Consider the following 115,343-nt stretch of genomic DNA (forward strand, 5'->3'; position numbering starts at 1 on the left):
TGCCGGCATCTTGTTCGGTGCAAATCTGACCATTGCGTTCTCCTTACTCGGGATTCGCAACGACCAGTAGAAACGGCCCCTTGCTGCCGCTCATACCCATGGCCTTCATCAGGCCGATCTCTCTGGTTCGTTCCTGCACGCTCATCAGCAGGGTATTGATGATACCGAATGCCGCTGCGATCAAGGCGATCACGGCGAAGGCGTTGAGCACACCGACGATGCCGTTGATCACCGTCTGCACGGCGCCGAGCTGGTCCGCGATCGTGCTGGCGGTGTAGCCGTCAGCGGCGAGATCAGCCTTGAGGACGGTCACTTCGGCGTCAGACATAGCGGCATCAAAGTGGGCGACAGCCACGCCGTAGCTCGTGACGGCGGTTTCGATGCCGCCGGACTGCGCGTCGGCCAACTCGGCGATCAACGCATCGTTGGCACCGGCACCCGCAGCAAGCAGACTGTCGAGCGAGACGCCGACGATCGTCGCGTCGACCGTGTGCTTCTGGCCAAGAATATCGGTGATCCCGATCGAAACGGATGCTCCGACGGCCTCATCGGCCGAGGCAAAGCCGAGCGGAGTGACGAAGGTGTCCGGCAGTACAACTTGCGCGTCGTTGGCGCTGCCATCGAGCTGGGCGCCCGCCGTAAGGTCAGCTGTGGTGACTGCCGAGGTGGCGTTGATGCTGAACTCGTATGGTGTCCCAGATTGGTATTCGATGTAGTCGGGTTGCACCGAACGGATCGTCGCCGGCTTCGGTCGCTTCGCTGGCCTGGGTGATGATAAAGACATCGGGGGAGCCGAGGGCGCCGACCGCGTTGGTCAGGGTGAGGGTGAACGCGCCAACGAAGATCGCCAGAACGGTCAGCGTCGTGCGGAGCTTGCTGCGAAAGGTGTTGGAGATCGCGGTGGCGATGAGATCTTTGGTTCTCATGCTGCGCCTCCGGCGGAGTTCAGGGGCTGGGCGTCAGGGCCGGTCGTTGGGGCGGTGTGCGACACGACGAGTCCGTCGCGAATATAGATTTGGCGGTCACAGCGAGCGGCGAGGTCCTCGTCGTGGGTGACGATGACGAGCGTTATGCCCTGGCTGCGATTGAGCTCAAAGAGGATGTCTTCAACGACTGCTCCTGTGGCGGTGTCGAGGTTTCCGGTCGGTTCGTCGGCGAAAATCACCCGCGGCACATTGACCAGAGCGCGGCCGATGACCACGCGCTGCTTTTGCCCGCCGGAGAGAGTGGTCGCCTTGTTGTCGGCCTTGTCGGTCAGCTCGAGCTGTTTGAGAACATCCATGCCGCGGCGCCGTCGTTCTTTGCCGCCCATGCCGGCGATCTTGAGCGGCAGGATGACGTTGTCGAGCACGCTGACGTTCGGGGTGAGAAAGAACTGCTGAAAGACGAAGCCGAACTCCTTATTGCGGAGTTCATTGACCGCGCGCTTCGAGAGTGACTTGGCATCTGTGCCGGTGACCCGCAGTGTTCCCTGGTCGGGCTCGTCGAGCAGTGCCAGCAGGTGCATCAGGGTCGATTTGCCCGAGCCGCTCTTGCCGACAATGGCCACGGACTCGCCGGCGATGATCTGAACAGACACCCCCTTCAAGGCATCGAAACGGCTCGCCCCAGACCCATAGGATTTCTCCAGGCCTCGCGCGTCAATGACCCATTCGGACTTCATCGTGCTTTCCTCAGTTCTGTGCGACCCACGCGGGCCTAATCTGCAGTAACTGCACTCTACGACGCAGCAATTGCAGACTAGCTGAGGGTGGGTCGTTGCGAGCGGATGCCCAGGCCCGGTCGTGCCTAAAGATCGATGCTGTCGCCCGGCTCCAGGGCAAAGAACTCCCCGCCACCGAGCTCCGTGACATTCTGGAATCGCACGTTGGACAAGTCTTTTCCAGCGCGGGAAAGCAACATTTCGTGGGTGGAAAAGCTGCGCCTGGGTTTGATGGCGAAAATGTAATCCATCGCCTCACTGATTTTCATCCACGGTGCTGCGGCCGGAACCGCAAGCGTGCCGACCGCGACACCCTCGGGAATCGTGAAGGCATCGCCGGCGTAGTACAGCTCATCGTTAACCAGCACCCCGACGTTGTCGATGACCGGGAGCGACTCGTGAATGACCGCGTGTGTTGCGCCGAAGAAGCGCAAGTAAAACGGCTCGACGATGGCGGTGTCGTCGGCCTGCACCGTGGTCACGTCGAGGTCGGCGTCGAAGGCGGCGATGGCCCGCGCTGCGCCGGCCGGAGCAAAGATACGCAGGTCAGAGTTTATTTCGACGATCCGGTGCAGCTGTTCTGGGGTCCAGTGATCGGCGTGTTCGTGGGTGATGACCACGGCGACGGCGCCCGCCGTATCAGTAAGCGCCGTGGTGAAAGAGCCGGGATCAATGTACAGCTTGCTGCCCGAGAGTTCGACGATCAGGGCGGCATGCTCCAGCTTGGTCAGTTTCATGCCCCGAGCTAAGCGCGATTCGAGCCGTGGCGCAACAGCATCCGCTTTCTTGAATGCTGTTTACCGTCGTCGCGACGCGCCGCGAGCGCTCAGTTTGGAACTGCGCTGTTCCGTGTGGCATACTCGGTGAGTTGCAAAAACGGCCCCATCGTTTAGCGGCCTAGGACATCGCCCTCTCACGGCGGTAACGCGGGTTCGAATCCCGCTGGGGTCACAGTTGCCCGGCTCCCTTCTGCTGAAGGGGCTGGGTTTTTCAGTTTAAGCCGTGAGCGGCGCGGTCTGAGTTCGCACAAAGGCGCCAGAGTGACGTGACTTCGTTCGCGCGCACCGCATGCAGGGCGTCACTCGTGTCGCGTGCCCGCGAGTGCACGGCGAGCGCGTCGAGCGCTGCGATGACCCGCAAACCAGCCGAATCGATCACGGACATGAGATCGTCGCGGGAGCGCAGCCCGACCAGCTCGGCAAAGTCCGAGAGTACGAGCCAAACCTCACCATTCGGCTCCAGGTGGTCGATCACCCCGGCCAGGAAACCCTTGAGCATGCGTGACCCGGGGTCATAGACGGCCGCATCGAGGAGGGAATGGGCGGTTGCCGGAATCCAGGGTGGGTTGCAGACGATCAGATCGGCTCGCCCTTCGGGAAACAGGTCGGTCAGCTGCACCTCGACCCGATCGTTGAGCCCGAGTTGTGACATCGTTTCTCGAGCGGATGCGACAGCTCGCGGCTCAAAATCGGTCGCGACCACCCGCTGCACACCCCGCGTCGCGAGCACTGCGGCGAGCACGCCGGTGCCTGTGCCGATGTCGAAGGCCACCTGCGGTGCGGCCAGCGGGGCCGTAGCAACCAGGTCGACGTACTCGCTGCGCACCGGAAAGAAGGTGCCGTAGTGCGGGTAGATCGAGGCATTCAGCGCGGTGACGGGAATGCCCTTGGTGCGCCACTGGTGGGCACCGATCGTGCCGAGCACCTCGTGCAAGGAGACAACGGATGCCTCCGCGATGCTTCCATAAGCATCGACCGTGGCGGCGCGCACGTCGGGAGCTCGCCGCAAGCCGATGACGTTTCCGATCTCCAGCGGAACCAGCAGCAGACCAAGAATGCGGGCCCGATGCGACCGGTTCTGCCGATAGCGGTAGAACAGTTCGGCGGTCGTGCGCTCGGTCTTGTCAGGCCGGGGCTTGGTGCGGTGTTCCAGAGCGGTCAGAATCTGGCGGGCGTTCCGAAAGTCGCCGGTCCAGAGCAGTGCGACGCCTTGCGAGGCCAGCCGGTAGGCGACATCTGCGGTGATGCTGTCATCAACCGGCACGACGCGTTTCGGGGCCGGGGCTTTATTGGCCGACCGCCAGAGCGCGGAGGCCGGCACGCCGTTCTCGGACCAATCGAGGTACTCCTGCGGGGTGCCTGGGGCCGTCATCGAACCCAGTCCATAGTCATAAGATTAAACTATAGGTGGCACTGCGGCGACGGTGGTCGAGTGCTGAGCGCGACCAACGCACTGTTAGAATTTTGCAAGCGAAGGGGAGTATCCCTCTGGGCCCGATCGGGCCTTATGTCGCGATCGTCAATACGGGCCGCACTGGCGGGGCCCCGGTCGCGGTGGTATCGATGGGCTCCCAGCGGATGCTTTCGGTGCGGGAGAGACTTTCGGGTTCTGTAACACCGACTCCCGTCATATCTTGAAAGGCCCCCGTGGAACTCGCTCTCCCTCTCTGGTTCGAAGCTGGATCCCTCGTCGTTCTGACCCTGATTTTGGTCGCCGACCTGCTCATCGTCTACAAGCGCCCGCACGTTCCGAGCATGCGAGAGGCCGGCCTGTGGGTCGCTTTTTACGTGGGACTCGCGCTGATCTTCGCGCTCCTGATGCTGGTTCTCGGCGACGCCGAACACGCTGGCCAGTTTCTGGCTGGCTGGCTGACGGAGTACAGCCTGTCCATCGACAACCTGTTCGTGTTCGTCATCATCATGGCCCGATTCTCGGTGCCGAGGAAATACCAGCAGGAAGTGCTGATGGTGGGCATTATTATCGCCCTCGTGCTGCGTGGAATCTTCATTCTGCTCGGCGCCCAGCTGATCGAAAGTTATGCCTGGATCTTCTACATCTTCGGCGCGTTCTTGTTCTACACCGCGTTGAAGCAGGCGTTCTCGTCTGAAGATGAAACCGAAGAGAAAGAAAACGGTGTCATTCGTTTGCTCCGTCGCCGCATTCGCATGTCCTCGGAATTCGATGGTTCCAAGGTGCGCACGCTGATCGACGGCAAGAAGGTCTTCACCCCGATGCTGATCGTGTTTATTGCGATCGGTACAACCGACCTCATCTTCGCGCTCGACTCTATTCCGGCGATCTTTGGCATCACCCAAAGCCCCTTCATCGTCTTCACGGCCAACCTCTTTGCCCTGATGGGCCTGCGGCAGCTGTACTTTTTGCTCGGCGGACTGCTCGAACGCCTCGAGTACCTGAAGTACGGTATCGCCGTCATCCTCGGCTTCATTGGCGTGAAGCTCGTGCTGCACGCAATGCACACCAACGAGGTGTTCTTCATCAACGGCGGCGACCCCATATTGTGGGCACCCGAGATCGACACCTGGACTTCGCTCGGCGTCATCATCGGTAGCATGGCCGTGGCAACGGTTGCGAGCCTGATCAAGGCCCGTCACGATGCTCGCAAGCGTGGGCACACGCTCGCCGAAGAGATTTCGGTCAACGCTGGGGAATGATTGAACGAGGCCAGGTGGCGGCGAACGGGGGATTCATGACTCTGAATCAGCAGAGCACCATCGAATTTTCCAGCAGCACCGCTCGTCTCGTGTTCAGTGTGCGCAGCGATGTGGGCAACGTGCGCAAGGTCAATGAGGACAGCATTCTCGCGCAGTCTCCGGTCTTTCTGGTGGCCGACGGCATGGGCGGACACGCCCGGGGTGACGTCGCCAGTCAGACCGTGCTGCGCGTGTTCGACGAGCACATCGCCCGCGACCTGCCGTCCACTCCCGAGCGCATTCTGGATGCCATCCACTCGTCGAACGATGCCGTACGTGATCTAAGCGCTGACGGCGACTCCGGCACCGCGGTGTCGGGAACGACCTTGGCCGGGATTGCGCTGGTCGATGCCGGTGACGAGGTTGGTTATCACTGGATGGCGTTCAACGTCGGTGATTCCCGGGTCTACATCTGGTCCGATGGCGTTTTGGCCCAATTGTCGATCGACCACTCCGCCGTGCAGGAGATGGTCGATGCTGGCCTGATTTCTCGAGCGGATGCCGAGAAGCACCCGGAACGCAATGTCATCACCCGGGCGATCGGCGCCGACGAATTCGTCGACGCAGACGTCTGGCTGCTGCCCGCTGCGGGGGAGCAGTCGTTCCTGATCTGCTCCGACGGGCTGACCAAGGAACTCGACGACGTGACGATTGCGCGGTTGCTGGCTGTGGACATCCACTTGGCTGCTGACGGGCGCAGCACGGCCGACATTCTCGTCGATGCTGCGATCGAACACGGTGGACGTGACAATGTGAGCGTCGTCTACGTGAAGTCGACGGTCGGCTGAGCGTTCGCGAGCCGGGCCGCTGGGGGAGGTGTTACCCTGAATCCGTGGTGCTGAACCGACTTCTTATCTGCCGCGACGAGTCCCTGTACTGAGGCCTTTCTCGTCGCGCAAGTTCGGCGTGGCTGCCATCGATTCGTGAGGAAGACGCTCAAAATGACCAATGTAATACCCACTTCGACGAGAATCTCCGACACCGGCCTGCGCACGCTCGCCGAGAAGGTCTGGGACAAGCACCTCGTCACCAAGGGTGAAGACGGTACCCCTGACCTGATCTACATTGACCTGCATCTGCTGCACGAGGTGACCAGCCCGCAGGCCTTCGACGGACTGCGCCTGGCCAACCGGCCGCTGCGTCGGCCCGATCTGACCATCGCGACCGAAGACCACAACACGCCGACCCTCGCCATCGACAAGCCCATCGTCGACCCGACCAGCCGCACCCAAATCGAAACCCTGCGCCGCAACTGCGCCGAATACGGGGTGCGGCTGCACTCACTCGGTGACATCGAGCAGGGCATCGTGCACGTCGTCGGCCCGCAGCTCGGCCTAACCCAGCCGGGCATCACCGTGGTCTGCGGCGATTCGCACACCTCCACCCACGGGGCCTTCGGGGCGATGGCGCTCGGCATCGGCACGAGCGAGGTCGAGCACGTCATGGCGACCCAGACGCTGCCGCTGAACCCGTTCAAGACCATGGCGATCACGGTCAACGGTGCGCTGCGCGAAGGCGTGACGGCGAAGGACATCATTCTCGCCGTGATCGCCAGGATCGGCACCGGCGGCGGAGCCGGCTATGTGCTCGAATACCGCGGCGAGGCCATTCACGCCCTCTCCATGGAGGGGCGCATGACCATTTGCAACATGTCGATCGAGGCCGGTGCCCGCGCCGGAATGGTCGCGCCAGATCAGGTTACCTACGACTACCTCAAGGGTCGCGCCCACGCACCGCGCGGCGCCGACTGGGACGCGGCCGTCGCCTACTGGCAGACCCTGGCCACCGATGAGGGGGCCAGCTTCGATGCCGAGGTCATCATCGACGCAAACGAGCTCGAACCGTTCGTGACCTGGGGTACCAACCCCGGCCAGGGCGTGTCGCTGAGCGAGTCCGTGCCGAACCCCGCCGAAATCATCGACGCGAACGAGCGTTCGGCGGCCGAGCGGGCCCTGGAATACATGGACTTGACGGCTGGAACGCCGATGAAGCAGATTCGGGTCGACACCGTCTTCCTCGGCTCGTGCACTAACAGTCGAATCGAGGACCTGCGGGCCGCCGCCGAGATCATCAAGGGCAAGACCAAGGCCGAGGGACTGCGCATGATGGTCGTTCCCGGCTCGGCCCGGGTGCGCATCGAGGCCGAAGCCGAGGGGCTTGACCAGATCTTCCTCGATTTCGGTGCCGAGTGGCGTTTCGCCGGCTGCTCGATGTGCCTCGGAATGAACCCCGACCAACTCGAACCGGGTGAACGCTGCGCGTCGACCAGCAACCGCAACTTTGAAGGACGACAGGGCAAGGGCGGGCGCACCCACCTGGTGTCGCCGCTCGTTGCGGCCGCCACGGCCATTCGTGGCACGCTCTCAAGCCCGTGGGACCTCGTTCAGGATGGAGACCAGTAACATGCAGAAATTCACCACCTTCACCGGCATCGCGGTGCCGCTGCGCCGATCCAACGTGGACACCGACCAGATCATCCCGGCCGTGCACCTCAAGCGCGTCACACGCACCGGTTTCGAAGACGCCCTGTTCGCAGCCTGGCGCCTCGATCCCGAATTCGTGATCAATAAGAAGGAATACCAGGGCGGTCGGGTACTCATTGCCGGCGCCGATTTCGGCATCGGTTCCTCGCGGGAGCACGCGGTCTGGGCGCTGCGCGATTATGGCTTTGACGTGGTGCTCAGCCCGCGCTTCGGTGACATCTTTCGAGGCAACTCGGGCAAGCAGGGCTTGCTCGCCGGCCAGATCAGCGAAGCGGATGCTGAAACCCTGTGGAACCTGGTCGAGTGCGAGCCGGGCGTTGAGTTGACCGTGGATCTGGTGAGTAAAACCGTGCGTGTCGGCGATCTGACGGTGAATTTTGAAATCGATGATTACACTAGATGGCGGCTGCTCGAAGGTCTGGATGACATCGGGCTGACCCTGCGTGACGAAGCGCGAATCAGTGAATTTGAAACCAAACGCGAATCCTGGTTGCCCCGCACCCTTCCCGCCCTTTCCCCCGAATCTTCCAGCATCAATTTGATGTAATTTGCATTTGCACTAATTTGTACCAAGACAGGTAACTTGTGAGCACTCTGCGCGAAACAGATCTTAGCGAAACCGACGAGGCGAAGAAGTTGAACGACGCTCGAAACCACGACGATGCGAGTGGGCGGGGGAGCGCTGCGAACCACGGAGCATCCGTCGGCCTGACCGCCGATAAAATCACCATTCGTGGGGGAATTCCCCTGGTCGGCCGCATCGAGGTGAAGGGGGCGAAGAACCTCGTCACCAAGGCCATGGTCGCCTCCCTGCTCGGTGAGACCCCGAGCGTGCTCAAGGACGTTCCGAACATCAGCGATGTTCGGATTGTTCGCGGGCTGCTGGAGGTGCACGGCGTCAAGGTCACCGAGGGCGACGAACCCGGAACACTGATCCTCGACCCGGTTGACGTGGAGAGCGCGCACTTCGCCGCGATTGATGCCCACGCCGGTTCCTCGCGCATTCCGATCTTGTTCTGTGGACCGCTGCTGCATCGCCTCGGTGAAGCATTCATCCCCGATCTCGGCGGCTGCCGCATCGGCGACCGACCGATCGACTTTCACCTCGAGGTGCTGCGCAAGTTCGGTGCCGTCGTCGAAAAGCAGCCCAACGGCATCCGCATGTCGGCGCCGAACGGACTCAAGGGCGCCAAGCTCGAACTGCCCTACCCGAGCGTCGGAGCCACCGAACAGGTGCTGCTCACGGCGGTGCGAGCTGACGGCCTCACCGAGCTCAAGGGCGCGGCGATCGAGCCCGAGATCATGGATCTCATCAACATTCTGCAGAAGATGGGCGCCATCATCACGGTCGACACCGACCGGGTCATTCGCATCGAGGGCGTCGAACGCCTGCTCGGCTACAACCACCGCGCGCTGTTCGACCGCAACGAGGCCGCCAGTTGGGCCGCCGCGGCCCTCGCAACCGACGGCGACATTTTCGTCGGTGGTGCTCGCCAGCCCGAAATGATCACCTTCCTCAACGTGTTCCGCAAGGTCGGCGGAGCTTTCGATATCTGTGACGACGGCATCCGCTTTTATCACCCCGGCGGCGATTTGAAGCCCGTAATTATCGAAACGGGCGTTCATCCCGGTTTCATGACGGACTGGCAGCAACCGCTCGTCATTGCGCTGACCAAGGCACACGGAACGTCGATCGTGCACGAAACTGTGTACGAGCAGCGGTTTGGCTTCGTCGATGCGCTCGTCGAGATGGGCGCGACCATTCAAATTCACAAGGAATGCCTCGGTGGGCACACGTGCCGGTTTGGTCAGCGCAATTTCAATCACTCGGCCGTCATCACCGGCCCGACGAAGCTGCACGGCGCCGACATCGTCGTGCCCGACCTACGCGGCGGTTTTAGTCACCTGATCGCGGCGCTTTCGGCTGAAGGCACCTCCACGGTCAGCAACGTGGGTATCATCAGCCGCGGATACGAGAACTTTATCGGCAAGCTGCGACTTTTGGGGGCGGACTTCGATCTCGAAGGATAATAGGCGCGTGCCTGAAAACAACGACGTGCCAAAAGCTCCCGAGTCGGCCACCAAGATTCGCTCAGAGAAGAGTCGCCCTTCGGCGTTCTGGATTCTCGCTGGGCTGATTCTGCCGGTGATGAACCTCGCCGCACGCTACGAGATCATCGATGCTCACAAGTTTCCGCGCAGCGGCGCCTTCGTGTTCTCGCCGAACCACTACAGCGAGATCGACCCCGTGGTTATGGGGGTCGTGGCCTGGAAATTGGGGCGGCTGCCTCGGTTTCTGACGAAAGCATCCGTTTTCAAGATCCCGGTCATCGGCTGGGTGCTGACCAAATCGGGGCAGATTCCGGTGCAGCGCGGCGGATCGGTGCGCGGCAGCGAACCGGTCAAGGCCGCCCAGCGTCTGGTCGATAAGGGCCAGATCGTCGTGGTGTACCCGGAAGGGTCGCTCACCCGCGACCCCGACCTGTGGCCGATGCGCGGCAAGACCGGTGCCGTGCGCATCGCACTGGAGCAGGGAATTCCGATCGTCCCGGCCGCACACTGGGGTACCCAACACCTGATGGAACGATATTCCAAGAAGGTCCACCTGTTTCCGCGCAAGACCATCACAGTGAAGATCGGCGACCCGATCGACCTCGGGCAGTTTCGGGGGCGCAGCCTCGACACGGCGACGCTCAACGAGGCAACCGCCATCGTGATGCTCGCCATCACGGCGCTGCTGGAAGACCTGCGCGGCGAGAAAGCCCCGGTCAAACGGTGGAATCCGTCGGAGCACAACCAGAAAGAGACCGGTCGTTTTGAAGCCTAGAACCCCCCAGCTGCTGAAGAGTCAACCAGGCACCCGGGTGGCTGTGCTCGGCGCGGGCAGTTGGGGAACAACCTTCGCCAAAATTCTGACGGATGGCGGTGCCGACGTCGTTCTGTGGGCGCGCCGCCACGAGTTGGCCCGGGAAATCTCCGAAGCCCGCCGCAACAGCGACTACCTGCCCGGCGTGAACCTGCCCGTCGGCCTGCGCGCCACGAGTCGTCTCGACCTGGCGCTGGCCGGAGCCGAAATGGTGTTCGTCTCGGTACCCAGCCAATCGCTGCGCGAAAACCTCAAGCAGGTGGAACCGTATCTGGCCGAGAACGCGATCATCATCTCGCTCATGAAGGGCGTCGAACGCTCGACCGGCATGCGCATGAGCAGCGTGATCGAAGAGGTACTGCGCATCGAGCCCGATCGCATCGCCGCGATCAGCGGTCCCAACCTCGCGCTGGAAATCGCCAAGGAACAGCCCACCGGCGCCGTCGTCTCTTCCGCGAGCCTGGAAACGGCGCAGGCCGTGGCCAAACTGGCGACCAACCGCTACTTTCGTTCTTACGTCAACACCGACGTCATCGGCACCGAGTTCGGCGGCGTGCTGAAGAACCTTATTGCCGTCGCCATCGGCATCGTCGACGGCGTCGGCTACGGCGAGAACACCAAGGCGTCGATCATCACGCGTGGTCTGGTCGAAATGACCGACTTCGCGGTCGCCTACGGTGCCCAGGCCGAGACGCTGGCCGGGCTGGCCGGCCTCGGTGACCTCATTGCCACCTGCCAGTCGCCGCTGTCGCGCAACAATACCGCCGGCCGGCTTCTCGGCCAGGGTTACAGCATCAACGACGTCGTCAAGCAGATGCAGCAGACCACCGAAGGTCTCGCCTCGGTCAAGCCGATTCTCGAGCTCGCACGCGCTAAGGGCGTCGAGATGCCCATCGTCGAACAGGTACGCCAAGTGCTCGACGGCACGCTCAATCCCCGCGACATTGCGCCGCACCTCACAACTGACTCCGGCGAACCGCAGGGCGAAAGGACACTTGACGATGGACAAGCTCACGGTGGTGCTTCTCTTTGGAGGGCGTTCCAGCGAACATTCGATCAGCTGCGCCACGGCGAGCGGGGTGCTGGCAGCCCTCGACCCTGAAGCGTACACCGTCATCCCGGTCGGAATCACCCGGGACGGCGCCTTTGTGCTCGAAGAAAACGACCCGGCCAAGTTCGTCCTCAACGCCTCGACATTGCCGGTCGTTGCGGATAACGGCACCCGGGTGCGCTGGCCGCAAAGTTCGACTAGCCGGGAATTAACCGTTGTCGACGCGTCCGGTGAGCGAACGCTTGGTCCGGTCGACCTTATATTCCCGATTTTGCATGGACCGTTCGGCGAGGACGGCACCATCCAGGGCATGCTCGATCTGCTCGGCTTGCCCTACGTCGGGTCTGGGGTTCTCGCCTCTGCTTTGGGGATGGACAAACACTTTGCCAAGACCGTCTTTCAACAGGCCGCACTGCCCGTTGCGCCGTGGCGCACCATCACGGCGGATGACTGGGCGCAGGCTCCCGGTATGGCTTACGCGGCCCTGGAACAGCTTGGTCTGCCTGCCTTCGTCAAGCCGGTACGGGCCGGATCGAGCGTCGGCGTCAGCCGGGTGTCGACGCCGAAGCAGCTGGCCGAGGCGATGGTGGTCGGGCTCGCTGAAGACAATAAGGTGCTGATTGAATCCGGGCTGATCGGCCGGGAGCTCGAGATTGCGGTGTTGCAGGGACGTCCGGGGGAGCCGACCCGAGCCTCCGTGGCCGGTGAGGTTGTCGTGACCGGTCGGGACTTCTACGATTTCGCCGCGAAGTATCTTGACGCGCCCGGTGTCGACCTGATCTGCCCGGCGCCGCTGGCACCCGATGAACTGGCCGAGGTACAGCGGCTGGCCATTCGCGCCTTCGAGGCGATCGGCGGTGCCGGACTGGCCCGCGTGGACTTCTTTCTCACCGCGACCGGCTGGGTGATCAACGAGATCAACACCATGCCCGGTTTCACCAGCATCTCGATGTTTCCGAGCTGCTGGCTGGCCAGCGGCTACACCTACCCCGACCTGATCGATGAACTCATCGCTGTGGCCATAGCCCACGCCCGCCACGGCTGCTGACTCGCCTAGCGCGAAGGGACGGCACCATCCAGCCGTCGTATTCAGCCGCCGTGCACTTAAGTTGGCCATCCACCAGGGCGGGCCGGTTTGCGCAACTCGCCCTGAGCCCCCTACGGGACGCTCGTAGCCCCGTCGGTGGGCAGAGCCACGTCTTCGGCACCGACACACGCACCGGTCGCCGGAACGTACCCGACCGCGCTTGACACATCGATGAGTGCCGTCGACCCGCTCACCCGTTCAGAGTCGATCACGATTTCAATGGCCGGATCACGACCATACGTCGTGTACCGGTAGGTCGGGGCGTCGGAGTCGTCTTCGATCCAGTCGATGCCGTTGATGTTCAGGCACGGCAGCGTCGTCGGTTCCGGCACCGTAACGCCACAATGCAGCAGCACCGCGGCCGGGTCACCCCAGGCGCCGGTCGCCTGCGCGTTCGTTTCGCGTGCTGCCTCATCGGCGACACTGGATGGCAAGTGCACGATGACATCGGCACAGGCCACGTTGGTGGCGTCCGGTGCGGGGGTTAGCGGCACGGCAGTGGCGCAACCGGCCAACAGCAGCGAGCTCGCGAGCACGCTGAAGACGGCGACGGAACGAAGAGAAGCTGAGCGCAGGAGCAGGAATGGGTGAGACATCGTATTCAGGCTACCGTTTCTTACATGACGACTTCTGCGGATGCCCCGCGTCCAGCCCCTGCGATGCCATCCAAACTGGCCTCGGCATCGCCAGTTTCAGCATCGCAATCGCCCACAATCGCCGTGCCGGAGTCGGCTGAATCTGCAATAGTAAACCCGTCGCGTGGGCCCGAACCGACGGCATCCGCTTCGGAAACGCTCGCCGACCTCAGCGAAGGCGCCGTGCTCGCACGAATCTTTCCCCGGCTGCCGACCGCGGCAGCCCAACTGCTCGGCCCCGGCGACGACGCGGCTGTCATCTCGGCACCCGATGGACGATTCGTCGTCACCACCGACATGATGATTCAAGGTCCCGACTTTCGCCTGGCCTGGTCGACACCGCACGACCTCGGTTGGAAAGCCGCAGCGACCAATCTCTCCGATGTTGCCGCCATGGGTGCCCGCCCGACCGCCCTGGTCGTGGCAATCGCGGCTCCGCCATCGACAGCGGTGTCGGTGCTCGAGGGCATCGCTGACGGGTTGCGCGACTGCTGCGAAGCGCTCGCCCCCGGCTGCGGGGTGGTCGGCGGCGACCTGTCGGCATCCGATGCGCTGACCCTCGCTGTGACGGCGTTCGGCGACCTCGAAGGCCGCGGGCCCGTCGTGCGCTCGGGCGCGCGCCCCGGCGACACCGTGGCGCTCTCCGGGCGCCTGGGTGACGCCGGCATTGGTCTCGAGCTGCTGTTTCGCCTTGGCGTCGACGACGATGGAGTACCCAACTACGATCGCGCCAATGCGCTCAAGCTCACGCACCCGGCCGAAGTCGCCGCCCAGCTGACTCCTATGCCGCCCATTGCGAGCGGTCCGATCGCTGCCGTCGCCGGCGCCACCGCCATGCTCGACGTCTCCGACGGCCTCGCCATCGACGCCGGACGCATCGCCCGGGCCAGCGGTGTCGCTATCGACTTCGATTCCGCCTGCCTCGGCGATCGCACCGAGGTCGCGCTCGGCGGCGGCGAAGACCACGGCTTGCTGGCCACCTTCGCGCCCGATACCGCTCTGCCGCTAGGCTTTCGCCGCCTCGGTCACGTCGCCGCGGCATCCGTTTCACTCCCGGCCGGCTCGATCACCGTTGACGGGGCGCCGCACGACCAGGGTGGCTGGGACCCGTATCGCGGCTGGGACGGTTCCGCCGGCTAGCCCCGCTCAGCGGGGAAGGCGTACCAGACGGTCGTGTCGCCGTAGTCCTTGCGGCGTTCAAGCTCGAGTCCCTCGCCCCACTCCGGCTCCGGCGAGCGTGAGCTGCGCTCGAGCACCACGAGCGCGTCGTCGGCCAACAGCGGGGCGAGCGCGCCTAAATTGTGGCCCAGCTCAACCTCACTGAGGTCATACGGCGGGTCAATGAACACGATGTCGAAGCCCTCTTTTGTAGCGGCTAAGAATGACTGGACCGCCTGCGAGGAGACCGCAATCTTCAGTTCGGTGCCCTTCGGCGCAGACCGCTGTACGGCCTCGCCGTTCTTGCGGCACATGGCCGCGGCGCCATAGCTGTTCTCGACCAGTGTCACTACTCGCGCTCCGCGACTGGCCGCCTCGAGGCCCAAGGCGCCCGACCCAGCATACAAATCCAGCACACGCATGCCGTACACGGCGTTCCGCGAGTCGAGGGCCGAGAAAATAGCTTCCCGTACGCGATCACTGGTGGGCCGCGTGCCAGACTTGGGAACGGCCAGGGTCAAAGAGCCGGCAAACCCGGAAATAATTCGCGTCATAACCCTCCCGAGCCTAGCCGCAGCCGGCTCGCAGCAGGACTGCACGACGCGATGTCAGAGGGTCGGTTTACGATGGAACTATGACCGGTTCGAGCGCTGCCCCTGCTGGCCCCGAATTCGATGGTGCCGCTCTGCCTGCGCCCGAGCTCAAACCGCTCACCCTCGACTCCGCTCTCAAGATCGCGCTCGGCCCGGTCAAGGCAACCGCGCTGCGCAAGGCGTTCGCCATGGAGACCGTCGGTGACCTGCTCAGCCACTACCCGCGCGAGTACGCAGACCGCGAGGTACTCCGGCCCCTGAATCAGGTTACGCCCGGAGCCAACGTCACCGTCATTGCCGACATTATTTCGGTGCATGAAAAACGCATGTCATCACGGCCCGGCACGATCGTCGAGGTCGTGATCTCTGATGGCGGTGGCCAGTTCACCCTCACGTTTTTCGGCAAGAGCAGCCAACAGTGGCGCCTCGAGCAATTGCGCCCCGGGTTGCGCGGCAGCTTCTCTGGCAAGGTTCGGATGTACCAAGGTCAGAGTCAACTGGCGAACCCGGCTTATAAAACCTTTGAAAGTGAAGAAGAAGAGGCCCGCGACGACCCGTCCGTTCGACTCCGACACAAGCCGCTCATTCCGATCTACGCGGCAACGGCAGCGGAGACCAGCTGGAGTCTGCAGACCATGATCGACCTCGTGCTGCGGCGCATGGACACGCTGCCCGACCCCGTTCCCGACGATCTGCGGGCCGAACACGGCCTGCTGACGCACACCGAGGCCATCCGCTGGATTCATAGCCCCGACAGTCCGGCAGAGTGGATGGCCGCCCAGAACACCCTGCGGTTCACCGAGGCCTGGGTGCTGCAGTGCGCCCTGATGCAGCGGCACAGCTTGGCCAGGGAGCGTCGCACCCGCCCGCGGGTGCCAACGCCCGGCGGGTACCTCGAACGGTTTGACGCCGCGCTGCCCTTCGTACTCACGGTCGACCAAGAGATTTGCGCGGTCGAGATCGCAGGCGACATGTCCCAGTCCGGCCCGATGAACCGCCTGCTGCAGGGCGAGGTCGGTTCGGGCAAGACCGTGGTCGCGCTTCGGGCAATGCTCGCTGTGGCCGACAGTGGCGGCCAGACGGCCCTGTTGGCACCGACCGAGGTGCTGGCCGGGCAACACCTACGGTCGATCACGACTCTGCTCGGCCCCGATCTTGCGGCCGAACTCATGCCGACCCTGCTCACCGGAAAACTTCCGGTCGCGCAGAAGCGCAAGGCCCTGTTGCGCGCAGTGTCTGGCCAGTCCCGTATCGTGATCGGCACCCACGCGCTGCTCAGCGACACCGTGACGTTTTTCGACCTTGGGCTGATCGTGATCGACGAACAGCACCGATTCGGCGTCGAGCAGCGGGAAACACTGCGGCTGAAAGGCGCCGAGCCACCGCACGTTCTCGTCATGACGGCCACGCCGATTCCCCGCACCATTGCCATGACGGTGTTCGGCGACCTCGACGTGAGCACCATCCGCATTTTGCCGGCCGGGCGCCAGGGCATCACGAGCATCGTCGTGCCGCTGGCCGATCACCCAGATTGGTTCCAGCGCATCTGGACCAAGCTGGCCGAGGAGCTCGCTCGTGGGCGGCAGGGCTTCGTGGTCTGCCCGGCAATTTCACCCGCCGAGGTTGAAGAAGACGCCGATCTGGCACCCGTGTCTGAGGACGACAAGAAGACGCCGCTTGCCAACGTTGAGACCGTACACGAGAGGATGCGTGGATTTGCACCCCTGGCCGGGTATCGCATCGAAGCTCTGCACGGGCGCATGACGAGCGAGGAGAAGGATCGCATCATGCAATCCTTCGCCGCCGGTGAGATCGACGTTCTCGTCGCGACGACCGTCATCGAGGTGGGCGTTGACGTGCCCAACGCTTCGGCCATGGTCGTGCTCGACGCTGAACGCTTCGGCGTCTCCCAACTGCACCAGCTGCGCGGTCGGGTCGGACGTGGCGGCGTACCCGGGCTGTGCCTGTTGGTCACCAACTCCCGCACCGGGTCGCCCTCCCGTCAGCGCATCGGTGATGTTGCCGCGACCCTCGACGGGTTTCGGCTCGCCGAACTCGACCTGGCGCTTCGTCGGGAAGGCAACGTGCTCGGCGATATGCAATCGGGAGAGGGAACGTCACTGCGTTTTCTGCGGGTGGCCGAGGACGGCGACCTGATTGCCGAGGCGCGACAAGCCGCCTTCCACCTCGTTTCGGGCGATCCGGGCATCCGCATCAACCCGGCCCTGCGTGACGCGATTGCCCGTCGACTGAACGAATCTGAGCGCACCTGGCTCGTGAAAGGCTGAATATGCCCACCAGAAGCGTACGACCAGGCAGCGCACCGTCAGTCTCGGGCAGTAGGGTGTGAGCATGCGCAGGATCGCCGTTGTCCCTGGATCATTTGACCCCGTCACACTGGGCCACTTGGACGTGATTAATCGCGCGGCCGGCCTGTTCGATGAGCTCCACGTGCTTGTGGTGCACAACCCCGACAAATCGGCCCTATTGCCGATTAGTCAGCGCGTGTCGCTGTTGGAACAGGCCATTAAAGAAGCCGGAATGCCCACCAACATCGTGGTCGCCAGCTGGAGCGTGGGATTGCTCGTGGACTACTGCATGGATGTCGGTGCCAGCGTGCTGGTGAAAGGCATCCGCTCTCAGGTAGATGTGGCCTATGAGACGCCCATGGCGATTGTCAATCGCAACCTGGCCGCCGTGGAGACGGTCTTCCTCTTGCCGGATCCGGCCAACGCCCACGTCTCCAGCTCGCTGGTGCGTCAGGTGGCCGGTCTCGGCGGCGACGTCTCGCCGTATGTGCCCCGGGCAGTGGCGCAGTACCTGGAGCGGTCGCGGGTATGAACCGCCAGCCGGCTCGCTCTTCTGTGGAACTAGCGTCGGTTGCGCCGGCCGACACTGCGCCGTTCCAGACCGCGCCGTTCAACACCGAGTCGACCGATGACCTCAGCGAGCTTCAGGCCGCTGGGCGCGCGATCATGCGCAACGTCGAGACGGTCATCGACGGCAAACACGAGGCCGTGAAGATTGCCCTGACCGTGCTCCTGGCCGAGGGACACCTGTTGATCGAGGACGTCCCCGGTGTGGGCAAGACCATGCTCGCCAAGGCGCTGGCACGTTCCGTGGACTGCACGGTCGGGCGAATCCAATTCACACCCGACCTGCTGCCCTCCGACGTGACCGGCGTCTCGGTGTTTAACCAGGCCGAGCGTCGCTTTGAATTCAAGCCAGGGCCGGTGTTCGCCAACATCGTCATCGGGGATGAAATCAACCGGGCGAGCCCAAAGACCCAGTCGGCGCTGCTCGAGTCGATGGAGGAACGCCAGGTCACCGTCGACGGCGTCACGTACCCGCTCGCACTGCCGTTCACGGTGATCGCCACCCAGAACCCGATCGAGATGGAGGGCACCTATACCCTCCCGGAAGCACAGCGGGACCGGTTCATGGCCCGCATCTCCATGGGGTATCCCGACTCGGAATCCGAGCTCGCCATGCTCGACTCTCGGGATACCAACAGCCCGCTTGCGCTGATCTCCGCCGTCGTTTCGGGGCAGATTCTGCGCGAGATGATGCTCTCCGCCCGAGCAATATTCGCCTCCGGCGCCGTGAAAGAATATGCCGTCAATCTGGTGCGGGCCACCCGCGATGACCGGGACCTGCGCCTCGGGGCCAGCCCGCGGGCGACCCTGCAGCTCATTCGGGCGGCCAAGGCACAGGCAGCCCTGAACGGACGAGACTACGTGCTACCCGACGACATCGACTCCCTGGCCGTGGCGGTGCTCGGTCACCGGCTGGTTCCAACCAGCCGCGCCCTGGGCCACCACCACCAGGACAGCGGCCCCGTCATCGACGACATCGTGCGCCGAATCCTGGCCGACACTCCCGTTCCGGTCGGAGCGGCGGCATCCGCTGCACCGGCATCCGCTGCACCGGCAAACGCTGCACCAGAACCGGCCGCGCCGGCATCGGGGCGTTCAGGGCCGACGCTGCCGGCGGTGCGCGTGATTCCGGCCAGACCGGTCGGTTCCACCGGACAGCCGTAGCTCATGGCCGCGCGCGGGGCGGGTGGTTCGGAGCGGTCGGCTTGGCTGCAGCGGCGCACCGCAGGATTGACCTCTCGGCTCACCAGGCGCGGCAGTGTCTGTCTGATGGTCGGAGCCCTGCTCTTCGCCAACGCGGTCGTCGTGAACAACCGGGATCTGCTGTTCGTGGCCAGCATGCTCATCGTGGCCCCCCTCATCGCGGTCGGATATGTGTCCTTGCGACCGGCGCGGGTGGAAGCGACCCGCACCTTCCGGCCGCCGATCTTGTCAGCCGGCGGCGAGAGCGTCGTGTCCCTGCACCTGCGCAATCTCTCGGCGTGGCCGTTGAGCGGCGCCAGCTGGGCCGATACCGCATCGTCCGGTATCGATACGCCGCCCGGCGCCATCCTGCCGCTGGTGGGTCGGCGAGGCGCGCCCGGTGACAGCGTACGACTGGAATACGCTGTCTTGCCGCGTCAGCGCGGTGTCTACGCGGTGGGACCTCTCCGAGTGTTCCGCCACGACCCGTTCGGCTTCGCGCGCGGCCTGCGCCTGGTCGGTGAGCCGCATGACCTGATCGTGACACCTCGGGTCATGCTCCTTCCCGATGGGGGACTCGCCCCGACCAGCAATGACGGCTCGATCCGGGAACTGCTGCGCCAGGCCATCCAAATCTCCGACGAACTCATCGCTCGCGAGTACCGGCCCGGAGACGCTCTGCGCCGAGTGAACTGGCCGGCCACAGCGAGGCACGGCGAAATCATGGTGCGGCAGGAGGAACAGCGCAGCAATCCGGAGGCTCGCATTGTGCTCGATACCACCCTGGCCGGTGCAGCCGGCATGGGTCCCGGTCGGGTGCCGCCGCATCTCGTGGCCGCATTCGAACTCCAGGTCGAGCTGGCGGCATCAGTTGGGGTGCACCTGATAGACGCCGGCTACCGGCTCGAAGTCATCGAACTCGGCGCGAGCCAGCTGGTGCCGGGCGACGAACAGACGCTTGGTGGGCTGCACGGCGACGTGCCGGCCAGTTATCGTGCCCCTGGCGGCGATCGGGCCCTGTTAGAGGGCCTCGCGAGCGTCGTTCCGGTACCGTGGCCGAGTCGCAGCGTACGCCTGGCAGCGTCACGCCGAGTGCCGTTGCGTGCGGCCCTACGCGGCGCAGAGCTGTCGCTGCCGACCTTTGCACTGTTGGTCAGTCTCTCTGGAGCGGATGTCGATGACCTCGTTGCGCTGGCCCGTCACTGCGATCCCGCCATTGCGTTCGTGCAACGTACCGTTGTCGCTTCGGCCCGCGAACGGCTGCGGGAAGCCGGGTGGCGCTGCCTGGAAGTCGCGACCGCCGGTGACCTCGAAACCGTGTGGAACGACGTAAATCGAGAGCGAGGCCCCGTTCATGACTAGCCTGGCGACGAAGCCGGCGGCTTTGCGCGGAGTCACCCCGGACCAGCCCAGACGGCGCGCCCCGCGGGGCGGCCGGGATGCCGCTCGCTGGCCACTGGCCCTGACCCAGCTACTACTGGTGCTCGTGTGCTGCGCGGCACTGGGCCCCCTGCTGCGGGGCAGCGCCTGGTGGTGGGTCTGTGCAATGGTCGCCAGCGCCGTGCTCCTGGGTTCCGCCGTATTCCGCCGTCTCGGCCTGCCGCCGGCCATCGTTCCGTTTGCAAACACTGCGGTGTTGCTGGGCGCACTGACGCTGCTGTTTGGTGGCAAATCTGGCCTGTTCTGGCTCATTCCGACACTGGAAACCGTGGACACGTTCAGCGGGTTGATTGCCGCCGGCGGGGAGTCGATCGCCCAGCAGAGCACGCCGGCGGAGGTGACCGTCGGCATTCTCTTTCTGCTCGCCGGCGGAACCGGACTGATCGCTATTCTCATGGACCTGCTCACCGTGACCCTGCGCTGGCCCGCCGTCGGCGCGGTCGTGGCGCTCGTGCCACTGCTGATTCCGGGCTTCATTATCGAGGACGGTGCCGAACTCGGTGCACTCGTAGCGGCCGCCGTCGCCTTTCTGCTGCTGCTGCGGGTGGACGTGTACGTTGGCCGCGTGCAGGAAGCCCGGCATTCACCGGCCGGACCGCACGCGCCCCGCGCCGACCGGCCGGATCGGCCACGCGGGCCCGGACCGATGAGTGGCTCCATAGTGGTGGGATCCCTGACCATCGTGGGTGCTCTGATTCTGAGCGCGGTCGCCCCGGCCTTCACGGTCGGGGGACTGGTCGCCTCCCGGTCCGGTGGTTTACTGTTCGGCAGTGGGGTCAGCCCGATGATCAACCTGGGGCAGGATCTGCGTCGGCCCAAGGCAGGTCCGGCTTTCCACTACACCTCGACCGGCACCGAGCAGCCCTATTTCACTCTGCTGACCCTCGACGAGGTGATCGGATTGAATTGGACAGCGCGCATTGACAAAGCCGACATGCAAAACACCGTCGACCGCATTCAGCGACCATTCGGGCTCGACGCCAACGTGGAGACCGTGGAAGCGTCGACCTCGGTCGTCATCGACGGCGTCAACAGCCACTGGCTGCCAGCACCGGCCCGCGCCACGAGCATCGAAGGGCTGAGCGGTCGATGGTACTGGGACAGCCACACCCGGGCGATTGCCAGCCGTTCCTCGAACACCCTCGGGCAGGAGTACACGGTGTCGGCGTTGGAACTCAAGCCAACGGCCGTGCAGCTGCGCAGTTCGAGCACGAACTTTCCGGCGAGCGTGCAGGGCAACCTACAACTGCCGGTAGGACCGCCGCCCATCATCGAGGAGACGGCCCGGCGGGTCACGGCCGGAACCACGTCGAACTATGACGCGGCGGTGGCCATGCAAAAATACCTGCGCAGCAGCGTCTTCGCCTACGACACCGATGCCCCCGTCGAGGACGGCTACGACGGGGGCGGCGTCGACGTGATCGGGCAGTTTCTGGAAGCCAAGCGCGGCTATTGCGTGCACTTCGCCGCCACCATGGCCGCGATGGCCCGCAGCCTTGGCATTCCCTCGCGAGTCTCCCTCGGCTATCTGCCCGGCGTCAAGTCGCAGGAGGAAGCTGAGGAAGGCCTCGAGCGCTACGACGTTGATTCGCATGACCTGCACGCCTGGCCGGAACTGTACTTCGTCGGCATCGGCTGGGTGAAATTCGAGCCGACGCCCGGCCGCGGTATCGTGCCCAACTACGACCAGGCCGAGGATGCCGGCACCCCGTCGACCGCGCCCGGTGCGCCCGGCTCCACGAACGTTCCAGGCTTGAGCCCCGATCGGCTCGCCGACGATTCCGCCTTGGAACGCGGCGCGTCGGCACAAACCGCCGACGCCGGTAACCGGCTCGACATCGTCGGATTCAGCGCACTGGGTCTGCTCCTGCTTCTGGTTCCGGCTGCGGCGAGACGGATGCTGCGGCGTTGGCGGGTGCGCCGCATCCGTTCCGGAGATGCCGGCGCCGGCCTGGCGTGGATCGAATTGCAGCACACCAGTCTCGATCTTGGGGTGCCGGTGCCCGTCACCGAGACTCCGCGCGCGTTCGCCGTGCGCCTGGAGCGGATCTTCCCCCTCGACCCAGCGTTGGCAGCAGCGCTCGAACGGGTGCTGCGGGCGGTGGAACGGTCCCGGTTCGACCGGTCGCCGGGCCGATCGAAGACCCTCGCCGACGATCTGGTCCTGGTGGTGTGCGGGCTGCACGGCGGGAGTGTCGGCATCCGTTTGCGAGCCACGTTTGCACCGCGATCGCTGTTCACCGTGCTCGGAGCGGTGCTGCGCGGGGAACGTCGAGCCGCCCCGATCGCCCCCTGAACGGAGTACCCACGCAGAAAGCGTACAATTTACGACCGTGACTAAGTTCAAGAAGACGCCGTACACGGTCGACGTGCGTGACCTCATTAACCGCCCGGGCACCATGCACGAACGCCACCTCGACATCGACGTGCCCGACGATCTCGGTGCCGGCCTCGTGGCGGTGAAAGCCGGGTCGACCCTGTCGACCGAGCTACGCCTCGAGGCGATGCACGAGGGAATTCTGGTGAGCGTCGAGGTTTATGCGCGGGCACTCGGAGAGTGCGGCCGATGCTTGAAAGACATCGACCTACCGGTCCGAGTTCATTTTGCCGAGCTTTTCGGTTATCCTCAGGAGGAAGCCTTCGAGTTTGAGATTTTGGACGACCACGTCGATTTGGAATCTTTGATCCGGGACGCGGTAGTGTTATCACTTCCGTTCCAGCCGGTATGTCGGCGTGATTGCCCTGGTCTTGACAGTGAGACCGGGCAGCCGCTTGCCGAACTGCCCGAACTCGTTTCCGACGAGAGCTACGATCCCCGGTGGTCAGCGCTTGCGGGGTTTACGGCTTCCACAGACAAAGACATGGATGCGGACATCCATGTTTCAGACAGAGAAGAGAAGTAGTCATGGCAGTACCGAAGCGCAAGATGTCGCGTTCCAACACCCACTCGCGTCGCGCGCAGTGGAAGGCCACGCCTCCCACCCTCGTCAAGACCATGGAGGGTGGCAAGGTTGGCTACAGCCTGCCGCACCGCGCCAAGGTTGTCACCGACTCCACCGGCACCCCGTTGTTCATGGAATACAAGGGCCGTAAAGTCGCCGACGTTTAAGTCGTCTTCTCTCGTTAGACCGGAACTCGGTCGATGAAAAGCGTTAATACCGAGCGGTCGCCCCTGTTGGCGACCCTCGGCGTGCAGATTGAACCGGTGATTCTGGAGCTTGCTCTGACCCACCGGTCTTTTGCGTACGAAAACGGCGGCATTCCCACCAACGAGCGCCTGGAATTTCTCGGCGACTCAATTCTGGGGCAAGCCGTCACAGTCATGCTCTACCGCACCTATCCGAACCTCGACGAGGGTCACCTCGCCAAGCGTCGGGCCAGTTTGGTATCGACGGCAGCTCTCGCGCAGATTGCCCGTGGCCTCGGCCTGGGTGACTATATTCTGCTCGGTCGGGGCGAGATCCTCACCGGCGGCCGCGACAAGGCATCCATTCTGGCCGACACCGTCGAGGCGCTCATCGGCGCCACGTTTTTGGATGCCGGTGGCGAAGTTGCCACCGCATTCGTGCTGCGTCTGATCGAGCCACTGTTGGCTGAACCTGGCCACTTCGGGGTGTCGATGGATCCGAAAACGAGCCTGCAGGAACTCGCCGCGAGCCTGGGCGTCGGCGTTCCGGTTTATACACTCGAAGGCACCGGCCCCGATCACTCCAAGGTGTTCGTCGCGACGGTCGTCATCGGGTCGGCCGTAACCGCCGAAGGCGTCGGCCCGAGCAAGAAGTTCGCCGAGATGGCCGCGGCCCGCGAGGCCATCGACCGGCTCAACGCGCTGTAACTTTTATGCCCGAACTCCCCGAGGTTGAAGTCGTGCGCGCCGGTTTGCAGCCGGCCGTGACCAACGCTCTGGTAACCGGGGTAGAAATCTTCGACGAGCGTTCCCTGCGCCGCCACGTTCCGGCGGCTGGGTCGTTCGCCGAACAGCTCACGGGGCGGCGAGTTCTCGCCGCAGTGCGTCGCGGCAAATTCCTCTGGCTGCCCCTCGACAGCGATCGCGCCCTGGTCATTCACCTCGGGATGAGCGGCCAGGTGTTGCTGCGCACACCGGGCGCCGCCTTGGATCGCATGTTGCGCATCCGTTTAACGCTGGAACATCCGACCCACGGCGAGCTTTGGGTCAATTTCGTCGACCAACGCATCTTCGGCAGCATGGCCGTCGACGCAATGGGGCCGACCCGTGACGGACTGCCGGGGGGATATTCGGGTCAGCTACATGCGGATGCGGCCTGGCAGGACCGCATTCCCTCGCAGGTAGCGCATATTGCTCGCGACCCGATCGACCCGTCGTTTGCTTCGAGCTCTTTCTTCGCCGCCCTCGCGCGCAAGAACACCGGCATCAAGCGGGCGCTGCTCGACCAGAATCTGATCAGCGGCATCGGTAATATTTACGCGGACGAGGCGCTCTTTGCCGCGCGGATGCACTACGAGCAGCCAGCAGCGTCGCTGTCGCCGGCGAAGGCCAGGACGTTGCTCGCGGCAGTACGCACCATTTTGCACCGCGCCCTCGCCGAGGGCGGCACCAGCTTCGACGCCCAGTACGTCAACGTGAACGGGCAGTCCGGCTACTTTGCGCATAGCCTCGAGGCCTACGGTCGGCAGGGCAGGCCGTGCTCTCGCTGCGGCACCCTGATCGTGCGCGAGCAGTTCATGAACCGCGGCTCGCACTTCTGCCCCCGCTGCCAGCGCCTGCGCCTGCCAATCACGCAGCGCCGCGCGGCTCGCGCTAGCTGAAGCTGCTGCCCCGCCAGCCCGCTCGGTACGCTCGGTACGCGAGCAGCTTTCGGTAACGCGTGCAGCGTCCCGGAGTCCACGGTCGGCCTACTCGGCCCCCGCCTTGGGCACACCACCCCTCTGCCTCGACGCGGTTCCGCAGCGCGGAGACCGCCACAAAGTCGAACCAGCTGGGCGCGGGCGGTGTAGCGGGACTGACGAGTTCGTTGATCGAGAAGGCGCTCGTGCTGCGCCACAGTAGTCCGTGCGCCCGGCCCCGTACAGAACCGCGGACAATTTGGCCTGCCGCCCCGAAATGAGCGCTGAGGCCGCCGAAATAGCGGTAATCTCCCCAGTTCTGCACGCCACCCTTCTCAAAAAGCGGATGTCCCGGCCGCTGTCGGTGGCGCAGGGTACCGTTGGATCAGCCCCGAAACCAGGATTCGCGGCCGGCCGACCGACCGAAAGGGTGCCCGTTGTATCTGAAGAGCCTCACCCTCAAGGGGTTCAAATCGTTCGCGCAGCCGACGACGTTCGCCTTCGAGCCCGGCGTCACCTGTGTGGTCGGCCCGAACGGGTCAGGCAAGTCCAACGTGGTCGACGCGCTCGCCTGGGTGATGGGCGAGCAAGGCGTAAAAACCCTGCGCGGCGGCAAGATGGAAGACGTCATCTTCGCCGGCACCTCGACGCGCGGGCCGCTCGGTCGGGCTGAGGTTATCCTCACCATTGACAACTCCGACGGCGCCCTGCCAATCGAGTACTCCGAGGTCACCATCTCGCGCACCCTCTTTCGCAACGGTGCGAGCGACTACGCCATCAACGGGCGTACCTGCAGGCTGCTCGACGTGCAGGAACTCCTCAGCGATTCCGGCCTCGGCCGCGAGATGCACGTCATCGTGGGGCAGGGACAGCTCGACGCCGTGCTGCGTGCGAGCCCGGAAGAACGCCGCGGTTTCATCGAAGAGGCCGCCGGCATTCTCAAACACCGACGTCGCAAAGAGAAGACGCTGCGCAAGCTCGACGCCATGCAAACCAATCTCACCCGGCTGAGCGACCTCGCCGGAGAGATTCGCCGCCAGCTCAAACCGCTCGGCCGTCAAGCCGAAATCGCCCGTGAAGCGCAGACCATCGCCGCCGTCGTGCGAGACGCCCGCGCCCGCCTGCTCGCTGACGACGTCGTGCTGCTGCGCACCGCGCTCGACGCCCACAATCACACCGAAAGCGAACGGCACACCGAACGGGTTGTGCTGCAGGAACAGTTGTCGCAGAAGCAGGGTCGGGTGCAGCGGCTCGAACTAGCTCAGGTCGGCGACGCCGTCGATCTGGCCCGCCGTACCAGTCACGGCCTGGAATCAGTGCAGGAACGCCTGCGCGGCCTGTTCACCCTCGCCAACCAGCGACTGGCCCTGCTCGGTTCTCAGACTGAGCCGTCCGGTCCCGCCTCCAGCGTCACGCCCGTCATGCTGACGGATGCTGCTGCCGAGGTCGAACAACTGCGCGCCAGCATCGGAACGGCCGAGACTGCCTGGGGCACCGCCCGCAAGCAGAGCGCGGCAGTACGATCGCAGCTGGATGCCGTCGACAAGGACATCGCCGCTCAGGCCGCGCTCGTCACCCGACATGATCTCGAAATTTCCCAGCTGACCGGCCAGTCCGAGACGGCCCGGTCGCGGCTGGCCGCTGTGCGTGGCGAACAACTGCGGCAGCAGAACGCCCTCGACGCGGCAACCGATCGCAGCGAGAAGGCACAAAGCCAGCTCGCCGAGCTTGAAACGGCCGTGACCGCGGCCGCCGAAGAACCAGACTCCAACGACCTATCCGAGGCACTCGAACTGGCGCAGGCCGCAGTGCACCGCGTCGAGGCAGAGCTAGAGCGACTGCGCGATGAGCTGCACCAGCACGAGCGAGAACGCGACGCCCAGGCGGCACGACAGGGTGCATTTTCCCTCGCACTCGACCAGAAAGACGGCTCCTCCGCGCTCCTCAGCGCGACGCTCGCCGGTATCCGGGGCCTGGTGGCCGACCAAGTGCGCGTGCGCCCCGGGTTTGAGGCGGCGATCGCCGCCGCGCTCGGGTCTCTCGCCGACGCGGTGCTGGCCGACAACCGTGAGGTAGCCCTGGACGCCATCGGTCATGCCCACACCCGCGATCTTGGCCGGGTCGACCTCCTCATCGCAGACGGTGACGACACCCTGGCTCCTGGCGTTGACTCCAGCGTTGACTCCAGCGTTGACCTGAGCGCGGGCATCCGTTGGGCGACGTCGGTCGTCGACGGGCCGACCGGAGTGCACGCGCTGCTCGCCCAGACCGTGATCGCCGACGGTCTCGCACTGGCCCGCGCCGCCCAACTGCCCGCCACCATGACGATCATCACGCTCGCCGGTGAGGTGCTGAGCCCGTGGGTCGTGCGCGGCGGCTCCGGCGCCCGGCAGAGCAAACTCGAACTCGTCGCCGAACGCGACACCGCCGCCGAGAAGCTGACCACGGTCACAGCACTGATCGAGCGGGTACGCTTCGACCTCGCTGAAGAGCGCACGCTGCTGCAGGCGCACAGAGAACATTCAGTCAGCGCGCGGGCGGCCGTGCGTGCCCTCGAAACCCAGCTCGCCACTCAGACGGAACGCCGCGGACGCCTCACCGTGCAGGCCGATGCCGCGACCGCCGACCTCGCCCGGGTCAGCGCCGCCCGGCAGCTCGCGACCATCGCCGTCGTCGAGGTCGAAGCCGTCGTCGCTCAGTCGTCCGCCACGCTGCTGAGCGCCCAGTCTCGGCCGCGACCCATCCTCGATGCGACCGTGCGCGACGCGCTCTACCGTGAGCTGGAGATCGCCCGGGATCTTGAGGTGGAGGCCCGCCTCCAGGTCGAAACGGTCCGCGAACGGGTGTGTGCCGGCGAGGCACACGTCGTCGCCCTGCGCGGGCAGCTCGCGGCCGAGCATGCGGCAGCTGAGGCCGCAGCCCAGCGCGCCGTCATTCGCCGGCGCCAAGTGGACGCTGCTTCCCGCGTCGCCGAGGCGCTCCCGGCCGTGCTCGCCGCGGCCGACCGTTCAGTCGCCGAGGCCCGGCTGCGCTTAGCCAGCACCGAGGCCGAACGCACCAGCCAGAACACCGAACTGCAGCAGCTCCGCCGCGACGAGAACACCCTGCGTGAGCGGCTGGCCGCGATCACCGAAAACGTGCACGGTCTCGAACTCGAGATCTACGAGAAGAAGCTGCACCTCTCGACCCTGCTCGAACGGGCCGGCAGCGAACTGGGCCTGACCGAAGACGTGCTCGTGGCCGAGTATGGGCCCGACCAGCTGATCCCGCCCGACGGCATGATCGTCCTTGATGAATTCGCGTCCGACAGCACCGCGCAAGCCAGTGGGGCCAGTGAATGCGCTACCGGTGAGTGCAACAGCGACGACCGCAGCACGAGCGACCGCGACAGCGCGGCCGGCGGGATCCGCTTTAATCGGGCTGAACAGCAGAAACGGTTTGCGGCCGCCGAACGCAAGCTCGGGCAGTTGGGCCGGGTCAACCCGCTCGCGCTCGAAGAATTCACCGCGCTCGAACAGCGGCACCGATTTCTCACCGAACAGCTCACCGACCTCACCGAAACTCGCAGCGACCTGCTCACCATCATCGCCGACATCGACGAGAAGATGCAGGCCATCTTCTCCGACGCCTTCGACGACACTCAGGCGGCCTTCGCCGAGGTGTTCCCGGTGCTGTTTCCCGGCGGCAGCGGCAGTATTTGGCTCACCGACCCTGACGACCCGCTGACGACCGGCATCGAGGTGTCGGTCAAACCAGCCGGCAAGAAGATCGAACGGTTGTCACTACTCTCGGGCGGTGAACGTTCCCTCGCCGCGGTCGCGCTGCTGATCGCCATCTTCAAGGCCCGCCCCAGCCCGTTTTACATCATGGACGAGGTGGAAGCGGCCCTCGACGACGCCAACCTCGGCCGGCTGCTGACCATCTTCGAAGACTTGCGCGAAACCAGCCAGCTCATCGTCATCACCCACCAGAAACGCACCATGGAAATAGCGGATGCCCTCTACGGCGTCAGCATGCGGCAAGACGGGGTCAGCGCCGTCCTCGGCCAGCGCGTGGGGACTCGTACTGACCAACGAGAGGGCGCTACCGCGAGCTAACCCGCGACCGCGCCCGTTATTGGTGGGCGCTACGGCGGTTACCGAAGCGCCAACCGATCGCGGACGAAGTCGCGGATGCAGGCGCCCGCCGATGCCGCTGACGACAGGATCATACGCAGATTGCGAATGAGGCCAGGCAACCGCCTCGGTCAGGCGACCAATTCACGCAGCCGCTGGACGTCGGGTGTGACGCGATCAAGGGCTGTTGCGATGGACTTCTCACGGTTGGCGGCGAGTCCATCAAGCATCCAGCCGCGTAACAGGGTCGACATCGGAGTGCCTTGACCAGAGGTGCTTTTGGGATCCGAGTCGAACCGTTGCACGTTAACATCAGCCAAAACTTCGTTGGCTTCGAGCACCGAGACCTGGTGGCGTGTCCACCCGCGTTCACCGCCGTACTTGCGATCAACGTCGAACCCCATGGCCGTCTGCTAACCTAAGCCTGAAATCATGCACATCATTCGATATGACGCTCTTCGGCCCGTACCCTGGCGCAATGGCGGCGGCACTACCCGCGAGGTGGCATCTTTTCCTGCCGGCGCGGTGGACTTCTACTGGCGCATCAGCATCGCCAATGTGACCGCGGCTGGCGACTTCTCGACTTTTCCAGGAGTCGACCGCATCCTCACGGTGATCGAGGGCGAGCTCATGGTCGTGACCGTCGATGGCACAGAGCACGCCATGGAACAATACCGGCCATTCCGGTTCTCCGGTGACAGCGTGACCAGCTGCGCCTTGCCCGTCGGCGACACCAAAGACTTGAACGTGATGGCGCGACAGGGAGTGGTCAAGGGCTTTCTGTCGATTGTCGAGCTGTCGAAAAAACGCACCCAGCCGGTGTTCAACGACCAGTTCGCCCTCCTTCTGAAGGGAAATGCCGTCGTGACCGCCGGCGGCGAGGAAGCCAAACTGGGTCCCCTCGATACCGTGCGCGGCGACGATCCAGTCCCTGAGGTGCTCGGACGGGGCTTTCTCGCCGTCATCACCTTGGAAGCGGTTCCGACCTAAGCGAATGCTGTGGCGGCGTTCGCCACCGCTTCGTTGCCGAGCAGGCCCGCGGCATACAGAAGCACGAGCGCGATGAGAAGTGCGGCTGCAATGAGCAGGGCCACCCACAGTGCAGGCCTCAATTCCGAGCCGTATCCATGGGCTAGACCTTAGCAGTCGCGTCGCTACCCCTGCGGCGGCAGTGCGGAGATGACGGGGTGGTCTCTGGCGAGCACGCCGACCTTGGCTGCGCCGCCCGGGGAGCCGAGGTCGTCGAAGAATTCGACATTGGCCTTGTAATAGTCGGCCCATTGTTCGGGCAGGTCGTCTTCGTAGTAGATGGCTTCGACCGGGCAGACCGGTTCGCAGGCGCCGCAGTCGACGCNCAGCGTTCGCCCTCATAAATGCAGTCCACCGGACATTCGTCGATGCAGGCACGATCTTTTACATCGACGCACGGAAGAGCGATCACATACGTCACAGGGCCACCAACGCTTCCGTGCGAGAGATCGCGACCTGTTCAGCCCGAGAGACCACCTTGACGCGCTCCCGCCCGGGAGTGACCAAATCCTGGGTGCCGAGCAGCTGCTCGTGCGCGTCCAGGGTGCGCCAGCCGGTCCAGGTCGTGAATTCCACGCCGCGGCCCGTGAGCAATTCCAGAATCCTCTCTGAGGATTGATGAGTAGTTTCGGCGGCCACCAGCCCCGGCAGATCCGCCAGGAGCCGGGTCGCTGTCTCCAGAGCATCGCCCTTGGTGTGGCCGATCAGGCCGACCGGACCGCGCTTGATCCAGCCGGTGGCATACAGGCCGGCCAGAGGCTCGCCGGCCGCATCGAGCACCCGCCCGCCGTCGTTCGGAATGATGCCGCGCACGGCATCGAACGGTATCTCCAGCAGCGCACTTCCCCGGTAGCCGACCGCGCGATACACGGCCTGCACCGGGTAGTCGACGATCTGCCCAGTGCCGCGCACTCCGTCGTCTCCAGTGTGTTCGGTGCGTTCAAAACGGATGCCTTCCACCCGTCCATCGCCATACACTTCGACCGGTGCGTGCAGAAAATGCAGGTGCAGGCGACGCGAGGCGCCCTGTGGAGCCTGGGTGAGCCATCCGTTTAGCGTGCGGGTCATGATCTTGACCTGGTTGTTGCTCGCGACGAGCTGTTCGCTGTGCGAATCGGGGGTGAAATCCTCGGCGTAGACCACGAGGTCGACGTCGGGAATGTCATTGAGCTCGCGCAGCTCGATCGGGGTGAACTTTACCTGTGATGGCCCGCGCCGGCCGAACACGTGTACGTCGGTGACCGGCGATCCGGCCAGCCCGGCGTGCACCGACGCAGGAATGTCGGTGGTCAGCAGGTCGTCCGCGTGCTTGGCGAGGATGCGGGCCACGTCAAGGGCCACGTTTCCGTTGCCGATCACGGCCACGTCGGTCGCGTCGAGCGGCCACTCCAACGGCACGTCGGGGTGGCCGTCGTACCAGGAGACGAAGTCGGCGGCGCCGAATGAACCGGGCAGGTCTATTCCGGGAATGACGAGCGGTGCGTCCAAAATGGCGCCGGTGGCGAAGATGATCGCGTGATAGTGCTCCCGCAGGTCGGCCAGGGTCAGGTCGGTGCCGTAGCTGACGTTCCCGATGAAGCGAATGGTGCCTGCGTCCAGCATTTCCTGCAGCGACTTGACGATGCCCTTGATGCGCGGGTGGTCGGGGGCGACGCCGTAGCGAATGAGTCCGTACGGCGCGGGCAGCGCGTCGAAGAGGTCGATGGCCACCTCGTGGCCGGCCTCCCGCACGAGCCGGCTGAGAATATTGCCGGCGTAAATACCGGCCGGACCGGCGCCGATGATGGCAACGCGCAGGGCAGAAGAAGCAGGGATCATAGTGTGCCTTTCAACGGCGCAAGCTTTCAGAATGAAACAGAAGAAGAGTGGATGCTCGCGGGTCAGCGCAGGCCGGCGGCCATCAGTCCACGACGGCGCAGCAGTCGACGCTCGATCGGGGCGAAGATCACCAGTTCCACCAGGATTCCGACGAAGAGAATCACCAGGATCGTGGCCAGCACCCCGGACAGGTCGGCGAGTTCGCGGCTCTGGTGCAGCATCGAACCGAGACCGAAGCCGATCGTGCCGCCCATGGTGATGATCTCTGCGGCCATGAGCGATCGCCAGGCGAAGGCCCACCCCTGCTTGAGGCCGGAGAAATAGCCGGGCAGCGCGGCGGGTAACACTACAAGGGTCGCCATCTGCAGGCGCGAAGCGCCGAGTACCGTGCCGACGCGGCGCAGCTGCGGCGGAATCTGGTCAACGCCCGAGACGAGCCCGTTGGCGATCGAGGGGACAGCGCCCATCAGGATGACGAAATACACCGTGGCGTCGGTGAGGCCGAACCACATGATCGCGGCGGGAACCCAGGCGACTGACGGGAGCACCTGCAAGCCGGAGAGCAGCGGGCCGAGGGCTCGCCGCACCGGGCGGCACTCCGCGAGCAGCAGCCCGATCGGGGTACCGATGGCAATGGCGATGAGAAAGCCGAGACCGCCGCGCTCGAGGCTCGTCGCTACCGCAAGTTGCAGGCGGTCGCTCGACCAGGCACTCACGAGGGAATCGAATACGTCTAACGGGCCTGGAGTGAGGTCGGGTCGGGGTTTGACGATGAGAATGTAGACCTGCCAGGCCGCGACCAGCGCGATGAGTAGCAGAATCGGAGGGAGGACACCGTCGAGGGTGCGGCGAAAGGCGCCGCGGGGTGTTTCGGGAACGGCCTGCAGCGAATCCAAACCGGCTTCGAGGCGGCGCAGTTCGTCGTGGCTCGCGTCGTTGGTCGTTGAGCCACGATTGGTGTCAATTCGAGCGTCAAGCGGCATTGCGTCGGATCTCCTCTCGCAGCTGGTCGGTGATCTCGTCGCCCAGGCGGGCGACCTCGAGGGATTCGATCCGGCGCGAGCCGGTGTCGCTGATGGTCCACTCGTTGACGATGCGGCCGGGACGGGATGACATCAGCAGAATGCGCTGCCCCAGCCGGGCGGCCTCGCGCACATTGTGGGTGACGAACACGATCGTGCGGCCGGTCTGGCGCCAAACCCGCTCGAGTTCCTCGTGCAGCAGGTCGCGGGTGATGGCGTCGAGCGCGGCGAAAGGTTCGTCCATCAGCAGCACCTTGCGGTCCTGCGCGAGCGAACGGGCCAGGGCGACGCGCTGCCGCATGCCCCCGGAGAGTTCGTGCGGGCGTTTGTCGGCGGCATCGGCGAGGTTGACCAGGTCGAGAAGTTCGAGGGCATCGCCACGACGGTCCTTGCGCAGCACCCCGCGCAGTTTCAGGGCCAGCTCCACGTTACGACCCGCGGTCAGCCACGGAAACAGCGCAGCGTCCTGGAACATGACGGCGGCCTTGCCACTCGCCACGGTGACGGCACCCTCGGTGGGTTTCTCCAGGCCGGCAATAATGTTCAGTAGCGTGGATTTGCCGCATCCACTCGCCCCGAGCAGGCAGACGAACTGACCGGCTTCGATCGACAGGTTGATGTCGTCGAGCACGAGCGGACCGGTGCCGTAGCGCTTGCCGAGGCCGTCGATCGTGATCGCGACCGGTCCGAGCGAAGTCAAAGTCGGGGTCGGGGCGACAGACACGCGGGTCGGGGAGATCACGGTGACACTTCCGACCCGGCACCGGAGCCGTCGCCGGCGCGGGTGGGCTCGCCCGGCGTGGTGACGATACCGGCGGCCAGGGTTGCGCCATCCTGCGGGTGAATCACGAGGAACGCCCCGGAGCGACGGTTCTGCGCGTAGGGTTCCACCGGCAGATCGCGCGACAAGCGGATGCTGGCCTGCCCGATATCGTTCACGGCCAGGCTGGTGGCGGGTTCAACGCCGAGGGTCGTGAGGTCGAGGCGGCCGGTGACCTCGCTGATCAGTGCCTGCACGATGGTCGTGCCGAACTTCAGGAGCACGCGAGCCCCCGGGGCGAGCGGGCGGGGGTCGAGCCAGAACAGATCGGCTTGAAGGGTGCGGGTGACCGGCGGCAGGGTGCCGGCGGCAGCGATGACGGCGCCGCGTGCAATGTCGAGGTTGTCGGTCAGGCGCAGGGCGATGGACTGCGGCGCGAAGGCCTCGTTGAGGGCAATCCCAGCGAAGTCGATTCCGGTGACGGTGCTGGTGCCGCCGCCGGGCTCGACGCTCACGGTGTCGCCGACCTTGATGCTGCCGCTTGCGACCTGTCCGGCGTAGGCCCGGTAGTCGCGGTAGGAGTCGGCGCGCTCGGGGGTGACGACGACCGCGCCCTGCGGGCGCAGCACGAGCTGAACCGGCAGGCGGAACGCCTCGGTGGCGCGCCCGCTTTCGTCGAGGTCGTCGATCACCGTAAGGGTTTCGAGCAGTTCGAGCAGGCTCGGACCGGCATACCAGGGGGTGCGCTCGGAGCGATCGACGACGTTGTCGCCGACCAGAGCTGACACGGGAATGACGTGAACCTCCGCACGCGAGTCAGAACCGAGGCCGAGTTCGGCGGTGACCAAGCGAACGCTCGTCTCCACTTCACGGTAGGAGGCCTCGTTGTAATCGAGGAGGTCGATCTTGTTGACCGCGACGATCACGTGCGGCACGCGCAACAGGGCCACGACGCTGAGGTGCCGACGCGTCTGCTCGAGCACACCCTTGCGGGCGTCGATGAGCATGATGACGGCATCCGCTGTGGTGGCGCCGGTGACCATGTTGCGGGTGTACTGCACGTGGCCGGGGCAGTCTGCGAGAATGAACGAGCGGGCGGGTGTCGCGAAGTAGCGGTAGGCCACATCAATGGTGATGCCCTGTTCGCGTTCGGCGCGCAGTCCGTCGGTCAGCAGGGCGAAGTCGATCCCGCCGCTCTCACCGCCGAAGCCGCGCTCGGTGGAGGTGCGGGTGACCGCTTCGAGCTGGTCGGCGAGGATGGCCTTCGAGTCGTGCAGCAGCCGGCCAACGAGGGTGGACTTGCCGTCGTCGACCGAACCGGCCGTCGCGAAGCGGAACAGGGTTCCCTCGGGGGCAGCGACGGCTGCTTCGGTGCCGAGATCCTGGGGCTCAATGATGAGGGTCATGTGATTACTCCGTTCCGAGTCCGGCGGCCGAAACAGGCGCGCCTCCCGCTGCGGCGAGAACGCCGTTGAGCTGGGTCAGGTCAAATAGGCCAGTGAGGTCGCCGTCTTTGGCGATGCCGGCGGCGACCGCTTTCTGCAGCGAGACCTCAAAAGTGCCGGCCAGGGGGTCATTGGTGAAGTGCAGGCCGCCCAAAGCGCGGTCGATGACCGCGTCGGCGAGGGGCTTGCCGGTGTCGGCGGTCAGCTTGTCGTTGATCACGGCGGCCGCCTCGTTCTGGTGCCCGTTCAGCCAGGCAACGGATGCCGTGTGTCCCTGCAGCAGCGCCCGCACCGTTTCCGGGTGGTCACGGTTGAAATCGGCGCCGACGAGCAGCACGGTCGTGGGAAATTCGCCATTCGGCCACAGGTCTGATTCTTCGACGAGCACGTGCGCATCCGCTTCGAGCACCAGACGAGATACCCACGGTTCGGGCAGCCACGCGCCGTCGATCTGCCCGCTTTGCAGCAGGGTGAGCGCGCGGGCGTTGTCGGTCGGGGTGACCGTCACGTCGCCGCCACCGGTCGTTCTGGTCTCGTAACCCTCATCCTCGAGCCAGGACCGCAGGGCGACATCCTGGGTGTTACCCAGCTGCGGCGAGGCGAGAGTCGTGCCGCCGAGATCGGCGGGGGAGTCGATGCCGTCGCGCACGACCAGGGCGGCACCGCCGATGGTGGCACCGGCCACAATCACCGCGCTCTGCCCGGCGCTCTGCACAAAGGTGTTCATGGCCGGGCTCGGACCGACATAAGCGGCATCGATCGCACCGGCGCTGAGCGCTTCGATCGCGGCCGGACCGGCCCCAAAAGCCTGGGCAGTCAGGGTCGTCTCGCCGAGGGCGTCGGCGAAGAAACCCTGCTCGATGCCGACCAGAGCCGGGGCATGGGTGAGGTTGTCGAAGTAGCCGAGGCGCAGTTCCAGGGCTGGCCCGGTGGCGGAGGCCGCGCTGGAGCATCCGCTCAGCAGCAGTGTCGCGGCCAAGGCGACGCCGACCGCAGCGAGGGGCGCGCGCATCAGAAGTAGCCTTCTTTCTTGCGATCTTCCATAGCGGCCTCAGAGATGCGGTCGTCGGCGCGGGTGGCGCCGCGCTCGGTGATAGTGGAAACGCCGACTTCGCGCACAACGTCGGCAACGGATGCCGCGGTCGAGTCGACCGCGCCGGTGCAGCTCATATCGCCCACCGTGCGGTAGCGCACTGTGCGTGTTTCGACGGTTTCGTCGGCGCGGGGCAGGCTGACCGAGCTGACCGTGCGCCACATGTTGTCGCGGCGGTACACCTCACGCTGGTGGGCGTAGTACAGCGTGGGCAGCTCGATGTTTTCGCGTTCGATGTAACGCCAGACGTTGAGTTCGGTCCAGTTGCTGATCGGGAAGGCGCGCACGTGCTGGCCGACGGTGTGGCGGCCGTTGTAGAGGTTCCACAGTTCGGGGCGCTGGTTGCGCGGGTCCCACTGGCCGAATTCATCGCGCAGCGAGAGAATGCGCTCCTTGGCGCGGGCCTTGTCCTCGTCGCGGCGGGCGCCGCCGAAGACAGCATCGTGCCGGCCTGCCGCGATCGCGTCGAGCAGCGGCAGGGTCTGCAGTGGGTTGCGGGTACCGTCAGCGCGTTCAGCGAGACGGCCGTCGGCCACGTAATCTTCGACCTTGGCGACGGTGAGGCGCACACCGTGCGCGGCGACGGTTCTGTCGCGAAACTCGAGTACCTCCGGAAAGTTGTGGCCGGTGTCGACGTGCAGCAGCGAGAACGGAATCTTGCCCGGCCAGAACGCCTTCGCGGCGAGGTGCAGCACGACGACGGAGTCCTTGCCGCCACTGAACATCAGCACGGGGCGTTCGAACTCGGCGACGACCTCACGAATGATGTGGATTGCTTCGCTCTCGAGCACGTCGAGTTCGGAGAGGCGGTGTGCAGGCGTGGCAGTCATAGGTGGAGCCCGCATTCTGTCTTCTCGAGGGTGGCCCAGCGGCCGGAACGGGGATCAGCGCCCGCCGCAACGGGCTGGGTGCAGGGGGCACAGCCGATGGAGGGGTAGCCCTGGGAAAGCAACACGTTCACCGGAACATGGTGTTCGACGGCATAGTCCATCAGTTCGTTGTAGCTCCAGGCGGCGACCGGGTTCACCTTGACCAGGCCGTTGCGTTCGTCCCAGGTCACCAGCGGCGTGTTGGCGCGGGTGGGTGCTTCGTCGCGGCGCACGCCGGTGAACCACAGTTCATAACCGCCAAGGGAACGCTGCAACGGCTCGACCTTGCGCATCGCGCAGCAGGCGGTGGCATCGCGATTGAACAGCTCGGCGCCGTGCAGGGTGTCTTGTTCCGGCACAGTGCTGAGTGGCAGCACGTCCACGACCGTCACCGGCAGGGCGGCGGCTACCGCGTCGCGGGTCTCATAGGTTTCAGCGAAGTGGTAGCCGGTATCGAGAAAGAGCACGTCGACGCCGGGTAGCTGCTGCGAAACGATCTCGGGCAGCACCGCGTCGGCCATGGAGCAGGCGACAGCGACACTGGCGGCACCGAAGTTGCGGGCGACCCACGCGACGACCTCCGCGGCGGTGGCCTCACGGCCGTTGGCCGCTGCCGCCAGTTCGGCTGAGCCTTGCTCGGCGAGGGCGCGCAGCTCGGCAGCAGGCCGGCGCGGCGGCAGATCAGGTGCAGCGGATGCCCCGGCACCGCTTTCAAGAGTGCGCGCGTTCAGATTGATGGCGCTCATTTGAGGTCCTCCTCGTCGGCGCGGTGCGCCCACTGGGCAAAGGTTTCATCGTTAGTGCGGGCCGCCAGAAAGCGTCGCACGAGGCTCTCGACATAGTTGGCGAGGTTGTCGGCGGTGACCTTGAGGCCGCGCACAGTGCGGCCGAGGCCCGCTTCGTCGCGATCGGGCGAGGTGAGGCCGCCGCCGAGGTGTACCTGGAAGCCGGGGGTGGAGCCACCGTTGCCGTCGGGCAGCAGCTGGCCCTTGAGCCCGATGTCCGCGGTCTGGATACGGGCGCAGGAGTTGGGGCATCCGTTCACGTGCAGGGTGATCGGGTGCGGGGCATCAATGTCGGCGAGGCGTTTTTCGAGCTCGAGGATGGCATCCGTTGCCGTCTGCTTCGTTTCGACGATGGCGAGCTTGCAGAATTCAATGCCGGTGCACGCCACGGTGGAACGGCGGAACAAGCTCGGCCGGGCCGCTAGCCCGAGCTCGTCGAGGGCCGCGATGAGTGGTTCCACGTGCTCCTCGGCCACGTCGAGCACCACGATCTTCTGGTGCGGGGTCGTTCGCAGTCGCCTCGAGCCGTGGGCTTCGAGCAGGTCGGCGAGGCGGATGAGAGTCTGGCCGGAGATACGGCCGACGAACGGGGCCACGCCGATGTAGAAGCGACCGTCCTTCTGTCTGTGCACGCCGATGTGGTCGCCCTGCGTCTTCGGGCGTGGTGCAGCGGGGCCGTCGGGCAGGGTGTAGCCGAGGTATTCGTCTTCGAGAATGCGACGGAACTTCTCGGTGCCCCATTCGGCGAGCAGAAATTTAAGGCGTGCCTTGCCGCGCAGGCGGCGGTAGCCGTAGTCCCGAAAGATGGAGGCGACGCCGCGCCAGACCTCGGACACCCGGTCTGCTGCGACGAAGGCTCCGAGGCGTTCGGCTAGGCGGGGGGTGGTGCTCAGGGCGCCACCGACCCACAGGTCGTAACCGATGCCCAACTCGGGATGCTCGACGGCGACGAGGCCGATGTCATTGATCTCGTGCACGACGTCCTGGCTGGGGTGGCCGGTGATGGCGGTCTTGAATTTGCGCGGCAGGTTGGCGAATTCGTCGGTGCCGAGATACTTGCGTGCGATCTCCTGGATAGCCTCGGTCGGGTCGATCAATTCGTCGGCGGCAATGCCGGCTACGGGGGAGCCGAGGAACACGCGCGGCACGTCGCCGCAGGCCTGGGTGGTTTCAAGGCCGACCGCTTCGAGGCGGCGCCAGATTTCGGGCATGTCCTCGATCTGGATCCAGTGCAGCTGTACGTTCTGCCGATCGGTGATGTCGGCGGTGTCACGACCGAAGTCACGGGAGACCTCACCGATCACGCGGGCTTGTTCGGTAGTGAGCTGGCCGCCGTCGATGCGCACGCGCAGCATGAAGTAGCGGTCTTCAAGCTCTTCCGGCTCGAGGGTTGCGGTCTTGCCGCCGTCGATGCCGGGCTTGCGCTGGGTATACAGGCCCCACCAGCGAAAACGTCCGTGCAGGTCGGTGCCGTCAATGGAGTCGAAGCCCTGCTTGGAATAGATCTGCTCGATGCGGCCACGCACTGCGAGGCCGTTGTCGACCTGCTTCCACACCTCGTTGCCGTTGAGCGGTTCGGTTCCGTCAATCTTCCACTGACCGTTGGGACGGGTAGAAGGACGCGGTGGGCGGACCGCTGGCAGCTTGATCGTTGCCGGCGCGGTCTCGGCCCCGGTTGTAACGGTCTGCACCGTCTCGGTTTCGTTCGGCACATCGGCTCCCTCGGTTTGCGGCGCCGCCCCGAAATCAGCAGGGACAACGACGTTTACGCTACTGCGCTGCGCGCGCAATATTGCGGGGAGGGGTCACGCACGGTCACACACTGTCACGCGGCGTCACACAGGTTGCGGGTGCTCGGCGCAAGCACCGGCCGGCGCAGGCCTGCGCAAGGTGCCGCCGGCATCCGCTTGCCTGGCACAGCACACGCTCGCTTCTCATCGCGCGCAAGGCCGTGCCACCCCCTTAGGCTAGGGACATGGCTGAACGCACTCCCTGGTCCCTCTCCGGCGCACTGCGCGGAATGTTCACGAAGAAGACCATCGACGCGCAGACCTGGGACGACCTCGAGGACGCCCTGCTGCAGGCCGATTTCGGCCCGAACGTCACCGAGTCGGTCATCGCAGACCTGCGCGCCAAGGTCGCCAAATACAACACGACCGACCCGGCCGATTTACAGCGGATGCTGCGCGAAGGTATCGAAGAGCGCCTCGCCGTTCTCGACTCCACCCTGACTCTCTCCGAACGGCCGGCAGTTGTGCTCGTTGTCGGCGTCAATGGCGTCGGCAAGACCACGACGATCGGTAAGTTCGCGAAGTTTTTGCACACCTACGGCCGGAGCGTCGTGATCGGTGCGGCCGACACTTTTCGGGCCGGGGCCGTCGAACAGTTGGCAACCTGGGCCGAACGAGCCGGGGCGCAGATCGTGAAGCCGCAGATGACCGGCCAGGATCCGGCATCCGTCGCCTTTCAGACCGTCGAGAAGGCGAAGAACGAGGGCATCGAGATTGTGCTCATCGACACCGCCGGGCGGCTGCAGACCAAGGGCGGGCTGATGGACGAACTCACCAAGATTCGCCGGGTCGTCGAAAAGCAGGGACCGATCGCCGAGGTGCTGCTCGTACTCGATGCGACGACCGGCCAGAACGGGCTTGCCCAGGCTGAAGCCTTCATCGAGCATGCCGGTGTGACCGGCCTCGTGCTGACCAAACTCGACGGCTCAGCACGCGGCGGTTTCGTGCTCGCCGTGCAGGAAAAAACCGGCATTCCGATCAAGCTGGTCGGCCAGGGCGAGGGTATCAATGACCTCACCGGTTTCACCCCGCACGTGTTCGCGCAAAAACTCGTCGGCTGATGACAAATTTTAGAGGAGCACTATGAGCATCGAACACGATTTCTTCGGAATTCTCGGCGACGAAGACGAAGGAGAGGTCTACTGGTCGGAATCCGTCGAACTCGGCGACCAGAGCGTCGAGATCGACCTGAGCTCGCCCGACGAAGATTCGGTGACCGCCGAGGCCCTTGATATCGCTGCGGCCATGATCGGGTCGATGGAAGACCTGGATTCTCAGGTGCGTGAGTCCCTCGTCGCCGACCTGTCGGCCGAGGTCTCGGTGACCATCCAATACATCGCGGAGCAGCTCGAGGAGATGGACCAGGAGGCGATCGAGAATGCCATCATCTGGGATTCCGGCGACCAGCAGATCGACTTTCTGCGTTCGTTGCGCTTGCAGCGCATCGGTTTTCACCCGCATCACAACGGCAGCGAAGCGCACTTCGCGGTGCTCGAATACGCCATCAGCCCCGACGACACCGACGGCCTGCTCGTCGTCACGATCGACGTGCACGGCGACACCGTTCTGGTAGCCCTGGACAGGTAATTCGACCGGGCATGGGCCCGGTTTCCTCGGTTGGGCCCGGAGTGCGCAGGCTACCCGAGGTGCGCCGCTGCGCTCGAGCCAAGCAGGTCTTCCTTACGCAGGCGCACCAGGAAGAAGGCGATGGGCGCCGCCGCGAACATAATGATCGCCGCCCACAGGAAGGCGGACTGGTATCCGCTCACGAGAGCACCGAACTGCACGGCCTGCGAGGGCACCTTGCCGATCAGGTATGAGCTCACCGCAGCGGTGTAGAGCGCGGTGAACAGGGCAGTTCCAAGCGATCCGCCGATCTGCTGCATCGCCGTCACCGCCGCGCTCGCCGCCCCGGCATCGTGTTCTGCGATTCCCGAGAGCGCCACGTTTTGCAGGGGCACGAAGATCATCGAGAGCCCAATGCCGAGCAGAATCAGTCCGGGCAATACCTCGAGTACATAATTACCGCCCACCGTGATCTGAGTCATCCAGAGCAGCCCGACCGCGCCGACAATCGGTCCGACGATCATCGGAAGGCGCACGCCGGTGCTGGCCAGAAACTTCGACAGCATGCCAGCCCCGATCATGATCGTCACGGTCATTGGCAGCGAAGCCAGACCGGACTGAATCGGGGTGTATCCGAGCACAATCTGAAAGTACAGGGTGAGAAACAGCAGCCCGCCGAGCAATGCGGCCCCCGAAAGCAACGCCGTGAGAAAGGCTCCACCGCGCACCTTGTTGGCCATAATGCGCAGCGGCAGCAGCGGATGATTGGACCGGTTTTCCACAACTACGAACAGTGCCAGCAGCACCAGTCCGAACGGGAGGCAGACCAGCACGGGCCAGCTTCCCCAGCCATTCTCGGCTTGCGCAAAGCCGAAGACCAGGGATCCCAGACCGAGCGCCACGAGAATAGCCCCTGGCACGTCATATCGGGTGTTGCCGTGTGCTTTGCTCTCACGAACGACCGGGATCGCGGCCGCAATCGCGACGATGGCGATCGGCACGTTCACGTAGAGGCACCAGCGCCAGCTCGCATACTCGGTGAGCACGCCGCCGAGAATGAGTCCGACGGCCGCGCCGCCTCCGGCGATCGCGCCATAGACGGCGAAGGCCTTGATCCGGTCTTTGCCGCCGGGAAAGTTCACCGTGAGCAAGGCGAGGGATGCCGGGGCGAGGAGTGCTGCGAACAGTCCCTGCAAGCCGCGGGCGGCGAGCAACTCCCAGGTGCTCTGGGCGGCGCCGCCGAGGGCTGAGGCGATGGCGAACCCGGCCATCCCCACGATGAAGGAACGCTTGCGGCCCCAGAAATCGGCGATGCGTCCGCCGAGCAGCAGCAGTGCTCCGAACACGAGCGAGTAGAGGGTGACGACCCAGGTGCGGTCGCCATCGCTCATGCCGAGCGCGAGCTGTGCCTGGGGGAGTGCGATGTTCACGATGGTGCCGTCGAGCACGACGGTGAGCTGCGCAAGCGCGACGATGGCGAGCAGCCACCAGCGGCGCGGGTTGGGCGTGCCCGTCAGCGAAGCGGATGCCGCTGTCGCCGACGTGGGCGACGCGGTACTGGGTTCGGTCGTGTGTGCTGATTCGGGCGGAACGGTACCGGGCGTGACTGTGCTGCGGGGTGGGGTCGACAGGCCTGCAATCTTATCGGCAAAACCGAACGAACTAGTTCGTTTTATATGAATTTTTGGCTATAGTCGGGGTATGGCACGCGACGGAGCAGACCCCCAGACCCGCATTCTCGAGGCGGCACGCACGGAATTTGCCGCTTTCGGCCTGGCCGGGGCGCGCATCGACCGGATCGCCCGGAGTGCTTCGGCGAGCAAAGAGCGGCTCTACGCCTACTACTCCGACAAGCAGCAGCTCTTTCTCGACGTGCTGGAACTTAACCTGCGCGAGTTCGCGAGCGACGCCGTGCTCACCGACAACGACGTGCCCGCCTTTGCCGGAGCCCTGTTCGATCACGGTATTCGGCACCACGACCACCTGCGCATGATCGACTGGGCCCGCCTCGAAACCGATGGCTCCTGGCTGCCGGCCCTCGAAGTCATGCTCGGCTATCGGGACGAACAGGTGCGGCGCATCCGCTTGGCGCAGACTGCCGGTCGGGTCGATGCTTGCTGGCAACCGGCTCAGCTCATGACACTCATTTTTGGCATTGCCTCGGCCTGGGTACACGAGCCCGGGGCAGTGCTCACGCACGGCGGCGTTCCGGACGTGGCGGCAATCGCTGCTCGTCGAGCGAACGTCGTTTGTGCGGTCGAGCGGCTGATCGCACCGAGCGTGGCGGCGCAGAACTAACGCTTGCCCGAATTCGACACAACCGCGCCTCAGCATCCGTTTCGAAGTAGCAGCGGCCACCGGTTAAACTAAACGCATCATGGCAACTTTTGGAAACCTCTCAGATCGTCTTGCCGAGACGTTCAAAAAACTCCGCACCAAAGGCAAGCTCAGCGCAGCGGATGTCGATGGCACCGTTCGTGAGATTCGTCGTGCCTTGCTCGACGCCGACGTCGCTCTTGAGGTCGTCAAGGATTTCACCGGCAAGGTGCGTCAGCGCGCCCTCGGCGACGAGGTCAGTAAGGCGCTGAACCCGGCGCAGCAGGTCGTGCAGATCGTCAATGACGAGCTCATCACGATTCTCGGCGGCGAGCAGCGCAGGCTGGAATTCGCCAAGAAGCCGCCGACCATCATCATGCTCGCGGGCCTGCAGGGTGCCGGTAAGACCACCCTCGCCGGCAAGCTCGCCAAGTGGCTCGCCAAAGACGGCCACACCCCGCTGCTTGTTGCCGCCGACCTACAGCGCCCCAACGCCGTCACCCAGCTCGAGGTGGTTGCCAAACAGGCCGGTGTCGCCGTCTATGCGCCCGAACCCGGCAACGGAGTTGGCGACCCGGTCAAGGTCGCCCGCGACGGCGTGAAGTATGCCCTGCAGAAGGTGCACGACGTCGTCATCGTCGACACCGCCGGACGCCTCGGCGTCGATGCGGAGCTCATGAAGCAGGCCGCCAACATTCGTAAGGCGATCGACCCCGACGAGGTGCTCTTCGTTATCGACGCCATGATCGGCCAGGACGCCGTCGCCACGGCCAAGGCCTTTCAGGACGGCGTCGACTTCACCGGCGTCGTGCTGACCAAGCTCGACGGCGATGCCCGCGGTGGCGCCGCCCTCTCGGTCGCTTCGCTGACGGGACGCCCGATCATGTTCGCCTCCACTGGTGAGGGGCTCGACGACTTCGAGCCCTTCCACCCCGACCGCATGGCCGGCCGCATCCTTGACCTCGGTGACATCCTCACCCTGATCGAGCAGGCGCAGGGTGCGTTCGACGAAGACGAGGCCCGCAAGGTCGCCGAGAAGTTCGCGACCGACTCCTTCACGCTCGACGACTTCCTCGGCCAGATGCAGCAGCTGCGCAACATGGGTTCGATCAAGAAGATGATGAGTATGCTGCCCGGCGCCGGCGCCATGAAGGCACAGCTGGAGAACTTCGACGAGCGCGAGATCGTGCGCACCGAGGCCATCATCCAGTCGATGACCAAACTTGAGCGCACCACCCCGAAACTGCTCAACGGATCGCGCCGCATGCGCATCGCCAAGGGTTCGGGCATGACCGTCACCGAGGTGAACCAGCTCGTGCAGCGCTTCGAACAGGCCGCCAAGATGATGAAGACCGTCGCCAAGGGCGGCGTGCCAAACATCCCAGGCATGGGTCCGATTCCCGGTGCCGGCTACGGCGGCAAGCCCAAGCAGGTGGCCAAGAAGAAGGGCTCCAAGTCGGGTAATCCAGCCAAGCGTGCCGCCGAGAACGCCGCGATTGCCTCGGGCGTCAAGCCCGCCGGTGAGTCTGTGAAAGCGGATGCCGCCGGCTCCGGTTTCGGCCTCGGCTCCGGCGCCCAGCCTGGCAAAGGCAAGGCCGGCGGCCCCACCGAAGAAGAAATGGCCGCGCTGCAGAAAATGCTCGGGCGGTAGCATCCGCTCGGTGAACAGTGTGCGGTAGGCCGGGGAAGCCCCGGGCCCGGTCGCACAAAGAGGGAGCAGAGCGGCGCGACGTCGAAACCGGCCGGCTGGGAACCCCCGCTGAATTTTGGCGTTGGGGTCCCAACCGGGTGTAGTCCTAGGCTGGTCGCATGACTTCGACGACGGACCACAACGTGCGCATCGGCGTTCAGATCGCTCCGCAGCACGCCGAGTACTCCAAAATTCGTGGTACCCTCACCGAGGTCGAGGCCCGAGGCTTCGACATCGCCTTCAACTGGGACCACTTCTTTCCGCTGAGCGGTGAGCTCGACGGCCTGCACTTCGAGTCGTGGACCATCCTCGCCGCCTGGGCCGAGCAGACGACGACGATCGAATTCGGTGCCCTGGTCAACTGCAACAGCTACCGCAACGCCGACCTGCAGGCCGACATGGCGCGCACGATCGACCACATCAGCGGTGGACGCTTCATCTTCGGCACCGGCGCCGGCTGGTTCGAGCGGGACTACCAGGAGTACGGCTACGAGTTCGGCACTCCCGGTACCCGCCTGAATGCGCTCGATGCCAGCCTCAACCGCATTGAAGCTCGCTGGGCCAGGCTCAACCCGCCGCCCACCCGCGACATTCCCGTGCTCATCGGTGGCAGCGGCGAAAAGAAGACCCTGCGCATCGTCGCCCAGCACGCCAACATCTGGCACTCGTTTTCCAACCCCGAGGTGCTCGAGCACAAGCTCGGCGTGCTCAGCGCCTGGTGTGACGAGGTCGGCCGCGATATGACCGAGATCGAGATCTCCACCGAACTGCGCGGACGCACGGTGGATGACGCGGACGCGCTCTACGACCTAGGCACCCGCCTCTTCACCGTCGGAATCTCCGGCCCCGACTACGACCTCGGCAAGGCCGCCGACTGGCTCACCTGGCGTGACAGCAAGAACGCCTGACCTGCATTTGAGCAGATACCCTGCCTGCGGCTCGTCTGGCCGGTTCCATGAGATCGCGCTATTTCTCGTCCCCGACCGCCGTCGCCGCTTCGGACAAGCAGATCGTGATGGTCTGCACCCGGGCAGCGAGCAACGTGCTGATCGATTCTTCCAGCCGGAGGTCGGTCGCGGTGACTGCGCGGTTTCGGCACGCGTCCGAGCAGGACTTCACCAACTCCAGTCGCGCGCTCACTTCGCGCGCGACTGGAGTTGTCGACCGCACGATGAGCAGGTCTTCTCCGCACTCGGACCGCCGGGGCCAGGAACGGCTCGTTAACGCTGTGCCATGCTAATTTCCGAGCCCCTCGGCCAGCTCGTGGCTGAGCGCCGCAACCACCGTCGGCAGGCTGCCACCCTGAGCGGCGGCGACCGCGAGCTGGCGCTGATAGCTGCCGCCCTCGTCGATGATGCGGTGCAGTCCGAGTAGCTCGGGCAGGCAGCCGAGCCGCTCGGCGACGGGGGAAAGGGTCTCAATCAGGCGACGCACATCATCCGTTACCAGACACTCGGTGCCGAGAGCATCGAGGATGATCTCAGCGTCGAGCCCGTAGCGGGCGGCCCGCCATTTGTTTTCGCGCACGAACCACGACTGCATGCGCGGAACGACTTCGCCCGCGTCGAGGCGGGTGGACATCCACTCGACCAGGCACTGGATGAACGCGGCGATCGCGGCGAGCTCTACGGTGGTCGAGACGCCGTCGCAGACTCGAATCTCGATCGTGCCCCAGCGCGGCGAGGGGCGAATATCCCAGCGCACCTCGGTGACGTCCTCGATGATTCCCGTCACCGCCATGTCGTCGACGTAGCGCTCCCACGCCTCCCAGTCAGTTAGGTCCCAGGGTAGTCCGGCGGTCGGCAGCTGCTGGAACATGAGTGAGCGGTTGCTCGCATACCCGGTGTCGACGCCGGCCCAGAACGGGCTCGACGCGCTCAGCGCCTGCAGGTGCGGCACGTAGGTGAGTAGACCGTTCATGATCGGAATGACCTTGGCCTTGTCCTCGATGCCGACGTGCACGTGGATTCCCCAGATCATCATGTTGCGGCCCCACCACTGGGTGCGGTCGATGAGCTTGTGATATCGGGCTTTGTCGGTGATGGTCTGGTCGAACCATTGCGCAAACGGATGCGATCCGCTGCAGATCACGTCCACCTCGCGTCCCGAAAGTACCCGGCGCACCTCACCGAGCTGGCCGGCGACATCTGCCACCGCATTTCTGACGGTGTTGTGCACGCCCGAAACGAGCTCGACCGTGTTGAGCAGCAGCTCCCCGGTGATCGTCGGGTGGGCCGAGCCGTCGGTGCTGCGCAGGGCGTCGAGCACCTCGTCGGCGATATTGACCAGATCCCCGGTCTCGCGGTCGACGAGGGCGACCTCCCACTCGATGCCCACGGTGGAGCGGGCGGATCGGGCGAATTCCAGTGGCACGGGGGCTCCTTGGGTGGGCCGGTAAAAGTCGTCAAGGTTCGATTATCACAATGTAAGCAATCTCTGACAGAATGATTAGTCGCGATCCGTTGTGCCCGACCCTCTATCTCGGTGCAACGTGATCCTATAGAGCTTATGCCGAGTGTGCCCCCACGCTCACGGCCCAAGGTTCGCCAAACAACGAATTAACACTGGAGAATTGTGGCTGTCAAAATCCGTCTGAAGCGCATGGGCAAGATCCGTGCACCGTATTACCGCATTGTCGTTGCCGACGCGCGCACCAAGCGCGACGGTCGTGTCATCGAAGAAATCGGCATCTACCACCCCACGGAGGAGCCCTCGGTTATCGAGGTCAAGTCCGAGCGTGCGCAGTACTGGCTGAGCGTCGGCGCTCAGCCGACCGAGCAGGTTGCTGCACTCCTCAAGCTCACGGGCGACTGGGGCATCTTCAAGGGCGACAAGAACGCGAAGAGCACCGTCAAGGTGAAGGAACCGAAGGTCGCTTTCGTCGCTGACGAGAAGAAGAAGCCGGTTCTCAAGCCCAAGGCTGAGAAGCCGGTCACCAAGGCCCCCGAGGTTGCTGCCGAAGCAACCGAAGAGGCGTAACTGTTGCTTGCTCCCGCGCTCGAACACCTCGTCAAGGGGATCGTTGATCACCCAGACGACGTGCACGTTGCAGAAAAGAACTCTGCCAGAGGCGAGGTGCTCGAGGTTCGGGTGAACCCCGAGGATCTCGGCCGGGTCATTGGTCGTGCCGGTCGCACCGCCAAGGCTCTGCGCACCCTCGTTGCGGCTCTGGCCGACGGTCGACGCGTACGCGTCGACGTCGTCGACACCGATTTCTAGTGCAGTGAACGACGCGACGGTGTCCGACAGCGAGAAGGACCGCACCCAGCAATTGCGGGTGGGGCGCCTGACCAAGGCTCATGGCCTCAAGGGAGCAATCAAGCTTGAACTGTTCACGGATGACCCGGGACGACGTTTCGTCCCGGGCGCCGTGTTCACCCTGCAGGTTCCGACCGGTTCGGCCTGGCACGGCAAGACGATTGAACTCGTCGAGCTGCGCTGGTACAACCAGCACGCGGTCGGTTTTTTCAAGGATGTTGTCGACCGCAGCGCGGCAGAAACGCTCGCCAAGGCGATCCTTTGGATCGACGCGGACATCGCCGAGCAGTCGGAAGAAGAAGACGCCTGGTACGACCACCAGCTGGTCGGGCTCGCCGTCATGCGTGACGGTGTGCGCATCGGTACCATCGGTCGCCTCGAGCACATGCCCGCGCAAGATCTGCTGATCGTGAAGACGCCCACCGGCGACGTCATGATCCCGTTCGTCAAGGCCATCGTGCCGAGCGTCGACGTCAAGAACGGTGTGGTCACGATCACGCCGCCGCCCGGGCTGCTCGAAGAACTGCCCGAAGACGCGGCCGATCTGGACCCTGAAACGGATGCCGCGGCATCCGCTACAGAAACCGGTGCCGTTGAAACCGGCGCTGTTGAAACCGGTGCTGTTGAAACCGGCGCTGTCGAACCCGACCGCACCTAAGACTGATATCCGTGCCACTGCCGGTACGCACTCGTTTGCTCGATTCGTCGGCCGAATGGGAGCGCACCGGCACTTGTCTGCCGGGCGGCTACACGTTGAGCCGGTAACCGCGCTTGACCACGGTCGCGACCAGCCCGGGCACGCCGAGGGTCTGCCGCAGGCGGCTGAGCGACACCTCCATCGCGTGATCGTCGAAGTAGCCGGCCAACGCGAGGTCTTCGCGGGAGACGACCGCTCCGCGCGCCCGCACCAGAGCGCGCAGAATCGCGAGTGCCGCTGGGGGAAGCTGCACGCGTTCTTCGCCGATCTGCACGATCGAACCACGCAACTGCACGAGCCCGTTCTGGGTCTCGATGCGCTCGATCATGTTTTGTTCGAGGTGTTCGCAAACCAACCGGATCAGTGCGCCCATGCGAAACCGGGTCGGTTGAATCGGCGCAATACCCGCGGCGATCAGCGGCGCACTGGTCACCGGTCCGACGGCGGCCGCGCAAACCCGAGTCTGTAACGCTGCAATGAGCTCGGGGTAGACATCCATTCCCTCCGCCGCGGTGAACAGGGCATGCACGGCCGGTGCGCTCGTGAACGTGACGCAGTCCAGCTGGCGGGAGCAGATGGCTTCCACGAGCTTGTAGACGCGCTCATCGGTGTCATCCATGGCGATCCAGCGGTACGGAGCCACGACCAGCACGCGCTCGTGCACCGCGCGCAGGCGATCGAGTTGCACCTCGTCGGTGGCTCCGTGCACCTGGATGCCAATGGTGAGCCCCGGGGGATACTCGGCTAAAACCTTGTCAACGAGCGAGGCGGTGGTCTCCGAATCACTCATGCCGGAGTCGTCCAGCCCGGTGGCGCGAATGCCGCCGCGTGCCTTGGGTCCACGCACCAGAATCGTAGTGTCGGCCAGTGCGTCGGTCAGGCCGGAGCCGATGCCAACGGCCTCGGCCACTTCGAACCAGCGTCGCACGCCGTAACCGGTTGTCGCGAGCAGAATATCGGGTTGAGCGGCGATCAGAGTTCTGGTGTCAGTGAGCAGCGGACCGTCCTGCTCGGAGTGGGCAATCCGCAGCGTCGGTGCGTGCACGACCCGCGCGCCGCGTCGTTCGAAGGCGTCGATCAGATCGCTCGAGCGGCGATCACTTGTCACGCCGATGCGAAATCCCTCGAGCTGGTTCGGCTGCAGAAGCGGGGCAGTGACATCAATAAGCTCGGTCGCTTTCGGCAGGCGTACGTTGTGCGCGTGCAGGTTCGGTGCTGGCAGATGTGCGGTGGATGCCGCGGACTCGCCTCCCGAAACCGGCCCGACCACGTCGTTTGTCGCCACCATCAGTCGGCCACCGAAAATTCGGCGGCGCGGGCAATGAGGTCGTTCGCGGCGGCGTCACCGCTGAAGGCGAGGCGCACGACCTCGCCGACGACAAGCACGGCGGGGCTGCGCACGCTGGCTGCGGCCGCATCGGCCAGCACCGTGGCGAGCGTGCTCACGGTCGTGCGCTGGGTAGCACTGAAGCCGCGCTCAATAATCGCAACCGGCATGCCGGCGGGCATGCCGTGGCGCAGCAGGCCCTGGCTCAGGGTCGGCAGCGTGCCGACACCCATCAAAACGACGATGGTGCTGCCGAGCAGAGTGAGACCCTCGAGCTCGTTATCGGTGAGCGGCGCGTGGCCGCTGATCACGGTGAATGCGTGGCTGATACCGCGGTGGGTGAGCGGAATTCCCGCCGCGGCCGGCACCGCGATCGCACTGGTGACGCCGGAAATCACGGTCACCGGAATGCCGTTGCGATGGCAGGCCAGAACTTCTTCGCTGCCGCGCCCGAAGATGTAGGGGTCGCCTCCTTTGAGCCGCACTACGCGCTTGCCTGCCAGGGCATGTTCGACAATGAGTTCTTCGATACCGCTCTGCGAGACCGGATGGCTGCCGGCGCGCTTGCCGACGTCGATGAGGACCGCAAGGGGCGCGAGCAGGGCGAGTTCGTCGGTCGGGGCGAGGCGGTCGAACAACACGACATCCGCCTGAACAAGGGCAGCTACCGCTGCCACGGTCAGCAGCCCGGCGGCGCCGGGGCCGCCGCCCACGAGTGTGACTGATCCGCTGCTGACTGACCCAGCCGTTCGAAAATTCTGGGCTGTCATTTGCTTACTCATTTCGTACAGGAATGCGGCTTCCACTTAGGAGAACAGTACCCGACGAGGCTCGCTCGGCCGGGGTCGCCGGCCGGATTTGGTCACGCTCCGTAACGAGCGCGATGCTCGGGTCGGGTTCGGTCGGCGCGTTCACGAAGGAACGGAACCGGCGCAACCGCTCTGGATCGGCGAGTGTCGCAGCCCACTCGTCTTCATAGTTGTCGACGTGAGCGCGCAGGGCTTGTTCGAGTTCCTCTGCCAGGCCCAGCAAGTCATTGATGACGACGTCGCGCACATGCGCCAGGCCGCCCTCGAGGTCTTCCATCCAGCGGGCGGTGCGCTGCATGCGATCGGCCGTACGAATGTAGTACATCAGGTAGCGATCGATGTATTTGATCAGGGTTTCTTCGTCGAGGTCGGTCGCGAACAGCTGCCCGTGCACTGGCTGAAAACCACCGTTGCCGCCGATATACATGTTCCAGCCGTTGTCGCTTGCGATGATGCCGACATCCTTCGCCTTGGCCTCTGCACACTCCCGAGCGCAGCCCGAGACCCCGAACTTGAACTTGTGCGGCGCGCGCAGCCCGCGATAACGCAGTTCGAGACGGATCGCGAGGCCGACGGCATCCTGCACCCCGAACCGGCACCAGGTCGAGCCGACGCACGATTTCACGTTGCGCAGCGCCTTGCCGTATGCCTGCCCGGATTCGAATCCGGCGTCGACCAGGATGCGCCAGATGTCGGGCAGCTGCTCCAGCCGGGCGCCGAACAGGTCGATCCGCTGGCCGCCGGTGATCTTGGTATAGAGGTCGAAATCGAGCGCAACCTGCGCGATCACGGCGAGTTTGGTCGGGGTGATTTCGCCGCCGGGAATGCGAGGGACGACCGAATAGGTGCCGTTCTTTTGCATGTTGGCCATGGCGCGGTCGTTGGTGTCCTGCAGGCTACCGCGGCCGGAATCCAAAATGTAGGCGGTGTTCTGGCTGGCCAGAATCGAGCCGACGGCGGGCTTGCAGACATCGCAGCCGCGGCCGATGCCGAAGCGTGAAAAGATTTCATCGCTCGACGTGAGCCCGAGCACCCGCACCGATTCGAACAGTTCCTGGCGGCTGAGTTCGAAGTGTTCGCACAGCGAGTGCGACACCGTTTGACCGGATGCCGTCAGCTCGGCCTCGAGGATCTTTTTGACCAGTGGCACACACGACCCGCACTGGGTGCCGGCGCGCGTGCACCTCTTGAGCGCACCGAGTTCGGTGCAGGCGTCATGAGCATTTTCAGTTCCCGGGTCGTCGCCGCGCACAGCCTGCCGTACCGCGCCGGCCGAGACCATGTTGCAAGAGCAGACCAGCGCATCGTCGGGCAGTTCGGCGCAGGCCGGAGCCTCGGCTCCGGCTGCTGAGAGATACGCGGCGGGTTCACTGCTGAGCTCGCGGCCGACCATCGGGCGCAGGGCCGAGTAGGGCGTAGCATCACCGACGAAGATACCGCCGAGCAGGGTCTTGGCGTCGTCGGTCATCACAAGTTTTTGGTACAGGCCTCGGGCCGGGTCGGCATAGACGATTTCGAGCGAACCCGCTGTGGTGGCGAGGGCGTCGCCGAAACTTGCGACGTCGACGCCGGAGAGCTTGAGCTTGGTGGCATCGTCGACGGTTGTGAACTCGGCGCTGCCGCCGAGCAGCCGGTCGGCCACGGCCTCGGCCATGGCGTTGGCCGGGGCGACGAGGCCGACGCAGCGGTCATTCCAGCTTGCAACCTCGCCGATCGCCCAGATGTTTGCATCGCTCGTGCGGCAGTCGTTGCCGATCGTGACGCCGCCGCGGTCCCCGACGGAGAGTCCGGCGTTGCGGGCCAGCTCGTCGCGCGGGGAGATGCCGATCGCGTAAACGACCATATCGGCGGCGATTTCGCGACCAGTGCCGAGTTGCAGGCCGGTCACGGCGGTGTTGTCGTCGTTCGTGAGTATGGTGCGGGCCCGGGTGCCGAGGTGCAGTTCGATTCCTTGGGACACGATGATCCGGCCGAGCGCCTGTCCGCCGCCCTCGTCGAGTTGGGCCGACATCAGCCAGCCGCCCGAGTGCACGATGGCGGACTCGGCGCCGAGCTTGTGCAGTCCGCCGGCCGCTTCGAGGCCGAGCAGTCCGCCGCCGGCCACGACGACCTTGGGGGTGCGGCCGAGTGAGGCTGTGAGGGCGGCGAGTTCGTCGACGAGGGCGTCGACGTCATCGAGGGTGCGGTACACCCGAATGTGTTCGTGACCGGGCATCTCCGGTACGGGCGCGCTCGACCCGGTGGCGAGCACGAGGTCGTCATACTCGAGCACGGCTCCGGCCGAGGTCGTGACGGTCTGGTTGACCCGGTCGATGCGGGTGGCGCGTTCGTTGATGCGCAGCGCGATCCGTTCGCTGTCCCACGGGGTGCTGGGCTCCAAGGTGAGGTCGATCATTCCGGCGAGCCGCTGGCTCAGTGCTACCCGGTCATAGGGGCGGTGGTTTTCCTCGGCCAGCACGACGATCGACAGGGTGTGCTCGGTGTCGCGGGAGTGCAGAGCGTCGGTGAGCCGGTGCGCGGCCGGGCCGCCGCCGATCACGATGACCCGGCGCAGCGTCTCGGCAGCGGGAATGGCGGCATCCGCTTTGCTCGTCGATGTGACGGCGTGTGTCGCAGCCCCAGCGGTCGTTGTGGGGTCTGGGGCAGAATACGCGGAAGCGGTTTCATTCGAAGCTGGCATCAGCATCCTTTCGAAGCGGGGCATTTGTGAGCGTAGTTTGGGGCAGTTTCCCACTCGTGTCGCTCGTGTGTCCCGTGCTGGTCGAAAGCCCCACAGCGACGCAGCCTCGCTGTGAGGCGAGTTTCACGGCGAGGAAACATAGTGGGCGACTGGCCGAAATATGGCTCGCCTACCGTGGGACCAACGCACAAACGCGACACCGCCCGATAAAATCCCCTGGAAGCGCACGATGACGATGACGATGACAACGGCCGAGATTCGCCCTACTGCCGCGCTGACCCGCCCCACCCTGGTCTGGGAGCGCGCCTGCGCCGTGGCCGATCTGGAACCCTGCTGGGGTGAAGCGGCTCTCATCCGCAAGAACCAGATCGCCCTGTTTTTGCTCTCACCCACCGAGATCTATGCCGTCGACCACCGCGACCCACACACCGAGGCCCACGTCATGGCCCGCGGCATCGTCGGCTCCAGGGGCGACCGCCCCACCATCGCCTCACCGCTGCACAAAGAGGTGTACGACCTCGGCACCGGGAAATGCTTCACCAACCCGACGCTCGTGCTGAACACCTACGAAACCCGCGTCGTTGGCGGTTTCATCGAGGTCGCGGTCGAGACCGCATATCTCGAGGCGGCATGACCCTGCTCGGCGAACGACTCAGCACCGAGCAGGTGCGAACCACCTCGGCTCACACCCAGCAGACCCGCACCGACCCGTTGCGAGCCGATCGACTCCGCATCGATCAAGCGGATGCCGCGCAGAAGACGGCATTACCCGCCGCCCTCGTCGCCATCTCGCACGGCACGAGTTCTGCTGACGGGCAGGCCGCTATCACCGCCCTCGTCGATGCCGTCGCGCTTGCGCGCCCGGATCTGGGCGTGGCCGGCGGTTTCGTTGATGTGCAACAACCGGATGTCGCGGCCAGCCTCGGCGCGTTGCGTCCGAATCGTGCCGCAGTGGTGGTGCCCCTGTTGCTTTCCGCCGGCTATCACGTGCACGTCGATCTGCAACGCGAGACCTGCGTGCCCGGCCGCGTGACCACCGTCTCCCGGGCACTTGGCCCCGATGGTCGCCTCATCGATGTACTCGAGCACCGGCTGCATGCCGCCGGATTCACCGCCCTGCCCGGCCGCGAGGTCGTTCTCGCCGCTGCCGGTTCTAGCGACAAACGCGCGGTGGCGGACTGCCGCCGGATCGGCGAGATGCTGGCGCAGCGCCTCGGCGTGCGTGTCACGGTCGGTTTTCTGTCCGCGGCCACGCCTCGTCTGGCCTGCGCCGTCACGGAGGCCCGGCTGCGCAGCGGCAGCGTCACAGTGAGTACCTATTTGATGGCACCGGGATTCTTCTTCGATCTGACCCGCGCCCAGAGCGTCGGTGCCGAGTTGGTCACCGCTCCGCTTTTGGTTCCGGGCGCCCCGGTCCCCGCTCCGTTGGTCGATTTGGTCATCGACCGGTACCTCGAGGCGAAAGCGAACCTCGGACTCTTCTAGAATTTGACCATGCGCATCGACATCGTCACCATTTTTCCCGAATTCTTCGATGTGCTCAATCTGTCGCTGCTCGGCAAGGCTCGCCAGAGCGGACTGATCGAACTCGGCGTGCACAACCTGCGCGACCACACCTACGACCGGCACCACTCGGTCGACGACACGCCCTATGGCGGCGGTGCCGGCATGGTCATGAAGGCGGAACCGTGGGGCGCCGCCCTCGACGCCATCCTCGGCGCCGAAATCCCGCGCGTCGACGCAGCCACCGACGGCCCGATCCTCATCTTTCCCTCCCCGGCTGGCGATCAGTTCACTCAGGCGATGGCGCGCGAACTCTCGCTGGAGCAGCATCTCGTTTTTGGCTGTGGCCGGTATGAGGGTATCGACCAGCGCGTCGTCGACCACTACGAGGCCCGCGGCCGGGTGCGTTTGGTCAGCCTCGGCGACTACGTGCTCAACGGGGGAGAGGTCGCCGTGATGGCCATGATTGAAGCCATCGGGCGCCTCATCCCCGGCGTCGTCGGCAACCCAGACAGCCTCGTCGAGGAATCCCACGAAGACGGCCTGCTCGAGTACCCGAGCTATACCAAACCGTCCAGCTGGCGCGGCCTCGACGTACCGCAGGTGCTGCTCAGCGGTAACCACGGCGCCATCAGCACCTGGCGTCACCAGCAGCAGATCGAACGCACCGAACGGGTGCGCCCCGACCTGATGTCGCCCGATCTTCTGCCCCCAGCGAACGCCAAGCAAAGCCCCAGCCGTCGTCGATAAACTGGCCCGGTGATCATCCGCCGCACCTTTTACCACTGGCAATTCATTGCCGCCGGAGCGCTGCCGCTCTGGCTCCTCGTCGGGTCCTCGATCTTCGGATCGGGCGCCTGGGCCGTTCTGGGCATCTTCTTCGGAGCCGTGCTCATCGGCCTGGGGCTTCTCCTGGTCGCTCTCCTCTTCTATGCGCGTAAAGAGGTGCGCGAAACCCGCGCCGTCTCCTACGCCGACGTCGGCGTTCTCACTCTCTGGCACGCGCTCATCATCGCCATTCCTTTTTCAACGGATGCCGCCGGCTGGCTCAGCGTGCTGGTCATCGTCGGCGGACTCGCCGTGTTCTGGTTCGCGCTCTGGGAGCTGTTCGACTCCGCCAAGCGTCGAATGCGCGCGATGGTCGACCGGGTGGAGCAGACGGCACGCGGGCAGTCTGCACCGGCCGCGCCGGGATATCCACTGCCCTATGCGGCGCCGAAGACGACCAAGCCAACACCAGGCTTTGGTCGCCCTGGCACCCCCGAGGTTATCGTCATCGAAGAGAAACGCGACCGGGCCTGACAGCGGGGTCTGTTCCAGGGGCCCGACTTTGCAGCCGGGCTCGGATCATGGCACAATAGCTGATTGTGCCGCTGCAGGACTCTGCCACAGGGGAACCTGCACTTCGCGGCGCACATCCTCATACTGATTGCTTCGAATGAAGCACCTAGCGTAGTCGACCTGTGGCGGGTACAGAGAGCGAAATAATATGCATATTCTCGACGCGGTAGACGCCCCATCGTTGAAGAAGGATCTTCCTGACTTCCGTGCCGGCGACACCGTCAAGGTTCACGTCAACATCATTGAGGGAACCCGCTCTCGGATCCAGGTCTTCCAGGGAGTCGTCATCGGCCGCTCCGGCGAAGGCGTGCGCGAAACGTTCTGCGTTCGCAAGGTCAGCTTTCAGATCGGCGTCGAGCGTACCTTCCCGGTGCACTCCCCGGTCATCGACCACATCGAGATCGTGACCCGCGGTGACGTTCGTCGCGCGAAGCTGTACTACCTGCGCGACCTGCGTGGCAAGAAGGCCAAGATCAAGGAAAAGCGCTAACTTTCGCGCCAACCCACGATCCAGCCGGATTCGCTTGAGCTCCCCATCACCTAAACTGATGGGGAGCTCAGGCGGTTAAATGACAGATGAAGTGCTCGCGTCCAGGTCCGATCATCGGGTGTCAGAGTCGAAGAGGTCCCGAAGCAAGATGGCACGAAGTACACAGGCGCCCAGCAGGAAGCGCAGCGTCTTGCTCTTTATTCGCGACCTGTTGATCATTTTCGTGGTGGCCCTGCTCATCTCGTTTCTGATCAAGACCTTTCTGATTCGGTCGTTCTACATCCCGTCCGGGTCGATGGAGAACACCCTGCAGGTAGACGATCGCATCATCGTTAACCAGCTCGAACCCGAGCTCATCCCAATCACGCGCGGCGATGTCGTCGTATTCAAAGATCCGGGCGGATGGCTGCTGCCGCAGGCCGAGATCGTGCAAAACCCGATCGTCGCCGGCGCCGACTGGCTGTTCTCGGTCGTGGGCCTGTCTGCCCCCGACAGCAACGACCACCTGATCAAACGGGTCATCGGCCTGCCCGGTGACCACGTCGTCTGCTGTAACGCCCTCGGCCAGATGAGTGTGAACGACGTTCCGCTCGATGAATCCGCCTATGTGCTGCTGCCGGCCGGCGAGGACAAGGTCTCTGACATTGACTTTGATGTGACCATCCCGGACGACTCGCTGTGGATGATGGGGGACAACCGCTACAATTCCAAGGATTCCCGTTTCAACGGCGAGACTGCCGGTCAGGGCTATGTGCCCGTCGAGAATGTCGTCGGGCGGGCGCTCGTCGTGAGCTGGCCGTTGGCCCATTGGGCCTGGCTCGAGGAGTATCCCGACGTGTTCCGCGAGGTCGAGCAGGCCGAGCAGGGCTTCGAGTAGTGGCGGTGTCCGATCCCACCCTCGAGGTGGAGTTCGACCTGCTGCACCGCGGCGCGAGCTTTGTGATCGGGTGTGACGAGGTCGGCCGCGGTGCCCTCGCCGGGCCGGTGGCCGTCGGATTCGCCGCGGTGAACGCATCCGTTCAGACCATGCCGCAGGGCCTGCGCGACTCAAAGATGCTCAGCGAGCCGCGCCGAGAACTACTTGCGCCGCTCGCCGCGGCGTGGGCGACGTTTTCCGCTGTCGGACTCGCCTCGGCCGCGGAGGTCGACGAACTCGGCATCATCGCCTGCCTTGGTCTGGCCGGCAAGCGTGCCCTGTCTGACCTGTATGCGCAGGGCGTCGACGTGGCGGGTAGCGTCGTGTTGCTCGACGGCAGCGACGACTGGCTGAACAAGGCGCTGGTTACCCCGCTCAACGTAGTGACCCGCGTCAAAGCCGACCGCGACTGCGGGTCGGTGGCGGCGGCATCCGTTATTGCGAAGGTACACCGCGATCGTCTGATGATCGCGGCGCACGACGACGAACCCGGCTACGGCTGGGCGTCGAACAAGGGCTACGGCAGCGCGGCGCACATGAGCGCGATCGACCTGCTCGGACCGAGCGCTTTACACCGAAAATCGTGGCTGAAAATCTCATTGTAAGATGAAGTCACCATGGAAGAAGACGAAATCGAGGACTACGACCGCGAGGTCGAGTTAGCCCTGTATCGGGAATATCGAGACGTCGTTGGCCAGTTCCAGTACGTCGTCGAAACCGAACGACGCTTCTACCTCGCAAACGAGGTCGAATTAGTACGCCGTGACACTGAGCACGACTTTTATTTCGAACTGACCATGAAGGACGTCTGGGTCTGGGACGTATACCGCTCTGACCGGTTCGTGAAGTCGGTGCGCGTGCTGACCTTCAAGGACGTCAACGTAGAAGAGCTCGCGTCGAAAGACTTCGAACTCCCCAAGGAACTTGCGCTCGACGAATAAGGAATGACTCCGGGGGCCGCAGGTGGCCGGACATGTTCCGTCTAACTGACTAACGATGGTTTAGGAAGGCAACCCTGTGATTCAGGACGCTGATCGTGCCCGTGCTCTGTGGAGCAACCGCGAGTCCATGGCCGAGGCGATGATTCCCCTGATCGGGCGCCTATACCGCGACAACAATGTGGTCACCAGCGTCTACGGGCGTGGCCTGGTCAACCGGTCGGTCATCGGCCTGCTCAAGGCGCACCGCTTCGCGCGTCATATAGCGGATGTCGAGTTGCCGCTCGACGAGACACTGCCGATTCTGCAGACCATCGACGGCCTCAACCTCGGAGCAGCGTCGATCGACCTCGCCCGGCTCGCCCTCGGCTTTCGGCAACAGAACGGCCGCGTCACCCTCGAGGAATACCTGCGTGCTGAACTCGCCGACGTCGTCGGCCAGCACGGACTCGACGATCGGACCAGTACCGACGTCGTGCTCTACGGCTTCGGTCGCATCGGCCGGTTGCTGGCGCGCATCCTGATCGAGCATGCCGGTGGCGGCCAGGGCTTGCGCCTGCGGGCGATCGTCGTGCGGCGCGGATCTGCCAACGATCTGATGAAGCGCGCGAGCCTGCTGCGCCGCGACTCGGTGCACGGCCCGTTCGAGGGCACGATCACCATCGACGAAGAGAACAACACCATCCTCGCCAACGGCACGCTCATCCAGGTGATCTACTCGGGGGACCCGGCCAGCGTCGATTACACGCAATATGGCATTCACGACGCCATCGTCGTCGACAACACCGGTAAATGGCGCGATGAAGAGGGGCTATCGCAGCACCTGAAATGCCCCGGAGTGTCCCGGGTGCTGTTGACCGCGCCGGGCAAGGGCGTGCTCAAGAACATCGTTCACGGCATCAACCACGGCGACATCCTGGCGAGCGACCGCATCATCACCGCGGCGTCCTGCACCACGAACGCAATCACCCCGGTGCTCAAGGCGATCAACGACCGCTACGGCATTATCGACGGCCACGTCGAAACGGTGCACTCCTTCACCAACGACCAGAACCTCATCGACAACTTTCACTCCGGCGACCGTCGCGGTCGCTCGGCCGCGCTCAACCTGGTGATCACCGAGACCGGTGCAGCGAAAGCCGTTGCCAAGGCTCTGCCCGAGCTCGCCGGCAAACTCACCGGCAACGCGATTCGCGTGCCCACGCCCGACGTATCGATGGCCATCCTCAACCTCAACCTGGCCGTCGCCACCGAGAAGGACGAGCTCAACACTTATCTGCGCACCATGTCGCTGCACTCCTCGCTGCACCGGCAGATCGACTACATCGATTCCCCCGAGGTCGTCTCGAGCGACTTCCTCGGATCGCGTCGGGCCGGTATCGTCGACGGGCTGGCCACCATCGTCACCGAGCAGAAGGCTGTGGTCTACGTCTGGTACGACAACGAATTCGGCTACAGCTGCCAGGTCATCCGGGTGCTCGAGGAGATGGCCGGCGTGAACACGCTCATCTTCCCGGCCATCCTCGCCGTCGAAACCCGTGAGCCGGTCGCCTAACCCGTCTTACTTGTATTGCTTTCCGGGCGCGGAAAGCGGGCCCATGATCTATCGTGGGCTCGCTTTCGTACGGTAGCCCCAGCAGCGAGGACGCGGGTCGGCGCTCGGGCTGGCGTACCCTTTCCCGGAGATCAGCAAGTCTCGGCCCGGAGCGAAATCAGGGTACGGGTTCGCAGATGACCACCGGAATGTCACGATCGGTTTTCTTCTGGTATGCGCCATATCCGGGGTAGGCGGCGACAATGCGCGGCCACAGTGCGGCCTTCTGCGCGGATGACGCGGTGCGCGCCAGAAACGGACGCGTCACCCCGCGAATAGTTAGGTCCACGTTTGGCTGCGCCACGAGGTTGAGATACCAAAACGGATGCCGGTCATCGCCGCCCTTGGACGCCACCAGCACGTACCGCCCGCCCTCGTGAATCGGCGCCGTGAGCATCGTCGACCGAGGAAGCCCGCTGCTGCGGCCGATCGTCTGGAGCTCAACGGTTTGCATGGTGCCGATGGTCCAGCCGAGGCGTCCGCCGGAGAGAGCCAGCAGCATCCGGTGCCCGCCGTTCATCACCAGCATGCCGAGGTCGGTCGCCCGGTGGCGCAGAGTTTTCATAGGCCCAGCGTACGTCGGCTCTGACGATAGGTTGGAGGAATGATTCCAACAACGATGCTCAGCACGATTCTTCGCGAAGCCGGCTCGGCGCGCCCTTACGCCGACAGCCGCCCGCTGACGTTTGAGCAGGTTCCGGTACCGACGCCGCGTGCCGGCGAGGTACTCGTGCGCATCGAACGGGCCAGCCTCTGCCACTCAGACCTGTCGGTCATTGATGGTTCGCGCCAGCGCCCCTTGCCGATGGCGCTCGGCCATGAAGCCGCGGGAACCGTTGCCGGGCTCGGCGAAGGTATTGACGACCTCAAGGTCGGCGACCGGATCGTTCTCGTGTTCGTGCCGAGCTGTGGCGAGTGCCGGGCCTGCCTGGCCGGGCGGCCAGCACTCTGCCACCGCGGCGCCGAGGCCAATGGAACCGGCGACCTGCTGCACGGCCCGGCGGTGCTGGCGAGCGACGTTGGGGAACGCATCAACCACCATCTGGGCGTCTCGGCCTTCTCGCAGTACGCGGTTGTCGCCCGCGAATCGGTCGTGGTGATTGATCAGGACGTTCCCTTTGACATCGCCGCCATGTTCGGCTGCGCGGCCCTCACCGGCATCGGCGCCGTGCTCAACACCGGCGCGCTCGCGCCCGGCCAATCGGTAATCGTGTTCGGACTCGGCGCGGTCGGCCTGATGGCGGTCATGGCCGCCGCGCAGGTCGATGGCACGACCGTGATCGCCATCGATCCGCTGCCCGAAAAACAAGCCCTTGCCCTGCGCTGCGGCGCCGACCACGCTGGATCGCCCGACCAGGCCGCGGAGCTCGTGAACACGTATGCCAACGACGGTGTCGACCTCGCCATCGAGGCGGTCGGCAGTGCCCGGGTCATGGAGGCGAGCCTCGCCCTTCTCACCCGTGGTGGCGCGCTCGTCTCGGTCGGTCTGCCGCACCCCGAGCAGTCCATCACGACGCCGGCGCTGCAGTTCGCTGGGCTCGGCCGCCGGCTGCTCGGTTCCTATATGGGCGACTCCGTGCCGAGCCGGGATATTTCGGCTTATCTGCAGCTCTGGCGCGACGGCAAGCTGCCGGTCGAGCTGCTGCACACCGATACGCGTCCGCTCAACGACCTCAACGAGAGCCTTGATGCGCTCGTCGCCGGCGAGATCGTGCGACGCCTGTTCGTAATGCAGGACGAGTAGCACGGCCTGTTCGTGCAGCCCCCCGGGTAGCCTCCTCCACAGCGCCCGGGTCGCCGCGTTCTGCACCAATGCGGGGGTGGTCCGGCCACGGCTACGCTCGAGCGGTCACTCTGGTTCTCGGAGGCACTCGTGGCGCGCAAAGACGAAGTCGGAAAACTCGGCGAAGAGCAGGCCGCGCACTTTCTCGAGGGTGCCGGCTACACAATTCTGACCCGAAACTGGCGGTGCGCCGAGGGAGAGATCGACCTCGTCGTGCAACGCGGTTCCGCGGTGGTTTTCGTCGAGGTGAAGACGCGCAGCAGCCTCCGTTTCGGGCATCCGTTTGAAGCCATCACCATGAAAAAACTCGCCCGGATGCGCCGCCTTGCTGCAGCCTGGTGTGTGCAGGCCGAGCGATGGCCGCGCCAAATCCGGCTCGACGTCATCGCCGTGATCGCTCCGCGGGGCCGCGAGCCGGTCATCGAACACCTCGAGGGCGTGTTCTGATGGGCATCGCCCGCACCCATGCCGTGGCGCTGCTCGGCCTGACCGGAGCGCTCGTCGAGGTCGAGGCCGATATTTCGGCGCAACTGCCCGGCATGATTCTGATCGGCCTGCCCGACGCTGCCCTTTCCCAGGCCACCCAGCGGGTGCGCGCCGCAGCTGCCAACAGCGGATGCCCCCTCACCGTTCACCGCCTCACCATCAATTTGTCGCCGGCCGCGTTACCCAAACACGGCGCCGGGTTCGACCTCGCGATCGCCCTGGCCTGCCTTGCCGCCGACAGCACCATTTCGCAGGGGTCGGTGGGCAAGGTCGTACACTTCGGCGAGCTCGCCCTCGACGGGCGGCTGCGACCGACCCCGGGAATTCTGCCGGGCGTGATGACCGCCGCCCGCCTCGGGCACACGACTGTGATGGTACCCATCGGTAATGAGGCAGAGGCGCGACTCGTTCCCGATATTCGAGTGATCGGCGTCGCGTCGCTGCGCGAGGCAGCGATCTGGCACGGGGCAGACCTCCCGCCGATCCCGGTCGAGCCGATCCTGGCGGCGACCGGATCGAGCAGCCTGGCTGCCGAACCCGACCTGGCCGACGTGATCGGCAACGACGATGCCATCCTGGCCTTGCAGATCGCCGCCGCTGGTGGGCACCATGTTTTTCTGCTCGGCCCGCCCGGTGCCGGTAAGACCATGCTCGCAGCCCGACTGCTCGGCCCGCCCGGTGCCGGTAAGACCATGCTCGCAGCCCGACTGCCCGGGCTGTTGCCCGACCTCGACCCGGTCAGCTCGCTCGAAGTCAGCTCTCTTCGCTCGCTCAGCGGTCTCGGACTGGGCGATGCCCTGATTACCCGGCCGCCGTGGGAAGCGCCCCATCACACCGCGACTGCCGCGGCTATGGTCGGCGGTGGCAACGGTCAGATTCGTCCCGGTGCTGCCTCGCAGGCCTCGCACGGCGTGCTGTTTCTCGACGAAGCCCCCGAATTCGCTTCGCCCGTGCTTGACGCACTGCGCCAGCCGTTGGAATCCGGCTGGATCAGCATTCACCGCGCCAACGCCGTCGCGCATTTCCCGGCCAGCTTCCAACTGGTAATGGCGGCCAATCCGTGCCCCTGCGGGCAGTATGGGGCTGCAGACCTGAGCTGCACCTGCCCGCCAAACGCGCGCCGACGCTATCTCGCGCGCATCTCCGGTCCGTTGCTCGACCGCATCGACATCCAGCTCAACGTCAAGCGCATCACCGCCGCCCAGCTGCGCCTCGCCGCCGGAACGACGCGCGTGACCAGCGGCAGCGCCCGAAACCGGGTGGTCCGCGCCCGCGGCGCGGCGGCCGAGCGGCTGCAAAGCACACCGTGGACGTTGAACTCTCAGGTTCCGGGCCCGTGGCTGCGCGGCGCCCAAGTGCGGCTGACCCCGGCATGCACCGCGGGACTCGATCGCGCCCTCGAACGTGGCGGAATCACCATGCGCGGCTACGACCGGGTGCTGCGCATCGCCTGGACCCTCGCCGACTACGACGGTCTCACCAGCCCCGGCGCCGACCAGGTCGGTCAAGCCCTCTACCTACGAAAAGGAATGACGCCATGAAGCTCTTCGGTCTCGACGAGTCCCAGGTCAGAGAACTTACTGCGGGGGTGCGCGGTGGCAAGTCAGCGCTAGGCGACGCGCCACCGGCGGCTGATGTCGGCGCCAACTGCGAACATAGCCACGATGTAGCCCCGGTGCCGATCACCAACAGACTCCACCTGGTCGGCAGCCCGGAAGATTCCGGGAGTACTGCTGCTACCGGCAGTTCGGATGACTGTGACAGCGCCGTCGCCTCGGGTAGCTCAGTCGTCTCGGGTAGGTCAGTCGTCTCGGGCAGCTCAGTCGTCTCGGGCAGCGCCGACAACACAGCGACCCTCTCTGTCGCAGACGCGATGGGTGCCGACACCGCCACTGTCGCCGAGGTGTCCGCCCGCGCGGCCTGGTCTGGCATCGCCGAGCCGGGCGACGGCACGGCCGGACTGCTCGTGGCGAGCCTTGGTGCCAGCGTCGCCCTGACTGCAATCCTCGAGTCGTGGAGCCCGGTGCGCCTCGGCGCCCTGGTCCGCGACGCGCGCTCCGGCGACGCGACGGCTGGCCCGAGTGTGCTGTTCGCCGTGAGTCCGTCCACCGATTTCAGCGAAGCGAATGGCGACACCAGCGCCGAACTCGTACAGGCCCTCGACCTGGGGCTGCAGCGCTGGCGCCCGCGGCTCAACTCGACCGAGGTCATCCGCTCGCTGCAACAGGCGGTTCGCGTCGGGGCCCGGTTATTGTTGGCCACGGATGCTCTCTGGCCGGAGGCATTGAACGACCTCGAGCAGCACGCTCCGCTCGCCCTGTGGTGGCGTGGTATACCTTCTGCCCTCGCCGCACTGCCCAACTCCATCGCGTTGGTCGGAGCCAGAGCCGCCACGGGATACGGCGAACACATCGCCATGGAGGCCTCGGCCGGGCTCGTCGACCGCGGCTTCGCCATCGTGTCTGGAGCTGCTTATGGCATCGATGGAATGGCCCACCGAGCCGCTCTCGCCAGCGATGGCAGCACCGTGGCATTCCTCGCCGGGGGAGTTGATCGGTTCTACCCGAGCGGCCACGACTCCCTGCTGACTCGCATTGTGGCCTCCGGCGCCGTTATCTCCGAGCTTCCCTGCGGCGCAGCACCCACAAAATGGAGGTTTCTGCAACGAAACAGGCTCATCGCCGCGTCCAGCGCGGCAACGGTCGTGCTCGAAGCCGGCTGGCGGTCCGGCTCGCTCAACACAGCCGGCCACGCTTCGGCCCTCGGCCGCCCGCTGGGAGCGGTGCCTGGCCCCATTACGAGCCCGACCTCGGCCGGCTGCCATCGCCTGATTCGCGAATTCGCCGCCGTCTGCGTGACGAATCCGAGCGAAATGGCTGAGCTCGTCGGCGAGCGGTCGATTCAGGTGCCGCTGGACTTTCCGATCGCCGACGCCGACGCCGGCGCCGGCCCGGTACCCCGCACGAGTGACCAGATCCGCGTGTTTGATGCCCTCAGTGGTCGCTCGCCGCGCACGGTCGCCGACCTGTCGCGCCGTGCCGGTCTGTCGAGTTCGGCCGTGCGAGGTGCCCTTGGTGGTCTCGATCTCGACGGGGCCGCCCAAGAACGGGAGGCCGGCTGGGTTCGCCGGGCGTAACGACCCGCTCGTAAGGCCGGCTCGGTGCGCTGGGCGTACTGGAGGCTCAAGCTGCCGAGCAGGCCCTCCGGCGTGTCAGCCCCGCAGAACCCGAGTGTCGGTGGTAGCCCGTAGGCTGGATTGTGACGAAGGGTGGGTCATGTCGACCGTACACTGGGGCCAGTATGCTCCCGCTGAAAAGATTTTGGTTCACCTGAGCGACACGCATTTTCTCGCCGATGCCGCGGTGCTCTACGGAACCGTCGACACCGATCAAACCGTGCATCGTGCCTTCGAACAGCTGCATCGGTCGGGCATCCGCCCTGACGCACTAATTTTCACCGGTGACGTGGCCGATCGCGGTGAAGCGGATGCCTACCGGCGCATCCGTGGCATCGTGGAGGCCGCCGCCGCTCGGTGGGAGGCCAAGATCATCTGGGTGATGGGCAACCACGATAATCGGGCTGCTTTTCGTGCCACGCTGCTCGGCGCACACCCGAAGGATGAGTTAGACGGTCGCACTGACTACCCGACCGTTGAGTCACCGACCGCGCGCGAAATTTCTGCTGAGCAAGCGCCGATCCACCACGACACCGTCGATCAGGCGCCCGTCGACCAGATCCTTGACCTCGACGGCCTGCGAATTATCGCGCTCGATACCAGCGTTCCGGGCTATCACCACGGCGAGGTCACCGACGCTCAGCTGGAGTGGCTCTGTCAGCTTTTGAGCACACCCGCTCGCCACGGCTCCATTCTGGCCCTGCATCACCCGCCCATTCCGACGCCGCTACCGCTCATGAGAGTCCTCGAGCTGCGCGAGCAGCCGAGATTGGCAGAGGTTCTGGCCGGCAGCGACGTACGTGCCATCCTCGGCGGGCACTTGCATTATGCGACCCAGGGCATGTTCGCCGGAATTCCGGTGTCGGTGGCGGCGGCTACCTGCTACACGATGGATCTCAGCGCTCCAACTCGTGAATTGACCGGGATGAACGGCGGTCAGGCACTCAACCTCGTGCACGTCTATTCCGATCAGATCACGCATTCGCAGGTGCCGCTTGGCACCTTCAAGACCACAACACATTTTTCGGCAGACCACCTCGAACGACTTGCCGCCCTCTCAGCCGAAGACCGACTCGAAGCCTTCTCTCGTCAACAATGAGGCCGAGCAAGAGAAAGTGAACCCGTGCAGCTGACCGATGACATTGACGCGTTTCTGCGCTACCTGAGTGCAGAGCGTGGCTACTCGGCGAACACCGTTCGGGCCTACCGCACCGATTTGGCGCAGCTGGCATCGTTTGCAGTCGACCGTGGCGTTGCGATATCCGCTGATCTGAGTCTGGAACTGCTCCGAGAATGGCTGTGGGTTGGCACCCAGGCTGGCCTGGCCCGGGCGACGCTCGCCCGCCGGTCGGCGACGGCACGCAGCTTGACGGCCTGGCTGGCTCGCACCAGCGATGACAGTGCGGATCCAGCCGTGCGCCTTCGTTCGCCGAAGCCGGGCCATACCCTGCCCCGGGTAATCACGCACACCCAAATGAACGAGCTGCTCAACCTGCTGGTGGCTCGGGCCACAGGCGGAGAAGCGGTGGCCGTGCGCGATTTAGCGATTGTCGAACTGCTCTATGCCTCTGCGCTGCGTGTCTCCGAACTGGTCGGACTCGACGTCGTTGATGTCGACCTAGACCGGCTGACCGTTCGCGTCACTGGCAAGGGGTCCAAGGAGCGTGTGGTTCCGTTCGGTGTGCCGGCGCAGCGTGCGATCGTAAAGTACCTCGGCCAGGCCCGACCCGCTCTAGTCGACCAAGCCGTGAGCTCGGCCGCAACGGCCAGCAGCAGAGCACATTCCGCATCATCACCCAGCAATGCCGCGTTGCTTCTCGGTCGACAGGGGCAGCGCCTTGGTGTTCGCGGGGTGTATCGTCTGGTTGCCGCCCTGCTCGCCGAGGTTCCCGGTACAGGTCCGGCCGGGCCGCACGCTCTGCGTCACACGGCAGCCACCCATCTGCTGGACGGCGGTGCTGACCTGCGGGCCGTGCAAGAACTGCTCGGACACGTCAGTCTCGGCACCACGCAGATCTACACTTACGTCTCCGCCGAACGCCTCAAGGCCAGCTACGGGCTCGCCCACCCCCGCGCATGACCGCCGGTCGGACCGTTGGCCTGTCGGCAAGAATGACTGTCATTCTTTTCGCAGCGATAACTTTGTTTGCTTCACAATGTCGTCCAATCGAGATGTCCGGTGAGTGTGTCTCCACTTGAGGCCAGGACGATTTTCCTGCATCAGATCGCATGAAAGCGTGGGTCGATGACTCCCCTTCGACATTGACTCCCCTTCGACATTGATTCCACAACATGCGGTCCAATTTTGCTGAGCGTAGCTGTGTCGATCGTAGACGTCCTCGGCGTCTCGTCGGTCTAGCGCTAGCCGAAGAAAGGGCTGGCGCGGCAAGACGGCCTTACTCCGGTAGGGGAGCCCATCAGCGAGGTGTGCGCGACCACGAACGCCTTGGTTTTCCTGGTGTGCAGCGTCATCAGATTATGGCAGCAGGCGATCAGGTCCCACTCGTGGGCTGCTCGCTCCGACCCGCGCAACAGAACGGATTTTCCCCTTGGCTGGTGTGGATCTGACCAAACACAGGCTGCACGATCGTGTTGAACCGCGGGTGAACCGCGCCTCTTTTTCGTCTACAGGTTCCGAGTTAGTTGACCCGTTCTACTTGGAGTGTGATCAAAGAAGCTCGACCACGGTGGCCAGACTCGGCAACAGGTGAGTGTGCTCCTCTACGCCGAGCCGCTTGACATCATGCGCCCCCGTCAGGACGCCCACGACGTAGCCGACGCCGGCATTCGTTCCAGCGCGCAGGTCGTTGACGGTGTCGCCAGCGACAAGCACCCGTCGAACATCGGTGACCCCGGTGGCCTCCATTGTCCGGAATATCATGTACGGAGCTGGACGCGATTCGGCGACGTCGGCGGCGGTCACCAGCGCATCCACTGCATCGAGTTCCCATCTCGCGGAACGCATGAGAGATTCGGCGATGTCGCGCGTATAGCCGGTCTGGAGGGCGACTTTCACACCCCGGGATCGCAGTTCAGCGACTGATTCACGCACCCCGGGGAAAAGAGTCGGAGGTTCGGACTCGTATCGGGCGGCCAGCGCCACCAGGAAATGGGCATACAGGGCGTCTACGTCCACGTCGTCAATGCCAAGTTCGTCGAGCACGCCGACGATTGCGGTGTGCTTCGACGTTCCATTCCAGCGTGAAACTATGGATTCGTCAATCGCACAGCCAATTGCTGATTCCAGTTGCTCGTGCAGCACTCGATAGACGATTCCGCGCTCATCAATGGTGGTGCCGGCCATGTCGAGAGACGCAAGTTGAAATGTCATTTGAAGCTTTCTGGTTGAGGTGTAGATGGATTTAAGCATTGGCCACTGTATGCGTGGTGCGAGCGACGATTGGCGTCGGGCGATTCTCGTTTCTTGAGTTCTGGATCAGGAGGGACGCCTGATCGGACCGGTAGCGATCATCGGAAGTCTCCAGAATCAGCCCTCGACGCGAACGCGTTACGCGGCGCACGCGCAAAAGAGGGGCGCCGGTCTCCACGCCCAAAAGTTCCGCATCTAGCGGCGCCGCAGGAACGGCATCCACGACGTGGGTGCCCTCGTCGAGTTCGGCGCCATTATCGATTAGATACTCGTAGATCGAGCCACTGTCTGTGTCGAAAGTGAGTAGCGCTTTGCCGATCGAGTCGTGGAAGGAAGAGCGCTCAATCATGGTCGGGATACCGTCGATCAGCCGCAAGCGCACGATCTCGACGACAAACTCGCCTTCGGCCAGCCCCATCCGCGCCACGAGCGCGGGAGCGGCGCGTCGACGCGCAATCTCAAAGGTGCGTTGACCGGGCACCTTCCCTTGGGCACGCACCCACGACGAGAACGAAAAGAAATCGTCGATGGACTGGACCAATGGTTGAGCTCGCACCCGCGGCGGACGACCCTGCGTGGTTTCGATTAAACCTTCGCTGCGAAGAGTTGCCAGAGCCTGCCGAATTGGACCGCGCGAGACCCCAAACCGGGACTGCAAGTCCGATTCAGACGGTAGATCAGCGCCGACCGCAAGCGAACCGGATTCGATCTGTTCACGTAGTTCTGCGGCAATGAGGTCATGTTTTGCAAAAAGAGCGATGGAGTCTGCCGTCATTCCACCAGTATATACAAGTGTGTCGGCGTAGCCAGATGGAACTGCCTATTCATAAAGCTCTATGCAGATGAATGTCAAATGAACAGTTCTTTGCCATTGCCCAATTCTCTCACTTGTATTCCCAGGTTGTGGTGTGCTTTCTGTATGAGCAACGAAATGGCGCCAAGCGGCACCCCTGAGCACCTGACCGGCACCGTCTACGACCTGGTAATTATTGGCGCAGGTATTGTCGGCTTGGCGCATGCATGGCATGGGGTCAGGGCAGGTTTACGAGTACACGTCGTCGAGAGAGACGAATTCGCCGTTGGAGCATCGATTCGCAACTTCGGCCACATCGGTACCACGGCACAGTCTGGGCGTGCCCTGGAATTCGCGCTCGCTGCACGCGAGGACTGGTTGCAGGTTGCGCAAGCCGCCGGGACCCCGATAACCCAGGCGGGAACCGTGGTGATTGCGCGCACTGTCGCGGAGCTCGCCGTGCTCGAGGAGTTTCGGGCAGAGCGCGGCGATCAGGCGGTCTTACTGACTGCCGAAGAGACCGCCCAGCTCCTTGGATTCGACGCGCCCGGCGCCGTCGGAGGAGCTCATCTCGCCCTCGACCTCCGGGTGGATCCGCCTCACGCCCTTCCGGCGCTCGCTTCGTATTTGCAGACGCTGGGCGTCACGTTCAGTTATGCCACCAACGTTGGCTCGATTCAAGAGGGGATGCTGCAGACCTCCCGCGGTCCCATTCGGGCTGCTGCCGTCGTGGTTGCAGTTGGACACGACATCGATCGACTATTCCCGCAGTTGGCTGCCACGCAGCAGATCGACCGGTGCAGGTTGCGGATGCTCGAAATCGACACTCCGCGTGGTATTCGGATCGGCCCCGCCATTCTCACCGGCCTAGGGCTACTCCGCTACGACGGCTTTGCTGCGCAGCCGAGCGCCGCCGCGGTGCGGTCAGATTTCGAGCGGCTGCGGCCGCAACTGATCGAGCAGCAGGTCAACCTGATGTTTACCCAGCGGCCGGATGGTCGACTCATTGTTGGTGATACCCACCACCTCTCGGTGACCGAGACACCGTTCGAAGACGAGGCCAGCGACGACCTGCTGCTTGAGGAGACGCGATGCCTGTTCGGGGTCGACAGCGTTACCGTGCGGAGACGTTGGCGAGGAGTGTACGCGGCAGGCCGCGGCGACGTCTTCGTGCAGGAGCAGCCGATCCCCGGTGTCTGGGTGGCGACTGTGGCGAGTGGCATTGGTATGACCACGGCCTTCGGCTTCGCAGCCAACACCATTTCCCAACTCATCAGCACACCGCTGCAGCAGCCAATTGACGCAGCCAGATTGCCCATCCGACCATGAACCGCGCGCGATATCCAATGTACAAGAACAGGAACCCCACCATGATTCGTCGAATGCTTACCATTGCGACCGCTTCGGCGCTTGTGCTCATAACGGCGGGCTGCAGCTCGCCGTCAGGCGTGGCCAGCGGCACGGATGTCGATTGGACCACTCCGCCGGACGCGTCGAAGATCGCCGAGCAGGCCGGTGTCATCACCACCTACGGCCTTCCCGACTCGTGGGCCAACTACGGGGAACTCCTGGCCACGTTCTGCGAGCAGAACGGCGCGGACTGCACACACGCTGACACCGATATGGCCTCAAGCGAGGCCATCCAGCGCTACAACGCGGAGAAAGGCAACCCGGTCGGATTTTTTAACGACATTGGCGGACTCTGGGGGCCGGTCGCTGAAGATATCGGCGTGACATCGGGCTACCTGCCGAAGCTGGTCAGTGAGCTGGCTCCTGGGCAGTACGCCGAGACTGGCGGCTGGGTGAACAGTTTCACCGGCGTAATGGGGTACCTCGTCAACCCCGCCGTGGCCCCGGTGCCAAAGACTTGGGAAGACCTGCTCAGCGACGACTATGCGGGGGGCAAGATCGCGTCCAGCGCTCTCATGGGACCCACCGGCGGTTCTGAGCAGGCAGCGATCCTCTCGATCGCTCTCGCCCGCGGCGGTGATGTCGGAAACCTCGACGCCGCATGGGACTACCTCAACGAGCTCTACGCCACAGGCAATATCTCGTCCGCCCCGTCGAGCCTCGACTCGCTTATTCGCGGTGAGTACGGCATCTATCTGCAATACGACTTCAACGCCATCGCGGCAATCGAGGAGGCCGCCACGCAGGGAGTGGAACTCGTCTACGTTGTGCCGGAGGATGGCTCCATCTACATGCCATCGTCGCTGCTCACCAACGGCTACAACACCGAGCATATGGACTTCATCAAGGGCTTCATGGATTTCACGATTAGCGATGAGGGCCAGTTGCTGTTCGCTGACTTCGGTGCACGGCCGATCCGGTACGTCAATGGTGACCTCGAGATTCCGCAGGAGCGCAAGTCACGCTGGCTCCCGGACGAGATGTTCAAGAACACCCAGGTCATCGACCCGGGTGATATCGATCCCGAGGTCTTGATCAGTGAGTATAACGAGAAGGCCAAGGGCTAGTGAGCCCAACGCGCTCCGGGAACGCTGATAGCGGCCGGGCCCCGGCCCGGCCGCTATCAGCGCAGTCCCTCCGTGCGGGCCGGCGTTCCCGAGTCGTCGCCGCGTTACCGGCATCTCCCCTCATCTTGTTTGGGATCGCGTGCCTCGTACTTCCTCTGCTTGCGCTCGTAAAGAGCTCGCTGGAACTGCGCGCTGGCGGGATCGGATTCGACAACTTCGTTGCCGTACTCAGCTCTAGCGTCGACCGACAGGCGATCCTCGGGTCGCTGCAGTTCGCCGCCATACAGGCGCTGTTGTGCGCTGTCATTGGTACCCCGCTCGCACTGGCCATGCTCCGGCTCGGGCAGCGTGGGCGGCGCTGGTGGCTGCCGCTCATGAATGTCGCCACCAGTTTCGGCGGACCAGGCTTGGCCTTTGCCTTCCTGCTCCTTATCGGCACCAGCGGAGCAATCACCATGCTGTGGACGCAGCTTTTCGGCGGCAATCCGTTCCCATCGCTCGGTTCGATGTTCGGCCTGAACCTACTCTCCCTCTACATTCACCTGCCCATGTATGTCATTCTCTCGCTGCCGTCCTTTGGGATGCTCCGCCCCGAATGGTGGGAAGCGGCTCAGGTGTCACGGTCATCGCGCTTTCGCTATTGGCGACGTGTCGGTTTCCCGGTGATCGCGCCGTTCATTGCGGCGCATACCCTGCAGATCTTCACCTGGTCCATGGGCTCGTACGCATTGCCATACGTCGTCACCGACTCGCCCCAATCCGTGCCACTGATCACAGTGGAAATCGGACGCGACCTGCAAAGCGCCGTATTCGGCCTGGAGCGGGCGGCGACGTTCGCCGTTCTCTTAATGGTGCTGGCAATTGGAACGATGTGGCTTTACCGCACCATCCAGGAGCAAGGAGCGAAAATCTTATGAGCAGCGCGATGACTGGAACGGGCAAATCGCAGCGCATTCTGCTGGGAGCAGTGGCGGTCTTCTTCGGTCTGCCCCTCGTCGTTCTCCTGCTCTTCAGCCTTGCAGACGGATGGGTGGGCACGATCCTGCCGACTGAATATACCCTCGCCAGGTGGAACACCTCCCTGTCGAGTGAGGAAGTGCTCGCCGCGGCGGGCCGCTCGTTGCTCCTCACCGTCTGTGTTGTGTTCATCGACCTGGTGCTCGTCATCCCGGCTGCCTACGTGGCGGTCGTCACCGCTGCGCGGGTTCGCCCCATCATCCACGCGCTCGCCGTCGTGCCGTTCGCCCTGCCGTGGCTGGTCATCGCGGCCGGAATGCAATTCACCACCGCAGAAATCGCGCCAAGTCTCTTCGGCAGCTTCGGGTTGCTCACGGCCACGATTGCGGCGGCCACCTTCCCGTACCTGTACTGGGCGGTCGAGAACGCATTACTGACCAATCGGGCGCAAGAACTCTCAGAGGCGGCAGCGGTGAGCGGGGCCGGCGGACTCCACACCATAATTCGCGTGATTATCCCGTCGATCAGAACGGGCATCATGTCGGGAACTCTGCTGGTGGCGGCCTCCGCATTTGGCGAATTCGCCATCACGATGACGCTCGCAGGCGCGGCCTACGAGACCCTGCCACTCTGGGCTCTGCGCATGTTCTCGGGCCGCAACCCGGGGGCTGGAGGAGAACTGGCCGCCATCACGTTCACGACGTTCATTGCGATGTTCGTGCTGTCGCTGCTGATCACGCGCATCGACACGCCGCGATCAAACACTAAAGCGGCCAGGGCATTCGCTCTTGTGCCCGCAACGAAAGGAAAGTAGCAGTGGGAACTGTTTCGCTTGATCACGTGACAAAGGCTTATGGCGGCAACGTCGTATTGAATGACGTATCGCTCAACATCGAAGACGGGGAATTCGTGTCGCTCCTCGGGCCTTCCGGCTGTGGCAAGACCACCCTGTTGCGTGCGGTCGCCGGGCTGCACGGCATCGAGGGTGGCCGCATCCTCATCGACGGCGCCGATGTGACGACGCTGCCCCCTCAACAACGCCCGATCGGAATGGTTTTCCAGCAGTACTCCCTGTTTCCCAATATGAGCGTGCGACAGAATATTGCGTTTCCACTCACCGTCATGCGCACTACGCGCGCGCAGATCGAGTCCCGAGTTGACGAGATGGTCGAACTTATCGACCTAAAGAAGCATGAGCACAAGCGGCCGAATCAGCTGTCGGGCGGCCAGCAGCAGCGGGTCGCGCTCGCCCGCGCGCTTGCCCCGCAGCCTCGAGTGCTGCTGCTCGACGAACCCTTGAGTGCCCTAGACGCGCTCGTACGCACCAGGCTTCGCGACCAATTACGAGCCATCCAGCGCGCGGTGGGGATCACGACAATTTTTGTGACTCATGACCAGTCGGAGGCACTCGCTATTTCGGACAAGGTCGTGCTGATGCGGCAGGGCGAGATCGAGCAAGTCGACACGCCGGAGGGAATTTACTTGAAGCCGCGCACGAAGCATGCAGCGAAGTTCATCGGCTCGCGCTCGGTCGTGAAGGTCGAGGCGAACGCCGGACTGCTCGAATGGCACGGACTATTTGAGATCGACTCGCCAGTAGTAGATGGCACGAGGGTGCAGTGCACTTTTCGCAGTGAAGACGTTTTCGTTCAGTTACCGGGGGAAGACGCGAGCGGGGTGGCGGCGCGCGTCGACGTGATGATCTTCCTCGGGGCGACGAGCACGCTGCAGCTGACACTCTGTGGGCAGGCGGACTCAGTCGAAGTTCACCAGGTCGTTGCACAGGTCCCCGCGAAGGTGGCGCGCAGACTCGTCGAGGGTGACATGGTTGTCATTTTGGTGAGATCTGAAGACGTCACGGTATTCGTGGACGGCACTCTCATGGACAGGGCGGCGTCACTTCTGGCGGTCAGCCATGTCTGAGACGCCGACACAATCCCCGCACAGGCTGCTCCTCGTCGGGATCGACGGTGTACGGCTCGACATGCTCACGCGCATCCCTACTCCGGCTCTCGATCGCGTCACTGCGAGCGGTTTCCTTGCCACGCCGCTGGTGGACCCACGCAACATCACGGTCTCCGGGCCAATGTGGGCCACCGTCTTGAGCGGCCTATGGAGCGACGAACACGGTGTGGTGTGCAATGAGCGGCCGCCCGACGACGGCATCCATGCGCCAGATTTCCTGTCGCGCATCCTCCAGCGGCAGCCAGACTCAAAGCTCTTTGCCGCAGTGTCCTGGGCTCCTCTGGCGAGCCGGGCCGGATGTGGCCCACTCATCAATCCTGAAACGGCCGAATGTTTCGTGGCCGATTGCGGCTCTGAGACGGTCGACGATTACATCCGTGCGGATGCGGCGGTCGAGGAATATTCTGTCCGTCGCCTCGCCGACGAGCCAGTCCGCGCCGCGTTCGTCTACTTTGGCGAGGCCGACGAGGCGTGCCATGAGTTCGGGATGGGTGATGAGTATGAGACTGCGATTCGTCGCTGCGATGCACATCTCGGCAAGCTCCTCAATGCTATTGAGGCCCGACCTGACAGCGACGAGTGGATTGTGATTGTCACGACCGACCATGGCCATGTGGATGCAGGCGGGCACGGTGGCGACAGCCTTGTTGAGCGGCAGGTCTGGATTGCGTGCTCGGAGCCGAGTTTGGAGTACGAGCTTCGTGATTCCGCCACGATCGCGTCCGTCGCAGTTCGGGTCACGACCGGTTCTCGGGCAGCGTGGCCAGCAGGCCAGTCGGCTATGGCTTGCTCCGATAGTTCTCGCCTGACGCCAAGTGTCCCGGCGTCCAGGGCGCGCCGATCGTGATCAACCTTGTTGGGCGCGACGTGCGCTGCCGTGGTGGAGGTCCGTTCGATGACGGTGGCGAGATTGTCGGCATCCCAGAAGGTACCGCGTCGCTCGGGATGGTGTCCTGAAGTATTCCGTGAAGGCGTCGCGCACGAGATCGCACTCTCGCCTCACTGGGTGCTTGATCCAGTTCCATGCACCGCGATCACGGGCCAGTCGGCAGCAGAATGGCCCGTTGGAGGCCGCCGAGATATAGGAGTGGTGAGACGTAACGCCCATGCAGGCGTACCCCGAAGTGCAGACAGCTCGGTGGGCAGTGTCCGCCAGCTGCCACCGTGCCAATCTGCCGCCCAGCCAGCACCCGGTCGCCGACTGCCACGAGCGCCTGTACCGGCTCCACCGTTGTGATCACATCATCGGCCTGGGTGATCGAGAGCACCGGTCGATCAACGACCACGCCGACGAACGACACGACGCCATCGTGCGGAGCCAGCACGGTCTCGCCCGACTGCGCCGCCAGGTCGATGCCGCGATGACCGGCGGCATACGGCGACACCGGCGCAACGAACGGGGCGATCATTCGGTGCGGCTCGGGGAGCGGCCAGCGCCACCCATCCGCTGCCGCAGTAGCGACCGTCCGAAGTTCCGCGCTCGCCGCGGGACACGAACTGATGAGAAGAATCAGCACCATTAAAACGGATGCCGTCAGCCTGCGAGTGTGAATACGGCCCGTCCGAACGTTCCCCGCTAAAAGTTGCACCATCGGACCGCGTACAGTCTGCATGCGCCTAACCTTGCCGTGTGTCAACCGTGCGGAACGGGTTGCGCACGCATCGGTGCACTGAACCGAAGAACCATGCCTGTGCAGGAGTCGCTCCGCCGCGTCCGTCTCATCTGCGCCCGTCTCATCCACCGCCGCCCCATTCGGTCTCACGCGTACGGTCCCGACCCCCGGCCGACGGTGGTACGCTATCCCTAGCAGCGCTTTGTGCGCTGACTACGCGTGCCCATTTGGCCGCCATGTCCAATCGGTCCCGTCCAGTCAGATTCTTGCAAGTGAATCTAACGAAAACAGGGCGGACGTGTGCCGGGTACCAGGAGCGATGATCGACCGATCATCGCACAAACCGATTGGTGTGCGCGCGAGCGCGCATCAGAACAGGAGTACGGCACATGGCCGTCGTAACCATTCGCCAACTGCTTGACAGCGGCGTGCACTTCGGGCACCAGACCCGCCGTTGGAACCCGAAGATGAAGCGCTTCATCTTCACCGAGCGTTCCGGCATCTACATCATCGACCTGCAGCAGTCGCTCGGGTTCGTTGACAAGGCCTATGACTTCGTCAAGGAGACCGTTGCCCACGGCGGCACCATCCTCTTCGTTGGCACCAAGAAGCAGGCCCAGGAATCCATCTCAGAGCAGGCGCAGCGCGTAGGCCAGCCCTACGTCAACCAGCGCTGGCTCGGTGGACTCCTTACCAACTTCCAGACCGTTTCCAAGCGTCTGGCCCGCATGAAAGAACTCGAAGAGCTCGACTTCGAAGACACCGCCAAGAGCGGTTTCACGAAGAAGGAAATGCTCATCAAGAAGCGTGAGCTCGTCAAGCTGCACAAGAGCCTCGGCGGAATCCGCAACCTCACGAAGACCCCGTCCGCGCTGTGGGTTGTTGACACCAACAAGGAGCACCTCGCCATTGACGAGGCGCGCAAGCTCGGCATCCCCGTCATCGCCATCCTCGACACCAACTGCGACCCCGACGACGTGCAATACCCGATTCCGGGCAACGACGACGCCATCCGCTCTGTTGGCCTGCTGACCCGCATCATCGCGGACGCAGCAGCCGAGGGCCTGATCCAGCGCCACGCCAAGCCGGAGGCTGAAGTAGAGCCCCTCGCCGCGTGGGAAGCTGAACTGCTTCAGGCCTCCGACGCCGAAACCACCCCAGCGCAATCCTCTGCCGAGACCGAGAAGGTTGCCGATGCCACAGTCGCCGCCGTCGACGTCGTTGCAGAGCCCGCCGTCGCTGACACCAACACCAGTATCGCCGACGCTGTCGCCGACTCCGACGTTGCCGCCGCACTGGCTGCCGTCGCCGACGAGCCGACCGCTGTCGCCGAAGAGACCAAGTAAGGAAGCCGGTATGGCAAACTTCACACTCGAAAACGTCAAGGCTCTTCGCGAGAACCTCGGCACCGGAATGGTCGACACCAAGAACGCCCTCGTTGAAGCCGACGGCGACATGGACAAGGCCATCGAGATCCTGCGTCTCAAGGGTGCAAAGGGCAACGCCAAGCGCGCTGACCGTTCTACCTCTGAGGGACTAGTCGCTGCCAAGGAAATCGGCACGACCGCCTACATGATCGAACTTGCCTGCGAGACCGACTTCGTTGCCAAGGGTGACAAGTTCGTCGTTCTGGCCGACAAGGTACTCGACGCGATCGCCGCCGCTGGCGCGACCACGGTTGAGGCTGGACTGGCCGCAACGGCCGGCACCCAGAGTGTTGCCGAACTCATCGACGGCGAAGCGGCCATCATCGGCGAGAAGTTCGAACTTCGCCGTGTTGCCGCCGTCACGGGCGAATCGTTCTCGATCTACCTGCACAAGACCAGCAAGGACCTGCCCCCGCAGGTCGGCGTTGTTCTCGGCTTCTCCGGAGCCGACGTGGAGACTGCTCGTAGCGTCGCCCAGCACATCTCGTTCGCCAACCCCGAGTACCTCGCGGCCAGCGATGTTCCTGCTGACCTGGTAGAGACCGAGCGCAAGATCGTCACCGAGATCTCGAAGAACGAGGGCAAGCCGGAAGCGGCACTGCCCAAGATCGTTGAGGGGCGGGTCAAGGCGTACCTCAAGCAGGTCGCCCTGCTCGAACAGGACTACGCCAAGGACAACAAGGTATCCGTCGCGAAGGTTCTCGATGATGCAAAACTGACCGTGTCGGGCTTCGCCCGGTTCAAGGTCGGCGCCTAACAACGAATGACGGAGGTCGGATTGCGAAAGCGATCCGGCCTCCGTTTCTATGTGTGCCCCCCGGCGGGGTACGCACGCGCACTTGGTAGTTTGGTATTACCCCACTTCGGAAGGCCCCGCACGACATGACTGACACGGCCAGCATCCCCACCCATAGCAGCCCAGTGAACGCCACTGCCATCGTTAAGAAACGTCGGGTTCTGCTGAAACTATCCGGTGAGGCCTTCGGCGGTGGTGCCGTTGGAGTCAACCCGGATGTCGTCAGTTCGCTGGCGCGTGAAATCGCTGAGGGTGCCAAGCAGGTCGAGGTCGCCATCGTGGTCGGCGGTGGTAACTTCTTCCGCGGCGCCGAGCTCTCCCAACGCGGCATGGACCGCGGGCGCGCCGACTATATGGGCATGCTCGGCACCGTCATGAACGCCTTGGCTCTGCAGGACTTCCTGGAACAGGCCGGCGCTGAAACCCGAGTGCAATCTGCCATCTCGATGACCCAAGTCGCTGAGCAGTACATTCCGCGACGCGCGGAGCGTCACCTCGAGAAGGGCCGCGTCGTCATCTTCGGTGCCGGCGCGGGCCTGCCGTACTTCTCCACCGACACCGTCGCGGCCCAACGAGCCCTCGAAATCGATGCCGACGTTGTGCTCGTCGCCAAGAACGGCGTCGATGGCGTCTACTCCGACGACCCGCGCACCAACCCCGATGCGCAGAAGATTCACCACATCACTTACCTCGACGCGCTCCAGCGCGGCCTCAAGGTGGTCGACTCCACCGCCTTCAGCCTGTGCATGGACAACCATATGCCAATGCAGGTCTTCGGCATGGCCCCGGAAGGCAACGTTACCGCAGCCATCCTGGGCACCGATCTGGGCACTCGCGTCTCCAACTAGAATTGTTCCACCACCAATAAAGGAGTCACCGTGATCGCGGATGTTCTTTCCGACGCCACTGCGCGCATGAACCGGGCCCTCGAGGCTGCCAAAGACGATTTTGGAACAGTGCGCACAGGACGCGCCAACCCGCAGATGTTCGCGAAGATCCTGGTGAGCTACTACGGCACCCTGACCCCGCTGGAGCAACTCGCGTCCCTGCAGAACCAGGAAGCGCGCACCATGTTGATCGGTCCGTACGATAAGGCAGCGCTGCGCGACATCGAGATCGCCATTCGCGACACTCCGAACCTGGGCGCCAACGTCGGCAACGACGGCACCACCATCCGCGCGACCCTTCCCGAACTCACCACGGAACGCCGTAAGGAATTCGTGAAAATCGTCAAGGCTAAGGCAGAGGATGCCCGCATCTCGGTGCGTAACATCCGCCGCAAGGCCAAGGATGAGCTCGACGCGCTCAAGAGCGAGGTCGGCGACGACGAGGTCGGTCGGGCCGAGAAAGAGCTGGAGCTAATCACCAAGAGCCACGTGGACGGCATTGATGACGCATTCAAGCGCAAGGAAGCCGAACTCCTCGAGATCTAGGGACCTCAGATGAACGACAAACCCGGGAACGACCAGCCGCACAAGCGCGGTCACGGTGTTAGTCGTGCCGAGTTTCGGGCGCAGGTGAAGACGACGCGGGCCGATTTTGAACGCCAGGTGCAAACCACCAAGGCTGATTTCGAGCGGCAGGTGCAGGCGACGCGTGCCCAGCTCGATGCCACCAACGAACGCATCGAAGCACGCACCGGGCGCAACCTTATTCTCGCGATCCTGATCGGGCTCGTGCTCGGCGGTGCGATGCTGGTCAGCCTCATCATCATCAAGCAACTATTCATGATCTTTGCGGTCGTGATCGTCGCTTTCTGTGCCTTCGAACTGGCCCAGGCGCTGCGACATGCCGGACACAATGTTCCGCGCATCCCGGTCATCATCTCTGCCGTCGCGATCGTCCCGGCCGCGTTCTACGGCGAGGCGATTGGCCAGTGGCTCGTGATGCTCGGCGGGATCGGGCTGATTGCCCTGTGGCGGCTGGCGCTTCTCGTGATACCGTCACATCGAGCCCCGGTCCGGTCCATTGTCGGCGACGTGGGTGGCGGCATTCTGATTCAGGTGTACGTCGTGTTCCTGGCGAGCTTCGCGGTGCTGCTCGTCGCCCAGCCCGAAGGGCAGTGGTGGGCACTCGCTTTCCTGATCCTGGTTATTTCCGCCGACACCGGGGCCTACGTCAGCGGGCTCAATTTTGGCAAGCATCCGATGGCACCCTCGATCAGTCCCAAGAAGACCTGGGAAGGCTTTATCGGTGCCGGTCTGATCTGCATGATCGCCGGCGTTCTGTTGTCCATCTTCATGCTGGATCAGGAGTGGTGGTTCGGGCTGGTCTTCGGCGTCGTGATTCTGCTCGCTGCGACGTTCGGCGATCTGGCCGAATCGCTGATCAAACGCGACCTCGGTATCAAGGACATGAGTTCCTGGCTGCCGGGGCACGGCGGTTTTCTGGACCGGCTGGACTCAATCCTGCCGTCGGCCGCCGCCGCCTACGCCCTTTACCTGGTCTTTGCGTAAGCAGACCCGATTCGCCCCCCTTCAGCACCACACGAGAGAATAAGGCTATGAGCACCATATTTCCCCGAGTGGGCAAGAAGACTCTCGGCTACAACCTGAGCCAGGTCGATACCTTCCTGGCCGCGGCCCGACGCGCGTACGATCGGCCCGACCTGACCGACGATGAAGCGGATGCCGATACCGGGGTCGTTGAATCCGGCTTCGAATCCGTGGACGAGATCGCTGCCCGCAGTCGCGCTGACCACCACGAGAGCCCGGTATCGGGCACGGTGTTGAACGGTACAGAAGCCATCCACGCCATCGTCACGGCCAAGGCCGCCGCGGAAGCGGACCGCGCCGGCGCGACCTTGACGGCCGAAGCAATTCGACACACCGCCTTCGCCATGCACAAGGGCGGATACTCTCCGGAACATGTCGACGCGGCTCTAGAGCGACTCGAGGACGCCTTCGCAGCCCGGGAACGCGATCACGCCACGCGCACCGGCGGAGAGCATGCGTGGCTGGTCGATGCCGAGAAGGCCGCCACCGTACTTGTCGCCCGCCTCAGCCGTGCGCCCGGGCACCGATTCACCCGTACCAGTGTGCTCGCGGTCGGCTACAAACGGGTCGATGTCGACCGGTTTGCGAACAAACTGGTGAAGTATTTTCAACACGGTCGTGAGCTCACCGTCGACGAAGTGCGAACCTCTGTTTTTCGCCCTGAACGGGGCGGATACCGCGAAGCCCAGGTTGACCTGGTGCTCGACAGCGTCGTCGACGTGATGCTGGCGGTACGTTGAATTGGTGACCGTTATCTGGCCGTTACCCAAATTGTGGGCTAGGGTCATCTAGTAATGGGTAGGCATCTGCAAATAATCGAATCCGTCCCGGCCGCGACGCGGCCGCCGGTTCGTCGAACTCGACGTCGGGCTAAGCCGACTCACTTTCTGTTCGGATTCACCGCCGCCTTCGCGTTCGTGCTCGTGACTGTCGTCGATCCCTACTCGGGTGCCACTGCATCCCCCTACTTTCAACTCGCCGGCAGCACCACCGATGAGGGGCCGGTTCAGGCCGTGCTCGTGGCTGGCAGCTACACCAATACCATCACTCGCGACGGCTTCACCGTCACCGAGAAGCCCAAACCGGTTCCGGTGGTCGTCGCCGTGGAAAAGAAGCGAAGCGTGGCCGCACCGTCCGCCGCTGTGCCGGATCCCGGCTCGGCTCAGGCCTATGCCTACGACGCTGTTGCGGGTCGCGGCTGGGGCGAAGACCAGTACAACTGCCTGATTTCATTGTGGCAGAAGGAATCGGGCTGGCGCGTGAACGCCGAGAACAGTTCGAGCGGTGCCTACGGCATTCCGCAGGCGCTTCCAGGCTCCAAGATGGCCACGGCCGGTGACGACTGGGCGACCAACGCCGGAACCCAGATTGAATGGGGCCTCGGTTACATAACAGCCCGCTACGGAACCCCGTGTGGCGCCTGGGCGAAGTCCCAAGCCTCGGGCTGGTACTAGCCTCACGGTCTCGCTGCCCTGCCGGTACGGCGCTGTTGGGCAGCGACCTAGACTGGTGTGATGGCGCGCAGCAATCGACCCCGAGGCCGCAAGTCAGCTCCGCGAGACGATGACGAAGACGCCGACCTGAACAACCTGCTGGCGGGCTGGCGCCGTAGCGAGATACGCCGCGACGGGCTGTGGCATGTTCAACCGGTTCCGGCCAAGCAAGCCGCGAAGACGTATTTGTGTCCCGGCTGCACCCTCGACATCGCGCCTGGTACGGCGCACATGGTCACCTGGCGCGGCGACGGAGTGCTCGGCGACGCGGCCGACCTGTCCAACCGGCGGCACTGGCACACTCACTGTTGGAGAATCAAATGACCGAGGAGACGTCCGTGACCCTGCCGGTCGACATTCGTGGCGGCATCAAACTGCCCGCCAGTATCGAGTACATCGAACTCAAAACCAGCGATGGCCTCACCCTGGTGGGTGAGTTGGCGACTCCGATCGGGCGTGCGTCGGTGGCGACACTCGTGACGCTGCATCCTTTGCCCACGGCCGGGGGATTCATGGACTCGCACATTCTGCGCAAGGCGGCCAACCGCCTGCCGGCGATGGCCGATCTGGCCGTGCTTCGGTTCAACACCCGCGGGACCTCGTCGCCGCGCGGCACCAGCGGCGGTGATTTCGGGGAGGGCGTCACCGAACGCGCCGACGTGGCCGCGGCGATGGCTTTCGTCGCTGAACGCCACCTGCCCAATCCGTGGCTGGTCGGCTGGTCCTTCGGTACTGAGCTCGCCCTCAAATACGGACTGGAGCACCCGATCCGTGGGGCTATCCTGCTGTCACCGCCACTGCACCGCACGACGAAGGCCGAACTGGCCGCGTGGGCCGGAAATGAGCGGCAGCTGGTCGCGGTCATTCCCGAATTCGACGATTACCTGCGACCGGATGCCGCTCGCTTAAAGTTCGCAAGTGTGCCTGGCCTGCAATTCGTAGCAGTCGAGGGCGGTAAGCATCTGTGGGTCGGCGAAAACCTGACCCGGCGGGTGCTCACCGAGATCGTCACTACCGTCAACCCCGCTGCGCTGCCGCTACCCACCGAATGGATGAACGGCCTGCACGACGCGTTCTGAGCAAGTTCTGAAAACTAGAGCTCGTTTTGGCGGGGGATGACGACCTGCTTGACAATCATGATGACCGACGCGGCAACAGGGATGGCGATCAGCGCGCCGAGAATGCCGAGCAGGCTGCCGCCAGCCAGGGCCGCGATCACCACGACAGCGCCCGGCACTGACACGGCCCGGTTCATGATGTTCGGGCTGAGCACGTATGCCTCCACCTGCATATAGATGAGGTAGTAGATCGCCGCGACCAGAGCAGTCTGCGGCGAGCTGCCGATCTCTGGAATCAGGCAGGTCAGCACGATGATGACCGAGCCCGAAATGGTACCGATGAGCGGAATGAGCGAGAGCAGAAAGGCGATGAAGGCGAGCAACGCCGGAAACGGTGCGCCGATGATAGAGAGAAAAATAAAGCTCAAGACGCCATTGACCGAGGCGAGTGCGGCCTGGCCCACGATGTAGCGGCCGACTGCCGTGGTGATCTGCTCGCTGATATCGGTGAAACGCTCCCGCTTCGACGCGGGAACCAGCTGGTAGGTGGCGCGCTTCATGCTGTTTAGTGAGGCCGTGAAGTACAGCGTGAGAATGAGAATGATGAGAGCGCCGAACAGGCCACCGACAAACGCGAGACCCGACTGAACTACCGTCGTCGTGATGTTGGTGAGGTTGCCGCCCAGAAAATTGGTCACGGTCTTGGTGATCTCCGTGACGTCGAAGCCGGGAAACTGCTTCTGGAGATCAATGAGATAAGTCGAACTATTCACCGCTTTGACCAGTTCGGGGATGAGGTTGGACAGCTTGGTAACCTGGTCAACGATGATCGGAGCAATCGCGAAGACGACGCCGGTGAGCACACCGAGCACAGCGGCGACCACGGTCAGAATCGCGGCCCAGCGAGGAAACCGTTTCTTCTCCAACCAGGAGACGGCCGGATCGAGACCGAGCGCGATGAACAGCGCGGCTCCCACGTAGATGATGATCGTCTGCAGCGTGATTACCGAGGTGATGATCAAAAGGCCGAGGCCTACGCCCAGGGTGCCGACGAGTCCGAACCGAAACGCATTCTGAATTTTCACGTATCGTCTCCAGGAGTAGGGGATTACTCGGCTGCGACCCGCTCTGCCTGGGTCAAAACGCTGCGCAGGCTTTCAAAGTACCCCGCCACAGCGTCGCGCTCAATTCTAATCTGCGCCATGCGATCTTCGGCGTCAGCGACCAGAGCCCGCGACCGTGTCGTAGCGTTCTCGACGAGGGCCGAAGCGCTGGTCTGGGCGTCGTGCAGAATGCGGGCGGCAGTCTCATCGGCGAGGTCCTTATTCGCCTTGGCCTCGGCGCGGGCTCCCGTGTCCAGCTGCTCGTTGAGCGCACGCAGTTCGAGCGTGCGCTCGGTGGTTTCGGCGAGCTGCCTGGCGGCATCCGTTTGGAATTTCTGCGCCAGCGCCACCGCTCCCTGGTGAAGGGTGAGGTGCTCCTGCTCTGCCTCGTCGCGGCGGGCTTTCAACTCGACATCGAAGTCGGCTCGGACCTGGTCAATTTCTCGGGCCAGTTGGGCTGCCTCGTGCTGGCCGGTCGTGAGCGTGGCAGCGAGCTCGGTTTGCAGGTCGATGCGCGCCTGCTCGGCCTCGGCCTCGGCCTCGAGGCGGGCTTGCTGGTTGTCCCGGGTCAGGTCGGCGCCGGCCTGTTCCACCTCGGCGGCGAGGGTGGCGCGTGCCTGCTCGATCTCGCGATCGGCCGTGGCGCGTTTGCGCTCGAGATCGCGGGCGAGATCGGTCTGCGCCTGCTCGCTCTCGATCTCGGCGACTGCGCGTGCCTGCTCGATCTCGCGGGCCACGTCGATGCGGCCCTGTTCCACCTCGGCGGCGAGCAGGGTGCGCGCCTGCTCGGCCTCGTGGGCGCGGCTCAGGCGGGCTTCTTCCGTGTCGCGCGCGAGATCCACGCGAGCCTGGTCGGTTTCGGCAGCCAGCGTCACGCGAGCCTGGTCCGTCTCCTGCTTCAGGGTCGCGCGCTGCTGGTCGAGTTCCAGTGCTACTTCGGCGCGAATGAGTTCTGTTTCGCGCGTCAGGCCGGCCGCTTCTTCGCGAGCCTCGGTGGCTTCACGCTGCGCGACGACGCGCACCTCGGCGGCTTCGCGATCCGCTTCAGAACGGATGGCTGACACCTCGCGTTTCACCGTGGCCCGGGCCTCGGCCGCCTCGGTGGCGACGGTCCCGCGAATCAGCGAAGCGTCCCGGGCAGCGTCCTGTATGACCAGCGACTGCTCGTCCTGGGTGCGTGCGCGCAAGTCATCCGTTTCAACGCGAGCATCGTCGAGCAGTCGCCGTGCTTTGACGGCGGCGTCGGAAAGGGTTCGTTCGGCCTGCTCAGTGGAAGTCCGTCGCAGCTGCTCGACCTCGTCGCTGGTCGTGGCGCGCAGTTTCTCAGCGTCGATATCGGCCTGGGCGATCACACGGGTGGACTGTTCCTCGGCGACGCGCAGGGTGTTTTCCAGCTTCGTGCCCAGACCGGAGAACGTGGGACTGCCGACCTCTTCGATCTCTGCGGTGAGGTCATCGATGTGCGCGGCCAATCGTTTGACCTCGCGGCTGGCCTGAGCATTTTGGGTATTGGCCTGGATGAGTTGCCGGCGCAGGGATTGGACCGCCTTGGCGACCTCATCTTTGTCATAGCCGCGAAATACCTGGGTGAAATCGGCGTCGTCGTCAGACACTTGTACTCCTTACACATGGGGCCGGGCCCCTCAATGGATCGTGCATTACGGGGCACCCGTCCAATTTTAGTGTGTTGCTGCCCTGCACGGTACGCGCCGACCGCCAAGTGCGCGCGAAAGAGCTATTAGGCTCCTTTCAGGCGAACGGAGTAACGTAGAAAACCGTGTCTGAGGACTTTCAGTCACGTGGGTCAGCCAAAGTGACTGAACAGTACCAACCAGCTCAATTGCTGAAGGGTGATACGTGCGTTTTGTTCTAGCCATCGTGGCATTCGTTCTCGCCGCCGTGATGATCGTGCTCGGCATCGCGCAGCGCACAATTCTGCTTGAACCGGCCTTCACTTCACTGAGCTCGACGGCCGCCGGCGAGACTTTGTACACAGTGATCGACCCGGGCGCCCTCGCGGCCTCCCCGGGGAGCCAGACAATCAACGTGCGCGGCGAGGGAACCATCTTTCTGGCCTACGGTCGCTCCGAAGACGTGGCCGCCTGGATCGGCGATGACGCCTACTCCACGGTGGCGCTGAGTGAGAAAACGGGCGAACTGACCTCCACAGTCACGGCTGCCGTCGAACCCGACACGGACGTCGACAGCTCGGACGAACCGGCTGCAGCGGATGCTGTCGAGCCCCTGATCGTCAGTCCGGCCGGTTCCGACCTGTGGCTCGAGGAGATCAGTGACACGGATTCGTTGACGACCACGCAGACCCTCCCGGAGGGCATTTCGGTGCTCGTTGCTTCGGACGGAATCGAACCGGCGCCGGCGAGCATCCGTTTGTCGTGGGCGTCGGATAATTCCACACCGTGGGCCGGCCCACTGCTCGCCGGCGGCGCACTGCTGCTGCTGTTCGGACTCGTGTCGTACCTGCTGGCTCTGCTGCACCTGCGCCGGTCACGGCGACCGCGCCGCAACGTTCCGCGCGGACCACGCCTGCCGCGCGCCCCCCGACCGAAAGCCATCAAGGCCAGTCAGATCACCTCGCCGCGCCGCGGTATTGCCCGCCGCATAGCAATCCTGCCGATGATCCTGGTGTCCGGTCTCGCCCTGAGCGGATGCTCGGCCGACCTCTGGCCCGATTTCAGCGCGACGACGATGGAAACGGCGACCCCGACCCCGACTCCGGTGTCCACCGACTCGGTCGAAGCGGCCGCCGAGCTGGCACCGCCGGCCGTCACGGTCTCCCAGCTTGAGATCATCATGGGCGAGATTTCGCTCCTGACGGCGGATGCCGACGCGACCCTCAACGCGGACACTCTTGCGACCCGCTTCACCGGCCCCGCGCTGGAACAGCGCCTGGCCAACTATGCGATACGGGCAGTCGACGCGACGGTGCCGCCACTGCTGGCGTTGCCGGGAGCCCCACTCACCTTCACGCTGCCTCAGCAGACGAATTCCTGGCCGCGAGTGGTGATGACTGTGATTCAGAACGAAACGGATGCCGAGATTCCACCAACCGCAATTATTCTGCAGCAAGAATCGCCGCGGGCGAACTATCTCATCGAGTATGCCTTCCAGCTTGAACCCGCTGCGCGGGTACCCGAAGTTGCTCCGGCTCTGATCGGGGCGCCGGCGATCGCCCCCGACAACAAACTTCTGCTGTTGCCGCCGAACGAACTGGCCGCGGTCTACGCCGATGTGCTCCTGCGGGGCGCTGCGAGCCCGTCCGTCGGCTTGTTCGAAGACGAAGTGGATGCCTTCCGTGCCCAGTTTGACGCCAGCCGCGCCGACCGGCAGGCAGCCCTGCCCACCACCGCATCGATCGAATTCGGCACGGCGGCGGGGGACGGCGGCACCATCGCCCTGGCCACCAACGACTCCGGCAGCATCGTGGCGGTCAGCGTCAACGAGACCGAGATCGTCAAACCGATCAACGACGGTGCCACGGTCAGCCCGAGCGGGGCTGCCAGCAAGGCGCTGTCGGGAATCTCATCGTCGGCCAAGGGTATTCTCAACACCTACAGTGACCAGCTGTTGTTCTACGTGCCGACGGCCGGATCGAGCGACAAAATCATCCTCCTGGGCTTTGCCCAAGGCCTCACCAAATCTGCGGAGCTTCCATGACCAACCTGCCCCCGTCCAGTTCCAATTTGCGCGGAGCGGTTGACCTCTCCTCGCTCGTCAACCGTGGCCAGGCTGCAGCGCCTGCTACATCCGGTGCCGCTGCGGGACCAGCGGCCGGTGGCGCTCCGGCCGGTGTCGTGCCGGTGCCGAGCCTCGTGCTCGATGGCACCGACGCGAACTTCGGAGAGCTGCTCGAGTTGTCCTCGCGCGTGCCGGTGATCGTCGGACTTTGGGCCTCCCAAAGCGAACCTTCTACGGCACTGATGAGCGTGCTGGAGAAGCTGATCACCGATCTGGCCGGCCGGTTCGTGCTGGCCCGCGTCGATATTGATGCCAACCCGCAACTCGCGCAGGCATTCCAAGCCCAGTCGGTACCGACGGTCGCCGCCGTCATCACCGGTCAGCCGGTACAGCTGTTCAACGGCCCGTTGGCCGAAGAACAGATCAGCGACGTGCTTAGCCGCGTGCTCGAACTCGCTGCCCAGCAGGGCGTGACCGGCACGGCCGAGGCGCCGGCCGTTGCCGCAGACGGAGAACCGGCCGAGGTGGTTGAAGAGCCCCTGCCGCCGCACCACCTCGAAGCCTACGCCGCGATCGAGGCCGGTGACTATGCCACCGCGCAGAGTGAATACCGCACGGCGCTCGCCCAGAACCCGAATGACACCATGGCCGTCGCCGGCCTTGCTCAGGTCAGCCTGCTGGCCCGCCTACAGGGCAAAACTATTGACCAGATTCGTAACGGTGCAGCATCCGCTCCCGATGATCTCGACGCACAGCTTCTAGTCGCCGACCTCGACTTGTCCGGTGGGCACATCGAGGATGCCTTTGATCGCCTGTTGAGCCTGTTTCCGGCCCAGCTTGCCCCTGGCCGCAACGCCATTCGCGAGCGCATCCTCGAGCTGTTCGAGGTCATCGGCCAAGACGACCCTCGGGTCCCTCCGACTCGCTCCCGTCTGACAGCCCTGCTCTACTGATCGTCTCGCCTGAAGAGGGTTAGCGGCGAAGGCGCAGCCAGAGACCGGCCAGGGGAGGCAGGGTCAGGGTTGCAGAGGCGGGGCGACCGGCCCAGGGCTCGTTGTAGGCCTCGACGTTTCCTTGGTTACCCACCCCGGAGCCGCCGAAGTCGCTGGCATCCGTATTGAGAATCTCTTCCCACGCTCCGGCGAACGGCAGACCGACTCGGTAGCCGGTGTGCGGCTGCCCGGCGAAGTTGAAAAAGCAGGCCACCGGAACGCCGTGGTTGTCCCAGCGCAGAAACGACACGACGTTTTGGCTGGCGGCGCCGGCGTCGAGAATCTCGAACCCACCCGCATCGTTGTCGCGGCTCCACAGGCTCGCGTTGTCGCGGTAGACCCGGTTGAGCTGACCGACCAGGTTGAACAGGCCGCGGTGCGCCGGCTGATCGAGCATCCACCAGTCCAGTGCGCGCTCCTCGCTCCACTCCGAACGCTGTCCGAACTCGCTGCCCATGAACAACAGTTGTTTGCCCGGGTGCGCCCACATGAACGAGAGATAGGCGCGCACGTTCGCAAGCTGCTGCCAGGAATCGCCGGGCATCTTCGAGACCAGGGCGCCCTTACCGTGTACGACCTCGTCGTGGCTGATCGGCAGCAGAAAATTTTCGCTGAACGCATAGATGAACGAGAACGTGATCTCGTTGTGATGATACGACCGGTACATCGGGTCGACCTGCATATACTCGAGCGAATCGTGCATCCAGCCCATGTTCCACTTGAAGCCGAAACCGAGCCCGCCGCCGCTGGTCGGGGACGTCACCCCTCCCCAGTTGGTGGATTCCTCGGCGATCATGATGGTGCCGGGATTACGCTTGTAGGCGGTCGCGGTGATCTCCTGCAGCAGGCTGATCGCCTCGAGGTTCTCGTTGCCGCCATACTGGTTCGGCTCCCACTGGCCGTCTGCCCGCGAATAGTCGAGGTAGAGCATCGAGGCGACCGCGTCGACGCGCAGGGCATCAATGTGGAATTCCTCGAGCCAGTACAGGGCATTCGCGACGAGGAAGTTGCGCACCTGCAGCTGACCGAAGTCGAAGATGTAGGTGCCCCAGTCCAGCTGTTCACCGCGGCGCGGGTCCGGGTGCTCGTATAGGGCCTGGCCGTCGAAGCGGGCGAGGGCGAAGTCATCCTTCGGAAAGTGGCCGGGCACCCAATCCATGACCACGCCGATGCCGGCCTGGTGCAGCCGGTCGATCAGGTAGCGCAGGTCGTCTGGCGAGCCGAAACGGCTGGTCGGCGCGTAATAGCCGCTGACCTGATAGCCCCACGATCCGCCAAACGGATGCTCAGCCAGGGGCATGAATTCCACATGCGTGAAGCTGAGTTCGTTCAGGTACCCGACCAGCTCGTCGGCGAGTTCCCGGTAACCGAGCCCGGGTCGCCAGGAGCCCACGTGCATCTCATAGATGCTCATCGCCTGGTTGTGCGGATCGTTGGCGCTGCGGTTGGCGAGCCATTCGGCATCCGCCCACTCGTAGTTGGATGCGGTAACGACCGACGCCGTCTGTGGCGGAACTTCGGCGAGGCGGGCCATCGGGTCGGCCTTTTCGACCCAGACGCCGGACTGCGCGAGCAGCTGGAACTTGTAGTTGGTGCCGAGCGCGAGGCCCGGAATGAACAATTCCCACACGCCGGTGCTGCCCATGTTGCGCATGGCGTGGGTGGAGCCGTTCCATCCGTTGAAGTCACCGATGACCCGCGCGGCCTGCGCGTGCGGTGCCCAGACGGCAAACGAGGTACCGGTCGAAGGGGCCGTGACGCCCTGGTGCTGACGGTGGTGTGCCCCGAGAACGTCCCACAGGCGTTCGTGGCGGCCCTCGCCGATCAGATGCAGATCCAGTTCGCCGAGGGTCGGAATGAAACGGTACGGGTCGTCGCAGATCCACGGTGGCGCAGACTTATAGCGGGCCTCGATCGTGTAGTCGCTGAGCCCGACGGTGCTGTCCCCCTGCCAGATGCCGTGCGCAAGGTGAGCCAGCTCAACGTGCGACCCGTTGGCGAGAATCGCAAACACTTCGGTGGCGAGCGGTCGCAGCGCTCGGATGATGACGAGCGGGTCAGACACGCCGGCCGGGTGGGCAAGGTGTTGGCCGAGAATCTCGTGCGGGTTGTAGTACCGGCCGGCGGCGACGGCCTCGAGCACATGCTCGGGGATGGGCGCGGGTTCCATCGGGGCCGAGTTCTTCTGGGCTTTGCTGGGCACGGATTTCGGGGACTGTGCTTTCTTGCCGTCGATTTTCTTTGCCGGACCCTTCGGGCTTGTGGACTCGTGCTTGTTGTTTTTCTGGTGTTTCTTGTCTTTCTTGTCTTTCTCTTTGTGACCGCTCATGCTGGGTCCCAAGTGTGCGGTGTGACGTGCAGAATATGTACCGGCTCTGTGAACGCGTCGAGTCGCACAAAGTTGTCGGCCGCCCAAGTCCAGGTGGCTCCGGAGACCAGATCGTGCACGTCAAAGCTGTCACCGCGTGCAATACCGAACCGGGTGACGTCCAGGTGCACGATACTTTCGCGCACGGAGTGCGGGTCGACGTTGGCGACGATAATGAGGGCATCCGCTTGGCCGGTGCCGGTGAACGCGGCGTCGAGGTACTTGCTATAGACCAGAATCGAGTCGTCGTCACTGGCATGGATATCGAGGTTACGCAGTTGCGCGAACGCCGGATGCTTCGCCCGAATGCGGTTGAGCAGCGTGAGGTAGGGTGCGAGGGATTTGCCGAGCTCCTCGGCCTTGCTCCAGTCGCGCGGCCGATACTCGTACTTCTCGTTGTCGATATTCTCTTCGGCGCCGGGCCGGGCGACGTTCTCGAAGAGGTCGAAACCCGCGTACACACCCCAGCTGGGCGCTGCCGTCGCGGCGAGGGCCGCGCGAATCTTGAACGCGGCCGGGCCGCCGAACTGCAGGTATTCGGTAAGAATATCCGGCGTGTTCACGAACAGGTTGGGGCGCAGAAAGTCTGCCGTGTCGGTGGCGAGGCCGTCAAAGAATTCCTCGAGCTCAGTCTTCGTGTTGCGCCAGGTGAAGTAGGTGTACGACTGCTGAAAGCCGACCTTGCCGAGCGCCTGCATGAGCGCCGGGCGGGTGAACGCTTCGGCCAGAAACACCACGTCGGGGTCGGTCGCATTGACCTCCGCGATGAGCCACTCCCAGAAGTCCAGCGGCTTGGTGTGCGGGTTATCGACCCGGAAGATGCGCACGCCAAGGCTGATCCAGTAGCGCAGCAGGCGCAGCGCCTCGAGCCGGATGCCGGCCGGATCGTTGTCGAAATTGATCGGGTAGATGTCCTGATATTTTTTCGGCGGGTTTTCGGCGTAGGCGATGGTGCCGTCGGGCAGGGTCGTGAACCACTCCGGGTGCTCTTGTACCCAGGGATGGTCTGGGGAGGCCTGCAGGGCAAAGTCGAGGGCAATCTCAATGCCGAGGCCGGCCGCCTTTTTCAGAAAGGACGTGAAGTCGGCGATGGTACCGAGATCGGGGTGGATAGCGTCGTGACCGCCGTCGGCCGATCCGATCGCCCAGGGCGATCCAGGATCGCCGGCGGCTACGGTGAGTGAGTTGTTCGGACCCTTACGGAAGGCCTGCCCGATCGGGTGGATCGGCGGCAGGTAGAGCACGTCGAAACCCATCGCCGCGACGGCGGGGAGACGCTTCGCAGCGGTGCGGAACGTTCCGCTCTTCCAACTTCCATCTTTTTGCCGAACGGCGCCCTCCGAGCGCGGGAAGAACTCGTACCACGAACCCACCCCGGCCCTGGCACGTTCGACGATTATGGTGCGTTCGGCCGAGAGCGAAGCCAGCCCGGCGAGGGGGTGGGTGGCGATGGCTTGCCGCAGCGCGGCATCCGCTACCGCGAGTAGTCGTGTGGCGTCCGGTTTGCTGGTGTCGGCGAGGGCGGTCGCTGCAGCCTGAAACAGGCGGCGGGCCGCGAGCGGGCGATTCTGGTCGATGCCGCCCTGCAGCATCAGCGCGCCGCCGATACTGAACATGAGTTCTACGTCGATGCCGGCCGGAACCTTGATCTGCGCGTTGTGTTCCCAGGTGGCGAACTCGTCGGCGTAGGCGCGCACCCGATACCGCCAGTGGCCAGCGACGCCGAGGAGCACCGGCACGCCGTAACGGTCGGTCCCCTCGCCCTGCAGTAGCATGGGATGCCGGGTTTCGCTGCCGTCGGGCGCCGTGAGCTGCAGGTCGACACCGATCAGGTCGTGGCCCTCACGAAAAGCGGTGGCGCCGAACGGTACGACCTCGCCGGCGAAGGCGCGGGCCGGCCACTGATTGTCGTTCAGTTGGGGCGAGAGGTCGAGCACAGGAATGCGACCAACGGCCGCGCGGGACGCAACGCCGGCTGCCTGCGGAGACGCACCGGTCTTGGCGCTGCTCGATGTTATCGGCAGAGTCGTCTTTTTTGCTGCTGTCTTGGCCACAGAACGACCGTAGCGTGAAAGCATGGCAATCATGCCAGTCTCGCCCGCCTCGCCTGCGGGACGCGAACAATCGGCGTTACGTGTTCAACATCTGGCACCCCTAAGGTTGTCCTCGTGAAGGCCATCCGCAAATTTACCGTCCGTGCCGTCCTCCCCGAGCCCCTTGCGGCGCTGGAGGAGCTTGCCGGCAATCTTCGCTGGTCGTGGCACGAGCCCACCCGCCAGCTGTTCGAGCGCATCGCCCCCGAACTTTGGCGCGAGATCGGCACCGACCCGGTTGCCCTGCTCGGCGCGGTCGACCCGCACCGTCTCGACAACCTCGCCCAGGACCACGACTATGTGGCCGAGGTCAACGGCACCAGGGACGCCCTGCGTGACTATCTGGAGCAGCCGCGCTGGTACCAGAGCCTCGAGGGCGAGAAGCCCGCCGCGATCGCCTACTTCTCACCGGAATTCGGCATCGCCGCCGCCCTGCCGCAGTACTCTGGCGGCTTGGGCATTTTAGCCGGCGACCACCTCAAGAGCGCCTCTGACCTCGGCCTACCGCTCGTCGGCGTCGGCCTGTTCTACCGCGCCGGCTACTTCAGCCAGGCCATCTCGCCGGACGGCTGGCAGATGGAAAGCTACCCGCTGCTCGACCCCGATGGACTGCCGCTTTCCGTATTGCGCCGGGCCGACGGCTCCGCCGTACAGGTCTCGCTGGCTCTGCCGGATGACCGCACCCTGCACGCCCGAGTGTGGCAGGCCAAGGTCGGTCGGGTGCGCTTGCTGCTGCTCGATACCGACATTCCCGAAAACGCCGACGACCTGCGCCTGGTCACCGACCGACTCTACGGCGGCGGCGGCGAACACCGCCTGCTGCAGGAACTATTGCTCGGCATCGGGGGCGCGCGCGCCGTCAAACTGTGGAGCTCGCTGCACGGCCTGGCCGAACCCGAGGTGTTCCACACCAATGAGGGCCACGCCGGTTTTCTTGGCCTCGAGCGCATTTCGAGCCTGATCGGCGAGGGCTTGAGCTTTCAGGAAGCCCTGCAGGTGGCCCGCGCCGGAACCGTCTTTACTACCCACACCCCGGTCGCCGCCGGCATCGACCGGTTTGAACGTTCCCTGGTTCGCCGCTATTTCGGCACAGACCTGCTGCCGGGCGTCGATGTGGAGGACCTGCTCGCGCTCGGTGCCGAAAGCTACGCCGGCGGTTCCTCCGACGTGTTCAACATGGCCATCATGGGCCTGCGCCTGGGCCAGCACGCCAACGGCGTGTCGACCCTGCACGGGGAGGTCAGCCGCCGCATGTTCAACGGCCTCTGGCCCGGTTTTGATTCAGCGGATGTCCCAATAACGTCGATCACGAATGGTGTGCACGCTCCAAGCTGGACCGACCCGGCCCTCAAGAGCCTCGCGCTCAACAAACTCGGCACGAGTGACACGTCAACGGCCAACTGGGCCTCCGGCGAGGTTACGGACCAGGATCTTTGGTCGGTGCGCGGTCAAATGCGCCTGCAGTTCGTCGAGGATGCCCGCCGACGCCTGCTGAACGCTTGGCGCGACCAGAATCCGGGGGGCATCTCCCCGGCCTGGATCGGCCGGGTCTTCGACCCGAACGTGCTGACAATCGGATTCGCCCGCCGTGTTCCCACCTACAAGCGCCTGACCCTGATGATGCACGACCCCGAACGCTTGCGTGCCTTGCTGCTGCACCCGGAGCGTCCGATTCAGATCGTAATTGCCGGCAAATCTCACCCCGCCGATGAGGAGGGCAAACGACTGATCCAGAAGATCGTGCAGTTCGCCGCCGACCCGGCGCTTCGCGGCCGCATCGCGTTCCTGCCGGACTACAACATTGCGATGGCCCAGCTGATGTATCCGGGAACGGATGTCTGGCTCAACAATCCGCTCCGCCCGCTCGAAGCCTGCGGCACTAGCGGCATGAAGGCGGCACTGAATGGCGCGCTCAACCTGTCGATCCTCGATGGTTGGTGGCCGGAATACTACGACGGCAAGAACGGCTGGGCGATTCCCTCGGCCGATTCCGCCGGGGACTCCGCCGAACGCGACCGGCTCGAGGCCGAAGCGCTCTACGAGCTGATCGAGCATCAGGTCGCGCCGATGTTCTACGAGCGCAACGCCGACGACGTGCCTGAACGTTGGGTGTCTAACATTCGGCACACGCTTTCCACGCTGTCACCGCAGCTTTCGGCGGACCGGATGGTGAGCGAATACGTGCAGCGGCTGTATCGTCCGGCTGGCCACTTTGAGGCGCTGATGTCGGCCAACAACTACCGGGCCGCCCGCGAACTGGCCGCGTGGAAAGGCAAGATCGTCTTCGCCTGGCCGCAGGTTGCTGTGACTCACGTCGAATCCGGCGGGGTGTCCTCGGTGCCCGAGGTCGGTGACGACCTGCACCTCCGCGCGCACGTACAACTGAATGGGCTTTCCGCCGACGATGTGACCGTCGAGGTCGTCTATGGCAAGAGCCTCGGCACCGACGAACTGCGCGATGTCGCCATGCAGGCGCTGGCTCCGGCTCCGCTGAAGGATGCTCCGGCCGGCGGCGCGACCCTGTTCACCGGAACGGTCGAACTCGACCGGGCCGGAGCCTTCGGCTACACAGTACGGGTCGTGCCGAAGAACTCGTTACTGATCAGCCCTGCCGAGATGGGCTTGGTCGCCGTCGCGAACTAGCGGTTGCGGCCGGCCCGTCGCTTCACGCCGGCGGTCAGGGGCGCGCGGTGGCGCGCGGCACGAATGCGCCGTGCGCGCGCATGAGTTGCATCGAAGCACCCGGCACGAACAGGGGAGCGCTCGGTGCATGCTCGATGACCAAGTCGCGCAGGTCATCGTGACTGGAATCCCAGAGCAATGTGTAGGCATCCACTCCCTCGTGTTTGGGCAGCGTGACGGTCTGATCCTGCTCGCGAGCGTTCACCACGAGCAGGATGCGATTGAAGGCTTCGTGCTCCGGTGTGGACGCCGCCATGTACTGCAGGGTACGTTCAGTGGGCGAGTTCCAGGCGTCACCTTGCAGCGCCTCACCGGCGATGTTGTACCAGTCCAGCTGGCTTGCGCTCGGGGTGGTCTCGCCGAATCGACCGAAGTGCACCGGCCGCAATGCCGGGTTCTCCCGGCGCAGCTGCAACAGCCGTCGGGTGACCCGGTGCAGGTCCTGCTGCCAGTCATCAAAGTCCCAGTTGAGCCAGGTCAGTTCGCTGTCCTGGCAGTAGGCGTTGTTGTTACCGCGCTGGCTGCGACCGAATTCGTCACCGGCGGTGAGCATCGGAATTCCAGCCGACAGCAGCAGCGTGCCGAGCAGATTACGCATGGCCTTGCGCCGGGTCGCCAGAATCGCCACGTCGCGGGTCGGGCCCTCGACGCCGTGGTTGTACGAGCTGTTATTGTCGGTGCCGTCGCGGTTCGACTCGCCGTTGCCGAGGTTGTGCTTGCTGTTGTAGGCGGTCAGGTCAGCGAGCGTGAACCCGTCGTGCGCGGTGATGAAGTTGAGTGAAGCGAGTGGACCGCGCTCCTTGGAGAAGGTGTTTGACGAACCGGCGACGCGGGTCGCGAAGCGTCCGATGCCGCTGCCAGCCGAGCCGGTCCGGCGCAAGCTCTGCATGTCGGATAGCCAGAAGTCGCGCATCCGGTCGCGGTAGCGGTCGTTCCATTCGGTCCAGCCGGGCGGAAAGTTTCCGGTCTGCCAGCCGCCCTGGCCGACATCCCAGGGTTCGGCGATGAGCTTCACTCCGGCCAGGTCGGGGTCGTCACGAATCTGCGCGAGCAGCGGATGCTGTGGGTCGAACACGACGCCGGCGTCACGACCGAGGGTCGCGGCCAGGTCGAAGCGAAAACCGTCGATCTGTACCTCGTTCGCCCAATATCGCAGCGAATCGAGCACGAGCCGCCGGGGCACATCATGGCTGAAGTTGATGGTGTTGCCGCAGCCGGTCACGTCGATGTAGGCGCCGGACTCGTCCTGGCGGTAGTAGGCGGCGTTGTCGATGCCGCGCAGACTCGTCACCGGGCCATTGCGTCCCTCTTCGGCGGTGTGGTTGTAGACCACATCGAGGATGACCTCGAGCCCGGCCTCGTGCAGCAGCTTGACCATGCCCTTGAATTCTCGCAGTACGGCTTCCGGACCGGCCGACTGAGCGGCCTGGGTGGCATAGTCGGCGTGCGGCGAGAAGAAGTTGAGAGTGTTGTAGCCCCAATAGTTGATCAGGCCCTGTTTGATCAGGCGTTGCTCCGACACGAAGGCCTGCACCGGCAACAGTTCGATCGCGGTCACGCCGAGATCTTTCAGGTAATGGATGGTCGATTCATGGGCCAGACCGGCGTAAGTTCCGCGCAGGGCAGCCGGAACGAGCGGGTTGAGCCGGCTGATCCCGCGCACGTGCGCCTCGTAGACGACGGTGTGATCGAGCAGCGTCGCCGGTTTGGTGGCACCGTTCCAGTTGAACGCGTCATCGACGACCGAGGATTGCCACAGCCCGGCACCGACCCGAACCAAGCCGCGGGAATATGGCTCGATCAGGGTTTTCTCCGGGTGAAAAGAGTTATTGGGGTTTGCCGGACCCGACACCCGAATGCCGTAACGCCGTCCCGGCGACAGGGTCCGAGATTTTCCGGACCAGACGCCGTGCAGGTCCTTGGTCATCGGCACACTCTTGATGATCCAGTTGGGGTCGGTGTCGTCGAACAGACAGAGGTCCATGGCGTCGGCGTGTTCGGCCCAGACGCGCAGTTCGCCACCGGCGCTGGTGAGTCGCACGCCGAGATTGCGCAGGGGGTCGGCGGAACTCATGAGTTCAAGAGTAAGCCGTTCGCGCACCGGCATCCGCTCATCTGTAAAATGGTGGAATGGTTGTCTATTTGGATCATGCGGCGACCACGCCCATGCTTCCCGCCGCTATTGCCGCGTACGCCGAAGCGATGGGGGTCGTCGGTAACCCCGCGTCCGTGCACAGCCAGGGCCAGAATGCTAAACGGATGCTCGAAGAATCGCGCGAGATCGTGGCGGCGAGCCTCGTCTGTGACCCGATCGAAGTCGTTTTCACCGGCAGCGGTACCGAGGCGATCAACCTCGGCATCAAGGGGTTGTACTGGGCGCGCGCGCCACGCCGGCGCATTTTGGTGCCCGGCGGGGAACACCACGCCACGCTCGATACGGTCGAGTGGCTAGCGCAGCACGAGGACGCCATCGTCGAGTGGATTGCGCTCGACGACCGGGGCCGCATCGACCTCGGCGCGCTCGAGGCCGCCATTGCGCGCGACCCGCTCGATATCGCTCTGGTCAGCGTGATCATGGCTAACAATGAGGTCGGCACCATCGAACCCGTCGCGGAGGTGGCAGCGCTCGCCGCAGCCCATGGCATTCCGGTGCACGTCGACGCGGTCGCGGCCTACGGTTATATACCGGTCGATTTTCGTGCGCTCGCGGCCGCGGGCGTGTCGGCGCTGAGCGTGTCGGCGCACAAAGTCGGCGGCCCGGTGGGTATCGGGGCGCTCGTGCTCGGCCGGGCGACGACCGTCGAACCTCTTATTCACGGTGGTGGCCAGCAGCGCAAGGTGCGTAGCGGCACCCAGGATGTCGCAGCGGCGGTCTCGTTCGCCGTGGCAGCATCCGCTCTCATCGCACACGGCGATGAAAACGCTCGCCTGATGGCGCTGCGCGATCGAGTGATCGCCGGTGTGGCCCTGGTCGCGCCCGGAGCTCAGCTCAACGGTGACTCGACTCACCGGCTGCCCGGCAACGCCCATTTCAGCTTTCCGGGCTGTGAGGGCGACTCGTTGCTGTTCGCCCTCGATGTCGCCGGGGTATCGGTGTCGACCGGATCGGCCTGCCAGGCCGGCGTGCCGGAACCCTCGCACGTGCTGCGGGCGATGGGACGCAGCGAGAGCGAATCCCGCGGGGCGCTGCGCATCACGCTCGGGCACACATCGACCGACGCCGACGTCGACGCACTGCTGGCGGCACTGCCTGCGGCGCACGCCCTGGCGCTCGCCGCGGGTATGGCCGATCGGGTGCCCGGGCACTGACCGTTACGTTTGCAGGGTCAGCACGGGCGCGTACACTCGTTGGGTGAAGGTTTTAGCAGCAATGAGTGGCGGTGTAGATTCCGCCGTCGCAGCCGCGCGCGCGGTCGAGGCAGGGCACGAGGTGGTCGGCGTGCATCTCGCACTGAGCCGCATGCCGGGCACGCTGCGCACCGGCAGCCGCGGCTGCTGCACCGTGGAAGATTCGATGGATGCCCAGCGCGCCGCCAACATCATGGGCATTCCGTACTACGTTTGGGATTTCTCCGAACGGTTTAAGCTCGACGTCGTTGACGACTTCATCGCCGAATACGCGGCTGGCCGCACCCCGAACCCCTGCATGCGCTGCAACGAGAAGATCAAGTTCGCCGCCCTGCTCGAGAAGGCCATGGCCCTCGGCTTCGACGCCGTATGCACCGGCCACTACGCGAGCATTCTGACGGATTCCTACGGCAACAAGCAACTGCACCGCGCGGCCGCATGGGCTAAAGATCAGTCCTACGTGCTTGGCGTGCTCACCGCCGACCAGATCAACCACTCCATGTTTCCGCTCGGCGCCACGCCGACCAAGGCCGAGGTACGGGCCGAAGCCGCTGAGCGCGGCTTCTCGGTGGCCAACAAGCCGGACTCCTACGACATCTGCTTCATTCCTGACGGTGACACCAAGGGCTGGCTCGGCGAACGCGTAGCCCCCGCCACCGGCGACATTCTGGACCGAGAGGGCAATACGCTCGGCCAGCACGACGGCGCCGTCGCGTTCACCGTGGGCCAGCGTAAGGGGCTGTCGATCGGCACCCCGGCCGCCGACGGCAAGCCGCGCTTCGTGCTCGAGGTGCGCCCGATCACCAACACCGTCGTCGTCGGCCCGAAAGAGGCGCTCGCCATCAAGGAGATCGCCGGCAACAAGTACACCTGGGCCGGGCTCGCGCCCGAGCACCCCGAGGTGGAGTTCGCCTGCCACGTGCAGATTCGTGCCCACGCCGACCCAGTGCCGGCTGTTGCTCAAGTCGTGTCCACCACCGCGTTCACCGGAGTAGACGGCACTGTCGAATTGCGCATCATCCCGAACGAGCCGCTCGCCGGCGTCGCCCCCGGGCAGACCGCCGTCGTCTATATCGGAACCCGGGTGCTCGGCCAGTGCACCATCGACCGCACGGTTAGCGCCGTGCCGGTTTTCATTGATTCTGCAAGCACCGCTTCGGCCAGCCCCGTCCCGGTCAATGCCTGAGTCCGTCGCCGACACCACCCCCGACGCGACGCCCCTGGATAGCCTCGTCGTCGCCTCTGCCGAGGCCGCCGACATCACCACCCGCGTGCTTGTCGCCCGTGATGCCTACTACAGGCAGGATGCGGCTGTTTTCTCCGACGCCGACTACGACCTCCTGGTGCAGCGCCTTGCCGAACTTGAACGGCTCTACCCCGAGCTGCAAAGCCAGGACAGCCCAACCCAGACGGTCGGCGGGCGCGCTGAAACGACCCTGTTCGATCCGGTCACCCATGCCGAACGGATGCTCAGCCTCGACAACGTCTTCTCGATCGAAGAATTCGAGACCTGGGCTCGCAAGGCCGCGGAGAATTCCGGCCGCGCCGTGCACTACCTGTGCGAGCTCAAGATCGACGGTCTCGCGATCAACCTGCGCTACGCCAACGGGGTGCTCGTCTCGGCGGCCACCCGCGGCGACGGGGTCGTCGGCGAAGACGTCACCGAGAACATCGATCTGGTTCCCGGCATCCCGAGTCGGCTGGCCGGCACCGGGCATCCGTTGTTGATGGAGGTGCGTGGCGAAGTCTTCTTTCCTGTGGCGGCGTTCGACGAACTCAACGCCGCGCAATCCGCTGCGGGAGAGCGGGTGTTCGCGAACGCCCGCAACGCAGCGGCTGGGTCGCTGCGACAGAAGGCCGCTGGCAAGAACACCGACCAGCTGCGCCTCATGAAGGCGCGCCTGGGGCGGCTGCGCATGCTGGTTCACGGCATCGGCGCTTGGGAGAATCCGCCCGTGCAGACCCAGTCTGAGGTCTACGGCCTGCTCGAGGGTTGGGGGCTGCCGACCAGCAGTTACTTTCGCGTGGTTCCGTCGGTCGCCGAGGCGGCTGAATTCATCGAGTACTACGGAGCACACCGCGGCAGCGTTGTACACGAACTCGACGGCATCGTGGTCAAGATCGACGAGCTCGCCCTGCACGCCGAGCTTGGCGCCACCAACCGGGCGCCGCGCTGGGCCATCGCCTACAAGTACCCGCCGGAGCAGGTCAACACGAAACTGCTCGACATCGTCGTGAGTGTTGGCCGCACCGGACGTGCCACCCCGTTTGCAGTAATGCAAAAAGTGCTCGTGGCCGGTTCCGAGGTGCGCCAGGCAACCCTGCACAATCAAGACGTTGTCAAAGCCAAGGGCGTGCTGATCGGCGACATCATCGTGCTTCGCAAGGCCGGTGACGTGATTCCCGAGGTGCTCGGGCCGGTCGTCGAGCTGCGCGACGGCACCGAACGCGAATTCGTCATGCCGCTGAACTGCCCGGAGTGTGGCACGCCGCTCGCCCCGGCCAAAGAGGGCGACATCGACCTGCGCTGCCCGAACGCCCGCAGCTGCCCCGCGCAGGTTCGTGGGCGGGTAGAGCACATCGGCAGCCGAGGCGGCCTCGATATCGAGGTGCTCGGCGAGGTCGCGGCCTCCGCGCTCACCCAACCGACCGTGCCGGCCGACCCGCCGTTGTCGACCGAGGCTGGCCTGTTCGACCTCGAACTCGCCGACCTGCTGCCGATCCAGGTGCTCGTGCGCGACGCCGAAACGGGCTTACCTAAGGAAGACGACGGGGTTGCGAAAATTCGTATGCCGTTCTGTCGCAATCCGAATCCCGCCGAGAAGAAGCAGGGTCTGACCGGTCTTCAGCCGTCGTCGAACGCACTTAAACTGCTGGTCGAGATTGAGAAAGCCAAGACGAAGCCGTTATGGCGCATTTTGGTGAGCCTGAACATCCGTCATGTCGGCCCGGTCGCCGCTCGTGCACTGGCCAACCACTTCGGTTCGCTCGATGCCATTCGTGCCGCGACCCGCGAAGAACTCGCCGGGGTCGACGGGGTCGGCAGTATTATCGCTGACGCCGTGCTCGACTGGTTCCAGGTGGATTGGCACGTCGATATCGTGACCCAGTGGGCCGCGGCCGGTGTGCAGTTTGCCACGCCGGGCCACGCCGGTCCAGGCGCGGCCGAGACCGCTGGGGGAGTGCTCGCCGGGCTGACCGTGGTCGCCACCGGATCGCTTGAGGGTTTCACTCGGGAGGGCGCGCAGGAAGCGATCATCGCCGCCGGCGGTAAGAGCGCGTCGAGCGTGTCGAAGAACACGGATTTTGTCGCCGCCGGGCCGGGCGCAGGATCCAAGCTCGGTAAGGCCGAAACCCTCGGCATCCGCATTCTCGACGCCGACGAGTTTCGCACCTTGCTCGCGGGAGGGCCGGACGGGTTGGCGCCCGCGTCCTCCCCGGTATCCACATAGGCGGTCGCACAGGCCCCTGGGGTCCCCGTAGCATATGAGCGGTCGCCCACCGGGCTGCCGGTGTTTCTCCGAGTGGGCGACCAGAGCCTGACGAACTTGAGTTCACGCCCTCGACGGTCGAGTCCGAGCGATGATCGCACCTTGGCGAGGCCGTTCAATAGTGGTCTATTCGGGCTTGAGGATGACTTTGGTCCATCCATTGTTACGGTCCCCGAAGTTCTTGTAGGCATTGGGGGCTTCGCTGAGCGGGATCTCGTGCGAAACGATCCAGGATGGCTTGGCCTTGCCCCCGGCAATCAGCTCACGCAATTGCCGATTGTATTTTTTCACCGGACATTGGCCGCTGCCCATGCTCTGGCCTTTGAGCCACTGCAGACCGTAGTCAATGGCAATCTTGCCCCGCTTGGCGTTCTCGTCGAAGCCGCCGGGATCTGCCGGCAGGAAGACGCCGACAACGCCGATGCCCCCGGTGATGCGCACGGACTGAATCAGCCGGTTCAGAGTCATAGCGGGGTCTTCGGTGCCTTGTGGGTCGTGGGACTGATAGCCCACGCATTCACAACCCCGGTCCGCGCCGATACCCTTGGTCTGGTCCAAAACGAACTGAACCGGGTCCGTCTTTGAGTCATCAACGGCGATTGCGCCGATCTGTTCGGCCAGAGCCAGCCGGTCTGGGCGTCGGTCCACGACCCAGACTTTACTGGCACCCTTGATTGTCGCAGACAGGGCAGCCATCAGCCCGACCGGACCCGCTCCGTAAATCACGACTGTGTCCCCGGGGATAACGCCGGCCATCTCTGTAGCGTGGTAGCCGGTAGGAAAGATGTCCGAGAGCATGACGTAATCGTTTTGCTTTTCTATTGCGTCTTCACCCAGGCGCAGGCAGTTGTTGTCGCCATAGGGCACGCGCAGCATTTGGGCCTGCCCGCCGGGGTACGGACCCATTCCGGCGAAGCCGTAGGCGGCGCCTGCACCGATCGGGTCCGGTTGAGTGGTCATGCAATAGTTGGTGAAACCGCGTTCGCAATTCTTGCAAAAACCGCAGGAAATATTGAACGGCAGTACGACGTGCTCGCCGACTTTGACCGCATCGACTCCGTTACCGACCTCGATGACCTCGCCCATGTTCTCGTGGCCAAACGTGCGTCCAACCGCGAAATCGGTGCGTCCCTCATACATGTGCAAATCTGAACCGCAAATATTTGTCGCCGTAATGCGTACGAGAACATCAGTGGGACGTTCGATCTTGGCATCTGGAACTTCTTCAACATTGACCTCATTGGGGCCCTTGTAAACGACTGCTTTCATTTTTTCACTCCCTGAATTTTTGACCGTGTATGACGGAAGGTCCGTCTTCACTTTCGGAGGTATTGAATGGATGAATATCCGACAGCCTTAAGCTGTGCAGAAAATGAGCATGTCTCATTAATATCACGATCGGACGTGACCTGCCACTGTGCATCTCGTGGGAAGCCGGCAGGGCGGTGACGAAATTTAGAGAACTCCGCCTGGCCAGAGTGCACTTCAAGAAAGAGTGGACGGCGTCACAGAATATCGAGTGGTTGCTTGCTGCGGGGCGCCGGAAATGCGTTATCCAGAGACAGACAATCCTCGGAATCGAGGACTACCGCGCCCGCGCCGACATTCTGCCGCACGTGCTCGAGCGATGATGCCTTGGGGATCGCGATGACACCCGGTTGCCGGATGACCCAGGCGAGCGCGATCTGGGCACCAGTCACGCCGTGGCGCTCTCCGATTTCGGCCAGTAGTGGATGCGCAAGCAGGGTCGGTCCCTGACCGAGTGGCGAATAGGCCATGAGTGGCATGCCCCGGTGTTGTTGCCAAGGCAGGAGGTCGAACTCGATGCCCCGACTGCCGAGGTTGTAGAGCACCTGATTGGTGGCGCATCCGCCTGGTGCTCGCTCCAGGTCATCTTGGTCGAAATTCGATAAACCCCAGCTTCGTATCTTGCCCGCTGCACGGAGGTGTTCGAACCCGTCAACGGTCTCGGACAGTGGAAAACCGCCGGACCAATGCAGTAAATAGACATCGAGCCGATCGGTTTCGAGCCGGCGGAGGCTGCGCTCGCACGCCGCGACGACGCCGCTGCGACTCGCGTTATGTGGGTAGACCTTGCTGACCAAGACGACCTCATCGCGTTGGCCTCGGATGACCTCGCCGACCAGTTCTTCCGAGGCACCATCGCCATACATTTCGGCGGTGTCGATCACGGTCAGGCCGGCGTCGATCCCCGCCCGCAGGGCTGACACCTCGCTCTTTCGTTTTGCGGCGTCCTCACCGAGATGCCAGGTTCCCTGGCCGATGACGGGCACCCGAACGCCGTTGAAGAAGTCGGTTTCGCGCATGCGGTTCCTTCCCGAGTGTGCATTTCCAGACGGTCTGGCTTACGTATTCAGAATGCTGAGAACGATCTTGCCGAGGTGCGAGTTCGCGGCCATGAGATCTTGCGCCTGTTGGACTTCGGTCCAGGGCAGGATCCGATCGATCAAAGGGCGTAGTGCTTCGAAAGCCGGGTCGACCTCGGAGCGCAGCGCGGCGACGATGGCGGTTTTTTCGGCAGCGTCACGGGTGCGAAAGGTGACCCCGATGATGCTCAGTCGTTTAAAAGCCAGTGCTTCCAGATCAAGATCACCATGGGCACCGCCGAGGCGCCCCACACCGACCAGGCGTCCCAGGAGTGCTGCGCAGCGAATATTGTCCGCAAGATACGGACCGCCAACGTGGTCGATGATGACGTTGACCCCGCGGCCATCCGTCAGTTCCAAAACCCGATCTGCGAAACCGGCCTCACCGACCTCGACCACGTGATCGGCACCCTGAGAACGGAGCAGGTCCGTTGCCCGGTCCGTGCGAACGGTAGCAATGATCAGTCCAGCGCCCAGGTACTTTGCCAGCTGGACGCACTGAAGCCCCACCGACGAGGCAGCTGCATGAACGAGCACCGTTTCGCCCGGCTCAAGGCCACCCGCAGTGCGAAGTGCATTGTGCTCGGTCATCAATCCGAGGATGGCAGCAGCACCCTCCGCGTAGGTCCACGCCGGCGGAATCGGTACAACCAGCGCCGCGTCGACAACGACTTCCTCGCTCAAACCTCCACTGACGGTAGTCATGATGCGGTCCCCGACGTGAACGCCCTTCACCTCGCTTCCCACACTGACGACGTCGCCCGCGGCATCCAGCCCCACAACGACCGGAGCGCTGCCTGCGCTGATCGGCTGGTGGGTTCCCGCGCGCTGGCCCAGGTCGGCACGGTTCACCGACGCAGTCCGCACACGGATCTTCACCTGACGCGGGCTCGGTTCAGGGCTCGGGAGATCCCGCATCGAAAGCACGGATCCGCCCGGGTTCTGCTCAACAACAAAGGCTCTCATATCTGCCAGTGTGCTACGAAACGGTTACTGCCCGCTGAAATTTTGGCTTCGTGGAGGGTTCTTTTTCGTCGTCGGCGATACCGAAGGTCACTCGATCAACGCGAAAGCGGGCCACCCGGTGTCGGTTCCGGTACCGGGCAGCGGACACGGACTACACCAGAGGCGCGGGTGCGCACCTGGTGCGGTTGGCGGATCGGGCGTGCGGCGCCTGGCGAATAGGATTGGAGTATCCACCCCAATGCGTATCGGAGCACCATGTCTGAAATCACGGCCGAGCAGGTTGCCCATTTGGCATACCTCGCTCGGATCGACCTCAGCCCCCTCGAGATCACCAGTCTCACCCGTGACCTCGGCCAGATCGTCGACTCGATTGCCAAAGTGTCTGAGGTTGCCACAGCCGATACACCGGCCACGAGCCACCCGATGCCGCTGACCAACGTGTTCCGCGAAGACGTCGTCGTGCCCTCGCTGACGGTTGAGCAGGCTCTGTCCGGTGCCCCCGATCGCGCCGGGGACAAATTCCGCGTGCCCGCTATCCTGGACGAGGAGTAAGTATGCCCTATCTCACCAAGCTCTCCGCCGCTGCGCTGAGTGAACTGTTGGTCAGCAAGCAGGTCAGCGCCGTCGAAGCGACCCGCGCCCACCTTGACCACATCACGGCGGTCGACACCGACCTTCATGCTTTTCTGCACGTCGCCGGCGACGCCGCCCTCAACAACGCCGCGAAGATCGATGCCCGCCGGGCTGCGGATGAACCGCTGCACCCGCTCGCTGGTGTTCCGATCGCGATCAAAGACGTGCTCGCCACCCAGGACATGCCGACCACCGCGGGGTCCAGAATTCTGGAAGGCTGGGTGCCGCCGTACGATGCGACCGTCGTCGCCCGACTGCGTGCGGCCGGGCTGATTCTGCTCGGCAAGACCAACATGGACGAATTCGCCATGGGGTCCTCCACCGAGCACTCCGCTTATGGCGTCACCCGCAACCCCTGGGACCGCGACCGCATCCCCGGTGGCTCCGGCGGAGGCTCGGCCGCGGCCGTCGCGTCCTACCAGGCGCCGCTCGCCCTCGGCAGTGATACCGGCGGGTCCATTCGTCAGCCCGCCGCCGTCACCGGCTCGGTCGGCGTCAAGCCCACCTACGGTGGGGTCTCCCGCTACGGTGCCATCGCTCTCGCCTCGAGCCTCGACCAGGTCGGCCCGGTCTCCCGGTCTGTCTATGACGCCGCCCTGCTGCACGACGTCATCGGCGGACACGACCCGCTCGACTCCACCTCACTGACCGACAGCTGGCCATCGATGGCGGCCGCCGCCCGCGAAGGACTGCAGGACGGTGCCCTCAAGGGCGTGCGTGTCGGCGTCATCAAAGAGCTCTCGGGCGACGGCTTCCAGGCCGGCGTCACCCAGCGGTTCAACGAGACCCTCGCGCTGCTCGCCGCCGCCGGCGCCGAGATCACCGAGGTGTCCGCCCCGAACTTCGAGTACGCCGTCGCGGCCTACTACTTGATTCTGCCGGCCGAGGCGTCGAGCAACCTGGCCCGCTTCGACTCGGTGCGCTTCGGTATCCGGGTCAACCCGAAGAACGGCTCGCTCACCAGTGAGCACGTGATGAGCGCCACCCGCGAGGCCGGTTTCGGTGCAGAGGTCAAGCGCCGCATCATCCTTGGCACCTACGCCCTGAGTGCCGGCTACTACGACGCCTACTACGGCAGCGCGCAGAAGGTGCGCACGCTGATCCAGCGTGATTTTGCGGCCGCATTCAGTCAGGTCGACGTACTCATGTCGCCGAGTGCCCCGACCACCGCCTTCAAGTTCGGCGAGAAGCTCGCCGACCCGATGGCCATGTACCTCAACGACGTGACCACCATCCCGGCAAACCTTGCCGGAGTGCCCGGAATGAGTATCCCGATCGGACTGGCGCCGGAAGACGGTCTCCCCGTCGGCCTGCAGATCATGGCGCCTGCTAAAGCGGATGCCCGCCTCTATACCGTCGGTGCCGCCATCGAGCAGCTGCTCGAAACCAGCTGGGGACACACCATGCTCAGCCAGGCCCCAGCCCTGACCCCGACCGAAATGTTTGCCAGTGAAGAGGGAGCCGTCTGATGCCCAACGCAGAAAAGAAGAACCGGGCCGAATTGATGGACTTTGACCGCGCACTCGAACTGTTCGAGCCGGTGCTCGGCTTCGAGGTGCACGTCGAACTCAACACCAAGACCAAAATGTTCTGCGGCTGCGCCAACGAGTTCGGCTCCGGCGCCAACACGAACACCTGCCCGACCTGCCTCGGTCTGCCAGGCGGACTGCCGCAGGTGAACAAGAAGGCACTGGAATCCAGCATCCGCTTGGGGCTGGCGTTGGGTTGTGAGATCGCGGAGCACTCGCGATTCGCCCGCAAGAACTACTTCTACCCCGACACGGCGAAGAACTTTCAAACCAGCCAGTACGACGACCCGATCTGCCACGACGGATCGATCACGATCGAACTCGAAAGCGGCCGCCTGGTCACTGTCGAGATCGAACGCGCCCACATGGAAGACGATGCCGGCAAGCTCACCCACATGGGTGGCGCCACTGGACGCATCCAGGGCGCCGACTACTCACTCGTGGACTACAACCGCGGCGGCGTGCCGCTGGTCGAGATTGTCACCCAGATGATCGAGGGCGCCGAACACGACGCTCCCGAGATCGGCAAGACCTACGTCGCGGCTATTCGCGAGATCGCCAAGGCGCTCGGCGTCTCCAACGCCCGGATGGAAGAGGGCAACGTGCGCTGCGACGCCAACGTCTCCCTGCGCCCGCGCGGGTCGAACGTGCTCGGCACCCGCACCGAGACCAAGAACGTCAACTCGCTGCGCTCGGTCGAACGCGCCGTGCGCTACGAGATCCAGCGTCAGGCGGCCGTGTTGTCCGGCGGCGGCACCATCACGCAGGAGACTCGGCACTGGCACGAAGACACCGGCATCACCAGCGCCGGTCGGCCTAAGAGCGACGCCGATGACTACCGCTACTTTCCGGAGCCCGACCTGCTGCCCATGGCGCCGTCGCGCGAATGGGTCGAAGAGCTGCGGCTCACCCTGCCGGAGCCGCCCGCCGCCCGCCGCAAGCGCCTGCAAGCCGCGTGGGGGTTTGTGAACCTCGAGTTTCAGGACGTCGTGAACTCAGACCTTCTCGACGCGGTCGAGGCGACGGTCGCGGCCGGGGCCTCCGCTCAGGCTGCGCGCAAGTGGTGGACTGGTGAAATCGCCCGCCTCGCCAATGTGGCCGGGGTCGCGGCCGACTCGCTCGTCACTCCGGTGCAGCTCGCCGCGCTGATCCAGCTGGTCGAAGCCGGTACCCTCACCGACCGCCTGGCCCGCCAGGTGCTCGAGGGCGTCATCGCCGGCGAAGGCACCCCTGTCGAGGTCGTCGAGAGCCGCGGCCTGGCCGTGGTCTCCGACGATGGCCCCCTCATCGCCGCCATCGATGCCGCGCTGCTCGGCCAGCCCGACGTGCTCGCCAAGATTCGGGGCGGCAAGCCGCAGGCCGCTGGCGCAGTGATCGGCGCGGTCATGAAGGCCATGCACGGGCAAGCGGATGCTGCGCGCGTGCGCGTACTCGTGCTCGAACGCGCCCAGGCGATCGAGTAACGCATGAGTGGTCAGGGCGCTGTTTTCGGAGTGGGCGTGCAGGTCATCGTGCGGCTCGATCGCAGCCGGTATCCCGAGTCTCTCAGTGACGACCCGATCGGCGTGATCGTGGCGGCGGGGGAGTCTGAGGGGGCCGGACTCTACGCACCGACCGTCGTGCGGGAAAAATTCTGGGTCGTTCGATTCGAGGAACCATTCTTCGGTCTCGACGGCTCTGGCCCGCACGACTCCGCGCGCATCCCGCAGAGCTTCCTGGAAGCGGCGCCGGAGGCGTGAATGCACTCACTCCAGAGTCGGGCGAGCGCGCCCCGTCGACCCGCGACATCCGTCGGTGGCGGCAGTACCTGGCTGACGAACAGGCCGAGGCCGCCGTGTATCGCGACCTCGCTAACCGTCGGGCTGGTGAGGAGCGCCAAATTTTGCTCGCCCTCGCCGAGGCGGAGGGGCGGCACGAAGAACACTGGCGGCAACTGCTCGGCAGCGATGTAGGCTCGCAGCGTCGTGGCGCGCTGCGTACCCGGTTTTTGGGGCTGCTCGCACGGCGGTTCGGGTCGGTGTTCGTTCTCGCCCTTGCCCAACGGGCCGAGGGCCGGTCGCCCTACGACGCGGATGCTGACGCGACCAACGCCATGGCGGCCGATGAGACCGTGCACGAAGAGGTCGTGCGCGGCCTCGCCGCCCGCGGGCGCAAACGCCTGTCCGGCACCTTTCGCGCTGCCGTGTTCGGTGTCAATGACGGCCTAGTCAGCAACCTCGCCCTCGTGCTCGGCATCGGCGCCACCGGCGTGCCGGCCGCGGCGATTCTGTTCACCGGGATTGCCGGATTGTTGGCCGGGGCGCTCTCGATGGGCGCTGGCGAATATGTCTCGGTGCGGTCCCAGCGGGAGTTGCTCGAGGCATCCACCCCGGCCGCACCGGCCAAGAGCGTGCTCTCGCACCTCGACCTCGCCGCCAACGAGCTGACCCTGGTTTACCGGGCTCGCGGCATGTCCGAGGCCGAGGCCGAGACCTATGCCCGTGGAGTGCTGGCCACCGCGTATGCGGTAACCGGTCCGATTTCCGCGGTCACCAACGCGATCGCCGAGCCCGCCGAGCCCGCCGAGCCCGACGAGCACGAGGCTGTCGGCACGGGCACTGGCGCGGCGCTCTCAAGCTTTTGCTTCTTCGCATCGGGAGCGCTGCTGCCCGTGCTGCCCTACTTGTTCGGCCTGAGCGGCTACCCAGCCATGATCCTGGCGACCGTGCTCGTCGGCGTGGCATTGCTCGCGACCGGCGCCGTCGTCGGCCTGCTCTCCGGCGGGCCGCCGCTCAAGCGTGCCCTGCGGCAGCTCGTCATCGGCCTCGGCGCGGCCGCGGTGACCTACCTGCTCGGCTTGGTCTTCGGCACCTCGATCGGCTGACCCTCGGCCGGGCCGACCACGACGGCGAGTCCGGTCTGGCCGCACCACCGGAACGTGTGTGCCCCGTCGGCTAGGAGAGCCGGTGTCGGTGCCCGGTCGCGCAGGCGCTCGGTCAGCCCCGGCAGGCGCAGCAGTGCGCCGGTGGCGAGGTGGACGTCGGTCGAGACGACGACCCGCGCGCTGGCGTTGATGACCGTCACCGGCACACCGCCTGCGCCCAGGCGCGGCACGAGTTCGCGCTCGATCTGATCCACCGACAGGTCGATTCCGACCACGCCGATTAGCTCGGATCCGCCGCGGTAGACCGGCAGGGTCAGCGTGAGGGTGTACTCGTCGGTGCACAGATAGTCCACGTAGGGCCCGGTCACGTGCCGGCGCCCGGTCTGGGCGGGAATCCGCCACCATTCCAACGCCGTGTAGTCGCGGAAACTCTCATCGTGAGGATCTTCAACCGTTTCCAAATGATGGATGCCGGTGGCCGGCAGCGCAGACTCCGCCTGGTTCTGCCCGCCCAGCCACCAAGCCAGGTGCCAACCCAAGAAGCTCGGCGCGGAGACGAAGCCGGCCCCGATCACCATCCCATCGGAGTCGGCGAGTTCCGTTCTGACCAGGGTTTCGATCAGGGGATCGAGTGTGGTCTGGCCGCAGTCGGGCTGGCTGGCGCAGTCTTCGACCCGCGCGGCCCAGCCCTCGAGGCGCGCGAACACGGGGTCGAAGACGGCCGCTATCCGGGACACGCTGGCGAAGCTTTGCGCATCGCTGTGAATGAGCGACTCGAACGTCATGAGCGGGTCTCCTCGCGCTCCGGTGTCGTTGTTCTGGCTGGCATTTGTGACACGCTTTCCTGTTCCAGAATGGACTTGGCCTCGATCAGCCACTCGATGGAGTCGGTGATCTGGGTCACGGTGAGCTGCCGGGCCCGAGCGCCGTTCTCGGCGACGACGGCGGCGACCGTCTCGCGTTGCACCGCACGGCAGCGTTCCCGCCGGAGGGGGTCGCGCAGGCTGAGCCAGAGCAGGGAGCCGAATTCGGCCTGCAAGCGCAGTTCTTCGCGCACCAGTCGGGCGGACTGGCTCAGCGCGGCCACCTCGAGACGAAACGTGCCCTGGCCGCGGCGCGCGGCATCCGCTGTGCCGGCATCGGCGCGATCGAGAATGCGCTCGAGGTTGTCGATATCTGCCGCACTGGCGCGGTCGGCGGCGAGTTCGGCGGCCAGACCGGCGATCGCGGAATAGTGCACGCCGAGGTCGCGCATTTGAACCCGCGACCAGGCTAGCAGCCGTTCGTCCTGAAGGTCGTTCGCGCCCCGCCCGGCGAACGTGACAAAACTGCCACCGTCGCGGCCGCGCTTGGTGTGCACGAGCTTGTTGCGACGCAGAATCTCAAGTGCTTCTCGGGCGGTGACCGTGGCGACGCCGAGCTGCCTGGCCAGTTCGGCCTCGCTCGGCAGGCGTTCGCCGTCGTGCAGCACCCCGAGCACGATGGCGTCGGTGAGGCGCTGCAAAACCAGTTCGGCCCGGCCGGCTCCGTCAAGTGGGGTAAAAATAGCCGCGCGGGTTCCCGATCCGGCGCGGATGGACTGCGGCATGGGCTGCTCATTTCAGGTTGTGACCCGACCGTAACATCACGGCGCACTTTTATGACATCTAACTCCATATGATTAGCCTGTGAGTGAGCAGGGAGTCGTTCTATGAGCAGGAAAATATCGTGACCGGTGCGCAGCCCGCCATCCGCTTGACCGGGCTGACCAAGAGTTTTGGCTCGGTCAACGCCGTCGACGGGGTCGACCTCGATATCGTCGCGGGGGAATTCTTCTCCATGCTCGGACCGTCCGGTTCGGGCAAAACCACGGTGTTGCGCCTGATCGCCGGCTTTGAACAGCCCACCAGCGGTACGATTTCGCTGCTCGGCCAGGACGTCACCGACCGGGCGCCGTTTGACCGCGATGTCAATACCGTGTTTCAGGACTACGCCCTGTTTCCGCACATGAGCGTGCTCGATAACGTCGCCTACGGGCTGCGGGTGCGTGGGGTTGCCAAACGGGCCAGGCAGGAGCAGGCCAGACAGGCCCTCGACACCGTGC

The 115,343-nt window shown here is 64.5% G+C and carries 107 protein-coding genes, 1 tRNA gene and 1 pseudogene (1 of these 109 running past the window's edge); 71 read left to right on the forward strand and 38 right to left on the reverse strand.

Going from position 1 to position 115,343, the window contains the following annotated elements; translation table 11 throughout:
- Positions 1-43: 43 nt before the first annotated feature.
- From CXY73_RS14310 to CXY73_RS14320, 4 genes are all read right to left on the reverse strand, one after another.
- Positions 44-727: an ABC transporter permease gene (locus tag CXY73_RS14310; protein ID WP_158254129.1), complete on the reverse strand. Its 684-nt coding sequence runs from the start codon at positions 725-727 to the stop codon at positions 44-46.
- Positions 645-926, reverse strand: coding sequence for a hypothetical protein (locus tag CXY73_RS22035; RefSeq protein ID WP_158254130.1), 282 nt, complete (start codon positions 924-926; stop codon positions 645-647). Before CXY73_RS22035 ends, CXY73_RS14310 begins: the two co-directional genes overlap by 83 nt.
- Complete coding sequence (locus CXY73_RS14315; RefSeq protein WP_104134952.1) at positions 923-1,663, reverse strand: ABC transporter ATP-binding protein; 741 nt, start codon at positions 1,661-1,663, stop codon at positions 923-925. Before CXY73_RS14315 ends, CXY73_RS22035 begins: the two co-directional genes overlap by 4 nt.
- Before the next feature lie 125 nt (positions 1,664-1,788).
- Positions 1,789-2,439 carry an MBL fold metallo-hydrolase gene (locus tag CXY73_RS14320; RefSeq protein WP_104178094.1) on the reverse strand — a complete coding sequence of 217 codons (651 nt, stop codon included), beginning with the start codon at positions 2,437-2,439 and terminating at the stop codon, positions 1,789-1,791.
- A 141-nt stretch (positions 2,440-2,580) separates the two neighbouring features.
- Between CXY73_RS14320 and CXY73_RS14325 the strand changes: the two genes are divergently transcribed.
- Positions 2,581-2,653, forward strand: a tRNA-Glu gene (locus tag CXY73_RS14325).
- A 39-nt stretch (positions 2,654-2,692) separates the two neighbouring features.
- Here CXY73_RS14325 and CXY73_RS14330 read toward each other — a convergent pair.
- Positions 2,693-3,853 (reverse strand): class I SAM-dependent methyltransferase, encoded by a 1,161-nt coding sequence (locus CXY73_RS14330; RefSeq protein ID WP_104178095.1) that lies wholly within the window; start codon positions 3,851-3,853, stop codon positions 2,693-2,695.
- A gap of 275 nt (positions 3,854-4,128) precedes the next feature.
- Here CXY73_RS14330 and CXY73_RS14335 point away from each other — a divergent pair, with 275 nt between their 5' ends.
- The 8 genes from CXY73_RS14335 to CXY73_RS14370 all read left to right on the forward strand — a co-directional run bounded on the left by CXY73_RS14335 (position 4,129) and on the right by CXY73_RS14370 (position 12,641).
- A complete protein-coding gene (locus CXY73_RS14335; RefSeq protein ID WP_104134949.1) occupies positions 4,129-5,154 on the forward strand; it encodes a TerC family protein in 1,026 nt (341 codons plus the stop codon).
- Positions 5,155-5,189: 35 nt separating this feature from the next.
- The gene (locus tag CXY73_RS14340; protein WP_104178139.1) at positions 5,190-5,981 is read left to right on the forward strand and encodes a PP2C family serine/threonine-protein phosphatase; all 792 of its coding nucleotides are present in this window, start codon (positions 5,190-5,192) and stop codon (positions 5,979-5,981) included.
- Between the two features lie 153 nt (positions 5,982-6,134).
- On the forward strand, positions 6,135-7,595 hold the full coding sequence (gene leuC / locus CXY73_RS14345; RefSeq protein ID WP_104178096.1) for a 3-isopropylmalate dehydratase large subunit: 1,461 nt from the start codon (positions 6,135-6,137) through the stop codon (positions 7,593-7,595).
- 1 nt (position 7,596) lies between these two features.
- Positions 7,597-8,223, forward strand: coding sequence for a 3-isopropylmalate dehydratase small subunit (gene leuD, locus CXY73_RS14350; protein ID WP_104134947.1), 627 nt, complete (start codon positions 7,597-7,599; stop codon positions 8,221-8,223).
- A 161-nt stretch (positions 8,224-8,384) separates the two neighbouring features.
- Positions 8,385-9,707, forward strand: a complete 1,323-nt coding sequence (gene murA, locus CXY73_RS14355) for a UDP-N-acetylglucosamine 1-carboxyvinyltransferase (protein WP_233198366.1) — start codon at positions 8,385-8,387, stop codon at positions 9,705-9,707.
- 55 nt (positions 9,708-9,762) lie between these two features.
- Positions 9,763-10,503 (forward strand): 1-acyl-sn-glycerol-3-phosphate acyltransferase, encoded by a 741-nt coding sequence (locus CXY73_RS14360; RefSeq protein ID WP_233198367.1) that lies wholly within the window; start codon positions 9,763-9,765, stop codon positions 10,501-10,503.
- On the forward strand, positions 10,493-11,644 hold the full coding sequence (locus CXY73_RS14365) for an NAD(P)H-dependent glycerol-3-phosphate dehydrogenase (RefSeq protein WP_233198351.1): 1,152 nt from the start codon (positions 10,493-10,495) through the stop codon (positions 11,642-11,644). The genes CXY73_RS14360 and CXY73_RS14365 overlap by 11 nt, the downstream gene beginning before the upstream one ends.
- Complete coding sequence (locus CXY73_RS14370) at positions 11,544-12,641, forward strand: D-alanine--D-alanine ligase family protein (protein WP_104134946.1); 1,098 nt, start codon at positions 11,544-11,546, stop codon at positions 12,639-12,641. Before CXY73_RS14365 ends, CXY73_RS14370 begins: the two co-directional genes overlap by 101 nt.
- A gap of 110 nt (positions 12,642-12,751) precedes the next feature.
- Here CXY73_RS14370 and CXY73_RS14375 read toward each other — a convergent pair whose 3' ends face one another.
- Entirely contained in the window at positions 12,752-13,276 is a 525-nt protein-coding gene (locus tag CXY73_RS14375; protein WP_233198352.1) for a DUF3515 family protein, read from the reverse strand.
- Between the two features lie 24 nt (positions 13,277-13,300).
- Between CXY73_RS14375 and thiL the strand changes: the two genes are divergently transcribed.
- Complete coding sequence (thiL, locus tag CXY73_RS14380) at positions 13,301-14,455, forward strand: thiamine-phosphate kinase (protein ID WP_233198353.1); 1,155 nt, start codon at positions 13,301-13,303, stop codon at positions 14,453-14,455.
- On the opposite strand, the gene rsmD is transcribed toward thiL, so the two are convergent.
- The gene (gene rsmD / locus CXY73_RS14385; RefSeq protein WP_104178098.1) at positions 14,452-15,027 is read right to left on the reverse strand and encodes a 16S rRNA (guanine(966)-N(2))-methyltransferase RsmD; all 576 of its coding nucleotides are present in this window, start codon (positions 15,025-15,027) and stop codon (positions 14,452-14,454) included. The two genes, thiL and rsmD, sit on opposite strands and share 4 nt — an antisense overlap.
- Before the next feature lie 80 nt (positions 15,028-15,107).
- On the opposite strand from rsmD, the gene CXY73_RS14390 reads away from it, so the two are divergent.
- From CXY73_RS14390 to smc, 10 genes are all read left to right on the forward strand, one after another.
- Complete coding sequence (locus tag CXY73_RS14390; RefSeq protein ID WP_104178099.1) at positions 15,108-17,354, forward strand: ATP-dependent DNA helicase RecG; 2,247 nt, start codon at positions 15,108-15,110, stop codon at positions 17,352-17,354.
- A gap of 64 nt (positions 17,355-17,418) precedes the next feature.
- Complete coding sequence (coaD, locus tag CXY73_RS14395; RefSeq protein ID WP_104134942.1) at positions 17,419-17,907, forward strand: pantetheine-phosphate adenylyltransferase; 489 nt, start codon at positions 17,419-17,421, stop codon at positions 17,905-17,907.
- Positions 17,904-19,106, forward strand: coding sequence for a MoxR family ATPase (locus CXY73_RS14400; protein ID WP_199185394.1), 1,203 nt, complete (start codon positions 17,904-17,906; stop codon positions 19,104-19,106). The genes coaD and CXY73_RS14400 overlap by 4 nt, the downstream gene beginning before the upstream one ends.
- 3 nt (positions 19,107-19,109) lie before the next feature.
- Complete coding sequence (locus CXY73_RS14405) at positions 19,110-20,486, forward strand: DUF58 domain-containing protein (RefSeq protein ID WP_104178100.1); 1,377 nt, start codon at positions 19,110-19,112, stop codon at positions 20,484-20,486.
- On the forward strand, positions 20,479-22,860 hold the full coding sequence (locus CXY73_RS14410; protein WP_104178101.1) for a DUF3488 and transglutaminase-like domain-containing protein: 2,382 nt from the start codon (positions 20,479-20,481) through the stop codon (positions 22,858-22,860). Before CXY73_RS14405 ends, CXY73_RS14410 begins: the two co-directional genes overlap by 8 nt.
- A gap of 73 nt (positions 22,861-22,933) precedes the next feature.
- A complete protein-coding gene (locus tag CXY73_RS14415) occupies positions 22,934-23,467 on the forward strand; it encodes a DUF177 domain-containing protein (RefSeq protein ID WP_233198354.1) in 534 nt (177 codons plus the stop codon).
- 2 nt (positions 23,468-23,469) lie between these two features.
- Positions 23,470-23,673, forward strand: a complete 204-nt coding sequence (rpmF, locus tag CXY73_RS14420; protein WP_104178102.1) for a 50S ribosomal protein L32 — start codon at positions 23,470-23,472, stop codon at positions 23,671-23,673.
- A gap of 33 nt (positions 23,674-23,706) precedes the next feature.
- Positions 23,707-24,399 (forward strand): ribonuclease III, encoded by a 693-nt coding sequence (gene rnc, locus CXY73_RS14425; protein ID WP_104134938.1) that lies wholly within the window; start codon positions 23,707-23,709, stop codon positions 24,397-24,399.
- A 5-nt stretch (positions 24,400-24,404) separates the two neighbouring features.
- Complete coding sequence (gene mutM, locus CXY73_RS14430; protein ID WP_104134937.1) at positions 24,405-25,352, forward strand: bifunctional DNA-formamidopyrimidine glycosylase/DNA-(apurinic or apyrimidinic site) lyase; 948 nt, start codon at positions 24,405-24,407, stop codon at positions 25,350-25,352.
- Between the two features lie 455 nt (positions 25,353-25,807).
- Positions 25,808-29,467 (forward strand): chromosome segregation protein SMC, encoded by a 3,660-nt coding sequence (smc, locus tag CXY73_RS14435; protein ID WP_104178103.1) that lies wholly within the window; start codon positions 25,808-25,810, stop codon positions 29,465-29,467.
- 149 nt (positions 29,468-29,616) lie between these two features.
- Here smc and CXY73_RS14440 read toward each other — a convergent pair whose 3' ends face one another.
- The gene (locus CXY73_RS14440; RefSeq protein WP_104134935.1) at positions 29,617-29,889 is read right to left on the reverse strand and encodes a hypothetical protein; all 273 of its coding nucleotides are present in this window, start codon (positions 29,887-29,889) and stop codon (positions 29,617-29,619) included.
- 28 nt (positions 29,890-29,917) lie between these two features.
- Between CXY73_RS14440 and CXY73_RS14445 the strand changes: the two genes are divergently transcribed.
- On the forward strand, positions 29,918-30,475 hold the full coding sequence (locus CXY73_RS14445) for a HutD family protein (protein WP_104178104.1): 558 nt from the start codon (positions 29,918-29,920) through the stop codon (positions 30,473-30,475).
- Here CXY73_RS14445 and CXY73_RS23250 read toward each other — a convergent pair.
- The 10 genes and pseudogenes from CXY73_RS23250 to CXY73_RS14490 form a co-directional block, all read right to left on the reverse strand.
- Positions 30,472-30,597: a hypothetical protein gene (locus CXY73_RS23250; protein WP_255411387.1), complete on the reverse strand. Its 126-nt coding sequence runs from the start codon at positions 30,595-30,597 to the stop codon at positions 30,472-30,474. The genes CXY73_RS14445 and CXY73_RS23250 overlap by 4 nt on opposite strands.
- Before the next feature lie 42 nt (positions 30,598-30,639).
- A pseudogene (gene fdxA / locus CXY73_RS14450) lies at positions 30,640-30,935 on the reverse strand (ferredoxin).
- Complete coding sequence (locus CXY73_RS14455; protein WP_104178105.1) at positions 30,932-32,332, reverse strand: FAD-dependent oxidoreductase; 1,401 nt, start codon at positions 32,330-32,332, stop codon at positions 30,932-30,934. Before CXY73_RS14455 ends, fdxA begins: the two are co-directional and overlap by 4 nt.
- A 62-nt stretch (positions 32,333-32,394) precedes the next feature.
- A complete protein-coding gene (locus CXY73_RS14460; RefSeq protein ID WP_104178106.1) occupies positions 32,395-33,315 on the reverse strand; it encodes an ABC transporter permease in 921 nt (306 codons plus the stop codon).
- Positions 33,305-34,054 (reverse strand): ABC transporter ATP-binding protein, encoded by a 750-nt coding sequence (locus CXY73_RS14465; RefSeq protein ID WP_104134960.1) that lies wholly within the window; start codon positions 34,052-34,054, stop codon positions 33,305-33,307. The genes CXY73_RS14460 and CXY73_RS14465 overlap by 11 nt, the downstream gene beginning before the upstream one ends.
- 38 nt (positions 34,055-34,092) lie before the next feature.
- Complete coding sequence (locus CXY73_RS14470; protein ID WP_104178107.1) at positions 34,093-35,520, reverse strand: sulfate adenylyltransferase subunit 1; 1,428 nt, start codon at positions 35,518-35,520, stop codon at positions 34,093-34,095.
- A gap of 4 nt (positions 35,521-35,524) precedes the next feature.
- The gene (locus tag CXY73_RS14475; RefSeq protein ID WP_104178108.1) at positions 35,525-36,571 is read right to left on the reverse strand and encodes an ABC transporter substrate-binding protein; all 1,047 of its coding nucleotides are present in this window, start codon (positions 36,569-36,571) and stop codon (positions 35,525-35,527) included.
- Positions 36,571-37,482, reverse strand: a complete 912-nt coding sequence (gene cysD, locus CXY73_RS14480) for a sulfate adenylyltransferase subunit CysD (RefSeq protein ID WP_233198355.1) — start codon at positions 37,480-37,482, stop codon at positions 36,571-36,573. Before cysD ends, CXY73_RS14475 begins: the two co-directional genes overlap by 1 nt.
- Entirely contained in the window at positions 37,479-38,267 is a 789-nt protein-coding gene (locus tag CXY73_RS14485) for a phosphoadenylyl-sulfate reductase (RefSeq protein WP_104178109.1), read from the reverse strand. The genes cysD and CXY73_RS14485 overlap by 4 nt, the downstream gene beginning before the upstream one ends.
- Entirely contained in the window at positions 38,264-39,997 is a 1,734-nt protein-coding gene (locus CXY73_RS14490) for a nitrite/sulfite reductase (protein WP_104178141.1), read from the reverse strand. Before CXY73_RS14490 ends, CXY73_RS14485 begins: the two co-directional genes overlap by 4 nt.
- A gap of 284 nt (positions 39,998-40,281) precedes the next feature.
- On the opposite strand from CXY73_RS14490, the gene ftsY reads away from it, so the two are divergent.
- Both ftsY and CXY73_RS14500 read left to right on the forward strand, forming a co-directional pair.
- Positions 40,282-41,157, forward strand: coding sequence for a signal recognition particle-docking protein FtsY (ftsY, locus tag CXY73_RS14495; RefSeq protein ID WP_104134927.1), 876 nt, complete (start codon positions 40,282-40,284; stop codon positions 41,155-41,157).
- A gap of 22 nt (positions 41,158-41,179) precedes the next feature.
- Entirely contained in the window at positions 41,180-41,683 is a 504-nt protein-coding gene (locus tag CXY73_RS14500; RefSeq protein WP_104134926.1) for a DUF2004 domain-containing protein, read from the forward strand.
- A gap of 50 nt (positions 41,684-41,733) precedes the next feature.
- Here CXY73_RS14500 and CXY73_RS14505 read toward each other — a convergent pair whose 3' ends face one another.
- Entirely contained in the window at positions 41,734-43,293 is a 1,560-nt protein-coding gene (locus tag CXY73_RS14505; RefSeq protein ID WP_369831248.1) for an MFS transporter, read from the reverse strand.
- Between the two features lie 70 nt (positions 43,294-43,363).
- On the opposite strand from CXY73_RS14505, the gene CXY73_RS14510 reads away from it, so the two are divergent.
- The 3 genes from CXY73_RS14510 to CXY73_RS14520 all read left to right on the forward strand — a co-directional run bounded on the left by CXY73_RS14510 (position 43,364) and on the right by CXY73_RS14520 (position 46,576).
- The gene (locus CXY73_RS14510) at positions 43,364-43,960 is read left to right on the forward strand and encodes a TetR family transcriptional regulator (RefSeq protein WP_104134924.1); all 597 of its coding nucleotides are present in this window, start codon (positions 43,364-43,366) and stop codon (positions 43,958-43,960) included.
- A 79-nt stretch (positions 43,961-44,039) separates the two neighbouring features.
- On the forward strand, positions 44,040-45,629 hold the full coding sequence (gene ffh, locus CXY73_RS14515; RefSeq protein WP_104178111.1) for a signal recognition particle protein: 1,590 nt from the start codon (positions 44,040-44,042) through the stop codon (positions 45,627-45,629).
- A 158-nt stretch (positions 45,630-45,787) separates the two neighbouring features.
- Positions 45,788-46,576, forward strand: coding sequence for an LLM class F420-dependent oxidoreductase (locus CXY73_RS14520; protein ID WP_104134922.1), 789 nt, complete (start codon positions 45,788-45,790; stop codon positions 46,574-46,576).
- 58 nt (positions 46,577-46,634) lie between these two features.
- On the opposite strand, the gene CXY73_RS21590 is transcribed toward CXY73_RS14520, so the two are convergent.
- Both CXY73_RS21590 and CXY73_RS14525 read right to left on the reverse strand, forming a co-directional pair.
- Entirely contained in the window at positions 46,635-46,808 is a 174-nt protein-coding gene (locus CXY73_RS21590) for a hypothetical protein (protein ID WP_158254131.1), read from the reverse strand.
- A 96-nt stretch (positions 46,809-46,904) separates the two neighbouring features.
- On the reverse strand, positions 46,905-48,041 hold the full coding sequence (locus CXY73_RS14525; protein ID WP_104178112.1) for a glutamate--cysteine ligase: 1,137 nt from the start codon (positions 48,039-48,041) through the stop codon (positions 46,905-46,907).
- A 201-nt stretch (positions 48,042-48,242) separates the two neighbouring features.
- Between CXY73_RS14525 and rpsP the strand changes: the two genes are divergently transcribed.
- The 3 genes from rpsP to rimM are packed head-to-tail and all read left to right on the forward strand — an operon-like array spanning position 48,243 to position 49,584.
- Complete coding sequence (rpsP, locus tag CXY73_RS14530; protein ID WP_104134920.1) at positions 48,243-48,647, forward strand: 30S ribosomal protein S16; 405 nt, start codon at positions 48,243-48,245, stop codon at positions 48,645-48,647.
- Between the two features lie 3 nt (positions 48,648-48,650).
- Positions 48,651-48,887 carry an RNA-binding protein gene (locus CXY73_RS14535; protein WP_092108900.1) on the forward strand — a complete coding sequence of 79 codons (237 nt, stop codon included), beginning with the start codon at positions 48,651-48,653 and terminating at the stop codon, positions 48,885-48,887.
- A gap of 4 nt (positions 48,888-48,891) precedes the next feature.
- Complete coding sequence (rimM, locus tag CXY73_RS14540; RefSeq protein WP_233198357.1) at positions 48,892-49,584, forward strand: ribosome maturation factor RimM; 693 nt, start codon at positions 48,892-48,894, stop codon at positions 49,582-49,584.
- Positions 49,585-49,672: 88 nt separating this feature from the next.
- Here rimM and CXY73_RS14545 read toward each other — a convergent pair whose 3' ends face one another.
- From CXY73_RS14545 to nirB, 3 genes are read right to left on the reverse strand one after another with little or no spacing between them, the layout of a single operon-like run.
- Positions 49,673-50,911 carry a uroporphyrinogen-III synthase gene (locus tag CXY73_RS14545; RefSeq protein ID WP_104178113.1) on the reverse strand — a complete coding sequence of 413 codons (1,239 nt, stop codon included), beginning with the start codon at positions 50,909-50,911 and terminating at the stop codon, positions 49,673-49,675.
- The gene (cobA, locus tag CXY73_RS14550; protein WP_233198358.1) at positions 50,911-51,720 is read right to left on the reverse strand and encodes a uroporphyrinogen-III C-methyltransferase; all 810 of its coding nucleotides are present in this window, start codon (positions 51,718-51,720) and stop codon (positions 50,911-50,913) included. Before cobA ends, CXY73_RS14545 begins: the two co-directional genes overlap by 1 nt.
- A gap of 4 nt (positions 51,721-51,724) precedes the next feature.
- Positions 51,725-54,439, reverse strand: coding sequence for a nitrite reductase large subunit NirB (nirB, locus tag CXY73_RS14555; RefSeq protein WP_104178142.1), 2,715 nt, complete (start codon positions 54,437-54,439; stop codon positions 51,725-51,727).
- A gap of 229 nt (positions 54,440-54,668) precedes the next feature.
- Between nirB and nirD the strand changes: the two genes are divergently transcribed.
- From nirD to CXY73_RS14600, 9 genes are all read left to right on the forward strand, one after another.
- Positions 54,669-55,073 carry a nitrite reductase small subunit NirD gene (nirD, locus tag CXY73_RS14560; protein WP_369831246.1) on the forward strand — a complete coding sequence of 135 codons (405 nt, stop codon included), beginning with the start codon at positions 54,669-54,671 and terminating at the stop codon, positions 55,071-55,073.
- Positions 55,070-55,924: a sirohydrochlorin chelatase gene (locus CXY73_RS14565; protein WP_104178114.1), complete on the forward strand. Its 855-nt coding sequence runs from the start codon at positions 55,070-55,072 to the stop codon at positions 55,922-55,924. The genes nirD and CXY73_RS14565 overlap by 4 nt, the downstream gene beginning before the upstream one ends.
- A gap of 9 nt (positions 55,925-55,933) precedes the next feature.
- A complete protein-coding gene (gene trmD / locus CXY73_RS14570; protein ID WP_104135433.1) occupies positions 55,934-56,692 on the forward strand; it encodes a tRNA (guanosine(37)-N1)-methyltransferase TrmD in 759 nt (252 codons plus the stop codon).
- A 9-nt stretch (positions 56,693-56,701) separates the two neighbouring features.
- Entirely contained in the window at positions 56,702-57,244 is a 543-nt protein-coding gene (locus CXY73_RS14575; protein WP_104135432.1) for an MFS transporter, read from the forward strand.
- A 187-nt stretch (positions 57,245-57,431) separates the two neighbouring features.
- The gene (gene rplS, locus CXY73_RS14580) at positions 57,432-57,773 is read left to right on the forward strand and encodes a 50S ribosomal protein L19 (RefSeq protein WP_092108884.1); all 342 of its coding nucleotides are present in this window, start codon (positions 57,432-57,434) and stop codon (positions 57,771-57,773) included.
- A gap of 148 nt (positions 57,774-57,921) precedes the next feature.
- Positions 57,922-58,650, forward strand: coding sequence for a signal peptidase I (lepB, locus tag CXY73_RS14585; RefSeq protein ID WP_104178115.1), 729 nt, complete (start codon positions 57,922-57,924; stop codon positions 58,648-58,650).
- Entirely contained in the window at positions 58,650-59,294 is a 645-nt protein-coding gene (locus CXY73_RS14590; protein WP_104178116.1) for a ribonuclease HII, read from the forward strand. Before lepB ends, CXY73_RS14590 begins: the two co-directional genes overlap by 1 nt.
- Before the next feature lie 12 nt (positions 59,295-59,306).
- Positions 59,307-59,630, forward strand: coding sequence for a DUF2469 family protein (locus CXY73_RS14595; RefSeq protein ID WP_092449218.1), 324 nt, complete (start codon positions 59,307-59,309; stop codon positions 59,628-59,630).
- Positions 59,631-59,706: 76 nt separating this feature from the next.
- On the forward strand, positions 59,707-61,182 hold the full coding sequence (locus CXY73_RS14600; protein WP_255411388.1) for a glyceraldehyde-3-phosphate dehydrogenase: 1,476 nt from the start codon (positions 59,707-59,709) through the stop codon (positions 61,180-61,182).
- Between the two features lie 157 nt (positions 61,183-61,339).
- On the opposite strand, the gene CXY73_RS14605 is transcribed toward CXY73_RS14600, so the two are convergent.
- On the reverse strand, positions 61,340-61,786 hold the full coding sequence (locus CXY73_RS14605; RefSeq protein ID WP_104135429.1) for a nitroreductase family deazaflavin-dependent oxidoreductase: 447 nt from the start codon (positions 61,784-61,786) through the stop codon (positions 61,340-61,342).
- A 39-nt stretch (positions 61,787-61,825) separates the two neighbouring features.
- Between CXY73_RS14605 and CXY73_RS14610 the strand changes: the two genes are divergently transcribed.
- From CXY73_RS14610 to CXY73_RS14635, 6 genes are all read left to right on the forward strand, one after another.
- Positions 61,826-62,965, forward strand: a complete 1,140-nt coding sequence (locus CXY73_RS14610; protein ID WP_233198359.1) for an alcohol dehydrogenase catalytic domain-containing protein — start codon at positions 61,826-61,828, stop codon at positions 62,963-62,965.
- Positions 62,966-63,094: 129 nt separating this feature from the next.
- Complete coding sequence (locus CXY73_RS14615) at positions 63,095-63,451, forward strand: YraN family protein (protein ID WP_104135427.1); 357 nt, start codon at positions 63,095-63,097, stop codon at positions 63,449-63,451.
- Complete coding sequence (locus tag CXY73_RS14620) at positions 63,451-65,031, forward strand: YifB family Mg chelatase-like AAA ATPase (RefSeq protein ID WP_104178117.1); 1,581 nt, start codon at positions 63,451-63,453, stop codon at positions 65,029-65,031. Before CXY73_RS14615 ends, CXY73_RS14620 begins: the two co-directional genes overlap by 1 nt.
- Positions 65,028-66,626 carry a DNA-processing protein DprA gene (gene dprA, locus CXY73_RS14625; RefSeq protein WP_233198360.1) on the forward strand — a complete coding sequence of 533 codons (1,599 nt, stop codon included), beginning with the start codon at positions 65,028-65,030 and terminating at the stop codon, positions 66,624-66,626. Before CXY73_RS14620 ends, dprA begins: the two co-directional genes overlap by 4 nt.
- 139 nt (positions 66,627-66,765) lie before the next feature.
- Positions 66,766-67,764 carry a metallophosphoesterase gene (locus tag CXY73_RS14630; RefSeq protein WP_104178118.1) on the forward strand — a complete coding sequence of 333 codons (999 nt, stop codon included), beginning with the start codon at positions 66,766-66,768 and terminating at the stop codon, positions 67,762-67,764.
- 24 nt (positions 67,765-67,788) lie between these two features.
- Positions 67,789-68,745 (forward strand): tyrosine recombinase XerC, encoded by a 957-nt coding sequence (locus CXY73_RS14635; protein WP_104135424.1) that lies wholly within the window; start codon positions 67,789-67,791, stop codon positions 68,743-68,745.
- A 588-nt stretch (positions 68,746-69,333) separates the two neighbouring features.
- Here the strand turns inward: CXY73_RS14635 and CXY73_RS14640 are convergent.
- Complete coding sequence (locus CXY73_RS14640) at positions 69,334-69,996, reverse strand: phosphonatase-like hydrolase (protein ID WP_104178119.1); 663 nt, start codon at positions 69,994-69,996, stop codon at positions 69,334-69,336.
- A gap of 31 nt (positions 69,997-70,027) precedes the next feature.
- Positions 70,028-70,810 carry a GntR family transcriptional regulator gene (locus CXY73_RS14645; RefSeq protein ID WP_104178120.1) on the reverse strand — a complete coding sequence of 261 codons (783 nt, stop codon included), beginning with the start codon at positions 70,808-70,810 and terminating at the stop codon, positions 70,028-70,030.
- A 144-nt stretch (positions 70,811-70,954) separates the two neighbouring features.
- On the opposite strand from CXY73_RS14645, the gene CXY73_RS14650 reads away from it, so the two are divergent.
- The 6 genes from CXY73_RS14650 to CXY73_RS14670 are packed head-to-tail and all read left to right on the forward strand — an operon-like array spanning position 70,955 to position 77,074.
- On the forward strand, positions 70,955-72,157 hold the full coding sequence (locus CXY73_RS14650) for a TIGR03364 family FAD-dependent oxidoreductase (protein WP_199184267.1): 1,203 nt from the start codon (positions 70,955-70,957) through the stop codon (positions 72,155-72,157).
- 53 nt (positions 72,158-72,210) lie between these two features.
- The gene (locus CXY73_RS14655) at positions 72,211-73,305 is read left to right on the forward strand and encodes an extracellular solute-binding protein (RefSeq protein WP_158254132.1); all 1,095 of its coding nucleotides are present in this window, start codon (positions 72,211-72,213) and stop codon (positions 73,303-73,305) included.
- A complete protein-coding gene (locus CXY73_RS21595; RefSeq protein WP_146071765.1) occupies positions 73,305-74,222 on the forward strand; it encodes an ABC transporter permease subunit in 918 nt (305 codons plus the stop codon). Before CXY73_RS14655 ends, CXY73_RS21595 begins: the two co-directional genes overlap by 1 nt.
- Positions 74,219-75,076: an ABC transporter permease gene (locus CXY73_RS14660; protein ID WP_146071766.1), complete on the forward strand. Its 858-nt coding sequence runs from the start codon at positions 74,219-74,221 to the stop codon at positions 75,074-75,076. The genes CXY73_RS21595 and CXY73_RS14660 overlap by 4 nt, the downstream gene beginning before the upstream one ends.
- Before the next feature lie 2 nt (positions 75,077-75,078).
- Positions 75,079-76,185 carry an ABC transporter ATP-binding protein gene (locus CXY73_RS22890; RefSeq protein WP_146071767.1) on the forward strand — a complete coding sequence of 369 codons (1,107 nt, stop codon included), beginning with the start codon at positions 75,079-75,081 and terminating at the stop codon, positions 76,183-76,185.
- On the forward strand, positions 76,178-77,074 hold the full coding sequence (locus tag CXY73_RS14670) for an alkaline phosphatase family protein (RefSeq protein ID WP_104178122.1): 897 nt from the start codon (positions 76,178-76,180) through the stop codon (positions 77,072-77,074). Before CXY73_RS22890 ends, CXY73_RS14670 begins: the two co-directional genes overlap by 8 nt.
- A 187-nt stretch (positions 77,075-77,261) precedes the next feature.
- Here the strand turns inward: CXY73_RS14670 and CXY73_RS14675 are convergent, their stop codons facing one another.
- The gene (locus CXY73_RS14675) at positions 77,262-77,636 is read right to left on the reverse strand and encodes a M23 family metallopeptidase (RefSeq protein ID WP_233198361.1); all 375 of its coding nucleotides are present in this window, start codon (positions 77,634-77,636) and stop codon (positions 77,262-77,264) included.
- 593 nt (positions 77,637-78,229) lie between these two features.
- On the opposite strand from CXY73_RS14675, the gene rpsB reads away from it, so the two are divergent.
- The 9 genes from rpsB to CXY73_RS14720 all read left to right on the forward strand — a co-directional run bounded on the left by rpsB (position 78,230) and on the right by CXY73_RS14720 (position 85,130).
- The gene (rpsB, locus tag CXY73_RS14680) at positions 78,230-79,186 is read left to right on the forward strand and encodes a 30S ribosomal protein S2 (RefSeq protein WP_104178123.1); all 957 of its coding nucleotides are present in this window, start codon (positions 78,230-78,232) and stop codon (positions 79,184-79,186) included.
- A gap of 10 nt (positions 79,187-79,196) precedes the next feature.
- Complete coding sequence (gene tsf / locus CXY73_RS14685; protein WP_104135416.1) at positions 79,197-80,024, forward strand: translation elongation factor Ts; 828 nt, start codon at positions 79,197-79,199, stop codon at positions 80,022-80,024.
- A 125-nt stretch (positions 80,025-80,149) separates the two neighbouring features.
- The gene (gene pyrH / locus CXY73_RS14690) at positions 80,150-80,911 is read left to right on the forward strand and encodes a UMP kinase (RefSeq protein WP_104135415.1); all 762 of its coding nucleotides are present in this window, start codon (positions 80,150-80,152) and stop codon (positions 80,909-80,911) included.
- Between the two features lie 30 nt (positions 80,912-80,941).
- Positions 80,942-81,496 (forward strand): ribosome recycling factor, encoded by a 555-nt coding sequence (gene frr / locus CXY73_RS14695; protein WP_092108831.1) that lies wholly within the window; start codon positions 80,942-80,944, stop codon positions 81,494-81,496.
- Positions 81,497-81,505: 9 nt separating this feature from the next.
- Positions 81,506-82,519: a phosphatidate cytidylyltransferase gene (locus CXY73_RS14700; RefSeq protein ID WP_104178124.1), complete on the forward strand. Its 1,014-nt coding sequence runs from the start codon at positions 81,506-81,508 to the stop codon at positions 82,517-82,519.
- A gap of 47 nt (positions 82,520-82,566) precedes the next feature.
- Complete coding sequence (locus CXY73_RS14705; RefSeq protein ID WP_104178125.1) at positions 82,567-83,298, forward strand: DivIVA domain-containing protein; 732 nt, start codon at positions 82,567-82,569, stop codon at positions 83,296-83,298.
- Between the two features lie 54 nt (positions 83,299-83,352).
- The gene (locus CXY73_RS14710) at positions 83,353-84,012 is read left to right on the forward strand and encodes a lytic transglycosylase domain-containing protein (protein ID WP_104135412.1); all 660 of its coding nucleotides are present in this window, start codon (positions 83,353-83,355) and stop codon (positions 84,010-84,012) included.
- 60 nt (positions 84,013-84,072) lie between these two features.
- Positions 84,073-84,375, forward strand: a complete 303-nt coding sequence (locus CXY73_RS14715; protein ID WP_104135411.1) for a hypothetical protein — start codon at positions 84,073-84,075, stop codon at positions 84,373-84,375.
- Positions 84,372-85,130, forward strand: coding sequence for an alpha/beta hydrolase (locus tag CXY73_RS14720; protein ID WP_104178126.1), 759 nt, complete (start codon positions 84,372-84,374; stop codon positions 85,128-85,130). Before CXY73_RS14715 ends, CXY73_RS14720 begins: the two co-directional genes overlap by 4 nt.
- Positions 85,131-85,144: 14 nt before the next feature.
- Here the strand turns inward: CXY73_RS14720 and CXY73_RS14725 are convergent, their stop codons facing one another.
- Both CXY73_RS14725 and CXY73_RS14730 read right to left on the reverse strand, forming a co-directional pair.
- Positions 85,145-86,194: an AI-2E family transporter gene (locus CXY73_RS14725; RefSeq protein ID WP_104135409.1), complete on the reverse strand. Its 1,050-nt coding sequence runs from the start codon at positions 86,192-86,194 to the stop codon at positions 85,145-85,147.
- A gap of 23 nt (positions 86,195-86,217) precedes the next feature.
- Positions 86,218-87,825, reverse strand: coding sequence for a hypothetical protein (locus CXY73_RS14730; protein WP_104178127.1), 1,608 nt, complete (start codon positions 87,823-87,825; stop codon positions 86,218-86,220).
- Positions 87,826-88,069: 244 nt separating this feature from the next.
- On the opposite strand from CXY73_RS14730, the gene CXY73_RS14735 reads away from it, so the two are divergent.
- Entirely contained in the window at positions 88,070-89,887 is a 1,818-nt protein-coding gene (locus CXY73_RS14735) for a hypothetical protein (protein WP_104135407.1), read from the forward strand.
- On the forward strand, positions 89,884-90,861 hold the full coding sequence (locus tag CXY73_RS14740; RefSeq protein ID WP_104135406.1) for a tetratricopeptide repeat protein: 978 nt from the start codon (positions 89,884-89,886) through the stop codon (positions 90,859-90,861). The genes CXY73_RS14735 and CXY73_RS14740 overlap by 4 nt, the downstream gene beginning before the upstream one ends.
- 19 nt (positions 90,862-90,880) lie before the next feature.
- On the opposite strand, the gene glgB is transcribed toward CXY73_RS14740, so the two are convergent.
- A complete protein-coding gene (gene glgB, locus CXY73_RS14745; RefSeq protein ID WP_104135444.1) occupies positions 90,881-93,070 on the reverse strand; it encodes a 1,4-alpha-glucan branching protein GlgB in 2,190 nt (729 codons plus the stop codon).
- Positions 93,071-93,225: 155 nt separating this feature from the next.
- On the reverse strand, positions 93,226-95,346 hold the full coding sequence (locus CXY73_RS14750; RefSeq protein ID WP_104135443.1) for an alpha-1,4-glucan--maltose-1-phosphate maltosyltransferase: 2,121 nt from the start codon (positions 95,344-95,346) through the stop codon (positions 93,226-93,228).
- Positions 95,347-95,436: 90 nt separating this feature from the next.
- Between CXY73_RS14750 and glgP the strand changes: the two genes are divergently transcribed.
- Positions 95,437-98,004 carry an alpha-glucan family phosphorylase gene (gene glgP / locus CXY73_RS14755; protein ID WP_104135405.1) on the forward strand — a complete coding sequence of 856 codons (2,568 nt, stop codon included), beginning with the start codon at positions 95,437-95,439 and terminating at the stop codon, positions 98,002-98,004.
- 34 nt (positions 98,005-98,038) lie between these two features.
- Here the strand turns inward: glgP and glgX are convergent, their stop codons facing one another.
- Positions 98,039-100,117 (reverse strand): glycogen debranching protein GlgX, encoded by a 2,079-nt coding sequence (gene glgX / locus CXY73_RS14760; RefSeq protein ID WP_104135442.1) that lies wholly within the window; start codon positions 100,115-100,117, stop codon positions 98,039-98,041.
- A gap of 56 nt (positions 100,118-100,173) precedes the next feature.
- Between glgX and CXY73_RS14765 the strand changes: the two genes are divergently transcribed.
- The 3 genes from CXY73_RS14765 to ligA all read left to right on the forward strand — a co-directional run bounded on the left by CXY73_RS14765 (position 100,174) and on the right by ligA (position 104,843).
- On the forward strand, positions 100,174-101,352 hold the full coding sequence (locus tag CXY73_RS14765) for a cysteine desulfurase family protein (RefSeq protein ID WP_104135404.1): 1,179 nt from the start codon (positions 100,174-100,176) through the stop codon (positions 101,350-101,352).
- Positions 101,353-101,413: 61 nt separating this feature from the next.
- On the forward strand, positions 101,414-102,577 hold the full coding sequence (gene mnmA, locus CXY73_RS14770) for a tRNA 2-thiouridine(34) synthase MnmA (protein ID WP_104135403.1): 1,164 nt from the start codon (positions 101,414-101,416) through the stop codon (positions 102,575-102,577).
- Positions 102,570-104,843, forward strand: a complete 2,274-nt coding sequence (gene ligA / locus CXY73_RS14775) for an NAD-dependent DNA ligase LigA (RefSeq protein ID WP_104178129.1) — start codon at positions 102,570-102,572, stop codon at positions 104,841-104,843. Before mnmA ends, ligA begins: the two co-directional genes overlap by 8 nt.
- A gap of 165 nt (positions 104,844-105,008) precedes the next feature.
- Here the strand turns inward: ligA and CXY73_RS14780 are convergent, their stop codons facing one another.
- The 3 genes from CXY73_RS14780 to CXY73_RS14790 form a co-directional block, all read right to left on the reverse strand.
- On the reverse strand, positions 105,009-106,202 hold the full coding sequence (locus CXY73_RS14780; RefSeq protein ID WP_233198362.1) for a glutathione-independent formaldehyde dehydrogenase: 1,194 nt from the start codon (positions 106,200-106,202) through the stop codon (positions 105,009-105,011).
- Positions 106,203-106,387: 185 nt separating this feature from the next.
- A complete protein-coding gene (locus CXY73_RS14785) occupies positions 106,388-107,209 on the reverse strand; it encodes an aldo/keto reductase (protein WP_104178131.1) in 822 nt (273 codons plus the stop codon).
- Positions 107,210-107,248: 39 nt separating this feature from the next.
- Complete coding sequence (locus CXY73_RS14790; protein ID WP_104135399.1) at positions 107,249-108,235, reverse strand: zinc-binding dehydrogenase; 987 nt, start codon at positions 108,233-108,235, stop codon at positions 107,249-107,251.
- A 255-nt stretch (positions 108,236-108,490) separates the two neighbouring features.
- Here CXY73_RS14790 and gatC point away from each other — a divergent pair, with 255 nt between their 5' ends.
- The 5 genes from gatC to CXY73_RS14815 are packed head-to-tail and all read left to right on the forward strand — an operon-like array spanning position 108,491 to position 113,260.
- Positions 108,491-108,787, forward strand: a complete 297-nt coding sequence (gatC, locus tag CXY73_RS14795; protein WP_104135398.1) for an Asp-tRNA(Asn)/Glu-tRNA(Gln) amidotransferase subunit GatC — start codon at positions 108,491-108,493, stop codon at positions 108,785-108,787.
- A 2-nt stretch (positions 108,788-108,789) separates the two neighbouring features.
- On the forward strand, positions 108,790-110,337 hold the full coding sequence (gene gatA, locus CXY73_RS14800) for an Asp-tRNA(Asn)/Glu-tRNA(Gln) amidotransferase subunit GatA (protein WP_104135397.1): 1,548 nt from the start codon (positions 108,790-108,792) through the stop codon (positions 110,335-110,337).
- On the forward strand, positions 110,337-111,860 hold the full coding sequence (gatB, locus tag CXY73_RS14805; protein WP_104178132.1) for an Asp-tRNA(Asn)/Glu-tRNA(Gln) amidotransferase subunit GatB: 1,524 nt from the start codon (positions 110,337-110,339) through the stop codon (positions 111,858-111,860). The genes gatA and gatB overlap by 1 nt, the downstream gene beginning before the upstream one ends.
- A gap of 3 nt (positions 111,861-111,863) precedes the next feature.
- On the forward strand, positions 111,864-112,136 hold the full coding sequence (locus tag CXY73_RS14810; RefSeq protein WP_104135395.1) for a hypothetical protein: 273 nt from the start codon (positions 111,864-111,866) through the stop codon (positions 112,134-112,136).
- The gene (locus CXY73_RS14815) at positions 112,133-113,260 is read left to right on the forward strand and encodes a VIT1/CCC1 transporter family protein (protein WP_104178133.1); all 1,128 of its coding nucleotides are present in this window, start codon (positions 112,133-112,135) and stop codon (positions 113,258-113,260) included. The genes CXY73_RS14810 and CXY73_RS14815 overlap by 4 nt, the downstream gene beginning before the upstream one ends.
- On the opposite strand, the gene CXY73_RS14820 is transcribed toward CXY73_RS14815, so the two are convergent.
- Positions 113,221-114,045 carry a cache domain-containing protein gene (locus CXY73_RS14820; protein ID WP_104135393.1) on the reverse strand — a complete coding sequence of 275 codons (825 nt, stop codon included), beginning with the start codon at positions 114,043-114,045 and terminating at the stop codon, positions 113,221-113,223. The two genes, CXY73_RS14815 and CXY73_RS14820, sit on opposite strands and share 40 nt — an antisense overlap.
- Positions 114,042-114,848, reverse strand: a complete 807-nt coding sequence (locus tag CXY73_RS14825; protein ID WP_104135392.1) for a FadR/GntR family transcriptional regulator — start codon at positions 114,846-114,848, stop codon at positions 114,042-114,044. Before CXY73_RS14825 ends, CXY73_RS14820 begins: the two co-directional genes overlap by 4 nt.
- A gap of 83 nt (positions 114,849-114,931) precedes the next feature.
- On the opposite strand from CXY73_RS14825, the gene CXY73_RS14830 reads away from it, so the two are divergent.
- Positions 114,932-115,343: the beginning of an ABC transporter ATP-binding protein gene (locus tag CXY73_RS14830; RefSeq protein WP_233198363.1), read on the forward strand. Its footprint extends 671 nt past the window's final position; 412 of the gene's 1,083 nt are visible here — the first part of the coding sequence; the start codon lies at positions 114,932-114,934; the stop codon falls past the right edge of the window.

This window comes from Cryobacterium sp. Y50 (assembly GCF_002929805.1).
In the GTDB taxonomy this organism is placed as follows: domain Bacteria; phylum Actinomycetota; class Actinomycetes; order Actinomycetales; family Microbacteriaceae; genus Cryobacterium.

Coding starts and splice junctions, on each gene's coding strand:
- CXY73_RS22035 (WP_158254130.1), bottom strand. CDS start 926: ATGAGAACCAAAGATCTCATCGCCACCGCGATCTCCAACACCTTTCGC.
- CXY73_RS14315 (WP_104134952.1), bottom strand. CDS start 1,663: ATGAAGTCCGAATGGGTCATTGACGCGCGAGGCCTGGAGAAATCCTAT.
- CXY73_RS14320 (WP_104178094.1), bottom strand. CDS start 2,439: ATGAAACTGACCAAGCTGGAGCATGCCGCCCTGATCGTCGAACTCTCG.
- CXY73_RS14330 (WP_104178095.1), bottom strand. CDS start 3,853: ATGACGGCCCCAGGCACCCCGCAGGAGTACCTCGATTGGTCCGAGAAC.
- CXY73_RS14340 (WP_104178139.1), top strand. CDS start 5,190: ATGACTCTGAATCAGCAGAGCACCATCGAATTTTCCAGCAGCACCGCT.
- leuC (WP_104178096.1), top strand. CDS start 6,135: ATGACCAATGTAATACCCACTTCGACGAGAATCTCCGACACCGGCCTG.
- leuD (WP_104134947.1), top strand. CDS start 7,597: ATGCAGAAATTCACCACCTTCACCGGCATCGCGGTGCCGCTGCGCCGA.
- CXY73_RS14370 (WP_104134946.1), top strand. CDS start 11,544: ATGGACAAGCTCACGGTGGTGCTTCTCTTTGGAGGGCGTTCCAGCGAA.
- CXY73_RS14375 (WP_233198352.1), bottom strand. CDS start 13,276: ATGTCTCACCCATTCCTGCTCCTGCGCTCAGCTTCTCTTCGTTCCGTC.
- thiL (WP_233198353.1), top strand. CDS start 13,301: ATGACGACTTCTGCGGATGCCCCGCGTCCAGCCCCTGCGATGCCATCC.
- rsmD (WP_104178098.1), bottom strand. CDS start 15,027: ATGACGCGAATTATTTCCGGGTTTGCCGGCTCTTTGACCCTGGCCGTT.
- CXY73_RS14390 (WP_104178099.1), top strand. CDS start 15,108: ATGACCGGTTCGAGCGCTGCCCCTGCTGGCCCCGAATTCGATGGTGCC.
- coaD (WP_104134942.1), top strand. CDS start 17,419: ATGCGCAGGATCGCCGTTGTCCCTGGATCATTTGACCCCGTCACACTG.
- CXY73_RS14400 (WP_199185394.1), top strand. CDS start 17,904: ATGAACCGCCAGCCGGCTCGCTCTTCTGTGGAACTAGCGTCGGTTGCG.
- CXY73_RS14405 (WP_104178100.1), top strand. CDS start 19,110: ATGGCCGCGCGCGGGGCGGGTGGTTCGGAGCGGTCGGCTTGGCTGCAG.
- CXY73_RS14410 (WP_104178101.1), top strand. CDS start 20,479: ATGACTAGCCTGGCGACGAAGCCGGCGGCTTTGCGCGGAGTCACCCCG.
- rpmF (WP_104178102.1), top strand. CDS start 23,470: ATGGCAGTACCGAAGCGCAAGATGTCGCGTTCCAACACCCACTCGCGT.
- rnc (WP_104134938.1), top strand. CDS start 23,707: ATGAAAAGCGTTAATACCGAGCGGTCGCCCCTGTTGGCGACCCTCGGC.
- mutM (WP_104134937.1), top strand. CDS start 24,405: ATGCCCGAACTCCCCGAGGTTGAAGTCGTGCGCGCCGGTTTGCAGCCG.
- CXY73_RS14440 (WP_104134935.1), bottom strand. CDS start 29,889: ATGGGGTTCGACGTTGATCGCAAGTACGGCGGTGAACGCGGGTGGACA.
- CXY73_RS14445 (WP_104178104.1), top strand. CDS start 29,918: ATGCACATCATTCGATATGACGCTCTTCGGCCCGTACCCTGGCGCAAT.
- CXY73_RS14455 (WP_104178105.1), bottom strand. CDS start 32,332: ATGATCCCTGCTTCTTCTGCCCTGCGCGTTGCCATCATCGGCGCCGGT.
- CXY73_RS14460 (WP_104178106.1), bottom strand. CDS start 33,315: ATGCCGCTTGACGCTCGAATTGACACCAATCGTGGCTCAACGACCAAC.
- CXY73_RS14470 (WP_104178107.1), bottom strand. CDS start 35,520: ATGACCCTCATCATTGAGCCCCAGGATCTCGGCACCGAAGCAGCCGTC.
- CXY73_RS14475 (WP_104178108.1), bottom strand. CDS start 36,571: ATGCGCGCGCCCCTCGCTGCGGTCGGCGTCGCCTTGGCCGCGACACTG.
- cysD (WP_233198355.1), bottom strand. CDS start 37,482: ATGACTGCCACGCCTGCACACCGCCTCTCCGAACTCGACGTGCTCGAG.
- CXY73_RS14485 (WP_104178109.1), bottom strand. CDS start 38,267: ATGAGCGCCATCAATCTGAACGCGCGCACTCTTGAAAGCGGTGCCGGG.
- ftsY (WP_104134927.1), top strand. CDS start 40,282: ATGGCTGAACGCACTCCCTGGTCCCTCTCCGGCGCACTGCGCGGAATG.
- CXY73_RS14500 (WP_104134926.1), top strand. CDS start 41,180: ATGAGCATCGAACACGATTTCTTCGGAATTCTCGGCGACGAAGACGAA.
- CXY73_RS14510 (WP_104134924.1), top strand. CDS start 43,364: ATGGCACGCGACGGAGCAGACCCCCAGACCCGCATTCTCGAGGCGGCA.
- ffh (WP_104178111.1), top strand. CDS start 44,040: ATGGCAACTTTTGGAAACCTCTCAGATCGTCTTGCCGAGACGTTCAAA.
- CXY73_RS14520 (WP_104134922.1), top strand. CDS start 45,788: ATGACTTCGACGACGGACCACAACGTGCGCATCGGCGTTCAGATCGCT.
- CXY73_RS14545 (WP_104178113.1), bottom strand. CDS start 50,911: ATGGTGGCGACAAACGACGTGGTCGGGCCGGTTTCGGGAGGCGAGTCC.
- cobA (WP_233198358.1), bottom strand. CDS start 51,720: ATGACAGCCCAGAATTTTCGAACGGCTGGGTCAGTCAGCAGCGGATCA.
- nirB (WP_104178142.1), bottom strand. CDS start 54,439: ATGCCAGCTTCGAATGAAACCGCTTCCGCGTATTCTGCCCCAGACCCC.
- nirD (WP_369831246.1), top strand. CDS start 54,669: ATGACGATGACGATGACAACGGCCGAGATTCGCCCTACTGCCGCGCTG.
- CXY73_RS14565 (WP_104178114.1), top strand. CDS start 55,070: ATGACCCTGCTCGGCGAACGACTCAGCACCGAGCAGGTGCGAACCACC.
- trmD (WP_104135433.1), top strand. CDS start 55,934: ATGCGCATCGACATCGTCACCATTTTTCCCGAATTCTTCGATGTGCTC.
- rplS (WP_092108884.1), top strand. CDS start 57,432: ATGCATATTCTCGACGCGGTAGACGCCCCATCGTTGAAGAAGGATCTT.
- lepB (WP_104178115.1), top strand. CDS start 57,922: ATGGCACGAAGTACACAGGCGCCCAGCAGGAAGCGCAGCGTCTTGCTC.
- CXY73_RS14595 (WP_092449218.1), top strand. CDS start 59,307: ATGGAAGAAGACGAAATCGAGGACTACGACCGCGAGGTCGAGTTAGCC.
- CXY73_RS14605 (WP_104135429.1), bottom strand. CDS start 61,786: ATGAAAACTCTGCGCCACCGGGCGACCGACCTCGGCATGCTGGTGATG.
- CXY73_RS14610 (WP_233198359.1), top strand. CDS start 61,826: ATGATTCCAACAACGATGCTCAGCACGATTCTTCGCGAAGCCGGCTCG.
- CXY73_RS14620 (WP_104178117.1), top strand. CDS start 63,451: ATGGGCATCGCCCGCACCCATGCCGTGGCGCTGCTCGGCCTGACCGGA.
- dprA (WP_233198360.1), top strand. CDS start 65,028: ATGAAGCTCTTCGGTCTCGACGAGTCCCAGGTCAGAGAACTTACTGCG.
- CXY73_RS14630 (WP_104178118.1), top strand. CDS start 66,766: ATGTCGACCGTACACTGGGGCCAGTATGCTCCCGCTGAAAAGATTTTG.
- CXY73_RS14640 (WP_104178119.1), bottom strand. CDS start 69,996: ATGACATTTCAACTTGCGTCTCTCGACATGGCCGGCACCACCATTGAT.
- CXY73_RS14645 (WP_104178120.1), bottom strand. CDS start 70,810: ATGACGGCAGACTCCATCGCTCTTTTTGCAAAACATGACCTCATTGCC.
- CXY73_RS14650 (WP_199184267.1), top strand. CDS start 70,955: ATGAGCAACGAAATGGCGCCAAGCGGCACCCCTGAGCACCTGACCGGC.
- CXY73_RS14655 (WP_158254132.1), top strand. CDS start 72,211: ATGCTTACCATTGCGACCGCTTCGGCGCTTGTGCTCATAACGGCGGGC.
- CXY73_RS14660 (WP_146071766.1), top strand. CDS start 74,219: ATGAGCAGCGCGATGACTGGAACGGGCAAATCGCAGCGCATTCTGCTG.
- CXY73_RS14670 (WP_104178122.1), top strand. CDS start 76,178: ATGTCTGAGACGCCGACACAATCCCCGCACAGGCTGCTCCTCGTCGGG.
- CXY73_RS14675 (WP_233198361.1), bottom strand. CDS start 77,636: ATGATCGCCCCGTTCGTTGCGCCGGTGTCGCCGTATGCCGCCGGTCAT.
- rpsB (WP_104178123.1), top strand. CDS start 78,230: ATGGCCGTCGTAACCATTCGCCAACTGCTTGACAGCGGCGTGCACTTC.
- tsf (WP_104135416.1), top strand. CDS start 79,197: ATGGCAAACTTCACACTCGAAAACGTCAAGGCTCTTCGCGAGAACCTC.
- pyrH (WP_104135415.1), top strand. CDS start 80,150: ATGACTGACACGGCCAGCATCCCCACCCATAGCAGCCCAGTGAACGCC.
- CXY73_RS14700 (WP_104178124.1), top strand. CDS start 81,506: ATGAACGACAAACCCGGGAACGACCAGCCGCACAAGCGCGGTCACGGT.
- CXY73_RS14705 (WP_104178125.1), top strand. CDS start 82,567: ATGAGCACCATATTTCCCCGAGTGGGCAAGAAGACTCTCGGCTACAAC.
- CXY73_RS14710 (WP_104135412.1), top strand. CDS start 83,353: ATGGGTAGGCATCTGCAAATAATCGAATCCGTCCCGGCCGCGACGCGG.
- CXY73_RS14715 (WP_104135411.1), top strand. CDS start 84,073: ATGGCGCGCAGCAATCGACCCCGAGGCCGCAAGTCAGCTCCGCGAGAC.
- CXY73_RS14720 (WP_104178126.1), top strand. CDS start 84,372: ATGACCGAGGAGACGTCCGTGACCCTGCCGGTCGACATTCGTGGCGGC.
- CXY73_RS14740 (WP_104135406.1), top strand. CDS start 89,884: ATGACCAACCTGCCCCCGTCCAGTTCCAATTTGCGCGGAGCGGTTGAC.
- glgB (WP_104135444.1), bottom strand. CDS start 93,070: ATGGAACCCGCGCCCATCCCCGAGCATGTGCTCGAGGCCGTCGCCGCC.
- CXY73_RS14750 (WP_104135443.1), bottom strand. CDS start 95,346: ATGCTTTCACGCTACGGTCGTTCTGTGGCCAAGACAGCAGCAAAAAAG.
- glgX (WP_104135442.1), bottom strand. CDS start 100,117: ATGAGTTCCGCCGACCCCCTGCGCAATCTCGGCGTGCGACTCACCAGC.
- CXY73_RS14765 (WP_104135404.1), top strand. CDS start 100,174: ATGGTTGTCTATTTGGATCATGCGGCGACCACGCCCATGCTTCCCGCC.
- mnmA (WP_104135403.1), top strand. CDS start 101,414: ATGAGTGGCGGTGTAGATTCCGCCGTCGCAGCCGCGCGCGCGGTCGAG.
- ligA (WP_104178129.1), top strand. CDS start 102,570: ATGCCTGAGTCCGTCGCCGACACCACCCCCGACGCGACGCCCCTGGAT.
- CXY73_RS14785 (WP_104178131.1), bottom strand. CDS start 107,209: ATGCGCGAAACCGACTTCTTCAACGGCGTTCGGGTGCCCGTCATCGGC.
- CXY73_RS14790 (WP_104135399.1), bottom strand. CDS start 108,235: ATGAGAGCCTTTGTTGTTGAGCAGAACCCGGGCGGATCCGTGCTTTCG.
- gatC (WP_104135398.1), top strand. CDS start 108,491: ATGTCTGAAATCACGGCCGAGCAGGTTGCCCATTTGGCATACCTCGCT.
- gatA (WP_104135397.1), top strand. CDS start 108,790: ATGCCCTATCTCACCAAGCTCTCCGCCGCTGCGCTGAGTGAACTGTTG.
- gatB (WP_104178132.1), top strand. CDS start 110,337: ATGCCCAACGCAGAAAAGAAGAACCGGGCCGAATTGATGGACTTTGAC.
- CXY73_RS14810 (WP_104135395.1), top strand. CDS start 111,864: ATGAGTGGTCAGGGCGCTGTTTTCGGAGTGGGCGTGCAGGTCATCGTG.
- CXY73_RS14820 (WP_104135393.1), bottom strand. CDS start 114,045: ATGACGTTCGAGTCGCTCATTCACAGCGATGCGCAAAGCTTCGCCAGC.
- CXY73_RS14825 (WP_104135392.1), bottom strand. CDS start 114,848: ATGCCGCAGTCCATCCGCGCCGGATCGGGAACCCGCGCGGCTATTTTT.